Source organism: Streptomyces sp. BB1-1-1 (genome assembly GCF_031597775.1).
GTDB classification, from domain to species: Bacteria; Actinomycetota; Actinomycetes; order Streptomycetales; family Streptomycetaceae; genus Streptomyces; species Streptomyces thinghirensis.
The window spans coordinates 4,082,150-4,193,767 of sequence record NZ_CP134203.1 but is presented as its reverse complement, the minus strand read 5'-3'; the positions used below and the strand labels follow the sequence as shown (position 1 = coordinate 4,193,767).

Genomic DNA, 111,618 nt, shown 5'->3' with positions numbered 1-111,618 from the left:
CTTGTCCCGGGCGCCGGCGACCGCCAGCTCGGTGCGCACGCCGAGCACGATGCCCAGGGGCTGCCCGTAGAGCTCGGTGACCGGCGTCTCCCAGGGCAGCGGCACCGTGAACGGCACGCTGCGCCGCTCGCCCGCCGCGAGCCGGAAATCCCCGCCGACGGTGTGCCGGCCGAAGACGACGACGCCCTCGCCCTCCCCGTGGTCGCCCTGCTCGGCCTCGACGCGGGCCACCAGTTCCAGCGCGACGTGCTCCACATCGTGGTCGGCGGTGCCGCCGACGAGACGGACCTGGCCCGGCAGCGCGCCCCCCGGCCGGGCGGCGCCCGCATCGAGGACCGTGTCCACCGTGGGCCCGCCCACGCCGAGGGAACCGAGCAGCCGCTTGAACACCATCGAGGCGTTCACTCCTTCACGTTCGTTCGCACGTTCGTCCGGGGAACAACCGGAACCGTCCGGCCGTTCTCTACAGGCGAGTAGAAGCATAGGGGTCCGAGGACATTGAGGACTCCCCATGCTTTTGCTCGTCCTTTACCATGAGAGGGAAACCTCGGGCGGCCGGCTGGTACCGGCGCCCGCCGACCCCGTTAAGGAGTCCCGTTCCGTAATGGAGCCTCCCAGTACCGGCCGTGCCATGGCCGGCCCGCAGTACTTCCTGTGTGCGCGTGCGCCGTATGTGCGTGAGGGAAGCGGGGTGGCACGGTGACCGAGGTCCTGCTGCTCCTGCTGGCCCTCCTCCTCACCCTGGCCTGCGCCCTCTTCGTGGCGGCCGAGTTCTCCCTCACCACCGTCGAGCGCGGTGACCTGGAGCGTGCCGCCGAGTCCGGTGAGCGCGGCGCCGACGGCGCCCTGAAGGCCGTACGGTCCCTGACCCTCCAGCTCTCCGGCGCGCAGCTCGGCATCACCGTGACCTCGCTGGTCATCGGCATGCTGGCCGAGCCGTCCCTCGCGGTGCTGCTGCGCGGCCCGCTGCGGGCGATCGGCCTGGGCGCTGCCGCGTCCACGGTGGCGACCGTGCTCGGCGTGGTCGTCTCCACCGTCGTCCTGATGGTCGTCGGTGAGCTGGTCCCGAAGAACTGGGCGATCTCCCGCCCGCTGGCCGTCGCGAAGGTCGTCGCGGGTCCGCAGCGCGGCTTCACCACCGCGTTCGGCCCCTTCATCCGGCATCTGAACGACACGGCGAACCGCTTCGTACGCCGCTTCGGCCTGGAGCCGGCCGAGGAGCTGGCGTCCGCCCGCAGCGCCGAGGAACTGGTCGCCCTGGCCCAGCACTCGGCCGCCGAGGGCGCCCTGGAGGCGGACTCGGCCGAGCTGTTCGTGCGCACCCTGCACCTGGGTGAGCTGACCGCGGAGAACGTCATGACCCCGCGCGTGGACGTCAAGGCCCTGGAGGCCCACGCCACCGCCGCCGACGCCGCGAACCTCTCGCACGCCACCGGCCTGTCCCGCTTCCCGGTCTACCGGGACAGCCTGGACGAGGTCATCGGCACCGTGCACATCCGCGATGTCCTGGCCCTGGAGCCGGAGCGGCGCACCGTCACCCCCGTCACCGAGCTGGCCACCGCGCCGCTCCTGGTGCCGGACAGCCTGCCCGCCGACCGCCTCCTGGAGCGCATGCGCCAGACCCGCACCATGGCCGTCGTCATCGACGAGTACGGCGGTACGGCCGGCGTGGCGACCGTCGAGGACATCGTGGAGGAGGTCGTCGGCGAGGTGCGCGACGAGCACGACCCGGTCGAGATACCGGACCTGCTGCCCGCCCCCGCCGAGACGGACGGCCGCACGGCCTGGGAGGCCGACGGCTCGCTCCGCCTGGACCGGCTCGCGCGCATCGGCCTGACCGCACCGGACGGGCCGTACGAGACCCTGGCCGGCCTGGTCGCCACCCACCTGGCACGCATCCCCGCCAAGGGTGACGTCATCGACCTGGACGGCTGGCGGCTCGACGTCCTCGACGTCGACCACCACCGCGCCGACCGCCTGCGGGTCACCGCACCCGCGCCGGCCCCGTCGGCCGACCGGCAGCCGGAGGTGGCCCGATGACCGCCGTACAGCTCCTCATCGGCGCCCTGACGCTGCTGACCAACGCGTTCTTCGTCGGCGCCGAGTTCGCCATGATCTCGGTACGCCGCAGCCAGATCGAGCCGCGCGCGAAGACGGGCGACAAGCGCGCCCGGATGACCCTGTGGGGCCTGGAACACATCTCCGCGATGATGGCCACGGCCCAGCTCGGCATCACCGTCTCCTCCCTCGTCCTCGGCGCGGTCGCGGAACCGGCCATCGCGCACCTGATGGAGCCGGTGTTCGAGGCGGTCCACATGCCGCACGCGCTGGTCCACCCGATCGCCTTCGCGATCGCCCTGGCCCTCGCCACCTATCTGCACATGCTGATCGGCGAGATGATCCCGAAGAACATCGCGCTGGCCGCCCCGGCGACCACCGCGCTGGTCCTCGGCCCGCCGCTGGTCGCCCTCACCCGGGCGCTGAAGCCGGTCATCTTCGGTATCAACGCCTTCGCCAACACGCTCCTCAAGCTGCTGCGGGTGGAGCCGAAGGACGAGGTCGAGGCCGTCTTCACCGACGACCAGCTGGCCCGGATGGTCGTCGACGCGAGCGAGGCCGGACTCCTCACCCCGGCCGACGGCGAGCGGCTGCGCGACGCGCTGGAACTGGGCACCCGCCCGGTCGGCGAGATCCTGGTCCCGGCCCAGAAGATGCGCACGGTCGACCACACGGTCACCCCGGCCGAGCTGGAGCGCATGGCCGCCGAGGCGGGCTACTCCCGCTTCCCGGTCACCGGCCCCGGCGGCACGGTCCTCGGCTACCTGCACATCAAGGACACCCTGGGCCTCACCGACCGCGACCGCCCCTTCCCGCGCACGGCCCTGCACCGGGTCACCCGGGTCCGCATCGACACCCCGCTCGACGACACCCTCACCGCCCTGCGCACCGAGGACAGCCACCTGGCCGCCGTCACCGGCGAGACGGGCGCGGTCCTGGGCTTCGTGACGATGGAGGACGTCCTGACGGAACTGGTGGGCCCGACGACACCGGTGGCATGACCCCGGGAACCGGGGAACTGCCGCACGGCCACGACCGTCTCCCACAGCGACACCAATACCGCTGTGGGAGGCGCGCATGGCCATGGTCGGCCTGTTCTGGATCACCGAGGACTGCGTGTACGTAGGCGCCGAGCCCACCGGTACGGCGCCCGGCGTACGGCTGACCAAGGACGGGGTCGAGACCCTGGGGTCGGACCAGGACGGCCGCTCCTGGTCCTGGGACCTGGTCGGCGGCATCGACGTGCAGGACGTGGCCGTGCGCTCCACGGCGCGACGGCTGGCCTTGATGGCGTTCGACTCGCTGGTCGTCCTGGTCACCGGCGACGGCGAACACCCGCCGGCCTTCACGGTGCGGGTGGAGACCGGGAACGACGGCCCGATCGAGGCAACCGCCCTGGCCGCCGCCCCCGGAGGCATCCACACCCCCGACGAGCACGCCCTCTCCCGCACCCTTCTCACCCGCCTCACCACCGGCGCCACCCCCGTCGAGACCCTCCTCACCTGGCGCCGCGACGAGCCCGAGGACGCCGCCCCGACCAGGGACGAACAACTGGCACTGCTGCGGCACTGGATGACGACCCCGGCCTGACCGATCGGCATCCGGGTCACGCTGTCGTGGCCGCGCCGACGAGTGGCGTCGACGGGGTGGGCAGTTCGTCCCACGCGTCGTAGGCGAGGCCGATTCGCGGGACAGGACCGAGGTTCTCGGTCAACGCGGTGATCAGGGCGGGCAGTTCGGGCAGTTCGGCCGCGAGGGTCGACGGTCCGGGGATGACCTCGTTCCCCTCGTCCGCGCTACTCCCGGCCGCCCACCGCCCCGGCCATGAGCGGCTCGGCGGCGTCGTCGTCGGTATCGGGCGGCACCACCAGCAGGTCCCAGCGTCCGTGGCCGGGGGCGATCAGGACGACGGTGTCCGGGGCGTGCCCGGCGACGCTCTTCCGCAGCCGTACGACCTGGTTGCAGACGAGCATCCGGCCCGGCGACGCCGACCAGTCCCCGCCGTGCACCGTGACACCGGCGATGTGGCCCCAGGCGCGGGGCAGTGCGGCGAGCAGTTGCGGTAGCTCGGTCAGGAGGTCGTACGAGCGCGGCCACCACGCTCCGTCGAGGCGGCGGGGTGGACGGCCCAGGGGCGCCAGACGCAGCCGGAGGGCCGGGAGCGCGGGGCGTGCGGGGCGGAAGGGTGCTGCGGGCGGCGCGGGCGGCGCGGGCGGTGCGGGGGTGATCACGGTCTTGGTTCCCTTCGGTGGAGGAACGGGGCGGCGTGTACGCGGTGCGGTTCCGGTCCCCCGTGGACCGGCGTCGAGAGGACGGTTTTCGTCCGCGCACGCCCGGCAGCCGTGAGCAGGACGCGAGCGAGAAAGAGGACCGACGGGCGTGTACGGCCACCGTCAGGTGCTGTTGAGAGGCGGGCCGGGTCAGGCCGGGCGGAGGCGGGCCGTTCGTGCGGTCGCAACGATGCGGCGCGCGGCACGGGGGCGAGGGGCGGGGGCGGTCATGATGCGGAACCTGTCCCGGGCGTGGGATCGCCCGGTGTCGTGGTACGCCGGGAACGAGGCCGGTCCGGTCACCGGCATGCGCCATGCCCTCGGTCCTTCGAGAGTACCCCGCGGGCGGCGGGGGCGGGCGGGACGGACGGACCAGGACGGCCCCGGCGCCCCCGACGACGGCCGGCCGCGCGGAGGGCCCGGAGTACCGTGGAGAGACCGGGAGCATGCCGCGCACCGGCCCCGACACCGGTGCCGCTTCCGGCGACCGACGACACCGGGCCGGATCCGCCCGAGCCCGGGGCAGGAATCGCCTCATGACCGTGAACGTGCCGGTGCGGCCCTCGACGACCACAGCACCTGACGGGCGGGAGACCGGTCCGGACCGGCCGGGCCCCCGGCGGCCGAGGCCGGAACGGGGCTCCTCACCCCTCGCCGGAGAACGCGTCCGGCCGCTGACGCGGAGTCAGATCGAGGATCGGTTCGGGGACCTGGGCGACCTGTACGCGCAGACCTCCGGCGGCGGCCCGCGGGCGTGGAACGAGGCCCGTGGCGCCTTTCTGCGGCAGCTGGCGACCGACGTACGGCGACCGGGGTTCTCGCTGCTGATAGCGGAGAGCACCGTCCTGACCGGCTGCGCCTACGGCTACCCCGTACCCGGCGCCGGTGCCGCGGGAGCGCGGGGCCTGGACGCGTATCTGCCGAGGAGCGTGCTGCCCGTCGCCGCCTCCGGACGGCTCTTCCTGGTCTCCGGGATCATCGTCCCGGCCCGCGTGCGCAGGCGGAACCAGGACCGCGCCTGGAACCTCGCCCGGCGTATGCAGAAGCGACTGCTCACCGAGCACGACTCCGCCCTCGGCGTCACGCTGGTGGACCGGACCGACGCCGCGACCGTCCAGGCGTTGCGCGCCTGGGGCTGGCGCTACGCCGAGGGCGACACACTCCAGGCGTCCCTGCTCGGCCCGTACGGCGTCCTCCTGCTCCGGCCCTGAGCCGCCACGTCGCGCGCCCCTCCACTCCCGTCATCGGCGGTCCGATGGTCCGATGGTCCCCGAGCGGGATCAGGGTCGCCCGCCGACGCGCGTCGACTGCCCCGGCGCCGCGGCCGGGACCCCGGCGGATATATGTTCGCCGCGGCAGGTATCCGACGAGCGCGACTAGAGTTCAGGTTGCGGGGGAACCGGATTCCCTGCGGCGGGCCGTGTCCCCAGCGGCTCGCAGGAAGGTATGCATGCCCTCGGAGAGCAGGCTGAACGCCGAAGGTCGGCCGCAGGCCGCCGACCGGCTCGACGACGATCAGTACCCGGCGTACACCATGGGCAGGGCGGCCGAGCTGATCGGTGCCACGCCCGGTTTTCTCCGCGCCCTCGGTGAGGCGGGGCTGATCAGCCCGAAGCGTTCGGAAGGCGGGCACCGCCGCTACTCGCGCCAGCAACTGCGCCGCGCCGCCCGCGCCCGCGAGCTGGTCGACCAGGGAACGCCCATCGAGGCCGCCTGCCGCATCGTCCGCCTGGAGGACGACCTGGAGGCGGCACTGCGCATGAACGAGGAACTCCGCCGCGAGGCGACGAGTCCCGGTGGGAACGGAGAGCGGCGCGGCGAGTGAAAAACTGACACCGGCGAAACAGATATTCGTTGAACGCCGGAAAAATTATCCTGCGGTAAATCTGGGCGCCATTCCGCGTGTTTCATTTCCCGTGTCGCCGATTCATATCGTGCTAGGCTGGACATCAGTTGCAGTTGTGGTTGCCATTTGTGTTACCGGTTTTCCGGGCAGGTGATCATCGCAGCGATGGGAAGGTCCGCACGGTGCGGGCCTCCAGCACTGCCTAGGAGTAAAAGACATGGCTTCCGGTACCGTGAAGTGGTTCAACGCCGAAAAGGGCTTCGGTTTCATCGCGCAGGACGGCGGCGGCGCCGACGTCTTCGCCCACTACTCGAACATCGCCACCCAGGGCTTCCGTGAGCTCCAGGAGGGCCAGCGGGTCAACTTCGACGTCACGCAGGGCCAGAAGGGCCCGCAGGCGGAGAACATCGTTCCCGAGTAATCGCGCGCGAACCGCTGCATGAGGGCCCGCACCGCAAGGTGCGGGCCCTCATGCGTGTGCCCGGCGGTCCGTTCGCTCACCAGCCGGTCGCCAGCAGGTGGTTGAGGAGCAGGGCCAGTACGGCCTGCGCCGCCAGCCACACGCGCGGACGGCCGAGGAACGCGCAGGCCGGGAGCAGCCACAGGGCGAAGGGGAGCCAGATGCGTTCCGTCTCCGCCTTGCTCATGCCGGACAGGTCGGCGACCAGCAGGGCGAGCAGCCCGGCGGCCACCAGGAACGCCAGGCGACCGTCCTCGGCGCTCACGGCGTCATCCCTCCGCCGTTGGACCAGTACACCCGCGGTCCGCCGTAGCCCCGCGACCGTCGCCAGGCCGACGATGAGCACCGTGCAGGCCAGATTCGCCCACACCCAGTAGCCGTAGGGGCGGACGCCGGCCGCGCCCTGGTAGTACCGCTCGACCAGCAGGTGGTACGCCTCCCACCAGTCGAACCCGGCCGCGGTGAACGCCACCGGCACCACCGCCATCCCCGCCAGCAGCGGCACGAACAGCACGGGACGCTCCCGCACCCCGCGCCGCCCGAGCCACAGCACCGCCGCCCCGATCACCGCGAACAGCGTCAGGCCGTACGAGAGATAGCAGGTCAGGCCGAACAGCAGCCCCGACCCCGCCGCCCACCACAGCGAGCGTCCGGTGACCGCGAGGACCAGCAGCGCCACCGCCCACGCGGCGACCGCCGCGAAGTAGCCGTCGGCCGACGTGCCCATCCACACCGCGGCCGGCGCCAGGACCAGGAAGGGCGCCGCCCGCCGGGCGAGCCGCTCGCCGGCCAGCGCCCGCACCGCCACCAGCACCGCCACGCACGCCGTCGCGCCCACCGTGATGCACCAGACCCCGGCCCAGCCCCCGCCGCCCAGCCCGATCCGGTCGAGCAGCACGAAGGTGAGCGTGGCCCCCGGCGGGTGACCGGCGACATGGGCGGGCCAGTTGTCGGGGGAGTGCAGAAGGACGTGCCCGTTGAAATCGCGCAGGGTCGCCGGTACGTCGCGCCAGCGGTCGATGACCGAGAGGTACTCCTGACTGGTGGTGAGCCGGCCGGCGATGCCCCGGCGCCAGCCGTCGATCAGGGCCAGCGACCAGGTCCAGGCCATCGCGGCGCCCCAGGCCGCGGGGAGCAGCGCGCGCCACGGCAGACGGGCGGCGACGGCCGGTCCGTACGCCGCGGTCGCCGCGGCCACCAGGACGGCCGCCGGGGTGCCGGGGCCCAGGTGCGGACCCCAGCGGCCGAGCAGCGGTGGCCAGCCGACGATCAGGGTGTCGTAGGTGTACACGTTGCGGCCGACCAGGACGGCGGCCGCGACGAGCAGCACGGCGGCCGCGACGGCGTAGAGGTCGCGAGGGAGGGAGCGCAGGCGGGTCACGTCGGCACCGTAGGCCGGGAGATCGCCGACGGGATGGTGCACGCGGCGGACGTCAGCGTTTCGTCATGGGTCGGGGACCGTCCGCGGGGCCGGTCCCGGCCTACCGTCGGGGCATGCGCGACCTCGCCTCACGGCTCCCGTCCTCCCCGGGCTTCTGGCGCAGCCCGCTGCGCGGCCCCCGGTTCACGGCGGTGCTCGGCCTCGTCCTCCTCGTCGGCATCACCGTGCTGTTCGTGACGGGCCTGCTCTCGTACGCCGCGTACAACCCCGACCTGGACCCGGTCAACGACAAGACCCCCGGCAAGGGACTCCTCGGCTTCTACCTCTTCGCGTGGCCGACCGACCCGGACTGGCTGTACCGCCTCACCCAGGGCGTCCACGTCACCCTCGGCCTCACCCTGATCCCGGTGCTGCTGGCCAAGCTGTGGTCGGTCGTGCCGAGGCTCTTCACGCTGCCGCCGGCCCGCTCGCTCGCCCACGCGCTGGAGCGGATCTCGCTGCTGCTGCTGGTCGGGGGCGCGCTGTTCACGTTCCTGACGGGTGTGCTCAACATCCAGCTGGACTACGTCTTCCCCGGCTCCTTCTACCCGCTGCACTTCTACGGGGCCTGGGTCTTCTTCGCCGCGTTCGTCGCGCATGCCGCGCTCAAGGTGCCGGTGGCGCTGCGCAACCTCCGGGCGATGCGCGAGGAGCGCGACGACCTGGTCTCCCCGCGACCCGACCCGCCCACCGTCTCGCGGCGCGGGGCGCTGTGGCTGGTGGGCGGCGGCTCGCTGCTGATGTTCGTCACGAACGCCGGCCGCAGCTTCGACGGGCCGCTGCGGGAGACGGCCGTCCTCTCGCCGCACGGCGGGCCCGAGCCGGGGAACGGCCCCAACGGCTTCCAGATCAACAAGACGGCCGCCTACGCGGGCATCGACCCGGCCGAGACGAGCGAGGACGCCTGGCGGCTCGTCGTCACGGGACGCACGGGGACCGTCCGGCTCGGCCGGGCCGAACTGCGGCGCCTGGAGCAGTACAGCGCGGCGCTGCCCATCGCCTGCGTCGAGGGCTGGTCGACGTCCGACCAGTGGTGGCGCGGGGTGCGGCTGCGCGACCTCGCCGCGCTCGTGGGCTTCGAGGACGACCCGCCGGACGTGTTCGTCGAGTCCCTCCAACGCCGGGGCGCCTTCCGCAGCGGGGCGCTGCGCGCCAACCAGGTGGCCGACCCGCGCTCCCTGCTCGCGCTGGATGTCAACGGCGAGGCGCTGAGCCCGGACCACGGATATCCGGCGCGGATCATCGTGCCCGCCGCGCCGGGCGTGCTGAACACCAAGTGGGTGGCCCGACTGACGTTCGGAGACCTGTGATGAACCCTGTGCGTGGGCTGCCGCGCCCCGTGATCGGCAGCCCCTTCCAGATGGTCCTGCTCGCCTGCTCCTTCGCGCTCGCCGGCTACGCGGGTGTGCGGCTGCTCGCCGGCGACTGGCTGGGCGTGGTGCTGTGGTTCGTGGGGGCGGCGCTGCTGCACGACCTGGTGCTGCTGCCCCTGTACGCGGTGGCCGACCGGGCGGTCCTGCGGGGGCTGGGGGCGGCCGGACGCCGTGAGTGGGCGCTGTACGTGCGGGTCCCGGCCGCCTTCTCCGGGCTGCTCCTGCTGGTCTGGTTCCCGTTGATCAGCGGCCGGGTGGACGCGCGTTACCGGTCGGTCGCCGCGCTGTCGGCGGACGGCTTCCTCGCCCGCTGGCTGCTGATCACGGCCGCGCTGTTCGGCGGCTCGGCGCTGTTGCTGGCGGTGCGGTCACTGCGGTCACTGCGGTCGCAACGGTCGCCGTGGTCCCTGTGGTCGCAGCGGTCGCCGCGCAGTGCGACGAAGCGGCGTCCCCCCGACGTCCACTGAGTGGCGGTCCGCAGGCCTGCGGTACCCGCGTGGCGGAGCAGGGCGGGGGTGCCGATCCGCGCCCAGGGGAAGGGGCTGCCGGCGCCGTGGGCGTCGGTGACGTCGACGACCTGCACGTGGGTGCGTTCGTCGACGTCCACCGGGGCCGTCTCGGCGATCAGCAGGCCGGCGGGCGCGAGCAGGGCGGCGACGCGGGCGAGCAGGGCGCGGGGGTCGCCGCCGATGCCGACGTTGCCGTCCATGAGGAGGACGGTGCCCCACCGGCCCTCGCCCGGCAGGGGCTCGAAGACCGAGCGCCGCAGCGACTGGCCCCCGAGCCGCAGGGTGCGGGCGACGGCGGCCTCGCTGACGTCGATGCCGAGGACGGTCCGGCCCCGGGCGGCGAGTTCCGCCACCAGCCGGCCGGGTCCGCAGCCCACGTCGAGTACGGCGCCCTCGCACCGGTCCAGCACCTCCAGGTCGACCGCGTCGGCCCGTGCACACCAGCGCTCGACCTCCAGCGGCAGCAGCCAGCCGTCCACCCGGCGCAGGAACAGCGGACCGCGGCCGGCGCGCAGGGCGGCGGAGTAGGGGTCGGAGGCGGCCCAGGGGCCGGGAGCGGTGCCTCGCGGGGCGGGTACGCCGGGACGGCCGGGGGCGCCGACCGACCGGCCGCTTGCCTGCCCGCCCGTAGCCCTGCTCATCGGCCCGCCCGTCGTCCCGTGACCTCCGTGCACGCGGCCAGCCGCGCGGCGAACCGGCCGTGCGGGGCCAGTGCGGCCACGGCCGACGCGTCGGCGGCGGTGTCGACGTCGCGCAGGCGCGGCAGGTCGCGCACCCGCAGCCCCGCCGCGAGGAGCCGCGCCCGCTGCACGGCCCCCGTCACCGGCGTCGACATGGGCACGCCCCGCAGCAGCGCGGGGTCGGGACGGGCCAGGCCCAGGGCCCAGAAACCGCCGTCCTCGGCCGGGCCGACGTACGCGTCGCAGCCGTTGAAGTCCACGGTGAGCAGCTCCGGCGTCACCTGCGGGGTGTCCATCCCGATCAGCAGGGCGGGCCCGGCGCACCCGGCGAAGGCGTCCGCGAGCCGTTCGTCGAGGCCGCCCGCGCACTGCGGTACGACGTCGATGCCGGGCGGCAGCCAGGGGCCGGGGGCGCCGTCGAGCACCAGCACCCGGCGCCGCGCGGGCGTCGCGGCCACGGCGCGCAGGGTGTCGGCGAGGGCCGCCTCGGCGAGCGCGGCCGCCTGGACCGGCGTGAAGGGCGGGGTGAGCCGCGTCTTGACCCGGCCGGGACGGGGTTCCTTGGCGATGACGAGAAGGGTGGTCACGTTGCCGCTCACCTCGGGCTCTCCGCGCGGGCCGGTCCACGGGCCGGCGCCTCGGCCAGGACGCGGCGCATGTCCCGTACCGCGTGCCAGGTGCCGCGCCAGGTCCCCGTCACCTTCGAGGCGCCGGTGCGGGGCAGGTAGGGGACGTCGTGCTCGGTGATCCGCCAGCCCGCGTCGGCGGCGCGCACCACCATCTGGAGCGGGTAGCCGCTGCGCCGGTCGGTGAGGCCGAGGGCGAGCAGCGGCTCGCGGCGGGCGGCGCGCAGCGGGCCGAGGTCGTGCAGGCCCAGGCCGGTGCGGCGGCGCAGCATCCGGGCGAGCGCGAGGTTGCCGGCGCGGGCGTGCGCGGGCCACGCGCCCCGGCCCTGCGGGCGCCGGCGGCCGAGCACCAGGTCCGCGGTGCCGGCGCGGATCTCGCGCACGAAGGGTGCCAGCAGGGCCGGGTCGAGGGAGGCGTCGCAGTCGCAGAAGCAGACGACGTCGGCGGTGGCGGCGGTCAGCCCGGCGTGGCAGGCGGCGCCGAAACCGCGGCGCGGCTCGGTCACGACCGTGGCGCCGTGCGCGCGGGCGATGTCCGCCGAGCCGTCGGTGGAGCCGTTGTCGACGACGAGCGCGCGCCAGCCGGCCGGAACGCGGGCCAGGACCCAGGGGAGGGCCCCGGCCTCGTTCAGGCACGGCAGCACGAGATCGACGTCCGGAGCGGGCGAGGTGGTCACGGTTTCACCCTACGAACCCGAATCGGGCGAATCGGACTCCCGCTCCTTACGAAACGCGGACGTCGCGGGTCCGGCGACCCCGGGGGACGCCGCCGACCGGGGCACGGTGCGAGGCTGGGCACATGCAGCAGCAGCCGTACGAGTCCACGCCCTGGGACGGGGCACCGGCAGGGTCTTCGGGCGGGCCCCGGGCCGGGTCTTCGGGCGTGCCCCGGGGCGGGGCGCCGGCGGGGTCTTCGGGCGGGCCTTGGGTCGGGGCGTCGGCGGGGTCTTCGGATGTGCCCCGGAGCGCGCTCCCGGACGAGTTCCCGGCCGCGTCCCCGGCCGCGTCTCCGGGCGGGCCCCGGGCCGGGTCACCGGCCGTGTCTTCGGATGCGCCGGGGGAAGCGGTCCCGAGCGGCTCCCCGGGCGCGCTCCCGGACGAGCGCCGGAACGGACCCCCGGGGGCGCCCTCGAGCGGCTCCCCGGGCACGCTCCCGGACGAGCGCCGGAACGGACCCCCGGGGACGCCCCCGAGCGGCTCACCGGACACGCACCCGAATGGATCCCCGGGCACGCCCCGAAACGGTCCCCCGACCGGATCCCCACCCACCACCGCCCGGGTCCTGGTCGTCGATGACGACCCCACCGTCGCGGAGGTCGTCGCCGGCTATCTGGATCGCGCCGGTTATGTGGTCGACCGGGCCGACGACGGGCCGACCGCGCTCGCCCGGGCCGCCGCGCACCGGCCGGACCTGGTGGTGCTGGACCTGATGCTGCCCGGCATGGACGGCCTGGAGGTGTGCCGGCGGATGCGTGGCCAGGGGCCCGTGCCGGTCATCATGCTGACCGCCCGCGGCGACGAGGACGACCGCATCCTGGGCCTGGAGGTCGGCGCCGACGACTACGTGACCAAGCCGTTCAGCCCGCGGGAGCTGGTGCTGCGGGTGGAGTCCGTACTGCGCCGCACCCGGCCCGCGGCGGTGGAGCGGCCCCTGGGCGCGGCCGGCCTGACCGTCGACCCGGTCGCCCGGCGGGCCACCAAGAACGGCGCCGAACTCGCCCTAACCCTGCGCGAGTTCGACCTGCTCGCCTTCCTCCTGCGGCACCCGGGACGGGCGTTCGCCCGGGAGGAGCTGATGCACCGGGTGTGGGGCTGGGACTTCGGCGACCTGTCCACCGTCACCGTCCACGTCCGGCGGCTGCGCGGAAAGGTCGAGGACGACCCGGCCCGGCCGCGGTTGATCCAGACCGTGTGGGGCGTGGGCTACCGCTTCGACCCGGCCGGGCGGGAGGCGGACTGACCGTGTCCGACACCCTTCTCATCGCCCTCTACGCCTTCGCCGGCGCCGCCGCCGCCGGCCTGGTGGGGGCCGGCGTACTGCGGCTGATCCGGCGGCGCTCACTGACCGCGTCGCTCGCGGTGGTGGCGGCGGTCGCCGTCCTCGCGATGCTCGCGGGCACCCTCGCGGTCGCCTGGGCGATGTTCCTGTCCTCGCACGACCTGTCCGTCGTCACGACCGTCGTGGCGATGGCGGCCGTCGTCTCCCTGGCCACCGCGCTGCTGCTGGGCCGCTGGGTCGTCGCCCGCAGCCGTGAACTGACCGTCGCCGCCCGCTCGTTCGGCGACGACGGCGGCTACGCGGCCCCCACGGCCGGTGCGACCGCCGAACTGGACGCGCTCAGCCGTGAGCTGGCGGCCACCAGCGCCCGGCTCACGGAATCCCGGCAACGGGAACGCGCCCTGGAGACCTCCCGGCGCGAACTGGTCGCCTGGATCTCGCACGACCTGCGTACCCCGCTGGCCGGCCTGCGCGCCATGTCCGAGGCCCTGGAGGACGGCGTCGCCGCCGACCCCGACCGCTACCTCCGCCAGATCCGCACCGAGGTGGAACGCCTCAACGACATGGTCGGCGACCTCTTCGAGCTGTCCCGCATCCACGCCGGCACGCTCCCCCTCGCCCCGGCCCGGATCTCCCTCTACGACCTGGTCGGCGACGCCCTCGCGGGCGCGGACCCGCTCGCGCGGGAGCACGGCGTACGGCTGGTCGGCGGCGCCGTGGCGGCCGTACCGGTCGAGGTGGACGGCAAGGAGATGAGCCGGGTCCTGGGCAACCTGCTGGTCAACGCGATCCGCCGCACCCCCGCCGACGGCACGGTCGCGGTCGCCGCCGAGCGCTCGCCCGACGGCGTGGTGGTCTCCGTGACCGACGGCTGCGGCGGCATCCCCGAGGAGGACCTGCCGCGCGTCTTCGACACCGGCTGGCGCGGCACCCACGCCCGTACCCCGCCCGCCGGCGCGGGCCTCGGCCTCGCCATCGTCCGGGGCATCGTGGAGGCCCACCGCGGCCGGGCCACCGTACGCAACATCCCGGGCGGCTGCCGCTTCGAGGTGACCCTGCCGGCACCGGAGGGGTGAACCGGCCGGCGCGGCCCGCACGGCACGTACCGCGGACCACGTACCGCGGACCACTTACTGCGGACCACGTACCGTGCTCACTCCCCGCGCAGCCCCGCCCGCGCGAACTCCCGCATCCCCTCCGCGAAACCGACCCGTGGCCGCCACCCCAGTTCGGCCCGCAGCCGCGAGGAGTCGGCGGTGATGTGACGGACGTCGCCGAGGCGGTACTCGCCGGTGACGACGGGCTCGGGTCCGCCGTACGCGGCGGCCAGCGAGGCCGCCATCCCGCCCACCGTGTGCGGTTCGCCGCTGCCGGTGTTGTACGCCGTGAGCGTCCCGCCCGGTGGCTCGGCCTCCAGCGCGGCGAGGTTCGCCGCGGCCACGTCCCGTACGTGCACGAAGTCCCGGAGCTGGCGGCCGTCCTCGAAGACCCGCGGAGCCTCCCCGCGGGCGAGCGCGGAACGGAAGAACGAGGCGACACCGGCGTACGGGGTGTCGCGCGGCATCCGGGGCCCGTACACGTTGTGGTAGCGCAGGGACACGGCCATCGCGCCGGTCGTCCGGGCCCAGGCGGCGGCCAGGTGCTCCTGGGCCAGCTTGGTGGTGGCGTACACGTTGCGCGGGTCGGCCGGGGTGTCCTCGCCGACCAGCCCGGGGGACAGATCCGTGCCGCACACCGGGCACGCGGGTTCGAACCGGCCCGCGTCCAGGTCGGCGGCGGCGCGCGGCCCCGGCCGTACGACTCCGTGCCGGCGGCACGTGTACCGGCCCTCCCCGTACACGACCATCGACCCGGCGAGCACGAGCCGCCGCACACCCGCGTCCGCCATGGCGGTGAGCAGGACGGCGGTGCCGAGGTCGTTGCGCGAGACGTACTCCGCCGCGTCGGCGAACCCGTTGCCGAGCCCGACCATCGCCGCCTGGTGGCACACGGCGTCGACCCCGTCCAGGGCCCGGGCGACGGCCGCCGGGTCGCGCACGTCCGCGCCGGGGTCCTCGCGGACGTCGAAGCCGACGGGTTCGTGCCCGTGCGCCCGCAGCGCCTCCACGACATGGGACCCGATGAACCCGGCACCGCCGGTGACCAGTACGCGCATACGGCCACGCTAGGACGGCGGAGGCGGCGGGCCGGGTGCCCCGCCCGGCACGTCATGAGTCCGTAAGAAGCGGGCGGGGCGCGACCGACGGCGACTTTGCCATCCCTTTACAACCCGTCCCACCGCTGCCTCGTCTCTCCGTCCGACCCACGTCCACACCCCACGCGACACACCCCACGCGACACCCGCGACGCGACACACGCGCCGACCGACGAGAGAGAGCGACCCGATGCGCCGAACCATCCTCAGCGCCGTGGCCCTGGCGTGCACCGCCGTACTGGCGGCCACCGCACCCGCGTTCGCCGACGACCCGACCCCGGTCTCCTCCACGCCTCCGGCCGCGGGCGCCCCCAGCCCCGGCACCGAGCCGAGCGAGGTGCCGTCGCCCTCCGTCAGCTCACCGGCTCCGGCGGCCGAGCCGTCCCGGGCGCCGGCCGACGGCCAGGTCTCCACCGTGCCCGAGGGCGCGCCCGACACCGGGGTCGCGGTGCCGGCGTCCTCCGGGACCGACCAAGGGCTCATCGGCGCGGGCGCCGGTGGCGTGCTCGTCGCGGGCGGCGCGGTCCTCTTCGTCGTACGCCGCCGGCGGGCGGCGACCGGGGCATGACCCCGCTCTCCGGGCGCGCCCTCGCCACCACCGTGCTGGCCGCGCTCCTCGTGGGCTGCGGCGGCGGCCAGGGGGACGACGCGAGTCGGACCGCACGCCACGCGGCCGCGGCACCGTCGTCGCACGCCTCCGCGAAGTCGGTGCCGCCCCTGGAGCGTTCGGTCCCGGTCGGCCTGCGCATCCCGGCCATCGGCGTCGACACCCCGGTGATGCGGCTGGGGCTGGCCGCGGACGGCACGGTGGAGGTCCCGCCCGTCACGGACGACGACCGAGCCGGCTGGTACCGGCACTCGCCGACCCCGGGTCAGGTCGGGCCGTCGGTCGTCCTCGGCCATGTCACGGTCGGCACCCACGGGGACGGGGTCTTCCGGCACCTCGCGCGGCTGCACCGGGGCGACCGGATCGAGGCGCGCCTGGAGAACGGCACGGCGGCGGAGTTCAGGGTCACCGCCGTACGGACGGTGGCGAAGGCCGACTTCCCGACCGACGACGTCTACGGGGACGTGGACCGCCCGGAGTTGCGGCTCATCACCTGCGGCGGCCCGCGGGTCGGCGAGGAGTACCGGGACAACGTGATCGCCTTCGCCGAGCTCGCCTCGACGAGCCCCGCGCCCGCCTGACGGGATCGACCGACCGACCGCGCGTACCGCATACCCTCACGACCATGGAGAGCGTTGAAACGGTCCCGTGACAGGGCGGCGTCCGAACTGTTCGTCGCCCTGTATCCGCGCCTCGCCGGCTGGTGCCGCCGGCTCGTCGACGACGACGAGACGGCCCACGAGATCGCCTCGGAGGCGTTCACCCGGCTCTGGGCCCGCTGGACGTCCGTGGAGGAGCCCCGCGGCTTCCTCTACGTCACCGCCGCCAACCTCGTCCGCGACCACTGGCGCAAGCTGGAGCGCGAACGCCGGGCGGTGCGCCGGGTCACCGCGGAGGTCGCCGTGCGCCCGCACCCCGAGCAGGCCGACCCCTCGGTGCGCCTGCTCGTGCAGTCCCTGCCGGAGCGACTGCGCGTGCCGATCCTTCTCCACTACTACGCTGACATGCCGATCCGGGAGGTGTCCGTGCTGACCGGGCGCAAGGAAGGAACCGTCAAGGCCGACCTCCACGCGGCCCGCGAACTGCTCCGCGTCCATCTGAGGAGAAGCCTTGACCACACGCCTTGAGGACGGCCAGGACGATCCGGGCTTCGAGCGCGACGACGACGATCCGCTGCTGGTCGTGCTGCGTCCGGGCGGCGACTTTCTGGGCCCGCCCCCCGGGCGTTACGAGGCGGTCCGCCGGGCGGCGTCGCGCCGGCGCCTGTTCCGCGCCGCGGCCGGTGCCGCCGCGACCGCTGCCGCCGCCGCCGTGATCGCGCTGCCGTTGCACTGGGCGGCCCCCGCGTCGCCCCCGCGTCCGACGGCTCCACTGGCCCCGGCCCCCGCCGGCCCGACGCCGCCGACCTCACCGAGCCCGGCCCCGCCCCGCGATCCCTCCCTGGGACCGTCCCCCGAGCCGTCCGAGCCGTCCGCGGGCGCGGCGTCGCGCTCAGCGCCGGACTCGGCGTCGCGCTCCACGCCGGGTTCCGCGCCCTCGGCCGTGCCCAGCACGCCGCCCACCGCCGGCCGGGCGCCGTCGAGCGCACCCGGAGTCGAGCCGTCGGCGGGGCCGAGTACCGCGCCCACGCCCTCGGAGCGGGCCGGCGAGGCCGCTACAACCGGACGATGATCTGTCACGTGGTACCGCTCGCCGAATGGAACGCCGATCCCGGCCGCACGCGGTTCCCGCACGGACTCGGCCCCCTCGACCGCACGGCCGTCCAGCGCGTGCTGGAGGTCCGGTGGGACGACGGGGGCCGGGCTACGGGACTGTCCTGACGTGGGAGGGGGCGGACGACGCCCCCTGCGTCACGCGACCGGCGGAGGCGTGCCGCCGAGCAGCGCCGACGCGGTCTGCACCGGTGTGGCGGCGGGCTCCGGCGCGGGCGCGAGCTCGGGGTCCGGGTGGCAGGTGAAGCCGAGGCGGGCCATGGCCCGGGTGACCTCGCCGCTGGAGAAGTCGCGACGGTCCTGCCGGGTGATGACCTCGCCCACCTGCTTGACGGGGTAGCGGCGGCGGCCGATGGTCACGGACTCACCCGTGATGGTCTCGGGCGTGATGCCCTTCATCGAATCCAGCACCCCACCCTTGGTGAGGTCGAACGGGTACCGGGCGATGACACAGCGCATGATGCCTCCACAAGGGGGAGATGGGGCGGGTGGGTTGGCCGTTCGCGACGGTCCGGGAGGTGTTACGCCGCCGAGCCACCGGCGGACTGTCGCCGCGGCCTGCGGCGCGGGGCTTCGCCGGCGGGCCGGCCCTGGGTGCCGCGGCCCTGGCCGGAGCGGCTCTGCTGGGTGGCGGACGCCTGGCCGGTGCGGCCCTGTGCGGAGCGGCTGCGGCGGCCGCGGGACGAGGAACCCCCGCCGGACCCGGCGCGGCGCGGGCGCTCCACGACCGGTACGGCGATGACGACCGGGACACCGGACGGGGTCTGCGCCCCGGTGATGCGGGACAGCTCCGCCTCGCCCGAACGGACCGGCGTGACCTGCGGGGTGATACCGGCCGAGGCCATCAGCCGGGTCATGTCGCGTCGCTGGCCCGGGGTCACCAGGGTGACGACGCTGCCGGACTCACCGGCGCGGGCCGTACGGCCGCCCCGGTGCAGGTAGTCCTTGTGATCGCTGGGCGGGTCGACGTTGACGACCAGGTCGAGGTTGTCGACGTGGATGCCGCGGGCCGCGACGTTGGTCGCCACCAGGGCCGTCACGTGCCCGTCCTTGAACTGGGCGAGGGTCCGGGTGCGCTGCGGCTGGGACTTGCCGCCGTGCAGGCCCGCGGCCCGGACGCCGTTGTTCAGCAGGTGCTTCACCAGCCGGTCCACGGCGTGCTTGGTGTCCAGGAACATGATCACCCGGCCGTCGCGCGCCGCGATCTCGGTGGTCGCGCGGTGCTTGTCCGTGTCGTGCACGTGCAGCACGTGGTGCTCCATCGTGGTGACGGCGCCGGCCGACGGGTCGACGGAGTGGACCACCGGGTCCGTCAGGTAGCGGCGGACCAGCCGGTCGACGTTGCGGTCCAGGGTGGCCGAGAACAGCATCCGCTGCCCGTCCGGGGCGACCTGGTCGAGCAGGGCGGTGACCTGGGGCATGAAGCCCATGTCGGTCATCTGGTCGGCCTCGTCGAGGACGGTGATGGTGACGTTGCCGAGGTGGCAGTCGCCCCGGTCGATGAGGTCCTTGAGCCGTCCGGGCGTCGCGACGACGACCTCGGCGCCGGACCGCAGCGCGCCGGCCTGCCGGCCGATCGACATGCCGCCGACGACGGTGGCAGACCGCAGGCCCACGGCGCGGGCGTACGGGGTCAGCGCGTCGGTGACCTGCTGGGCCAGCTCACGGGTGGGGACGAGGACGAGGGCGAGCGGACGTCGCGGCTCGGCGCGCCGGCCGGCCGTGCGGGCCAGCAGGGCGAGGCCGAAGGCGAGCGTCTTGCCCGAGCCCGTGCGGCCGCGGCCGAGCACGTCGCGGCCGGCCAGGGAGTTCGGCAGGGTCGCCGCCTGGATCGGGAACGGCACGGTCACGCCCTCGCCGGCGAGCGCGGTCAGCAGTCGCGCCGGCATGTCGAGCTCGTCGAACGACTCGACGGCGGGCAGCGCCGGGGTGACCGTCTTCGGCAGCGCGAACTCGCCCTGGGGGGCGGCCGGTCGGCGGCCGGAGGTCTGGGAGCGGCGCGGGCCGCCACCGCCGGAGCGTCGTCGGTCATTGGTGCGTACGCGGTTCATGGGGAACCTTCCTTGATATGGCACGTATCAAGGGAGACCCGCAGCAAGGGAACGGCGCAGGGAATCGCAAGAACGAGCCGGCCCCGGTCGGTTCCGGCTGATGCAGCCGTGTGGACCGGGAGAATTGATGAAAAGGGAAATCTGAATGCGCGGGGAGATATGCGGACCCCCGCGGGGCGCTCTGCGCCCGGAAACGCGGCGAGCTGGGGCCCGCACCCCAAGGTGCGGGCCCCAGCTGCGAAGTACGCGTGAGCGTCAGGCAGGAACGATGTTCTCGGCCGTCGGGCCCTTCTGGCCCTGCGCGATGTCGAACGACACCTTCTGACCCTCGAGCAGCTCGCGGAAGCCCTGGGCGTTGATGTTCGAGTAGTGGGCGAAGACGTCGGGGCCGCCGCCGTCCTGCTCGATGAAGCCGAAGCCCTTTTCCGCGTTGAACCACTTAACGGTGCCGGAAGCCATGTTTTTCTCCTTCGGTACGGTGCTCGGAGTTCACCCTGTGTGATCTCCGGTCGCCGTGATGATCACCCCGTCGGAAAAAACCTTCAGGCAACCACAACTGCAACTGGCATCGACAGTAGCACGCCGTGATCGCCCGGGCGCTGGCGATAAACTTGCTCCGACTGGCCGACAGAGGAATATTCCCCGGGCGTCCGGCCGATTTCTCCTGTCATGGCGGCAGATATTGCCCCCCGTGGGCCGCAGTCCTGCCGCCCGTCCCCCGGCCCGCACCGCCGTGACCTCCTGCGATGCGGGAGAACGCCGCCGATGACACCGGTAGTCGCGGTGTGGCCGACAAAAGCGGCGAAATCGGCCCAGAGAGACAAAGGCCACGTCCGCCGGGCGGGCGTGAAACGGCTCGATCGGGGGCCCCGCGCCGACGCCGGTCCGAGCGGCTGGAGGAACGGTTCGGCGCCCGTCGGCGTCGTCCCCTTCCAGGGCACGGCGGCCGTGTCCCGGAGAGGGGGCGCGGTGCGTACGGGTGAATTCGCCGAGTGGACACGGCGGTTCGAGGACGAGCGGGAGCGCAGGCAGGCGCAGGGCGACCCGGACTGGAGTCAGGGGGCGACGCTGCCCGCGGCGGTGTGGGCCGGCATCCAGCGCTTCCAGGTCGGCGAGGACGGCGACGGGGCGAACCTCGTCGGCAAGGCGGACCGGGCCGGCGACCCCGACTACGCGCGCGCGGTGCGTCTTTTCGTCGCCGAGGAGCAGAACCACGCCCGGCTCCTGGCCCGGCTGCTGGCCGCGGGCGGCATACCGACGCTGCCAAGTCACTGGAGCGACACCGTCTTCGTGAGGTTGCGGCGCCTGCTGGGCCTGCGCCTCGAACTGCTGGTGCTGATGGTCGCGGAGGTAGTGGCGCTGCGCTACTACCGGGCCCTGCGCGACGGCACCGACGACGCGCTCACCTCGGACGTGGCGGGACGGATCCTGTCCGACGAGCGGCGCCACGTCCCCTTCCACTGCGAGCGGCTGCACGCCTCCCTGGCGGAACTGCCCCGCCCCGCGCGCCACCCGGTGATGGCCCTGTGGCGGCTCCTCCTCCTCGGAGCCGCCCTCGTCGTCTCGGCCGACCACGGCCGGGCCCTGCGCCGGCTCGGTACCGGGCGCCGTCGTTTCGTGGCCGACGTCATGGCCTCGTCCGGCGAGGTGGTCCGCGCGGTGCTCGCCCGGCATGGAAAGAAGGACCCGCTGGAAACAGCGCCGGAACCCGGGAGGTAATCTTTCCGTCTTTATCTGCCGACGGGCTGCTCCTCGTGAACAGGAAAGCGGCAAATCGACTGAAAATTGATAAAGAAGGCATTGCGGGTGTTCTCACGAATAGGTAGCAGAAACGCGTTCTCCGTGTTGCGCCGACCACGGGCGAGACTCTGGGCCGTGGCGGGTGCGGTGGCCCTCGGATTCCTCATCACCCTGGAAATCGCCGCGCGTCGCTACGGCCTGCCCGGCCCGATCACACACCAGGCGCAGGAGTTGATATTCGCCCCCGCGTCGGGGCCCCTCCTGTACGCCGGCATGGCTTTGACGATGGTGGTGCTCACCTGGCGCCAACGGTTCATCGCGACGGGCGTCGCGGTCGGCATCGACGTCGCCATCGCACTGGTGCGGTGGGTGGCCGACGCGGGGGTGACCGAGGGCCACTCCTTCGGCAGCGGCGCGTTGTGGGTGATCCTGGGCTGTGCGGTCCTCGCCGTCACGCGCCGCACCGGCCAGGAACGCGTCCTGCTGCTGAAGGGCGTCGGGCTGGGCCTGCTCCTGGTGGCCGGCCGCAAGACCGGCGACACCTGGCTGCTGATCACGTCGAAGACCCGCCCGGACGTGCTCGACCCGTACGTGGCGGTCGCCGATCACGCGCTGGGCAACCCGTCGTGGCTGGTGGGACGGGCCGTCGAGGCCACCGGCCCGGTCGGCGCCCACGTTCTCGACTGGGTCTACGCCCAGCTCGCGGTGGCCGCGGTCGTCGTCGCGCTGTACCAGCTGCGCCACGTGGCGGCGGAGCGCCGCTTCCCGGGTCATCACCTGGTCCGCACGTTCCTGGTGATCGGCCTCCTCGGTCCGGCCATCTACATGATCTTCCCTGTCGTCGGACCGGTCTTCACCTACGGCACCGGCGCGTTCGGCACCGGCGGCGAGCAGTGGGCGATGGACAACCTGTGGCCGCACACGCCGACCCCGATCAGCCCTCCGCAGCCATGGACGTACGACGAGATCACGCCCCGAAACTGCATGCCCAGCCTGCACACGGCGTGGGCGACGGTGATCTTCATCCATTCCCGCAAGGGCCCCCGTGTCCTGCGATTCGCAGGAACGTTCTGGCTTGTCGCCACCCTCTGCGCGACGCTGGGATTCGGCTACCACTACGGCATTGACCTCGTGGCCGGCGTGGTGTTCGCGGTCACGGTCGAGGCAGCGCTGCGCTCGCTCGACCGCGGCTGGGACCGGCCGGGAATCCAGTTGGTCGTCCATGGCGCACTGGTCTTCACCGTACTCCTGGTGTCGACTCGCTACCTGCCGATGGAAATGGCCCAACGCCCTTGGATCTCCGGGCCACTTCTCATTCTGGCGATGGTCTCGGTCGTCTACGGCTACGCGCGGACCACCAAGCGGTGGGAACCGCAGGCCGCGGCACCGGCCCAGCGACCGGAACCGCAACTCGAACTGGCCTGACGACCGCCGAGCAGCGAGCGCGGACTCAGCGCACCGGGAAGCCGAAGGAGTAGCCCTGCTCCTGGAGCCAGGGGAGGACGCGGCGCAGGGCTTCGACGGTCTGGGAGCGGTCGCCTCCCGCGTCGTGGAAGAGGATCGTCGGCCCGTTGGGCAGCTCCCGCTGCACGGTCTCGACGATGGCGTCCGCGCCCGGCCGCTCGAAGTCCTTGGTGTCCACGTTCCAGCCCAGCGGCCGCATCCCCCGTGAGGCGGCCAGCTCGCGGCTGTAGGGGGTGAAGGCCCCGCCGGGTGCCCGGTAGTACATCGGGCGCACGCCGCCGGACGCCTTGGTGATCATGCGCTCGGCGTCGAGGATCTCCTGCGACTGGTAGGCCTCGGACTTCTTGTCCATGGCGGTGTCGTGCGACACCGTGTGGTCGCACAGCCGGTGCCCGGCCGCGACCACGTCCTTCACGAGGTCGGGGTGGGCCTGCGCCTGCGTCCCCGTCACGCAGAACGTGGCCTTCACTCCGTACTCGCGCAGCAGGTCGAGCACTTGAGGGGTCCACGCGGGGTCGGGGCCGTCGTCGATGGTGATGTTGACGCCGCGCGCCCCCGCGTCCGAAGCGTGCGCGATGGTCTCCGCGACCCGCTCGACGTCACTGCCCGGCGTGGGCGACGCGGTCGCCTTCGGCGACGAGCCACCCACGGCGTCGGCCTGCGCGGTCCACACCGAGGCACCGACGGCGAGCACCGTCACCCCGAGTGCCGCCCCGACCAGCTTGCCGTACCAGCCCCGCCCGCCGCTGTGCCGCGCCATGTCCGCCCCGCTTCCACGCAGTTCCTCGTCGACCCTCGGCCACCTTGGGGCCACCTGGCAGGACGAGGGAGAACGGCCACGGGATGCGTCCGTTACCGATCACGGACAATCCCGGAGGAGTTCGCGGACAACTCGGCGGCAGCGGTCGTCATTTACCGCTCAGGGCGGGCTGCCTGGGCGGCATAGGGGGAACATAGGCGCGCTGTGAAGTCTGGGCGAGCAGACACTCACCGCTTCGATGGGATGGCATGAATCCGAAAAGACGCAACGTCATGTTACTGACCACCGCCCTTCTCGCCGCCTCCGCGGTGACCGGCGTCGCACCGTCCGCCCAGGCCGCCGAGGCCGCCCCCCAGGCGTGCACGTACCGGGCCACCCACCTGCCGGTACCGGCGGGCATCGAGGCCGGAGCCGTGAGGGCGACGGGCGGGGACGGGGTGTACGCGGGGGAGATCCAGTTCCCCGAGGAGGACTCGCTGCAGCATGCCGTCCTCTGGCAGGACGGTCGGCTCACGGACCTGGGGCCCGCGGCCGGTGCCGACTTCGACCTCTACATCAGCGACGTGAACAGCAAGGGCACCGTCGTGGGGCACGGTGCCGAGATCACCGGCGTGACCGACGGCTTCCCGTCCTGGTCGTGGTTCCCGGTCGTCTCCCGCGACGGCAAGCTGGAGCAGCTTCCGGTGCTCCCCGGCACGTACGACGTGCAGACCCGTGTGATCACGGAGAACGGGGACATCTACGGCGAGGGCCGCGGCGACGACCCGAACTACACCGAGGTCTACAAGTGGCCGGCGGACCGGCCCGGCACCGTGGTCAAGCTGCCCGGCTTCCCGCGCGGCAGCAACGTCGAGGGTGTCGACACCGACGGCACGGTGGCGGTCACGGCCGTGGACAACCCCAAGGGCACCTGGCGGCCGTACCTGTGGAAGGACGGTGTCGCGAAGGCGCTGCCGATCCCGGCCGGCGCGGCCCACGCCCAGGTCACCGGAATCTCCGACGGCTATGTCATCGGTGACGCCCTGACCTCCGACTACGCCCGGTCCGCCGTCCTGTGGGACAGGACGGGCAAGGCGACGGCCCTGCCCAACGGCAAGGGCGCCGGCGCCATCAACAGCCAGGGCCTGATCCTCGGCACCAACAAGAGGTCGGTCTCCAGCCTCTGGCAGCTGACCAGCAGCGTGGGCGCCGCTCCGAGCGACGGCATGCTCTACGCGCTCGGCGACGACGGCACGCTGGCGGGCGCGAAGGCCCGCCCGGGCGCCGACTACCCGCGGTTCCCGGCCGTGTGGAACTGCGGCTGACCCACACCGACACCACAAGGGGCGCCTCGCCGGGCCGACGAGGCGCCCCCGCACCGCTCCCGCGGTCGCTTCCTTGCACACGAGGGGCGTCCGCGAAGTCGCCGCCCAGGAATTCCCCCGGGCGTCGGGCGTGCCGGGTACGGGTCTGCTCAGCCGATGGTGTCCAGCAGAGCTTCTTCGACATGGTCGGCGGCGTTGCGGTGGCCGAGGGCGTTGGGGTGCACGAAGGACAGCTTGCAGCTGTGCATTGCCGCGTCGTTGCCGCTGCCGGAGATGGCGATCCCTGTGGCGACGATGGCGGCGGCGATGATGACCGCGCCGCCGATGACGTAGGCGTTGGTGTGGCTCTTCTTGCTGGGCTGCGGCGGCAGAGCCGGCATCGGCGGCGGCGTGAATGGTTGTGCTGATGGCAGTTGGAGCAACAGTTGCCGCAAGCTGACGGCGGCCACTTCCGGATGTAGCCGATGTGGCGCGGGTCGTGGGGTGCGAATGGCTGGCCGATCCTAATGTCCCGATGGCGGCTCTCTCGGCCGAGGCTCCTGCGAGCGTTGCGGTGTCAATTTTGCTGAAGGGTGACCCCTGCTCTAGACAACAAAGAACCCCCTGGTCAATGACCTGGGGGTTTGTGTTGGAGCGGGTGACGAGAATCGAACTCGCGCTCTCAGCTTGGGAAGCTGATGTTCTACCATTAAACTACACCCGCGTAAGACGCCGACCTCGTCGGTGCCTGGACGCTCGCTCACTCTACCTCATCGCTGGCCCCCGGTGTTCGCGCCGTGGGGCCGGTGGGCGTTTCGGCGGGGGTGATGCGGCTGCGGAGGAACGGAGTTGAGGCGTACGGTGGGCGCGTGGGCGAGGGGTCCCGGAGGGGCCGGAGTGCCGCCTGGAGAGTCGTCTCTTTGATCCCGTACTGTGGCTTTTGTCGTCAGGGTAGTAAGCCAGACGCGGCTCTTGGGGAAGGGACTTGAAGGACTTGATGGATCGCACCGTCCTCCGCTGTGCCGATGGGCACGTGTTCACCGCCGCCTCGTTCCCGATGCAGCAGGCCGAGCGACTCGGCCCCGGTCGGCTCGTCCGATGTCCGCGGTGTGCGCGGCTGCGGAGTGCCGTGCCGGTGGGGTCGGAGAAGCGGTAGCCGGCCTCCCCGCCGGGGAGACATCGGTAGGACCCAGTAGGAGTCAGTAGGACCGGGCGCGTGGGGTGGCGGCGATTGTCGCTGCTCCGCGCGCCTTGCGTATCCTCGGTGCGTGCTTCTCTCAGACAAGGACATCCGGGCCGAGATCGATTCCGGGCGGGTCCGCATCGAACCCTTCGACGACTCCATGGTGCAGCCGTCGAGTATCGACGTGCGCCTCGACCGCTACTTCCGGGTGTTCGAGAATCACCGGTACCCGCACATCGACCCCTCCGTCGAGCAGGCGGACCTGACCCGGCTCGTGGAGCCGGAGGGGGACGAGCCGTTCATCCTGCATCCCGGCGAGTTCGTGCTGGCCAGTACGTACGAGGTCGTCTCGCTGCCCGATGATCTCGCCTCGCGGTTGGAGGGGAAGAGCTCGCTCGGGCGGCTCGGTCTGGTCACGCACTCCACCGCCGGGTTCATCGACCCCGGGTTCTCGGGGCACGTGACGCTCGAGCTCAGCAATCTCGCGACCCTGCCCATCAAGCTGTGGCCCGGGATGAAGATCGGGCAGCTGTGCATGTTCCGGCTCACGTCGCCGGCCGAGCACCCCTACGGCAGTGAGCGGTACGGGTCCCGTTACCAGGGGCAGCGGGGGCCGACCGCCTCCCGGTCCTTCATCAACTTCCATCGGACCCAGGTATGAGCCGGGTATGAGCAGCGAGAACGCAGGCGGGACGCGAGTATGAGTGACGTTCGGGAGAATCTGACCTACGAGCAGTTCGGCGTCGCCGTGCGCGAGCTCGCGCAGGCCGTCGCCGACGACGGGTACGAGCCGGACATAGTGCTCTCCATCGCCCGGGGCGGGGTCTTCGTCGCCGGCGGGCTGGCGTACGCGCTCGACTGCAAGAACATCCACCTGGTGAACGTCGAGTTCTACACCGGGGTCGGGACCACGCTCGAGATGCCGGTCATGCTCGCGCCCGTGCCCAACGTCATCGACTTCTCCCGTAAGAAGGTCCTCATCACCGACGACGTCGCCGACACCGGCAAGACGCTCAAGCTGGTGCGGGACTTCTGCCTGGACACCGTCGCCGAGGTTCGCAGCGCCGTGATCTATGAGAAGTCCCACTCGCTCGTCCAGTGCGAGTACGTGTGGAAGCGGACCGACGAGTGGATCAACTTCCCGTGGAGCGTTCAGCCTCCCGTCGTGCGGCGGGCCGGGCAGGTGCTCGACGCCTGATCCGCGGAGACGGATGGAGGCGGACGGATACGGACGGATACGGACGCAAAAAGAAGGGCCCCCGGCGCGATGCCGGGGCCCTTCTCGTGCCGGTCGGGGCGTCGTCAGAACGTGCCCAGCTTCACGATCGACAGCAGCGCGATCAGCTGGATCGCCGACGCGCCGAGCGCCTTCGGCCAGGGCAGGTCGTGGGAGCGGCCGACCATCAGGGTCAGCAGGAGGCCGGCCGCGACCCAGGTGGCCCAGCCGAGGATCTGGACGAAGGGCGCGTCGCCGCCGGCGAACATGGCGACGATCAGACGCGGGGCGTCCGTGATCGACATGATCAGCATGGAGAGGCCGACCGTGGGCTGCCACGCGCCGTCGCCGCCGAGCTGGCGGGCCAGGGTGTGGGTGACCACGCCCAGGACGAACGCGCTCAGCACCATCGCCACGGCCGTGGTCAGGACGATCGGGACCGCGTTCGAGAGGGTGGCGTTGATCGCCTCCTCGCGCGCGCCGTCGAAGCCGAAGACCGCCAGCAGGCCGTAGAGGAAGGTCACGATGAGCGCCGGGGCCCACATCGCGTAGTCCCGCATCTGGAGGAAGGTCTGGTTGGGGGCGACGACGACGCCCCTCAGCAGGGCCTTCCAGTGCAGGCGGGGGCCGACCGGGCCGGGCGGCGGGGCGGAGCCGGCGCGGTAGGTCTCGCCCTGGTTGTAAGGGTCGTCGCCGACCGTGAACGCCTGGGTGTGGCCGGGGTTGTTGGCCGCGTACGGGTCGTGCGGAGCCTGGCCCCCGTGCGGGCCGCCCTGGGGGTAGCCGCCGTCGCCGAAGTACTCCGGCTCACCGTGCCCGCCGCCGTGCGGCTGCGGCCACGGTGAGCCACCGGCGCCGGGGCCGCCACCCCCGTACGGCTGCTGCGGGTACGGCTGCCGAGGCGTCGCGGGACCGCCGTACGACGGTCCCTGGGGCGCCTGCTGTCCGTACGGAGGGTGTTGCGGTCGCGCGTTGGGAGCGCCGTTGTTCCGGCCGCGTCCGATCCTGAATCCAGCCACGCCTTCGAACGTACCTGGTCCCGGAGAGTGGCGTGCGTGGCCCGGCCTTTCGAGGGGCCCTTTGCTGCCGAGCTGTGACATCCCTTACGGGGGTTGAGCGGGGCGTCCCCTAGGGGCGGTCGCCGTCAGCAGAAGTCGGTGAAACCCCACCAGCCCTCGTCGACGCGCCAGGCGTCGTCGAGGCGGCCGTCGCCCCGGCCCAAGTAGGCCATCAGCCAGCCGGGGTTGTCCGACCAGCCGTCGAGCACGAAGCTCTCGTTGGTGACGGCGACCAGGTCGGGAGCCTCGCCACCGTTGAAGTCGCCGACGGCGAAGAGGTGTCCCATGGCGTTCCAGCCGCCGGTGCCGATGAGGGTGCGGCTGCCGAGGGCGCCGGAGCGGGTGCCGGGGTAGAGATACAGCTTGCCGGTGGCGGCTTCGCGGGCGTAGAGGTCGGGGTGACCGTCGCCGTTGGTGTCGCCCATGCCGACGAGTGCGTTCATGGTGTTCCAGCCGCCGGTGCCGATCAGCTTGCGGGAGCCGAGGGTGCCCGTGGAGGTGCCGGGGTAGAGGTACAGCCTGCCGGTGGACTTCTCGGCGGCGATCAGGTCGGAGCGGCCGTCGCCGGTGAGGTCGCCGAAGGCGGTGATCTCACGCATGCCGTTCCAGCCGCCGGTGCCGATCAGCTTGCGGCTGCCGAGGGAGCCGTCGCCGGTGCCGGGGTAGAGCCAGAGCCTGCCGGTGGACGCCTCGCGGGCGATGACGTCCTCGCGGCCGTCACGGCTGAAGTCGCCGTGCCGGGTCAGGGCACTCATCGCGTTCCAGCCGCCGGTGCCGATGAGCCGGCCCGTGGTGTCGCCCGGGGTGAACCACAGCCGTCCCGCCCGGTCGCGGCTGACGACGTCGGCCCGGCCGTCGCCGTTCAGGTCACCGAAGTCCGGGGTGGCGGAGGTGGGCGAGGACATCCAGTTCGGGTAGTCGGGCACGTCGCACTCGTGCCTGTCCTCGACGAACCTGATGGAGCGGATCACGGTGGAGTTGTCCCCGTAGTACGCCCACCCCTCGTCGTCGGCAGGACGTTCCACGGACCAGAGGTAGCTCGACTTCGCGTAGTTCCTGGCGCCGTACAGACAGGCGACCGCGTTCGTGCGGTTGGCGTAGGTGTGGATGTCGTCGGCCCAGCGGCCGAGGTCCGCGACGTTCTTGTTCGTCTTCCACAGCGTGCCGTCGGCGTCCCGGCCCGTCCAGCCGCAGAAGTATCCCTTGGGGCAGTCGTCCATGCTCGCCGCGGCCGGCGCGGCGTTGACGACGGCCAGGCCGGTGCCGGCCATGACGAGGCCGGCGAGCATGGAAACGGCCCGGGTGAAGCGGTTCGGCATGGTGTTGTGTCCCCTCCCCTTTGCTGCGCGGGACCTTAGCCTGCCGCGCTCGGACCTCCCGGTCCCGGCCCCGGAAAGGGCGGCGGCCCCCGACCCGGTCGGGTCGGGGGCCGCCGTACCTCTGGCTGCCGGTTCGGGGCGGTTACTTCACCGGCTCCGGCGTCGGCTCGCTCTCCGTCTCCGGCTCGCCCGCCGGGTCGGCCGGGGTCCTGACGGAGTCCAGCAGGAGCTGGGCGACGTCGACGACCTGGATGGACTCCTTGGCCTTGCCGTCGTTCTTCTTGCCGTTGACCGAGTCGGTCAGCATGACGAGGCAGAACGGGCAGGCGGTGGAGACGATGTCCGGGTTGACGGACAGGGCCTCGTCGACGCGCTCGTTGTTGATGCGCTTGCCGATCCGCTCCTCCATCCACATCCGCGCGCCACCGGCGCCGCAGCAGAAGCCGCGCTCCTTGTGACGGTGCATCTCCTCGTTGCGGATGCCCGGGACGCTGGCGATGATCTCGCGCGGGGGCGTGTAGATCTTGTTGTGGCGGCCCAGGTAGCACGGGTCGTGGTACGTGATGATGCCCTCGACCGGGGTCACCGGGAGCAGCTTGCCCTCGTCCACCAGGTGCTGGAGCAGCTGGGTGTGGTGGATGACCTCGTAGTCGCCGCCGAGCTGCGGGTACTCGTTGCCGAGGGTGTTGAGGCAGTGCGGGCAGGTGGCGACGATCTTCTTGGCCGACTTGGGCTTCGCCGACTCGGGCACCACCTTGCCGTCCTCGTCCATCTCCTCGCCGAAGGCGGCGTTGAGGGACATGACGTTCTCCATGCCCAGCTCCTGGAACAACGGCTCGTTGCCCAGCCGCCGTGCCGAGTCACCGGTGCACTTCTCGTCGCCGCCCATGATCGCGAACTTGACGCCCGCGATGTGGAGCAGCTCGGCGAAGGCCTTCGTGGTCTTCTTGGCGCGGTCCTCCAGGGCGCCGGCGCAGCCGACCCAGTAGAGGTACTCGACCTCGGTGAGGTCCTCGATGTCCTTGCCGACGACCGGGACCTCGAAGTCCAGCTCCTTGAGCCACTCCAGGCGCTGCTTCTTCGCCAGGCCCCAGGGGTTGCCCTTCTTCTCCAGGTTCTTGAGCATCGTGCCCGCCTCGGACGGGAACGCCGACTCGATCATCACCTGGTAGCGGCGCATGTCGACGATGTGGTCGACGTGCTCGATGTCCACCGGGCACTGCTCGACGCAGGCGCCGCAGGTGGTGCAGGACCACAGGACGTCCGGGTCGATGACGCCGTTCTCTTCGAGGGTGCCGACCAGCGGGCGCTCGGCCTCGGCGAGGGCGGCCGCGGGGACACCCGCCAGCTGCTCCTCGGACGCCTTCTCCTCGCCCTCCATCGTCTTGCCGCCGCCGGCCAGCAGGTAGGGGGCCTTGGCGTGCGCGTGGTCGCGCAGGGACATGATCAGGAGCTTGGGGGAGAGCGGCTTGCCCGTGTTCCAGGCGGGGCACTGCGACTGGCAGCGGCCGCACTCGGTGCAGGTGGAGAAGTCGAGCAGGCCCTTCCAGGAGAAGTGCTCGACCTGGGAGACGCCGAAGACGTCGTCGTCGCCGGGGTCGGCGAAGTCGATCGGCTTGCCGCCGGAGGTCATCGGCAGCAGCTCGCCGAGGGCCGTGCCGCCCTTCGCGTCGCGCTTGAACCAGATGTTCGGGAAGGCGAGGAAGCGGTGCCAGGCCACGCCCATGTCGGTCTTCAGGGCGACCGTGATCATCCAGATGAAGGAGGTCGCGATCTTCAGGCCGGCGAAGAGGTAGACCAGGTTCTGGAGCGTGGCGACGTCCAGGTCCTGGAGCGCGGAGACGACCGGGTACGAGATGAAGAACGACGCCTGGTAGCCGTCCACGTGGTGGAGGGCGCCCTCCAGGGCGTGCAGCATGAAGATGCAGACGCCGACGATGAGGATGACGGCCTCGACGAAGTACGCCTGGCCGAAGTTGGAGCCGGCGAAGCGGGACTTGCGGCCCGGCTTGTTCGGCTTGCTCAGCTGGCGGATCGCGATCAGGACCAGGATGCCGAGCACCGTCATCGTGCCGATGAACTCGACGAAGACGTTGTACGGCGCCCAGTCGCCGATGACCGGCAGGATCCAGTCGGCCTCGAACAGCTGGCCGATCGCGTTGACGATCGTCAGCAGCAGGGAGAAGAAGCCCACCGCCACGAACCAGTGCGCCACCCCGACGATGCCCCAGCGGTTCATCCGGGTGTGGCCGAGGAACTCCCGGACCACGGTGAGGGTGCGCTGTGCGGGTTCGTTGGTCCGCGTGCCGGCCGGCACCGGCTGGCCGAGCCGCATGGAGTTGTAGATCTGCAGGACGGCGCGGCCGAACAGTGCGACGCCGACCACGATCAGGACCAGCGACACGATGATCGCGGCGAGTTGCATTTGGGGGCTCCTCGGGCCTGCGAGGTTTCGAGGGGGGCGGTATTACTAAGCGGTAACTTAGGTAGTTCGTCTGAGACTACCCCCATCCTCCGCCGCACTGTAGCCGGACGTGCGGTGATCTGCGTCGCTGAGGCAACCCTGACCGGCGGGGCCGGTCGCGGGGCGCGGCGTCTCGCTGAGTCGGACGCGCCATTCGTCGCAAATCATGATATTCGGCTTGTTCCGGGCATAGGTTGTGCCCGTGCTCTACGGGATCATCGCCGCCACAGCCTCCTTCCTCCTCGCCGCCCTGCTCACCGCGCTGCTGAGGGCGCCCGCGCTGCGCCTCGCCCTCGTCGACCGGCGACGGCAGCGGCCCGTCCCCCTGCTCGGGGGTGTGGCCGTCGTCCTCGTCACCGGGCTGGTCGCGTGGGCCGGGGACTGGACCGGTGTCGTGCCGCTCGGGTCGTTGGTCGGCCGGCTGCTGGTGGCCGGGACCGCCGTCGGCGCGCTCGGCCTGGCCGCCGACGTGTGGCGGCTGCGGCGGCGGTGGCTGCTCGCCGGTACGGCCGTCGCGGCGGCGTGCGTGGTGCCGTACGAGGTGACCGGGCCGGTGGTCGGGGCGCTCGCCGCGGGCTGGATCGCGGTGGTCGCCGTCGCCTTCCGGGGGCTCGACCACGCCGACGGGGTGGCCGGCACGGTGGGGGTGGTCACCGCCTTCGGCGTCGGTGCCTGTGCCGCCGCCGAGTTGATGGACGGGCTGGCGGTGCTGCTGAGCGCGCTGGCCGCCGCGCTGACCGGGTTCCTGCTGCACAACTGGCATCCCGCGCGGATCGCGCTCGGGGCCTGCGGGTCGCTCTTCGCGGGCTTCCTGCTCGCCGGGGCGGCGGTGTTCACCCGGGCGGGGCACGAGCCCGGGGCCGGCGTGGGGGTGCTGTTCGCGCTGACGGCGCTCGCGGGCGTCGACGCCGTACTCGTACTCCTGTCGCGCCGGCTGGCCGGACGGCCCCTGCTGCGCGGCGGGCCCGACCACCTCGCCCACCGGCTGCGGCGGCTCGGGTTCACTCCGCAGGGCGCTGTGGTGGTCCTCGGTGTGGCCTCGTTCTGCGGGGTACTCGTGGGCGCGCTCGTGCACACCGGATGGGCGCGGGAGACGGCCGTGCTGTGGTTGGCGGGCGGGGCGGTGGCCGGAGTACTGGGGCTGCTGCGGGTACGGGTGTACGAGCCCCGAAGGGCGGGGACGGATCCCCGGACCCGTGCGTCACTTCACGGGCCTCGCGCGGAACCGCGGGGGCGACCCCAGGAGTCCCCCGAGGCGACGGACGCCCCGCCTCGTGCGTCCTCCCGGGCGGCGATTTTTCCGGTTCGTCAGGGCAGGCTCGGCGAGGAATCCCAGGTCAGCGCGTCGTTGCGTGTAAGGAACGGATAAGAGTTGAGCCTGCTCGACTCACCTCTGTTGACCCAGCGATCGGCGTCATGCACACTTGAGCCTGTTCCACTCAAGTCAGCTGGAGGTTATTCACCATGGCACGTGCGGTCGGCATCGACCTGGGCACGACTAACTCCGTCGTCAGCGTTCTGGAGGGCGGCGAGCCCACCGTCATCACCAACGCCGAGGGCGCCAGGACCACGCCGTCCGTCGTCGCCTTCGCCAAGAACGGCGAGGTGCTGGTCGGCGAGGTGGCCAAGCGCCAGGCGGTCACGAACGTCGACAGGACCATCCGGTCGGTCAAGCGCCACATGGGCACCGACTGGAGGATCAACCTGGACGGCAAGGACTTCAACCCGCAGCAGATCAGCGCCTTCGTGCTGCAGAAGCTGAAGCGGGACGCCGAGTCCTACCTGGGCGAGAAGGTGACCGACGCGGTCATCACCGTCCCGGCGTACTTCAACGACGCCGAGCGCCAGGCCACCAAGGAGGCCGGTGAGATCGCGGGCCTCAACGTCCTGCGCATCGTCAACGAGCCGACGGCCGCCGCGCTGGCGTACGGCCTCGACAAGGACGAGCAGATCATCCTCGTCTTCGACCTCGGTGGCGGTACGTTCGACGTCTCGCTGCTGGAGATCGGCGACGGCGTCGTCGAGGTGAAGGCCACCAACGGTGACAACCACCTCGGTGGTGACGACTGGGACCAGCGCGTCGTCGACTACCTGGTCAAGCAGTTCCAGTCCGGCCACGGCGTGGACCTGGGCAAGGACAAGATGGCCCTCCAGCGCCTCCGCGAGGCCGCCGAGAAGGCCAAGATCGAGCTGTCCTCGTCCACCGAGACCTCGATCAACCTCCCCTACATCACGGCCTCCGCCGAGGGCCCGCTGCACCTGGACGAGAAGCTCACCCGCGCCCAGTTCCAGCAGCTCACGTCCGACCTGCTGGAGCGCTGCAAGACGCCGTTCCACAACGTCATCAAGGACGCCGGTATCCAGCTGTCGGAGATCGACCACGTCGTTCTCGTCGGTGGCTCCACCCGTATGCCCGCCGTCGCCGAGCTCGTCAAGGAGCTGACCGGCGGCAAGGACGCCAACAAGGGCGTCAACCCGGACGAGGTCGTCGCCATCGGCGCCGCCCTGCAGGCCGGTGTCCTCAAGGGCGAGGTCAAGGACGTCCTGCTCCTCGACGTCACCCCGCTGTCCCTCGGTATCGAGACCAAGGGCGGCATCATGACCAAGCTGATCGAGCGGAACACTACGATCCCGACGAAGCGTTCGGAGATCTTCACCACCGCCGAGGACAACCAGCCCTCCGTGCAGATCCAGGTCTACCAGGGCGAGCGCGAGATCGCGGCGTACAACAAGAAGCTCGGGATGTTCGAGCTGACCGGTCTGCCCCCGGCGCCCCGCGGCGTCCCGCAGATCGAGGTCGCCTTCGACATCGACGCCAACGGCATCATGCACGTCACGGCGAAGGACCTCGGCACCGGCAAGGAGCAGAAGATGACCGTCACCGGCGGCTCCTCGCTGCCGAAGGACGAGGTCGACCGGATGCGCCAGGAGGCCGAGAAGTACGCGGAGGAGGACCACGCCCGCCGCGAGGCCGCCGAGTCCCGCAACCAGGGCGAGCAGCTCGTCTACCAGACGGAGAAGTTCCTCAAGGACAACGAGGACAAGGTCCCGGGCGAGATCAAGACGGAGGTCGAGGAGGCCGTCGCCGAGCTGAAGGAGAAGCTCAAGGGCGAGGACACCGCCGAGATCCGCACCGCCACGGAGAAGGTCGCCGCCGTCTCGCAGAAGCTGGGCTCGGCCATGTACGCCGACGCCCAGGGTGCGCAGGCCGCCGGCGGCGAGGCTCCGGGTGCCGGCGCCGGTGCCGGTGCCGGTGCCGGTGCCGGTGACAAGGCGGCCGACGACGACGTCGTCGACGCCGAGATCGTGGACGACGAGCGCAAGGACGGTGCCGCGTGACGGAGGAGACCCCGGGTTTTGACGAGAAGCCCGACGTCCCCTCCGGCGCCACCCCTGACGACGCCGAGCCGAAGGCCGCCGCTCCCTCTTCGGAGGAGGGCGCGGCCCCGGCCGGGGACGCGAGTGAGAACGCGGGCCTGGTGGCCCAGCTGGACCAGGTGCGCACGGCGCTGAACGAGCGCACGGCGGACCTCCAGCGACTCCAGGCCGAGTACCAGAACTACCGCCGCCGCGTCGAGCGGGACCGCGTCGCGGTCAAGGAGGTCGCCGTCGCGAACCTCCTGTCCGAGCTGCTTCCCGTGGTCGACGACATCGGCCGCGCCCGGGAGCACGGCGAACTCGTCGGCGGCTTCAAGTCCGTCGCGGAGTCGCTGGAGACGGTCATCGCCAAGATGGGCCTCCAGCAGTTCGGCAAGGAGGGCGAGCCCTTCGACCCGACGATCCACGAGGCCCTGATGCACTCGTACGCGCCGGACGTCACCGAGACGACGTGCGTGGCGATTCTGCAGCCCGGGTACCGGATCGGCGAGCGCACCATCCGCCCCGCGCGGGTGGCGGTGGCCGAGCCGCAGCCGGGTGCGCAGACGGCCAAGCCGGCCGAGGAGAACACCGAGGCACCGGCCGACTCCGCGGAGAACGACGGGAACGCCGGGAATACCGGAAACACCGGGAACGCCGGAACCGCCGGGAACAAGGAGAGCGGTGGCCCGGACGAGGGCTGAGCTTGACGTGACGAGAGAGGAGGGACGTCGGGGATGAGCACCAAGGACTTCATCGAGAAGGACTACTACAAGGTCCTCGGCGTCCCCAAGGACGCCACCGAGGCCGAGATCAAGAAGGCGTACCGGAAGCTCGCCCGCGAGTACCACCCGGACGCCAACAAGGGAAACGTCAAGGCGGAGGAGCGCTTCAAGGAGATCTCCGAGGCCAACGACATCCTCGGTGACCCCAAGAAGCGCAAGGAGTACGACGAGGCCCGCAGCCTCTTCGGCAACGGCGGTTTCCGTCCGGGGCCGGGCGCGGGCGGCGGCGGCACCTTCAACTTCGATCTGGGCGACCTCTTCGGAGGCGGCGCCCAGGGCGGGGGCCAGGGCGGGGCCGGCGGCTTCGGCGGCGGGCTCGGCGACGTCTTCGGGGGCCTGTTCAACCGCACCGGCGCCGGCGGCCCCGGCACCGGCACGCGGACCCAACCGCGGCGTGGCCAGGACATCGAGTCCGAGGTCACCCTGAGCTTCACGGAGGCCATCGAGGGCGCGACGGTCCCGTTGCGCATGTCCTCGCAGGCACCCTGCAAGGCCTGTTCGGGCACCGGCGACAAGAACGGCACGCCGCGCGTGTGCCCGACCTGCGTCGGCACCGGGCAGGTCGCCCGGGGCTCGGGCGGCGGCTTCTCGCTCACCGACCCGTGCCCGGACTGCAAGGGCCGCGGCCTGATCGCGGAGGACCCCTGCGACATCTGCAAGGGCTCCGGACGCGCCAAGTCCTCCCGGACGATGCAGGTCCGCATCCCGGCCGGGGTGTCGGACGGGCAGCGCATCCGGCTGCGCGGCAAGGGCACGCCGGGTGAGCGGGGCGGTCCGGCGGGCGACCTGTACGTGGTCGTGCACGTCAAGGAGCACCCCGTCTTCGGCCGCAAGGGCGACAACCTCACCGTCACCGTCCCGGTGACGTACGCCGAGGCGGCCCTCGGCGGCGAGGTCCGGGTCCCGACGCTGGGCGGCCCGCCCGTCACGCTGAAGTTGCCGGCGGGCACACCGGGCGGGCGCACCATGCGCGCCCGGGGCAAGGGAGCGGTCCGCAAGGACGGCACCCGCGGCGACCTTCTGGTCACCGTCGAGGTGAGTGTTCCGAAGGACCTGACGGGGAAGGCTCGTGATGCGCTGGAGGCGTATCGCGAGGCGACCGCGGACGAGGATCCGCGGGCGGAGCTGTTCCAGGCCGCGAAGGGAGCTTGACGGAGATGGACGGTCGTCGACGCAATCCGTATGAACTGACCGAGGACACCCCGGTCTACGTCATCTCGGTGGCGGCCCAGCTCTCCGGCCTGCACCCGCAGACCCTGCGCCAGTACGACCGCCTCGGCCTGGTCTCCCCGGACCGCACGGCCGGCCGCGGCCGGCGCTACTCGGCCCGCGACATCGAACTGCTCCGCACGGTGCAGCAGTTGTCGCAGGACGAGGGCATCAACCTGGCCGGAATCAAGCGCATCATCGAACTGGAGAACCAGGTCGCCGCGCTCCAGGCCCGCCTGGCGGAGCTGCAGGACGCCCTCGACGGCGCGGCCACGGCGATGCGCCAGCGCGAGGCGGCGGTACACGCCTCGTACCGCCGCGACCTGGTCCCGTACCAGGAGGTACAGCAGACCAGCGCCCTGGTCGTGTGGCGGCCCAAGCGGCACGGCCAGTCCTCGGACTGACCGGCAGCACCAGGCAGAACGGCGACGACGGGCCCGGAGGTCCCACCGGATCCACCCGGCCCTCCGGGCCTGTTCGCAACGTTGCTGTCTCATTGGTCTAGTACTTCTTGACGATTTCGTGAAGACAGCGTTGGCTTCCCTCACCTGGGTCACCACAACACCCGTGTGTCGGAAGGTAAGCGCAGTGAACAGCCGTGCCCGTCGTATCGCCATATCCGTGGCCGCGTCCATGATGACTTTCTCGCTGGCCTCCTGTGGTGTGCTGGGCGCGTCCGAGAGCAGTGACGAGGCGAGCCCGACCAAGGGCAACGACATCACCGTGGGGCTGCTCCTGCCGGAGAAGGCGAACACGCGCTACGAGCAGTTCGACTACCCCTACTTCAAGGCGAAGGTCGCCGACCTCACGCGCGACCAGGGCAACGTCAAGTACGCCAACGCCGAGGCGAACGCCTCGAAGCAGGCCGACCAGATGCAGCAGATGATCGACGACCAGGTCGACGTGATCGTCCTGGACGCGGTGGACGCGAAGTCCATCGGCACCGCCGTGCAGAAGGCCAAGGACGCCGGCATCCCCGTCATCGCCTACGACCGGCTGGCCGAGGGTCCGATCGACGCCTACATCTCCTTCGACAACGAACTGGTCGGCGAGGTGCAGGGCCGCTCCCTCATCGAGGCGCTCGGCGACGACGCGGACAGTTCCGACAAGATCGTCATGATGAACGGCTCGCCCACCGACCCGAACGCCAAGCAGTTCAAGGCGGGCGCGACCTCCGAGCTGAACGGCAAGGTGACGATCGCCCAGTCCTTCGACACCAAGGACTGGAAGCCGGAGAACGCCGAGGCGAACATGGCCGAGGCGATCGAGAAGATCGGCAAGAACAACATCGCGGGCGTCTACTCCGCCAACGACGGCATGGCGGGCGGCGTCATCAAGGCCCTGGAGGACGCGGGCGTCACCGACCTGCCGCCGATCACCGGCCAGGACGCGGAACTCTCCGCGGTGCAGCGGATCGTCACCGGCGAGCAGTACATGAGCGTGTACAAGTCCTACCCGCAGGAGGCCGAGAGCGCCGCGGAGATGGCCGTGGCGCGCGTCCAGGGCCGGGACATCCAGTTCGACGCCCTCGCCCGCGACAAGGTCGACAGCCCCACCCACAAGGGCATCCCCGCACAGCTCGTCCCCGTCGTCGCCCTGACGCAGGACAACATCGAGAAGACCGTCATCGCGGACGGCTTCTACAAGGTCTCCGACATCTGCACGGCCAAGTACGCGGCGGACTGCGCGGAGATCGGGCTCAAGTAGTCCGCACCCCCCCGGTAGGCCGGGGGACGTGGACGTGCTCCCCCAACGGGTGGATTACCCGATTGACCGTCCCGGAGCAGTCTTGGAGTCACAGGAACCGCACCGTTCTCTCCCGTGCGGTTCCCTTCCGGCCGCCAACCGTGGTCCGGGAACTCCGTCAGACGAGGGGACGCAGTTCAGTGAACGTCAGAATCGCACGACGGCTGGGGGTCGGGGCCATCGCCGCCCTGGCCCTGAGTACGGCGGCGCCCGCCTTCGCGTACGAGATCGGTCCGCACTCCTACAGCGGTGAGCTCCGCTTCTGGACCGAGGGCAACCGCTCGATCATGAACATCAAGGACACGGGTTCGAGCCATTGGGTGAAGGCGGAGTACTACCGCGTGGCCCACTCGGGTACCAAGCTGACGCTGTGGAACAAGAACGGTCCCAACGGTCCGTCCGACAACGACGGCAACAGGGGCACCGTCGAGAGCGGTAAACACTCCGAGATCTACAAGGCCCGCGGCACGGTCGCACGCAACAACCTGCCCGACTGGCACACCAGTTGGTACTCCGACTGACGGGATTCCGCCCGCGCAGCCTGACCACAGCCTGACCGAGGGGTCGGCCGGCCCCTCGGTCAGGCATGCGTTGTCAGTGCTGCCCCCGCCGTCCACATCGAGTGATCCCCCCGACCAAGGGAGCTCCGCGTGACCTCAATCCCCGCCCCACCCGTCCTGCGGCTGAGCGAGGTGTTCTATGGCGTGTCCGGCCGAAGCCTGCTCGCCGGTGCCGATCTCACCGTCCCGGCGGGCAGTTCCGTCTCCGTGATGGGCCCGTCCGGCAGTGGCAAGTCCACCCTGCTGATGTGCGTCATGGGGCTGATTCGCCCACAGTCGGGGAGCGTCGAAGTCGTGGGGCAGGACGTGACCCGGCTGTCCGCGCGTGCCCTCGCCGCCCACCGGCGGCGGCACGTCGGCATGGTCTTCCAGTTCGGCGAGCTGCTCCCCGAGCTCACCCCGGCGGAGAACGTGATGATCGCGAGCCTGCTGGCCGGCGATGCGGTCGCCGAGGCCCGCTCCCGGGCCGAGTCGCTGCTCACCCGCCTCGGGGTGCCCGAGGCCACGGCCACGCGGGACCTGTCGGGCGGAGAAAGGCAGCGTGTCGCCGTCGCTCGCGCCCTGGTCAACATGCCCGAACTACTGCTGGCGGACGAGCCGACCGGCGCGTTGGACGGCGGGCAACGGGAAGCCGTGGCCGACCTGCTGTTCAGTACCCCGCGGGAACACGGGTGCGCGCTCGTCGTGGTGACGCACGATGCGATGGTGGCGGGCCGCGCCGACGTGCGGCTGCACCTGCACGAGGGACGCCTGGTCCAGGCCCAGGAGGTGCGGTGAACGGCGGCGGCCTGCGATGGCGGCTCCTGCGCATGGGACGAGCCGCCTCCCGGTCGGCCGAAGCAGGCCGCATCCGCTACTTCGCGTTGTTCGCCGCCACCACGGTGGCGGTCCTCGCCGTCTGCGGGTTCCTGCTCGCCGCGTCCTCCTTCGACGGTCGCACCGAGCGCAGTCAGGCCCGTTGGCCGCAGGTCGCAGACACCGGCTCCGCCACGCTGCTGTGGCGCGCGACGCTGGCGAGCGTCGACGACCGTCAGTACGACGTGGTCTACATCGAGCCCCTCACCCCCGACGCACCCCTGCCGCCCGGCCTGGAGCACTGGCCGGAGCCCGGTCAGGCGGTGCTCTCCCCGGCGCTGAAGGCGGTCGGACATCAGGTGGGCGGCGAGTACGGGCGAGCCGTGGGCACCATCGCCCCGCACGGCCTGGAGTCGCCGAGCGAGTATTTCGCGTACGTACGGCCGACGGCCGAGCGGCTGGACCCGGAGGGGATGACCAGGGCCTCCGGATTCGGTGTCTCCTGGACGCCGTCGCTCGGGGAGCACATGTACAACTTCGGGCCGAAGGAGTTCCACTGGGCCTACCTGGCGCTGGTGGGCCTCCCGGCCGGACTGTTCGTCGTGATCGCCGCCCGGGTCGGCGCCGCGGCCCGGGACCGCCGGACCGCGATCCTGACCGCGCTGGGCGCCTCCGGAGGTGCCCGGGCCTGGTTCACGGTGGGCGAGGCGTTCCTGCCCGTGACCCTCGGCGCGTCGACGGCGGTCGTGGCCGTCGCTCCCGTACCCCTCACCGACGTACCGCTGCCGGTAGTCGACTTCGTGCTGTACGTCCCCGACGCCCGCGCCGCGATCCCCGCCCTCGTGGGCGCTGTGCTGGGCGTACCGCTGGCCGTGCTGGCCGCCGTGGTGCTGCTCCAACCGCGGTACCGACCGGGCGCCTCGACCCGACCGGTGGCCGCCAAACGGCGCCGCGAGTGGATGCTGTGGCTGTTTCCCGTGGCCCTCTTCGGCACGGTCCGCGGCACCGACCTGGCCCCGTACGACCTGCGTCTGCCCGTCCTTGCGGCCGGCAGCGTGATCACCATCGCGCTGCTGCCCGGGGTGGCCGGTGCGGTGGTGTCGGCGGCCGGACCCGCGCTGGCCAGGTTCGGTGCCGCGCGTGGCCGGGTGGGCATGCTGGTAGCGGGCCGACGGCTGGCAGTCGGCGCCCGCCCGGTCGCGCGGCTGGTGGCCGCGGTAGTCGTGGCGGTCGGCCTGGCCGCTCAAGGACAGATCGCGATCAGCCTGTTCACGGACATGAGCGACCGGGTCCACGCCGTGGAGGAGCACCTCGGCACCAGCGTATTGCGGGTTTCGACGACACTCTCCACGGCAACCGCCGACGTGGCGGCCTTCGAACGCGACCTGGGGACGGGCGTGCACGCCCTGGCCGTGACGAGGGACGCCCGCTCGGGGCGGACCGACCTCGTCGCGGACTGCTCGGCATGGCAGGACCTGGGCGTCAAGTGTCCGTCGGCGGCTCCAGTCGAACTGCGCACGCGGCACGCCGGTCTGGCCCAGGCGGCGGAGTTGGAGCGGTCGGTCGGGGCACGCCTGTACGCCCGTACGGGCAACGTCACCGAGACCGTGCGTACCGCCGAGGAGCCGGCACTGGCGGTACTGGCGCAGGACGGACGGCAGCTGTCGCCGTCTCGGGTTCACCAAGCCGCCAACGCGCATGTCGCGATGGCGACGAACGTCCAGGTCTTCGCGATGGCCGGCACCTTCGGCGGCAGCGGTGAGGGCATCGCGGCGCAGCGGTGGCTGGAGCTGCTCTCCGTGGCAGGTGTGCTGTTGATCGTGGTCGTGGCCGGGATCGGCTCGGTGGCCCAGTTCGTCCGGACGGGCCGCGAGCTGGGCCCGGTCTCGGTGCTGAGCGGCAACGGCCGCGTGTACTACGCGGTCTCCGTCTGGTCGCTCCTGGCGCCCACCGCCTTCGCCGTGTGTGCGGCCGTCGCGGTGACCTGGTACGTGACCACGCCGTTGATGGCCGGCTCCGCCGACCGGCTGTCCGCGCTGTCGGCGGTGGGAGCGGCCGGCCTGGCGTGCGCCGCGGTGATGGCCTGGTGGGGTGCGCGTACGGCGTCCGCGGCGGGGCTGGTGTGGCGACCGCGCAACGACTGACGCGAGGCGTGTGCCCTGCCGAGGGGTGTGGACATGCGGTCCACACCCCGTTGTCACCACCCCGTTGTCACTTCTCCGCGACGAACGAGCCTTGTCCGAGAACGGTGTAGAGCCGTCCCTCAGCCCGGAGAGCGGCCACGGCCTTCTGCACCGTGCTCGGCGCCACGTCCAGCTCGGCAGCCAGGTCGTTCACGGCAGGGAAGCGCGCACCGGGCGCGTACTGACCGGCCTCGAGGCGTCGCCGTAGCTCATCCGCGACTTGAGGCCATACGGGCACCGAGCGATCAAGGTCCATGGTTCTCAGCGTCCGCGTATCTGCGTGATCCCGCGACCGCGTATACGCGGATACGCGTATCCTCGATTTCGCAAGACCTCCGCAACCGTGCGACCGGCCCGGGGGAATGGCACCAGCTACTGAGGAGCTGACGACATGAGCCACACTAGCCACGTCCGCCTACTGCCCTGGTGTGGGCCCGAGGGCAAGCGCGCAGTCCTGGTCACCGACGGCACGCCCGGCCCGCTCTCTCTACTGGCCGACAGAATCGAGAACCGGCAGATCGAATCGGCTGCCGTCATCGTGGAGCTGGCGCGACCCGTGGTCGGAGCCGCGTCGGACCTCACGGCAGATGAACTCCGCTGGATCATCCGCCGTCTCATCGAGAGCCTGACGGACGTGCTCAACATTGCCGAGAGTCGCGCACAGCGCATCCCGCCGTACGAGGACTGACGCTTCCGTTGGAAGTGATCCGCGCCGCGCCGGTCACCCACGAACGGTGCGGCGCGGGGCGTCACGGCACCTGCGGACCGCCGCACGCGACGGAACCCCGTGACTGATGGCTCGTCGGCTGTGTGGGCACCTGCGCCTGCCAAACGATGCGGGAGGCCTGGACGCGGTTGTCGACACCGAGCTTGGAGTAGGCCCCGCGGATGTGGTCCTTGACCGTGTGGGCGCTGATCCCCAGCGTCTCGGCCATGGCAGGGTTCGATGCTCCGTCCGCCAGTAGGTGCACGATCTCCCGCTCCCGAGAGCTGAGCTTCTCCAGCATCCTGCGCGCGGTGGCCACCGCATCGGCTGTGCGGCCGGGCCGAACGTACTGATCGACCAGGAACTGGGCGGCAACGGGCCCGAGCGCGACCGTGCCTGCGGCTGCTGCCCGTACCGCCCATGGCAGGTGCCGCACGGAGTTGCCGCGCAGCAGGATCCCGCGGGCTCCATGGCGGAGCAGCGCGCAGGTGGCGTGTTCCGACAAGTGGTCGACCAGTACGACGTGTGCCGGAGTGGAGACCTGGAAGCTTGCCGCTTTCGGCGCGGCCGCTCTTGGCAACCGTAGGGCGTCGAGCGCCTCGTCCGGACTGTGGTGGCTGCTGACCAGGACGTCCAGACGTACCGTGGGTGACGCCGCCTTCGATGCCTCGCCGACGATCCGGATCCTGCTGTCTTCTTCCAGGACCCGCCTGACTCCAGCCCGTTCCAGCGGCTCCCGGCCGAGAATGCCTACGCGTATCACGATCCCAGTCCTCCCCCAACTGCCTACCGACTCGCCGTGACGGCGCCCTTGGCGTGTGCCGACACCACGACAGCCGACGGCCCGGTACGACAGGCGGAGTCGGTCAGGCCCCGCCGTCACCCAGCATGCACGCTGCGTACATCTCTCCGACACCTTCAGCTTGTTGCAACGAGGCGAAGAGGGGGGTGTGCGTAAGGGGTGATTCCGGCACATGTCCGCTGCCGGCGAGAGGGGAGCCGTGTTGCGGACCCGGTCCCGGCCGCGCATAGTTGCGCTGCGGAAAGAGCCGGAACCGGGGGTGGGATGGGCGATGGCCGGGCACGGGGCGGATGAGCATCCACACGGTGCCGACCGGCTGTGCGCGGCGGGGGACCGCGTGTACTCCCGGGCCGTACGACGTGGCCGGGTGCCCCGCCGGGACGCCGAGCCGGTCCCCTGCCTCCTGGAACTGGCCCTGCTGCACCCCGACCCCGACGACATGGACTGGCTGGTGCCGACCTCGCCGCAGGAGGTCATGACCCGGCTGCTGCGCGGTGTCCACGACGAGGTCAACGCCAGTCAGCGGCGGGTGGGCTCCGCGGTGGAGGCCTTCGAGCGGTACGCGGGTCTCGGCCGCCAGCTCCAGACCCCGGCCGGCACGGAGGGCACGGCGATCCGCGTCCTGGACGGTCTGACCCGCATCCAGGCCGCGATGGACGAGGCGACGCAGGCGTGCACGACGGAGGTGCTCACCGTCCAGCCCGGCGGCATCCGGCGTGAGCACGAGCTGTCGGAGGGGCTGCACCGGGCGCTGGCGCTGCGCGGGCGCGGGGTGCGGATGCGGGACCTGTACACGCACGTGGCCCGGCACGGGCAGGGCCTGCTCAACTACCTGGAGCTGATGGGCGACGCGGTGGAGGCCCGCACCCTCGACGAGGTCATCGACCGCCTCATCCTCTTCGATCGCACGGTCGCCTTCATCCCCGCCAACACCGACCGCACGATGGCCCTGGAGCTGCGCCACCCCGCCCTGATCGCCTACCTGGTCACGGTCTTCGAACGCCTCTGGCGTCTGGCCATCCCCCTGACCGCCCCCCTCCCCGACACCGGCATCGAGGGCATCTCCCACCGCGAGCAGTCCATCGCGGCGCTGCTGGCGGAGGGCCACCAGGACGCGGTGATCGCGGAGCGGCTGGGCATAAGCGTCCGCACGGCGCGGGCCCACATCGCCCGCCTCTCGGAGACGTTGGGGGCGGCGAGCCGTACCCAGCTGGGCGTACGCATCGCCCAGGCGGGCCTGGACGGCGCCCCGCGCCTGCCCGCCACGATCAGCGTGCCCGATCAGGCTCCGGGTCGAGGATCCCCGACTGGCCGATGAGGTAGCCGAGCTGCGCGCGGCTTTCGCTGCCGAGGGTGGCGGCGAGTTTGGCGATGTGGACGCGGGCGGTGCGGACGTTCATGCCGAGGCGGTCGGCTATGTCGGCGTCGGTGTGGCCTTCGATGAGGAGGGCGGCTATGGCTCTTTGGCGGGGGGTGATGCCGCCCAGTGACTGACGTTGGACGGTTTCGGGGTACATGGGGGTAGCGAGGCGCCAGAGGCGGTCGAAGGTGTTGATGAAGTAGGCGATCAGGGCGGGGTGGCGGACTTCGAGGGCGAGTGAGCGGTCGGCGCTGGCGGGGATGAAGGCGACGGTGCGGTCCACGACGATGAGGCGGTCGGTGACCTCGTCGAGGGTCCGCGCCTCCACGTTGCCCGTCAGGTGTTCGTAGCGGGCGCGTGAGTATGCGGCGTGGCGTGCGGTGTGCTGGTAAAGCGCGCGCATGCGAGCACCACGGTCGAGAAAGGCCTGGTCCCGCCTAATGGCCCCTTCGAGGATGTCAGGGCGCCTGGTGACCTTCGAATCGTGGGGCTGAATCGCCAGCAACTCGTGCCTGCCCTCGACCATGGCTTCCTCGATGGCCTGCCCCGTCCGCTCCTTGCTACTGAGGATTCTGAGTGCCGGAGTGGCCTCGCTCGCCGCCGCACGCGTGCCAAGGCGGATGAGAGGCTCGAACACATCCGCCAGACGTTCACCGCGCCGTCGCTCGCGGGCTATGTACTCTTCCGACGTGCGCAGCAGTCGCTGCAGGGCGACGGTCGGTTCGGTCGGCTCCAGCATGTCCAGGTTGTCGATGGCCGGGTGCAGGAGACCGGTGTCGATCAGGCAAGGTGCTGTCGCTGCCGTGGCGCTGGGTACGCCGCCTTCACGCAGTGCGCGGGAGTACAGCTTGAGACCTGTCTCGCACAGTGCCTCGTCCCCATGCCGGTGCGTCTCGTCGGTCATGAGCGGTTTTCTCCTCCCACACCCCGGGGCTCCTGCTCCAGGATCCCCGACTGGGCTATGAGATAGCCGAGTTGGGCTCGGCTTCCGCTTCCCAGAGCCGTGGCGAGTTTCGCGATGTGGGCTCGGCACGTGCGCACGTTCATGCCCAGACGGCGGGCGATGGCTTCGTCCACGTGCCCCTCCACGAGGAGCTTGGCGATGGAGTGCTGAATTTCCGTGATGCCGTCGGGCGCGGTCTCGTAGGGAGCGCCTGTACTCAACGGAACCGCACGGGACCACATGAACTCGAAAACCTTGATCAGGTACCGGACAAGCCCTGGGTGCCGGAGCTCCAGGGCCACCTGGCGATCATCGCGCGTGGGTATGAAGGCGACGGACTCGTCACAGACGATGAGGCGTTCCACCAACTCGTCGATCGTCCGGTACTCGACTTTGCCGTCCGAGAACTGGGACACGTAGCCCAGTGTCTCAGGGCTGTACCGGGCCGTGTGCTGGTAGAGAGTCCTGATACGCACTCCCCGTTCGAGCAGCGGCCTGTCGCGCTCCAGCCCTTGCAGCAGCGTGTGTTCCAGGCGCCGGCTGCTCGGCTGGACTGTGAGCATCTCGGACTGGCACTCGGACGTGGCCAGGTCCAGTGCCGCGTTTATGCGGTCGAGTCCCTCGAGGACTGCGATCGAGTGCGTGTTTGTGGTGGCGTGTGCGCCGAGAGTCAGGAACGGTTCGAAGGCATCGGCCAGTTCGATCGACATTCGTCTGCGTTCGGCGATCTCCCGCTCGATCGAGTTGAGCCGCTGGGCCAAGGCGACTGATGGAGGCACAGGGCGCAGCCAGTTCGCATCGTCCGGATCTGGGTGGAGAAGGGCGAACTCCATCAGACATGGAACCGCTTCTGCGTCTCCTCGGGCAACGCGTCCAATACGCAGGGCGGTTGCGTAGAGGCGACTACCCTCCTCGCACAGTTCGGACATCGCATGGGGATGTGGCCTTTTAGTCCGATTCGTTATCAAATCTACACCCCCCAGGGTCCTGAACATGCAGGAACATGATGCACTGATTGTGTGGCCATGACGTGCCCGAATGAGCCATCGTCTTGTTCGACGGGGGAAGAGGGGACCTTCAAGTGAGGACGAAGCCGATTATGCGCAACAGATTGCTTCGCTCGGTGCTTGCTGTCGCCTTCTCCGCCGTCGTGGCCGTCGGTGCACTGACTGGTCTCTCTGGCGCGAAGGTCGACACTCGGGCGGACAGCACCTGGGGAATGGCTGCTTCCACGGTTGTTACGACCGTGGCCAGTGCGGCACCTGCTCCCCTTGGTGAAGACGACAGCACTTGGGGCTGACTGATGACGACTCCACCCGACGACCGCTCCTTCCGTCGCGAAATGGCCACCGCCTACCGCTCCGGCTGGCACTTCATCGACCTGGTCACCGCGATCCCCCACGCCGGTGACTCCCTGATGGTGACCGTCTTCGGTGAGCCGGTCGTCGTCACGTTGGACGAGGACGGCGATGTGCGGGCGTACCGGTGTCTGCGGCGGCCTCGGGGGGCGCCGCAGCCCGTGCGGTGCGCCATCCGATACGGAATGATCTTTGTGAACCTGGACCAGAGGGACCACCGGCTCGCGCAGCCGGAGGACCCCGAAGTGAGGACCATCTCGGCCACCCCCCGCAGCGCCTGACGCGATTCCCCCGTCGTTACAAATCGCTCAGGTGCTTCCCCCCGGCAGCGGCGTCACCGTGACCTGAACACGGTGACGCCGCTGTCGTTTTCGGCGACATTTCGGGGTATCGACCCTGCTCCCAGGCTGGCCGAAAAGGCTCTCGTGCGGGGGAAGTGGGCACCCTGGTGGCACCCGGCGGGAACCCGCGCCCGTTTCCTCCTTGAGTGGAATAGACTCAACTTTGTGTACGTTGTCTGAGTCAGCACTGGGAGACATGGCCGGACCGCCGACGGCCGACGCGAGGAGGAGAGCCAGAACGTGGACGCCGAGCTGACCAACCGGAGCCGGGACGCGATCAACGCGGCCAGCAACCGGGCCGTGACCGAGGGGAACGCCGACCTCACCCCCGCCCACCTGCTCCTGGCTCTGCTCCAGGGGCAGGACAACGAGAACATCACCGACCTGCTCGCCGCCGTCGAGGCCGACCTCGCGGCCGTGCGCGCCGGCGCCGAGCGCATCGTCGCCGGGCTGCCCAGCGTGACCGGGTCCACGGTCGCACCGCCGCAGCCCAGCCGTGAGATGCTCGCCGTGGTCGCCGACGCCCAGGCCCGCGCCAAGGATCTCGGGGACGAGTACCTCTCCACCGAGCACCTGCTCCTCGGCATCGCCGCGAAGGGCGGCGCGGCCGGTGAGGTACTGGAGGGGCAGGGTGCCAGTGCGAAGAAGCTGCAAGAGGCCTTCCGCAAGGCCAGGGGAGGGCGCCGCGTGACCACCGCCGACCCCGAGGGGCAGTACAAGGCGCTGGAGAAGTTCGGCACCGACCTCACCGCCTCCGCCCGGGAGGGCAGGCTCGATCCGGTCATCGGGCGGGACCAGGAGATCCGGCGGGTGGTGCAAGTGCTCAGCCGGCGCACCAAGAACAACCCCGTCCTCATCGGTGAGCCCGGTGTCGGCAAGACCGCCGTTGTGGAAGGGCTCGCCCAGCGGATCGTCAAGGGGGACGTGCCCGAGTCGCTCAAGGACAAGCGGCTGGTCGCGCTGGACCTCGGCGCGATGGTCGCCGGGGCGAAGTACCGGGGTGAGTTCGAGGAGCGGCTGAAGACCGTTCTCGCCGAGATCAAGGACTCCGACGGGCAGATCATCACCTTCATCGACGAGCTGCACACCGTCGTGGGGGCCGGGGCCGGCGGAGACTCCGCCATGGACGCCGGGAACATGCTCAAGCCCATGCTGGCGCGCGGCGAGCTGCGCATGGTCGGCGCCACGACGTTGGACGAGTACCGGGAGCGGATCGAGAAGGACCCCGCCCTCGAAAGGCGCTTCCAGCAGGTGCTGGTCGCCGAACCGACCGTCGAGGACTCCATCGCGATCCTGCGCGGGCTCAAGGGGCGGTACGAGGCGCACCACAAGGTGCAGATCGCGGACAGCGCGCTGGTGGCCGCCGCGACGCTGTCCGACCGGTACATCACCTCCCGCTTCCTGCCCGACAAGGCCATCGACCTCGTCGACGAGGCCGCCTCGCGGCTGCGCATGGAGATCGACTCGTCCCCCGTCGAGATCGACGAACTCCAGCGCGCCGTCGACCGGCTCAAGATGGAGGAGCTGGCGATCGGCAAGGAGACCGACGCCGCGTCCCTGGAACGGCTGGAGCGGCTGCGGCGCGACCTCGCCGACAAGGAGGAGGAGCTGCGCGGCCTCACCGCCCGCTGGGAGAAGGAGAAGCAGTCCCTCAACCGGGTCGGCGAGCTGAAGGAGAAGCTCGACGAGCTGCGGGGCCAGGCCGAGCGGGCCCAGCGCGACGGTGACTTCGACACGGCCAGCAAGCTGCTGTACGGCGAGATCCCGACCCTTGAGCGGGACCTGGAGGCCGCCTCCGAGGCCGAGGAGGAGGTCGCCAAGGACACCATGGTCAAGGAGGAGGTCGGCGCCGACGACATCGCGGACGTCGTCGCCTCCTGGACCGGCATCCCCGCCGGGCGGCTGCTGGAGGGCGAGACGCAGAAGCTGCTGCGGATGGAGGACGAGCTGGGCAAGCGGCTCATCGGGCAGGGGGAGGCCGTGCGGGCCGTCTCCGACGCCGTACGGCGGAGCAGGGCCGGGATCGCCGACCCCGACCGGCCCACCGGGTCCTTCCTCTTCCTCGGCCCGACCGGCGTCGGCAAGACCGAGCTGGCCAAGGCGCTCGCCGACTTCCTCTTCGACGACGAGCGGGCCATGGTCCGCATCGACATGAGCGAGTACAGCGAGAAGCACAGCGTCGCGCGGCTGGTCGGCGCCCCGCCCGGATACGTCGGGTACGAGGAGGGCGGCCAGCTCACCGAGGCCGTGCGGCGGCGGCCGTACTCCGTCGTGCTGCTCGACGAGGTCGAGAAGGCGCACCCCGAGGTCTTCGACATCCTGCTCCAGGTGCTGGACGACGGGCGCCTCACCGACGGGCAGGGCCGCACCGTCGATTTCCGCAACACCATCCTGGTCCTCACCTCCAACCTGGGCAGCCAGTACCTGGTCGACCCGACGACCGGCGAGGCGGAGAAGAAGCAGCAGGTCCTGGAGGTGGTCCGGGCGTCCTTCAAGCCGGAGTTCCTCAACCGGCTCGACGACCTGGTGGTCTTCTCGGCGCTGAGCAAGGAGGAGCTGAGCCGGATCGCGCGGCTCCAGATCGGCTCCCTCGCCCGGCGGCTCGCCGAGCGCCGCCTCACCCTGGAGGTCACCGACGAGGCCCTGACCTGGCTGGCCGACGAGGGCATGGACCCGGCGTACGGCGCGCGCCCGCTGCGTCGCCTCGTGCAGACCGCGATCGGTGACCGGCTCGCCCGGGAGATCCTCTCCGGCGAGATCAAGGACGGCGACACGGTCCGCGTGGACCGCTTCGGCGACGAGCTGATCGTGGGCCCGGCCGCGAGCGGCAAGACGCTTTAGGGCGGCAAGGCGCTGGAGGCACGGCGCGATGCGTGGCGGCCCGTCACCCCCGGTGGTGGCGGGCCGCCGTGCGTCACACGGTGAGGTCGACGTCGATGTCGACGCCCGCGCGGAACTCCGTCGTGGGCGCGGGCGCGTCCGGGCAGGTGTGCGCCGGCCGGTCCTGGACACCCGTGCCCGGCATGCGGGAGGTCGCGCTGTGTCGAATGCCCTGGAAGCCCTGCATCGTGCACTCCCCGACCCGGCCGCGCGCCGTCCGGCAGGGCGGCCTCGCCGGCGTTCCGGTCGTCCGGTTCGGGCCCGCGTGCCACGCCGCCGCGTTCCGTGTCCGCCCCATGGCCCGCGTCCGTCCGCCCGGCGTCCACCCGACCGGCCGGATCATGTCAGCCCAGGGCTGACAGGCCCCCGGCGGGCTTGCCACGCCCCTCCCCGCATGGGGGAGGATGGCCAGATCCGTACGAAGGGAAATTCACGGTGACCATCGATCCGTCCTCGATTCCGAACTTCGGGGGCAAGCAGCCCGAGCCGCAGTCCCAAGGACCGGCGGGCCCCGTCGTCCCGGATCAGGATCTTGTGAAGCAGCTCCTCGAACAGATGGAGCTGAAGTATGTCGTCGACGACGAGGGTGACCTCGCGGCGCCGTGGGAGCAGTTCCGTACGTACTTCATGTTCCGCGGCGAGGGTGACCAGCAGGTCTTCTCGGTGCGGACGTTCTACGACCGGCCTCACCAGATCGACGAGAAGCCCCAGCTGCTGGAGTCGATCGACGACTGGAACCGGCGCACCCTGTGGCCCAAGGTGTACTCCCACACCCACGACGACGGCACGGTCCGCCTGATCGGCGAGGCGCAGATGCTGATCGGTATGGGCATCAGCCTGGAGCACTTCGTCTCCTCGACGGTCAGCTGGGTCCGCGCCGCCATCGAGTTCGACCGGTGGCTCGTGGAGCAGCTCGGCCTGGAGCAGGAGGTCAACGAGTCGGAGAAGCCGACGGACGAGGACGGCGAATAGTCCGTCCCGTGTGAGGAGAGCCCGGCCCGGCGGTGATGATGCCGGGGCCGGGCTCTCACCGTTCATCCCGCCACACCGTTCACCCCGCCAGCGTCTTCAGCCGCCGCACCGCCTCTTCCAGTACCGAGGTCCGCTTGCAGAACGCGAACCGGACGAAGGGGGCGCCCTCCTCCCGGTGGTCGTAGAAGACCGCGTTGGGTACGGCGACGACGCCCGCGCGCTCGGGCAGGGCGCGGCAGAAGGCGAAGCCGTCCTCCTCGCCGAGGGGGCGGATGTCGGTGGTGACGAAGTACGTCCCGGCGGGGCGGTAGACGCCGAAGCCCGCCTCTGCCAGGCCCGCCGCCAGCAGGTCCCGCTTGGCCTGCATGTCCGCGCGGTAGGCGGTGAAGTATGAGTCGGGCAGCGCGAGGGCCTCGGCGACCGCGTACTGGAAGGGCCCGGAGGCCACGTACGTCAGGTACTGCTTGGCCGAGCGGACCGCCGTGACCAGGGCGGGCGAGGCGGTGATCCAGCCGACCTTCCAGCCCGTGAAGGAGTACGTCTTGCCGGCCGACCCGATGGTCACCGTGCGCTCGCGCATCCCGGGGAAGCTCGCCAGGGGGATGTGCTCGGCCGTGTCGAAGACCAGGTGCTCGTAGACCTCGTCCGTCACCACCAGCAGGTCCCGTTCCACGGCCAGCTCGGCGACGGCCGCCAGCTCGTCGCGGGTCAGGACGGTGCCCGTCGGGTTGTGCGGGGTGTTCAGCAGCAGCAGGCGGGTGCGGTCGGTGACCGCGTCGCGCAGTTCGTCGAGGTCGAGGCGGAAGGTGCCCTCGTGCGGGCGCAGGGTCACGGGTACGCGCGTACCGCCCGCCATCGCGATGCAGGCCGCGTACGAGTCGTAGTACGGCTCCAGCGCCACGACCTCGTCGCCGGGCTCCAGCAGCGCGAGCAGGGAGGCGGCGATGGCCTCCGTGGCGCCGGCCGTGACCAGGACCTCGGTGTCCGGGTCGTAGGACAGGCCGTAGCGGCGCTCCTGGTGGGCGGCGACGGCGGTACGCAGCTCCGGGACGCCGGGGCCCGGCGGGTACTGGTTGCCGCGCCCGTCGCGCAGCGCCCGTACGGCGGCCTCCCTGATCTCCTCGGGACCGTCGGTGTCCGGGAAGCCCTGGCCCAGGTTGATCGCCCCGGTCCGCACGGCCAGGGCGGACATCTCCGCGAAGATCGTCGTCCCGAACTCGGCGAGCCGGCGGTTGAGGAAGGGGCGGGCGCTGGAGCTCATGGAGGTCATGGAGGTCATCCTGTGCCGAAGCTCTGGAGTTCCTCAACTCTGCTTTGGGGCGTGGTGGCGGGGGGCATCTCCCGTTCACGCGACGAACTTCACAGCGTCACAACGAGCTTCGAACAGAGAGCGAGGCGCCCAACGGGGGGCTGCTTCGGGGGAACTCCGGGCGCGAGCCCGGGAAGCGGAAGGAGGTGGCGCCATGGTCACCGGCATCATCCTGATCGTGGTCGGCGCCCTGGTGGTCCGGGGGCTCATGGCGGGCGCGCGGAGCGGCGGCGGAGGCGGCCGCGACCGAGGCCGCGGCCGCCGGAACAGCTGGTGGGCCGACGGCTCGTCGTCCGGCGGGCACAACACAGGCTCCTCCTGCGGCGGAGGCTCGTCCTGCGGAGGCGGGTCGTCGTCCTGCGGGGGAGGAGGGGGCGGCGGCGGATGCGGAGGGGGCGGCGGCTGACACGGGGCAGCCGAGCCTTCGCAGGGGGAACCGCATCCCCGTCACGGGGCCCGCACCTGGGAGCGGGTCCCGCGCCCCATCACGAGTGCCCGCCGGGAAACCCACCCGGCGGGCGCTCCCACGCACCGGCGCGCGCCGCACGGGCGGGGTGTGCGCCCTGGTTGAACAGTTGAGCTGTGGAGCCCCCTGAGGGATGGAAACCCCACGAAGTTGGGTAAAAACGCTGTGGCGGCGCCACAGTTCATGATTCCCTCTCCATCACCAACGCAGCTCCTCGGACGACCTGTTGACCCCCCTCCTGACCGGCCGACTGGGCTGAGCGGGCCGCATCCCCGGCAGTGACCGGGATGGGCAGGCCCCACACCTTCCTCTCCTTGTGTGCTTGCGGAGCCGATCCATGCTCACGACCCTGAAAACCTCCTACACCGACACGCGCGCGGCCGACCTCGCCTGGGCCCTGGGGCGCGAGCCGCTGCCCGCGCTCGCCAGTCTCGATCTCGAACTGACGGGCGCGAAAATGCAGTTGAGACTCCTGGGGGCCTCCCATCAAGTCCTGCTGGAGGAGGAGCGGGGAAGCTGTTCGGAGACGGTGGCGTGCATCCCCGGCAGCAGCACCCCCCTTCCGCTGGGCGTCGCCAAGCGGAAGGGCGACTGGGAGTACGAGTTCGCCGCCCGCGTGGAGGTGCTGACGCCGGGCTCCTTCGCCGGACGTGCCCAGGAGCTGCTGGCCCTGGTCGCCGACCACCCGCACGGGCTGGCCGGCGTCTTCCCCGGCAGCCCGCACGCCTTCACCGCGCTGCTGGCCCATCGGCACGAGGGACAGGTGCACTGGCGGACCTGGCACGCCTATCCGCAGGACGGCCACCTGGTGGCGACCCGGACCCGGGTGGGTGTCCGGGTGCCGACGTCGCAGCTCAGCCCGTCCGGGGTGTGAGCGGGTGCGGGGCGGGGGTCCGGGCGGCCCCGGGCGGGATAAACCTGTGGTGCCCGACAGAACGTCAGTTTCACACGTGTGGGTGACGAAGCGCAGTGCGGGAGTGACGTAACGTCACCCCGTGATCGAACCGCACGCGCCCGCCCCGCCCGGCTCTCCGCCGTCCTGGGGCGGCCCCGGCGGCTCTCCCGACCGCCCCGGCGGCTCTCCCGATTCAGCCGGCGGTACGCCCGGTGCCTCCGGGCCCGGTGGGCCGGCGCGGCTGCCCGTCCGGCCGGCCGTCGGGCGGTTCCTGGTGCTGGCCGGTGTGTTCGTCTGCGCGGCCTGCGGGCTCGTGTACGAACTCGAACTCGTCGCCCTCGCCTCGTACCTGATCGGCGACTCGGTCACCCAGGCGTCCGTCGTCCTGTCCGTCATGGTCTTCGCCATGGGCCTCGGCTCGCTCGCCGCCAAACGGCTGCGCAGGTTCGCGGCGGCCGGCTTCGGCGCGGTCGAGGCCGTCCTCGCCCTCGTCGGCGGCTCCAGCGCGATGGTGCTGTACGCCGTCTTCGCCTGGACCGGCGGCTGGGGCGGCCTGTGGGCCGACGGCCCGCGCTTCCTCCTGGTCGCGTTCTCGCTCGCCATCGGCGTGCTGATCGGCGCCGAGGTACCGCTGCTGATGGAGCTGATCCAGCGCGTCCGCCGCCAGGACGCGGGCGGCGCCGTCGCCGACCTGTTCGCCGCGGACTACGTCGGCGCGCTCGTCGGCGGCCTCGCCTTCCCCTTCGTACTGCTGCCCTTCCTCGGCCAGCTGACCGGCGCGCTGCTCACCGGCACCGTCAACGCGCTCGTCGGCGCGGCCCTGGTCCTCGGCCTGTTCCGGCGGGACATGACCCGCCGGGCCCGTTGGCTGCTGCTGACCGCCAACGCCGTCGTACTCGCCCTGCTCGCCACGGCGACCGTCCTCGCCGACGACTTCGAACGCGCCGCCCGGCACGCCGTGTACGGCCAGGACGTCCGCGTGGCCGTGAAGACCGACGTGCATGAGGTCGTCCTCACCGGCGACGCCGACGGCCGGCCGCTCGACCTGTTCCTGGACGGCCGGCTGCGGGTCGGCGGCAGCGGCGAGCGGCGGTACCACGAGGTCCTGGTGCACCCCGCCATGAGCGGCCCGCACGCGCGCGTGCTGATCCTCGGAGGCGGCGACGGCCTCGCCGCGCGGGAGGTGCTGCGCCACCCGGACGTGCGCCGCGTCGACGTCGTCGAACTCGACCCCGGGCTGGCCCGGCTGGCCCGGCACGATCCCGGACTGTCCGCGCTGAACGAGCACGCCTACGGCGATCCGCGCGTCCACGTCAGCACGGCGGACGCCTTCCACCGGCTGCGCTCGACGCCCACCGCGACGTACGACGTGGTGATCTCGGACCTGCCCGACCCGGGCCTCACGGCCAGTACGAAGCTGTACTCGCAGGAGTTCTACGGCCTGCTCCGGCGGGTGCTCGCCCCCGACGGGCGGCTGGTCGTGCACGCCGGTCCGCTCTCCGCCCGCCCTCGGGCCTTCTGGACGGTGGACGCGACGCTCCACGCGGCCGGTCTGCGGACCGCCCCCTACCGTGTCGCCGCCCGGGACACCGGCCTCGCACCGGACCCCGACCGCACGGCCGCCACCCCGAGCGCCCCCCGCGACTGGGGCTTCCTCCTGGCCGCCCGCACGCCCCCCGCCCTGCGGCTCGAACCGACGGGCCCCCGCCCGAGCACCCTCACGCCCCGGTCCCTGGCCCAGGACGCCCGCGCCGCGTCCCGCGCCCGGATCGACGGCCTGCCGCCGTCGACGCTGGTGCATCCGCGGTACTGAGCCCGCGCCCGAGCCGTGCCCGCGCCTGAACCGTGCCTGCGCCCGCGCCGCCTCCGAGCCACGCCCGCCCCCGAGCCGCGCCCGTGCCCGCGCCCGCGCCCCCGTCCTCCGTACGAACGAGTCAATGCGGCGGCCCGGCCCTCCCCCGGGTACGGGACGGACCGCCACACCCCCCTGCGGATCGTTCGCACCGAGAACCTATGGCCGCCCCGCCCGTCCCGGAATCCCGCAGTGGGTGGATACGGGACCCAACCCAGCGCGGTAGGCGACCGGTTCCTGCGACTTCCGCGGTACGGCGGAAGGATGACGCCGCCGCCGGACGGGCGGACCTACGCTGCCGCAATGCGCCCGCACCCCCTGGCGGCCGACGGCCTGATCGCCGCGGCGCTGACGACCGTGGCCGTCCTGCTCGGCACCGAGGCCGTCGCCCAGGGGTGGCCGGCGCTCGGCCCGCTCGCCTGGACGCTCGTCGCCCTGCTGAACCTCCCGCTCGCCCTGCGCACCCGCGCCCCCGTCACCGTCTGTCTCGCCGTCCACGCCTGCTGGGCGGTCTACGTCACCCTCGGCTACTGGCCCGTGGTCGGCTCCTTCGGCCCGATGCTCGCCGTCTACACCGTGGCCTCCCTGCGCCCCACCCGCACCGCCGCCGCCTGCGCCGCCCTGCTCGCCGGTGTCTGGATCTACGCCGGGGTGGTCAGCGACGCCGAGGCGATGGCGTCGGTCGTGGGGCAGGCCGTGGGCTTCCCGCTGGTGCTGTGGCGGTTCGGGTACGTGGCCCGCCGGACCGGCGAACTCACCCGGCAGCTCCGTGCCGAACAGGCGGACCGCGCCCGGCGCGAGGTGGCCGAGGAACGCGTCCGGATCGCCCGTGAACTGCACGACGTGGTCGCCCACCACATCGCCGTCATCAACGTCCAGGCCGGACTGGCCCGCTTCGTCTTCCACTCCGACGCCCGCACCGCGCGCGGCGCCCTGGACACCATCGAGGGCGCCAGCGGCGAGGCCCTCGCCGAACTCCGCCGCATGCTCGGCCTGTTGCGTGCCGACGGCGTCCAGGGCGCGGTCGGTGCCCCCGCTCCCGGCCTCGACCAGCTGGACGAGATGGTGACGCGGGTGCGCTCCGGTGGCGTGGGCGTGGAACTGCGCGTCACGGGCACCCCGCGCCCGCTGCCGCCCGGCGTTCAGCTGTGCGTCTACCGGGTGGTGCAGGAGGCCCTCACCAACGCGCTCAAGCACGCGCCCGGAGCGAACGCCGCCGTCGAACTCGCCTACCGCGCGGGCGAGGTGACGGTGTCGGTCACCGACGACGGAGACGGGGCCGGCCGTCGGGCGGAGGGACGCCGGGAGGGGGTGGATTCGGACACAATCCCCGAGCGCGGCGGCCATGGCTTGATCGGAATGCGGGAGCGGGCCAAGCTCTACGGCGGGACGATCGTCGTCGGCCCGCGCAGCGAGGGGGGATTCGGCGTGCGCCTGACCCTGCCGACGCCGGTACGGACCGCACGCCGGGGAGACGCTGTCAGGGAATGACCGACGCGAACCACCCGACGGACGCCCCGATCCGGCTGCTCGTCGTCGACGACCAGTTCCTCGTGCGCAGCGGACTGGCCGCGCTGCTGCGCGCCGCCCCGGGCATGGAGGTCGTCGGGGAGGCGGCCGACGGCGCCGAGGCGGTGGCGGTGGCCGCGCGGACCCGGCCGGACGTCGTCCTCATGGACATCCGCATGCCCGGCATGACCGGCATCCAGGCCACCGAGCGGATCCTCGCCGAGGCCGTGGACCCCGCGCCCCGCGTCCTGGTGCTGACCACCTTCGACCTCGACGAGTACGTGTACGGCGCCCTGCGCGCGGGCGCCTCCGGCTTCCTGCTCAAGGACGCCGGCCCCGAACGGCTGCTGGCCGCGGTCACCGCGGTGCACGGCGGCGACGCGCTGTTCGCCCCCGCGGTCACCCGGCGCCTGGTGGAGGCGTTCACGCGGATGTCGGACACGAGCCGACCGGACCCGTCGGACGCGGGCCCGCCGCCCGGACTGACGGCGCTGACCGCCCGCGAGGCCGAGGTGCTGAAACTGGTGGCCCGCGGCCTGAGCAACGCCGACGCGGCCGACCGCCTGTTCATCAGCGAGGCCACGGTGAAGACCCACCTCAACCGCACGATGACCAAGCTGGGCCTGACCAGCAGGGCCCAGGCGGTGGTGGTGGCGTACGAGACGGGACTGGTGACGCCGGGGGGTGCGGGAGGCGTGGGAGGGGGCGGGTGACTTTGTGCCGACGGGGGGTGCGTCGGGCGCCCGCTGGGTAGGGTGGCGTGACATGGAGCATGAGGTGTTCGTTCCGGTTCCGGCCGAGCGGCTCAGGGACGTGCTGGCCGACCCCGTCCGGGTCGCCCGGGCGGTTCCGGGGCTCCAGCAGGACGCCGGTGCCGAGCCCGTCGCGGGACGGCTCAAGGTGCGCATCGGCAGTCACTCCATCACCTACCGGGGCTCCGTGCGCCTGTCCGCGCGCGAGGACGGTGCGTACGCCGTCGAGGGCGACGCCACCGAGTCGCGCGGCACCGGCACGGTCACGCTCGCGCTCACCCTCCGCGTGGCGGACGCCGACGGCGGTTCCACCCTCACGTTCGCCGGGACGGCCACCGCGGACGGGCGTGTCACGGAGCTGCCCGAGGAGTCGGTGACGTCGGCCGCGGCCCGGCTGCTGACGCGGTTCGCGGGGAACCTGGGCGCGGCGGCGGGGCGGGAGCGGGAGCAGGGGCCTGAGCAGCCCGAGGCGCGGCCGGAGCCGCAGCAGCACGCCTCCGTCTTCGACGCCGAGATGCCCCCGCCCTCCCTCGCGAACACGGACGAGGGCGAGGCGGAGGGGCAGGGCGAGGCGGGCGATCCGGAGCGGCACGGCGAGCAGGGCGAGGCGGCTGAGCAGGGCGAGCCGGATGCCCTTGCGGCCCCCGCCACCCCTGAAGCCCCCGCCACCCCTGAAGCCCCCGCCACCCCTGAAGCCCCCGAAGCCCCCGCCACCCCTGGAGTCCCCGCCAGCCCCGAAGCCGCCGAGCCGCCCGCCGCCGAGGCCGCGCACGCGCGCCGCACGATGATCGGCCGCAGTGCCGAGGAGGTGGACCACGCCCCGCCCCGCGGCCGGTACGCTCCCGTCCCCGCACCCCAGGCGAGCGCGGCCGGTGCTCCCCTGCGCTGGGCCGCCCCGGCGGCGGCACTGGTCGTGGCGTCCGCGATCGTGGTGGGCCGCGCGCTGCGCAGGCGCCGCTGAACCGTCGCAGCCGAGCCGTAGCCGGGTCGCGGCCCAACCGTCGTAGCCGGGCCGCCGCCGAGCAGCCGTAACCGAGCCGCCGCTCAGCTGCCGTAGCCGGGCCGCAGCCGAGCAGCCGTAACCGTGCCGCAGCTCAGCCGCCGCAGCCGGGCCGTCGTAGCCGAGCCGCCGCTCAGCCGCCGTAGCCGGGTCGCGGCCGAACCGTCGTAGCCGGGCCGCCGCTCAGCCGCCGTACCCGAGCCGCGGCCGAACCGCCGTAGCCGGGCCGCCGCTCAGCCGCCGTAGCGTGCCGCCGCTCAGCCGCAGCCGGGCTCTGTCGAGTCGGCCGGGTGGGGCGGTCTTGATCGCCCCAGTAGGGTCGTGGCGTGAGTAACGAACCCATCACGCTGACCGCGGGTGACGCGGAGGCGACCGTGCTGCCGGGCAACGGCGGCCGGATCGGCGGGCTGCGCGTCGGCGGCACGGAGCTGCTCCGCCAGGGCGAGCGCTACGGCTGCTTCCCGATGGTCCCCTGGTGCGGCCGGATCCGCGAGGGCCGCTTCCGGGACGGCGCCGTCGTCCACCAGATGCCGCTGAACTCCCCGCCGCACGCCATCCACGGCACCGCCCGCGACGCCGCCTGGCGCACCGCCCGCGTCACCGCCGACGAGGCCGTCCTCACGTACGACCTCACCGAGCCCTGGCCCTACTCCGGCCGCGTCACCCAGGTGATCGCCCTCGCCGAGGACGCGCTGACGCTGACGATGTCCGTGGAGACGTACGACTCGTCCTTCCCGGCGCAGATCGGCTGGCACCCCTGGTTCAACCGAACCCTCGACGGCGCCGACGGGGCCGGCGTCGAGATCGCCTTCGACCCCGCCTGGCAGGAGGAGCGCGGCGACGACCACCTGCCCACCGGCAACCGCGTCGACCCGAAGCCGGGCCCCTGGGACGACTGCTTCGGCATGCCGGACGGCGTCGACGTCACCCTCACCTGGCCGGAGCGCCTGGAGCTGAGGGTGACCAGCCCGGAGCGGTGGGCCGTGGTCTACGACGAGCAGGAGGCCGCCGTCTGCGTGGAGCCGCAGACCGGGCCGCCCGACGGCCTGAACACCCTCCCGCGCCTGGTCACGCCCCTGGAGCCGCTGGAGGCCACGACGACCTGGAGCTGGACCCGGCTCTAAGCTGGTCGGCATGACGGACGTCAACGAAGCAATGCCGCCAGGCACACGCGGCGCGCTGCTGCAGCAGATCAAGGACAAGGCCGTGGTGCACGGCAAGGTGACCCTCTCCTCGGGTCTTGAGGCCGACTACTACGTCGACCTGCGCCGCATCACGCTCGACGGCGAGGCGGCGCCGCTGGTGGGGCAGGTGCTGCTTGACCTGACCGCCGACCTGGACTTCGACGCGGTGGGCGGGCTGACCATGGGCGCCGACCCGGTCGCCGCGGCCATGCTGCACGCCGCCGCCGCGCGGGGCCGGAAGCTGGACGCCTTCGTCGTCCGCAAGGCCGCCAAGGCGCACGGGCTGCAGCGGCGCGTGGAGGGCCCGGACATCAGGGGCCGCCGCGTCCTGGTCGTCGAGGACACCTCCACCACCGGCGGCTCCCCGCTCACCGCCGTCGAGGCCGTGCGCGAGGCCGGTGCCGAGGTCGTGGCCGTCGCGACGATCGTCGACCGGGCGACGGGCGCCGCCGAGAAGATCCAGGACGGCGCCGGGGTGCCGTACCTGTACGCGTACGACAAGGACGAGCTGGGCCTGGACTGAGCCCGGACGGACGTCCGGCGGACGTCCACTCGGAGTATCCCGCTTCGTCTGGAAAGATGGGGCCGACGATGACGTCGCCCCCCCCAGGTCTAGGTCAGGGCCGTAAGCACGTTTCACGCCCCCCGCACATACAAGGAGCGGACAGATGCCCATCGCAACTCCCGAGGTCTACAACGAGATGCTGGACCGGGCGAAGGCAGGAAAGTTCGCCTACCCGGCCATCAACGTGACCTCTTCCCAGACGCTGCACGCGGCTCTGCGTGGTTTCGCCGAGGCGGAGAGCGACGGCATCATCCAGATGTCCACCGGCGGCGCCGAGTTCCTGGGCGGCCAGCACAAGAAGGACATGGTGACCGGCGCCGTCGCCCTCGCCGAGTTCGCGCACATCGTGGCCGAGAAGTACGACGTCACCGTCGCCCTGCACACGGACCACTGCCCGAAGGACAAGCTCGACGCGTACGTGCGTCCGCTGCTGGCGGTGTCCGAGGAGCGCGTCAAGGCCGGCCGCGACCCGCTGTTCCAGTCCCACATGTGGGACGGCTCCGCGGAGACGCTCGGCGACAACCTCTCCATCGCCACGGAGCTGCTGGAGCGCGCCCGCGCCGCCAAGATCATCCTTGAGGTCGAGATCACCCCGACCGGCGGCGAGGAGGACGGCGTCTCCCACGAGATCAACGACTCCCTCTACACCACGGTCGACGACGCGGTCCGCACCGTGGAGGCCCTGGGCCTGGGTGAGAAGGGCCGCTACCTGCTCGCCGCCTCCTTCGGCAACGTGCACGGCGTGTACAAGCCGGGCAACGTCGTGCTCCGCCCCGAGCTGCTCAAGGAGCTGAACGAGGGCGTCGCCGCGAAGTACGGTCAGCCGGCCGGCAGCAAGCCGTTCAACTTCGTCTTCCACGGCGGCTCCGGCTCCTCCGCCGAGGAGATCGCGACCGCGCTGGAGAACGGCGTGGTCAAGATGAACATCGACACGGACACCCAGTACGCCTTCACACGTCCGGTCGCCGACCACATGTTCAGCAACTACGACGGCGTCCTCAAGGTCGACGGCGAGGTCGGCAACAAGAAGACCTACGACCCGCGCACCTGGGGCAAGCTGGCCGAGGCCGGCATGGCCGCGCGCGTGGTCGAGGCCTGCGGCCACCTGCGCTCGGCGGGCCAGAAGATCAAGTAACGGCGCCACGGCACGCGGCGTCCGCGCCGTCCGCGCCGTGTCGTCCGCGACGGGCCCGGCACCGCCAGGATTCTCCTGCGGTGCCGGGCCCGCGCACGTATGCCGGCGGCATGGCGCAGACTTGTGCCCATGGCCATTCACGAGAACCTCCTCGGGGGACCGCCCCCGACCCACCTCCCCGACGACCCCGGGCCGCGCGAGCTGCTGGCGGGCGGCACCTCGCCCGCCGATGTCGCCGCGAAGTACCCGACGTCCTCGCTGGCCTGGGCACAGCTGGCCGACGAGGCGTTCGAGCGGGGCAGCGTCGTGGAGTCGTACGCGTACGCCCGTACCGGCTACCACCGCGGCCTGGACGCCCTGCGCCGCAGCGGCTGGAAGGGGCACGGCCCGGTGCCCTGGGAGCACGAGCCGAACCGCGGCTTCCTGCGCGCCCTGCACGCCCTCGCCCGCGCCGCTCAGGCGATCGGCGAGAAGGAGGAGTACGAGCGCTGCAGCCAGTTCCTGAAGGACTCCTCGCCGGCGGCGGCCGAGGTGCTGGGCTGAACCGGGGACCGGACGTGTCCTGGCCCGCCTGCCGTGCGCAGGCGGGCCTTGCGGTTTGCTGCGACCATTGCGGAGGATGACGTTGGGGACCGGGGCCCCGTGTCGGTAACGGCAGGGCGGACCGCTACCCGTAGTGCAGCAGGAGACAGCGATGTCCCACGAAGCCCCGAATCTCGACTTCGAGGGCAGCACGCCGTACGAGGACTATGTCAAGGCGGACGTGCTCACCCACCTCCAGCACACCCTCTCCGACGATCCCGGAGAGATGGTCTTCCTGGTCACGACCCAGGTCATGGAGCTGTGGTTCACCGTCATCGTCCACGAGTGGGAGACCGCGGCCCGCGCCCTGCGCGAGGACCGGACCCAGGTGGCGACCGACGCGCTCAAGCGCTCGGTGCGGGAACTGGAGGCGCTGAACGCCTCCTGGACGCCGCTCGCGGGCCTCACGCCCGCCCAGTTCAACTCCTACCGGAGCGCCCTCGGTGAGGGTTCCGGTTTCCAGTCGGCGATGTACCGCCGCCTGGAGTTCCTGCTCGGCGACAAGTCCGCGTCCATGCTCGTCCCGCACCGCGGCGCCCCGCGCGTCCACGCGGAGCTGGAGAAGGCGCTGCACGAACCGAGCCTGTACGACGAGGTGGTCCGGCTGCTCGCCCGGCGCGGGTACGACATCCCGGACGCCGTCCTCCAGCGCGACGTCACCCGGAAGTACGAGGCGGCGCCCGAGGTGGAGGCCGCCTGGACGGCCGTCTACGCGGGCGACCAGAACGGCGAGCTGGCCCGCCTCGGCGAGGCGCTCACCGACGTCGCCGAGCTGGTGTGGCGCTGGCGCAACGACCACCTGGTCGCCACCCGCCGCGCGATGGGCTCCAAGACCGGCACCGGCGGCTCCGCCGGGGTGGCCTGGCTGGAGAAGCGGGCCCGGAACAACGTGTTCCCCGAGCTGTGGACGGCGCGGTCGTATGTCTGAGCTTCTCGAAGCCGCGGCCGAGGCCGGGAAACTGGACGCCGCCGACGAGCTGGCGGCGCTGCGCGAGCGGTTCGTCCTGGACGACGTCGTCTACCTGGACGGCAACTCGCTCGGCGCCCTCCCGGCCGGTGTCCCCGCGCGCGTGGAGGACGTCGTACGCCGTCAGTGGGGCGAGCTGCGCATCCGGTCCTGGGAGGAGAGCGGCTGGTGGACCGCGCCCGAACGGATCGGTGACCGGATCGCCCCGCTGGTCGGGGCGGCGTCCGGGCAGATCGTGGTGGGCGACTCCACGAGCGTCAACGTCTTCAAGGCGCTCGTCGCCGCCGTACGGATGGCGGGCGACGGCCGGGACGAGATCCTCGTCGACGCCACCACCTTCCCCACGGACGGGTACATCGCCGAGTCGGCGGCCCGGATGACGGGCCGGGCGCTGCGGCCGGTGACCCCGGCCGAGGTGCCGTCGGCGCTCGGCGACCGTACCGCCGCGGTCCTGCTCAACCACGTCGACTACCGCACGGGCCGGCTGCACGACCTGCCCGCGCTCACGGCGGCGGTGCACGCGGCGGGAGCGTACGTCGTCTGGGACCTGTGCCACAGCGCGGGCGCGCTGCCCGTCGGGCTCGACGAGCACGGCGTCGACCTGGCGGTCGGCTGCACCTACAAGTACCTGAACGGCGGACCCGGTTCGCCCGCGTACCTGTACGTGCGCCGCGACCTCCAGGACCGTTTCGACTCCCCGCTGCCGGGCTGGAACTCGCACGCCGAGCCCTTCGGCATGCGGCCCGCGTACGCCCCGGCGTCCGGCGCGGTGCGCGGCCGGGTCGGCACGCCGGACATCCTCTCCCTGCTCGCCCTGGAGGCGGCGCTGGAGGTGTGGGACGGGGTGTCGGTGGAAGCGGTGCGGGCCAAGTCCCTGGCGCTGACGGACTTCTTCCTGCGCTGTGTCGGGGAGTACGTCCCGGACGGCCTGGTGGAGTCGGTGACCCCGGCGGCGCACGCCGAGCGGGGCAGCCAGGTCGCCCTGCGCTGTGACGACGCGGGGGACGTGATGAAGCGCCTGATCGAGCGCGGGGTGGTGGGGGACTTCCGCGCCCCGGACGTCCTGCGCTTCGGTTTCACCCCGCTGTACGTCGGCTTCGCGGACGTGGAGCGGGCGGCGCGGGTGCTGGCGGAGACGCTGGGGTGACGGACGGGTGAGGACGGGGCGGATCGCCTCGTAGTGGATCGCCTGGTCCTCACCCAGCGTTACATCCCCATGTCCGGGCACGTCACCGGCCTGATACCGTCCCGCCAACGGCCGATTTCATTCCCCCGGTCCGCCAACACCGTTTTGCCGCTGAGAGGTTGAGCATGCCGGACGCCGCCGCAGAACCGGGCACCGCTGCCGCGAGGGACGCCGCGGAGGCGGCGGAGGAGAAATCGGCCTTCTCGCATCCGGCGGTCGACCCCGACAGCACCGCTGTGTACGGCGACCACCCCGACCAGGTGATCGACTTCTACGTCCCGCGCGGGGCGGTGGGTCCGGGCGGTGCCGCTCCCGTCGTGGTGGTCCTGCACGGAGGTTCGTGGCGGGCTCCGTACGACCGGCGCCATGTCAGCCCGTTCGCCGGCTTCCTCGCCCGGCGGGGGCTCGCGGTGGCCAGTGTGGAGTACCGGCGCGGTGCGGACGGCGGGGACGGCGGGGACGGCGGGGACGGTGCTGAGGGCGCCGGTGGCGCGGGTGGCGGGGGCGCGGGGGGTCCCGTCGCGGGGCGCTGGCCCGAGACCTTCGACGACGTGGTCGCCGCGCTGGACGCCCTGCCCGCGCTGGTACGGCAGCACCTCCCGCAGGCCGACGCGCGCCGTGTCGTGCTCACCGGCCACTCCGCCGGCGGCCACCTCGCCCTGTGGGCGGCCGCCCGGCATCTGCTGCCCGACGACGCCCCTTGGCGCATCGACCGCCCGGCGCCCCTGCGCGGTGTGGTCGCCCTCGCGCCGATCGCCGACTTCGAGGTCGCCGACAAGCTCGACGTGTGCGGCGGTGCGACGCGGCAACTCCTCGGCGGGGAGGAACTCTTCGCCGAACGCCGGCCCTACGCGGACCCGGCCCTGCTGCTGCCCACCGGCATCGCCACGACCCTCGTTCAGGGGCGTGCCGACGTGGACGTTCCGCAGGCGGTCGCCGAGGCGTATGCCGACGCGGCGGCGAAGGCCGGGGAGGTGGTGGGCGTGACGCTGCTGGAGGACGTCGGCCACTATCCGCTGATCGACCCGGCGGCGGACGCGTGCGCGGTGGTGGCGGAGGAGATCGCGCAGCTTGCTTGGTGAGACGGGAGCGTTTCGCTGGGCGTGCGTGCGGGCGTGCGGGCGTGCGGGCGGGTCCCGGTCGTACCCGTAATACCTGAGAGCTACCCCGCAGGTGAGTTCCCTGGCGGGACGCGGGTTACCCGCCGCGATTCATAACTTCCCTTACAGACAAGCCCGATGGTCGGGCGAGCTGGAGGGGAGAGGCCATGGGGCCCGGCACGGCGGTACGTTGGCGGCGGCGCGTGAGCAGATGGCGTCGGACTGTCCTCGCCGCGCTCATCTGTGGCGCCGTGGTCCTTCCCCTCTCCGGTGCCGCGCGCCCCGAGATCCCCGCTCCGGCTCCCGCCGCGCTCGCGGCCCCGACGGCCGGCACGCTGGAGGAGGCGTACGCCGCCAACCGGGCCAACGCCGCCGAGGCGTCCCGGATGGCCGCCGCCCACGGCGACCGGCACCGCGCGGCGGCGAACCGCTCGATGGCCGACCCGTCCCGGCGTCTGCTCGCCTTCGACGGCCGGGGCGCGGGACTGGCCACGGAGGTCTTCGGCGACTTGGCCCACGCCGACCGCGTCGCCGTCCTGGTCCCGGGCTCCGACACGAGCATCGACACGTATGGCCGGTTCCGTGCCGCCGCCCTGGCCCTGCACCGGCGGCTCGCCGCGCAGGCACCCGAGGGCGCTCTCCCCGGGAGGACCCCCACCGCGGTCGTGGCCTGGCTGGGCTACGAGACACCGGGCACCGTCAGCACCACGGTCGCCACCACCGGCCGCGCCGACCGGGCCGCCCCGAAGCTGCGTGCCCTGGTCGACACCCTGCGCGGGGTCACCGGCCCCGACACCCGCCTCGCCCTCCTCTGCCACTCCTACGGCTCGGTGGTCTGCGCCCGCGCCGCCGACGGCCTGGACGTCGCCGACATCGCCCTGGTCGGCAGCCCCGGCACCGGCGCCGGCTCCGCCGCGGGCCTGCACACGAGCGCCAGGGTCTGGGCGGCCCGGGGCGCCGACGACTGGGTGCAGCACGTGCCGCACCTCAGCGCCGACCTCTTCGGCTCCACCGTCGGCTTCGGCACCGACCCGGTCTCCCCGGACTTCGGCGCCCGGGTCTTCGCGGCCGGCGACGGCGGCCACAGCGACTACTTCAAAACCGGCTCCGTCTCCCTGACGAACCTGGCCCGCATCGCCCTGGGCGAGACCACGGAGGTGACCCATGACTGAGGTGACCGGAACGACCCGAACGACCCGAACGACGACCCGACCGAGCCCACCGCACGCCACGCCGAACCGGGGGCGCGACGCCGCCACCCGGCAGCGGCTTCGCCGTACCGCCACCCGGAAAGGGCCGCACCGCACAGCCGCCCGGCAGGGGCTGCGCCGCGCCTCCGCCCGGATCGACGCCGCGACGCCCGCGTCGCGGGACCGGGCCGTCGACGCCCTGCGTGCCATCGCCATCCTCGGCGTGGTCCTCGGCCACTGGCTGGTGACGGCCCTGGTCGCCGACGGCGGCAGCCTGCGCGCGGCCAGTCCGCTCCAGGACATGCCCTGGCTGTCCCCGATCTCCTGGGTCTTCCAGACCCTCGCCGTGTTCTTCCTGGTCGGCGGTCATGTCGCCACCCGGGGCTACGCGTCGGCCAGAGCCCGTGGCACCTCCTACGGCGGCTGGCTGTCCGCCCGGCTGTCCAGACTGTTCCGCCCGGTCGCGGCCGTCCTCTCCCTGTGGACGGTGACGGCGGCGCTGCTGCTCCTGACGGGCGCGGAGTTCGTGACCGTCCACACCCTGGTGAAGCTGGCCCTGTCCCCGATGTGGTTCCTCCTGGTCTTCGCCGCGCTGACGGCGGCGACTCCGCTGCTGACCCGGCTGCATCCGCTGTGGCCGCTGGTCGTCGTCCTCCACGTCGACCTGCTGCGCTTCGGGTTCGGCGCCCCGTCCTGGCTCGGCTGGATCAACCTCGCCGCGGGCTGGCTGGTCCCCTACACCCTCGGGGCCGCCTGGACCCGCGGCGAGCTGGACCGCCGCCGTGCGGGCGGGCTCCTGCTCACCGGCGGTACGGCGGCGACCGCGGCGCTCGTGGCCTGGGCGGGCTATCCGGCGTCGATGGTCGGCGTCCCCGGCGCCGAGGTGTCGAACCTCAACCCGCCGACGCTGGCCGCCGTCACCTTCGGCCTGGCGCAGTGCGGCCTCGCACTGCTGCTGCGCGAGCCGCTGCGCCGCGCGATGCGGCGGCCCGTGACGTGGGCGGCGGTCGCGCTGGTCAACCTCTCCGCGATGACGATCTTCCTGTGGCACCAGACCGCGTTGATGGCGACCACGGCCACCGGCCTCCTGGCCGGCCGCCTGCCCGGCCTGCACACGCTGCCCGACGGCCTGGACTGGGTCGCCGCCCGGCTCGCCTGGCTCCCGGTGTTCGCGTTCGTCCTGGCCGGCTGCTGGGCCGCCTTTCGCTCCTGCGAGCGCGGCGGCCGACGCCGCTCCCGGGTCGTCCGGACGCATCGCCCGCCGAGCCGGACGAGGACGGCGGGTGCACGTCATGTCTAGGGTGGGCCGAGTGATGCGATGGGGGAGACGGCGGATGACCAGGGACGGCCGGGTCGCGCGGGTTCTGCGGGTGCTGCACGACGACCTGTGGACCTGGCGGGCGGACCCGCTGCCGCCGTCGGTGTGGCTGCGCTGGTTCCCGCACGGTGTCGTCTGCCTGGCCGCCCTCGGCGTGCTGCTCGGCGACGCGGCACAGCTCAACGACAACGGCGGGGTGGAACCCGGCTTCGCCTTCCTGATCGCACTCGCCCAGGCCGGCGCGATGGCGCTCGCGCTGTGGCGGCCGGTCGCGGCGTGGTGGCTGTCGATGGCGGCCATGCTGGTGGGGGCCTTCGCCGTGCGGTCGGAGATGGACCCGGGCGGCGCCGCGTTCACCTGGCCCTGGCCGGCCGCCGGGATCATCGCGCACCTGTTCATCCTGCTGCTGCTCGCCCTGCGGGTCCCCACCCGGGTCTCCGCGGAGGCGCTGGCCCTGACCGCGCTCGTCACCTACGTCGTCCAGGGCCTGGTGGGCGCGCTGAACTACCAGCCGACCGGCCAGCTCGCCGTCATCCTGTTCGCGGTCGTCGTGGTGCTCGGCATCGCCCTGCGCGGACGCCGTGAGGCCCGCGCGGAACTGAAACAGCAGACCTCGCTGACCGCCGAGGAGCGAGCCCGGCGCACCCTGCTGGAGGAGCGCGGCCGTATCGCGCGCGAGCTGCACGACGTGGTCGCCCACCACATGTCGGTGATCTCCATCCAGGCCCAGGTCGCCCCCCTCCTCGTCGAGAACCCGCCGGACGAGCTGAAGGAGAACCTCGCGGGCATCCGGCAGAACGCGCTGGAGGCCCTCACCGAGCTGCGCCGGGTGCTGGGCGTGCTGCGCTCCGAGCACCCCGACGCACTGGGGACGCCCGACGGGGGCGACACCGCTCCACATGCCCCGCAACCCACCCTCGACCGGCTCGACGCGCTGGTGGAGAACATCCGGGCCGCCGGGCTGACCGTCACCACCGAGACGAGCGGGACGCGCGTACCCCTGCCGCCCGGTGTGGAGCTGTCGGCGTACCGGATCGTGCAGGAGGCCCTGAGCAACGTCCTGCGGCACGCGCCCGGCGCGACCGCCCGGGTCCACCTCATGCATCTTCCGATCGGACTGCGCGTGGACGTGTCCAACACCCGCCCGGAGCGGGCCCCGGCACCGTCCCAGGGGGCGGGGCACGGGCTGCTCGGCATGCGGGAGCGGGTGGCGATGCTCGACGGCACCCTGACGGCGCGGCCACTGCCGGACGGCGGCTACCAGGTGGCCGCGTTCCTCCCGGCCGACGGCCCCGACGGCCCCGACGGCCCCGACCGCCCCCTCAGCCCCGACGGCCCTTGAGCCCTCCATCCCTGCCTCTGCCTCCACTCACCACTCCACCGAGGACGACACCCCATGACGACCAGCAGCAACGGCCGCGTGATCCGCGTGCTGATCGCCGACGACCAGCAGATGGTCCGGCAGGGCTTCACCGTGCTGCTCAACACCCAGCCCGACATCGAGGTGATCGGGCAGGCGGTGGACGGCCTGGACGCCGTGGCCAAGGTCGCCGAGCTGGCTCCGGACGTCGTCCTGATGGACATCCGCATGCCCGAGCTGGGCGGCATCGAGGCCACCCGCCGCATCACCGGGGCGACCGCGTCGATCAGAGTGCTGGTGCTGACCACCTTCGACCTCGACGAGTACGTGTACGAGGCGCTGCGGGCCGGCGCGTCCGGGTTCCTGCTGAAGGACGCCTCCGCCGACCAGCTCGCCGAGGCGGTCAGGGTGGTGGCGGACGGCGACGCGCTGCTCGCGCCGGGCATCACCCGGCGGCTGATCGCCGAGTTCGCCCGGCTCGACGACCGGCCGCGCGGCCCGCTGAAGGCCCGCGTCGGTGAGCTGACCGAGCGGGAGACCGAGGTGCTGGCCCTGATCGCGCAGGGCCTGTCGAACGCGGAGATCGCCCAGCGACTGGTGGTCGCCGAGCAGACGGTGAAGACCCATGTGGGCCGGATCCTGGTGAAGCTGGGCCTCCGGGACCGGACGCAGGCGGCGGTGTTCGCCTACGAGTCGGGGCTGGTACGGCCGTCGGGGTACTGACCGCGCCCGGCGCCCGCGGCCCCCGTAGTACCTGAGACGGATACCGAAGGACCCCTCTCACTGGTGACGACGGTGCACCCCGGCTGCGCCTACCGTTGCGAACGTGACCGAGACGACCCAGATGCGGGCCACCCCCTCCGGCGGGGGTGACGCGCCGCGCAGCCCCGAGTTCCGGCTGGCCATGGACGCACTGCAGGGCCTGCGCCAGGACCTGTTCCACGACGCCTTCGCGTACCGCCCGCTGCCGCTCATGACGACGGACGGTCCGCTGACCCGACGGCTCCCCGACCGCCTGCGGTCGTACGCGGCCCGCCTGCCGCACGCGGTGGTGGTGGGCGCCGCGCTGATCGCCCTCTTCGGCGGTTCCGTGGCCGGCGGCGCCCTGGGAGGGCCGGCGGCCCTGCTGAGCGGGCTGGCGTGCGCGATCCCGGTGCTGGCCACGCTGGTCCGGCCCGTCGGCGCCTTCTGGATGTCGATGGCGGCGACCCCGGTGGTCGCGGTGCTTCTCGGGGAATTCGGCGAGTGGCCGTGGCTGCCCGGACCGTTCATCTGCCATCTGACGGTGCTGGTGATCGTGGCCATACGCACCCGGCCCCGCACGGCCGCCTGGATGTGGACCCTGACCGGCGCCTACGCCTTGCTCGTGGAGACGCTGTTCGGCGACGGGGAGTACAACACCTCCGCGCCGATGCTGTTCCTCTCCGCCCTCGCCCTGCTGGTGGTCGCCGTCCGGCACGTCCGCCGGGAGGCTCAGCAGGAGGTCACCGCCCAGCAGACGGTCACCGCGCACGAGCGGTCCCGGCGGACCCTGCTGGAGGAGCGCACCACCATCGCCCGCGAGCTGCACGACGTGGTGGCCCACCACATGTCGGTCGTCGCGATCCAGGCGGAGGCCGCCCCCTACCGGGTGGAGAATCCGCCTCCGGAGCTGGAGCGCGCCTTCGCCACCATCCGGGAGAACGCGGTGGCCGCCCTCACCGAGCTGCGCCGCGTCCTGGGCGTCGTCCGCGCCGAGGACTACGAGGCCCCGGACGCCCCGCAGCCCACGCTCGCCGACCTGGACGCCCTGCTCGCCAACGTGCGCGACGCCGGCCTGAGCGTGGAGAAGGCGGTGACCGGAGCGGTGCGCGAGCTGCCGCCCGGTGTGGAGCTGTCGGCGTACCGGATCGTGCAGGAGGCACTGAGCAACACCCTGCGGCACGCACCCGGCGCGACCGCCCGCGTCGAGGTGTCCTACGTCCTGGGCGGCCTGGGCCTGCGGATCGTCAACGGCCCGATCCCGGAACCGACCCTGGTGAAGCCCTCGCCCGGCGCCGGGCACGGCGTCACCGGCATGCGCGAGCGCGTCTCGATGCTGAACGGCGAGATGACGGCCGGCCCCACCGACGACGGTGGCTACGAGGTGGCGGTGTTCCTGCCGGTCACGGCACCGACCGAAGGTGAAGCATGAGCGACCGCACGATCCGGGTACTGATCGCGGACGACCAGATGATGGTGCGCGAGGGCTTCTCCGTCCTGCTGAACGCGATGCCGGACATCGAGGTCGCCGGTGAGGCGGTCAACGGCCGGGAGGCCGTGGCGAAGGTCCGCGAGCTGGCTCCGGACGTCGTCCTGATGGACATCCGCATGCCCGAGCTCAACGGCATCGAGGCGACGCGGGAGATCGTCGCGGCGGACGGCACGTCGAAGGTGCTGGTCCTCACCACCTTCGACCTCGACGAGTACGTGTACCAGGCGCTGCGCGCGGGCGCCTCCGGCTTCCTCCTCAAGGACGCCTCGGCCCGCCAGCTCGCCGACGGGGTCCGGGTGGTGGCCGCGGGCGAGGCCCTGCTCGCACCCTCCATCACCAAGCGTCTGATCACCGAGTTCTCCAAGCTGTCCGACGCCCCGCGCCTGATGTCCTCGGCCCAGGCGGCATACGGGGACCTGACCGAGCGGGAGACGGAGGTGCTGGTCCTGATCGCACAGGGCCTGTCCAATTCGGAGATCGCCGAGCGCCTGGTGGTCGCCGAGTCGACGATCAAGACGCACGTCAGCCGCATCCTGGTGAAGCTGGGCCTCAGAGATCGCACCCAGGCGGCGGTCTTCGCCTACGAGGCCCGCCTGGTGACGCCTGGCTGAGAGAGTCCCCGGGCCTCTGGCCCCCGGTCGGCACCACCCGTTAGCGTCCGTCCATGGCCGCCTTCGACAGGTTCGACAGCTTCGACCCCTGGGACCCGGCGTTCGTCGCCGACCCGTACCCCGCCTTCGCCGAGCTGCGGGCCCGGGGGCGGGTGCTCTACTACGAGCCGACCGACCAGTGGCTGGTCCCGCACCACGCCGACGTCTCGGCGCTGCTGCGCGACCGTCGACTCGGGCGGACCTACCAGCACCGTTTCACGCACGAGGACTTCGGCCGTACCGCGCCCCCGCCGGAGCAGGAGCCCTTCCACACGCTCAACGACCACGGGATGCTGGACCTGGAGCCGCCGGACCACACCCGTATCCGGCGTCTGGTGTCGAAGGCGTTCACGCCGCGCACGGTGGAGCGGCTGAGGCCGTACGTGCACGGGCTGGCGGACGACCTGGTGGCCCGGCTGGTGGCGGCGGGCGGCGGCGACCTGCTGCGGGACGTGGCCGAGCCGCTCCCGGTCGCCGTGATCGCCGAGATGCTGGGCATCCCGGAGTCCGACCGTGCCCCGCTGCGGCCCTGGTCGGCGGAGATCTGCGGGATGTACGAGCTGAACCCGTCCGAGGAGACGGCGGCGAAGGCGGTCCGCGCGTCGGTCGAGTTCTCGGAGTACCTGCGCGGACTGATCGCGGCCCGCCGCAAGGAACCGGGCGACGACCTGATCTCGGGCCTGATCGCGGCCCACGACGAGGACGACGACCGGCTCACCGAGCAGGAGATGATCTCGACCTGCGTCCTGCTCCTGAACGCGGGCCACGAGGCCACGGTGAACGCCACGACCAACGGCTGGCTGGCCCTGTTCCGCAATCCGGACCAGCTGGCGGCCCTGCGCGCCGACCACTCCCTCGTCCCGTCGGCCGTGGAGGAGCTGATGCGGTACGACACCCCGCTCCAGCTCTTCGAGCGCTGGGTGCTGGACGAGATCGAGATCGACGGGACGACCGTCCCGCGCGGCGCGGAGGTGGCGATGCTGTTCGGCTCCGCCAACCACGACCCGGCGGTGTTCGCGGCCCCGGACCGCCTCGACCTCACCCGCGCGGACAACCCGCACATCTCCTTCAGCGCCGGCATCCACTACTGCATCGGCGCCCCACTGGCCCGCATCGAACTCGCGGCGTCCATGACGTCCCTGCTGGAGCGGGCCCCGGCGCTGCGCCTGGCGACCGAGCCGGAACGGAAGCCGAACTTCGTGATGCGCGGGCTGACCGAGCTAGGCGTGGAGGTCTGAGCGAGGCCGGCGCCGTCCCAGCAGCCAGGCGCCCAGCGCCCAGACCACGGCGGGTACGACGGCTCCGGCGAGGAGGACGAAGGGCAGTTCGGTGAAGAGGACGCCGAGGTCCATGCCGTTGTTCTCGAACTTGTTGCCGAGGTGCCGCTGGGTACGGTCCGACATCCCCCAGACGGACACGGCACCCACGGCCCCCACCGCCGAAACCCCACAGCCACCACACGTCACCGCATCCCGACTCATACCCGGGGTGACGCCCCCGCCCCCTCGCGGGGTTCCGGACAGGCCGGCCATCAGGGGGTGTCGTTCGGATCCTGCCGGGGTCGCGGGGTCTGGCACGCCCATCTGCGGCGTTGTCGTCGGTTGCCAGGGCTCCGCCCTGTCGCCCTCCTCCGCCTTGCAGCTGCACGCACCAGACCCCGCTCGGGTCAGTCGCAAGACACCGTTCCCTGGAGCCGGCCTGATCCGAACGACACCCCCTGGCTCACGTCGTCATGTCCCGCCGCCGCAGCCCGGCCAGCCCCGCCCCCACCAGCACCACCGCGATCGAGGTGAGCACCAGCACCGGCGGCCAGCTCATCTCGCCGCCCGGCAGCTTCGGCAGATGCCCGAACGGTGACACGTCCAGCACCCGCTGCGGCACGTCCAGCGCCGGCCCGACCCACCCGAGCAGCAGCACCGCACCGGCGACGCCCCACGCGGCCACCGCACCCCGGGGCAGCACCCCGTGCAGCAGCACCGCCGCCCCGCCGATCACCCACACCGCAGGCAACTGCACCAGACACGCGCCCAGGATCGCCCCGGCGTCCCGGCCGTATCCGAGGGCGAATCCCAGCCCCGCGAGCAGCATGATGAGCGCCGCGCCGCCGAAGGCGATCACCAGGTGCCCCGCGGCCCACCGCAGCCGTCCCACCGCGCCCGCGAGCACCGGCTCCGCCCGTCCGGAGGTCTCCTCGCCGTTCAGCCGCAGCACCGACGCGACGACGTACAGCGCGGCGATCAGCCCGAGCATGCCGACCATCGCCGACACGAACGCGTCGGTCAGCCCGGCCTGCCCGCCCATCCGCTCGATGATCTCGCGGGCCTGCTCGTTGTCCCCGACCAGATCGGCCGCTCCCTCGGTCATCCCGCCGTAGACGACCCCGGCGAGGAAGAAGCCGATGCTCCAGCCGAGCACACTGCCCCGCTGCAACCGCCAGGCCAGCGCACCGGCCGTACGCAGGCGACCGGCGGCCGGTCCCGGCCGGGTCGGCAGGAAGCTCATGCCGAGGTCCCGGCGACCGGCCAGCCCGTAGGCCACCGCGCCCTGCACCGCCGCCGCGCCGGCGATCAGCAGCAGCACCCACCACCGCTCGGCCGCGAAGGCGCGCAGGTTCTCCAGCCAGCCCAGCGGCGACAGCCACGTCAGTACGGACGAGCCGTCGACGGTCGCCGAGTCGCCCGCCGCGCGCAGTACGAAGGCGCCGCCCAGCACCGCCGCCGTCAGTCCCCGGGCCAGCCGCGCGCTCTCGGTCAGCTGGGCGACGATCGCCGCCATCGTGGCGAAGAGCATCCCGACGCCCGCGATCCCGAGCCCGAGCGCCAGCGCCCCGGCCGTCCCTTGCCCGGCCAGCCCGGCGACCACCAGCAGCGCCAGGACGCCGTTGGCGACCGCCGCCGTGAGCAGGGCCGCCGTCAGCGAGGCCCGGCGGCCGACCATCCCGGAGGCGACCACTTCCTGCCGCCCGCTCTCCTCCTCGTCGCGGGTGTGCCGTACGACGATCAGCAGGCTCATCACCGCGGCGAGCGCGGCGGCGTACACACCGACGCGCCAGGCCGTGAGCGCGCCGAGGCTGTCGTCGAAGACCGGGCCGACCATCGCGCGCAGCGAGGAGTTGGTCTCCATCTGCCGTACCAGGTCGGCGCGTTCGGCGGCGGTGCCGTACAGGCCCTTGATGGTGCCGGGCATGGAGAGCACCATGAGCGCGTTCACCGCCACCCAGACCGGGATCATCACCCGGTCGCGGCGCAGGGCGAAGCGCAGCAGCGTGCCCGTACCGGCGAGTTGGCGCGCGCCGCCGGACCGTACCGCGAGAGCCGTGGTGGTGGCCGTGGCGGTCATCGCGACGTCACCGCCCCGGCGGCTTCGCCGGCTTCGCCGGCCTCGGCCTGGTAGTGCCGCATGAACAGCTCCTCCAGCGTCGGCGGCGTCGACGTCAGCGACCGCACGCCCGACTCGCTCAGACAGCGCAGTACGGCGTCCAGCTTGTCGGTGTCGACCTGGAGCCGGACCCGGTGGCCCTGGACGTCGAGGTCGTGCACGCCCGGCAGCCGCGCCAGCCCGCCCGGGGCGCCCGCGAGTTCGGCGCTCACGCTCGTCCGCGTCAGATGGCGCAGGTCGGCGAGCGAGCCGCTCTCGACGGTCCGCCCCTTACGGATGATGCTGACCCGGTCGCACAGCTCCTCGACCTCGCTGAGGATGTGGGAGGAGAGCAGGATCGTCCGGCCGCGCTCGCGCTCCTCGGCCACGCACCGCTGGAAGACCTCCTCCATCAGCGGGTCGAGGCCGGAGGTCGGCTCGTCGAGGATCAGCAGGTCGACGTCCGAGGCGAAGGCGGCCACCAGGGCCACCTTCTGCCGGTTGCCCTTGGAGTAGGTGCGGCCCTTCTTGGTCGGGTCCAGTTCGAACCGCTCGACCAGGTCCGCGTGTCCAGCCCGCCGCGCAGCCGGCCGTAGAGGTCGATGACCTCGCCGCCGGAGAGGTTGCGCCACAGCGTCACGTCGCCGGGGACGTACGCGATCCGGCGGTGCGCCTCCACCGCGTCCGCCCACGGATCGCGGCCGAGGACCTGCGCGGCGCCCGAGTCGGCGCGCAGCAGGCCGAGCAGGACGCGGATGGTGGTGGACTTGCCGGCGCCGTTGGGGCCGAGGAAGCCGTGGACCTCGCCGGTCTCGACCGCCAGATCGAGCCCGTCCAGCGCGTGCGTCCGGCCGAACGACTTGTGGAGGCCGGAGACGCTGATTGCCTTCGTCATGATTTCGAAAGTACGCTTCCTTCAGAAATTTGTGAAGTTAAGGAAGCGTCAGGATGTGAGGGATGATCGAAGGATGAGGGAAGTAGCGGAGTCGACGGAATCGACGGGACGGGGTCGTGACCCCGAGGCGGTGTCGAAGTTCGTGGAGGGCTTCGCCGCCCAGCTCGTCGAGGCCGGGATGCAGCGGATGCCGGCCCGGGTCTTCGCCGCGCTGCTGGCCTCCGACCCGGGGTCGCTGACCTCGGCCGAACTCGGCGAACAGCTCCAGGTCAGCCCAGCCGCCGTCTCCGGGGCCGTGCGCTACCTCTCCCAGCAGCACATGGTCTCGCGCGAGCGGGAACCCGGCTCACGCCGGGAGCGGTACCGGGTGCACAGCAATCAGTGGTACGAGGCGCTCACCAACCGCGAGGCCATCCTCAAGCGCTGGGAGAGCGCGCTGCGCGAGGGCGTCGACAGCCTCGGCGCCGAGACCCCGGCGGGGCGCCGCATGGCCGAGACGCTGGCGTTCTTCGAGTTCGTCGACGGGGAGATCGCCGCCATGATGGAGCGCTGGCGCGTGCACCGGGAGAAGACCTTCGGGCACCGCTGACGCGAGGGCACCGACACGAGGGCGCCGAGGTGAGGGCGCCGACGCGAGGGCGCCGACACGCGAGCTCCGACACGACGGCACCTCGGCCCCGGCCCAGCGGCCCGGCGGCCCGGCGCCGGCACGGTCGCCGTGCGGCGGACCCGGCCGCCCGCACGCCGTTCACCGCGCCGGCAGCGTCAGCCCCCACGCCCCCTCCCGCACCGTCCACGTCCGCGTCCCCACCGGCCCCGACACCACCGCGTCGGCCCGGTACCGGAAGTGCGCCCCGGACACGGTCACCGTCCGTCCGCTCGCCGTCAGCGGCGACGCCTCCGCGCCCACCGACAGCGGCCGCACCTCCACCACGGCCACTCCGCCGGCGCCCGGCATCACCGAGACCCCCTCGACCGGCTGGTCCAGGTCCACCAGCGTCACCCCGTCGACCTCCACCCGCAGCCGCGCCGTACCGGCCGCACCCAGCGCCGCCGTGACCCGGGCCGGCCGCGAGGACGCCAGCGTCCGTACGAGGGACTGACAGGTCCGCAGCCACGGGTGGGCCGGCGCCCCCGGCCCCACGTCCGTGCCCTCGGGGGCGGTGACCGGCGGGATCCCCACGGCCCCCAGGACCACCCCGTCACTGTCGTCGACGAGCAGGTCGAGTCGGCGTTCCGTGCCGTCCAGTACCGCCCGCGCCGCCGCCACCGCGCCCGACGGCAGCCCGAGCGCCCGGGTGAGGCCCAGTACCGGCCCCACCGGCACCACCGACAGCGAGCAGCCGGCCAGCTCCCGCTGCCGGTGCAGCAGGCCCACGGCCCGCAGCAGCGCGCGGTCGTCGCCGACCACGACGGGCCGCCGTGAACCCCTTCGCCGCAGCGCCCGGGCGAATTCCTCCGGACCGTCCGGCAGACACACCTTCGTGCTCGCCGCACCCGCGCTGAGCACGTCTTTCGCGATCCGGACGGACTCTCCGTCCGCCCGCCGGGCGACCGGATCGATGACCACCAGAAGCTGATCGGGCGTCGCGGAAGACCGCGCGGAAGTCGCCACCTCGGCCATGCCTCGCTTCCTCGGGTAGCATCTTTGTGCAAGAGCCCCTTGCGCCTTTGCGCCAGGGGCTTCGTCTATTCCGGGGCATCCGGTCCGACGGTTGGCGGCCAACGACGGTCGCGGTGTACGTGGCGGAAACCCACCGCGTACGCCCTCGACCATGGACATGCCCCGCCCGGAAGGGGTGTACGCGCGTGCCCGCACTTGTGCTGCTCGGTGCTCAGTGGGGTGACGAAGGCAAGGGAAAGGCGACGGACCTGCTCGGTGGTTCCGTCGACTATGTGGTGCGCTACCAGGGCGGCAACAACGCCGGCCACACGGTAGTCGTGGGCGATCAGAAGTACGCCCTCCACCTGCTCCCTTCCGGAATCCTGTCTCCCGGCTGTACGCCGGTCATCGGTAACGGTGTCGTTGTCGACCCGTCGGTCCTGTTCTCCGAGCTGAGCGGGCTGAACGAGCGCGGCGTCGACACGTCCAAGCTCCTGATCAGCGGAAACGCGCACATCATCACGCCGTACAACGTGACCGTCGACAAGGTGACGGAACGCTTCCTCGGCAAGCGCAAGATCGGCACCACCGGTCGCGGCATCGGCCCGACCTACGCCGACAAGATCAACCGTGTGGGCATCCGCGTCCAGGACCTCTACGACGAGTCGATCCTCACGCAGAAGGTCGAGGCGGCGCTCGACGCCAAGAACCAGATGCTCACCAAGCTCTACAACCGCCGTGCGATCGCCACGGGCCAGGTCGTCGAGGAGCTGCTGGGCTACGCGGACAAGCTCGCGCCGTACGTCGCCGACACCGTCCTGGTCCTGAACCAGGCCCTCGACGACGACAAGGTGGTCCTCTTCGAGGGCGGCCAGGGCACGCTGCTGGACATCGACCACGGCACGTACCCCTTCGTCACCTCGTCGAACCCGACCGCGGGCGGCGCCTGCACCGGCGCCGGCGTGGGCCCGACGAAGATCAGCCGGGTCATCGGCATCCTCAAGGCGTACACGACCCGCGTCGGCGCCGGTCCCTTCCCGACCGAGCTGTTCGACGAGGACGGCGAGGCGCTGCGCCGCATCGGTGGCGAGCGGGGCGTGACGACCGGCCGTGACCGCCGCTGCGGCTGGTTCGACGCGGTGATCGCCCGTTACGCCACCCGCGTCAACGGCCTCACGGACTTCTTCCTCACCAAGCTCGACGTCCTCACCGGCTGGGAGCAGATCCCGGTCTGCGTGGCCTACGAGATCGACGGCAAGCGCGTCGAGGAGCTGCCGTACTCGCAGTCCGACTTCCACCACGCGAAGCCGGTGTACGAGATGCTGCCGGGCTGGAGCGAGGACATCAGCAAGGCGAAGACCTTCGCCGAGCTGCCGAAGAACGCGCAGGCGTACGTCAAGGCGCTGGAGGAGATGTCCGGCGCCCCGATCTCCGCGATCGGCGTGGGCCCGGGCCGGGACGAGACGATCGAGATCAACTCGTTCCTGTAGGACCGCTGGAATCGCCGCGAACACCGACGGCCGGGACCCCGCACGGGGCCCCGGCCGTCGGCGTTCGGCCGACGGATACGCTGACCGGTGACAGCAGTGGACGGAACGGACAGCGCGGAGCGGATCGGAACATGCGGAAGCCCACCACCCGGATGTGGATCTGGCTGACCGTCGCCGTCGTGGCCGTCGCCGGTGGCCTCCTCTACGTCGACAGCCACCGCGTCTCCGCCGCCCCGCACGCCGCCGACGCCAAGTGCGACGAGGTGGTCTCCCGCCTTCCGGACGACATACCCGGCGCCTCGCGCGACTGGGCCCTCGGCGACGGCGTCGCCTCCTGGGGCGGACAGAAGGCGGTGTTCCGCTGCGGCGCCGAGGAACTGCCGCCGAACATCAACCTCTGCGTCACGGCCGACGGCGTCGACTGGGTCCTGGACGAGGAGCGGCTCAAGAGCGACGGCGTGAGCGTCCTGCGGACGTACGGCCGCTCACCGGCCGTCGAGCTCACGTACTCCGGTCCGCGCGAGGAAGTGGGCGGCATCCTCGCCGCGCTGGACCCGGCCGTGAAGTGGATCCCGCAGGAGCGGAAGTGCGTCGGCCTGGAGGACGCCGACGTCCTCGGCTAGCCGTTCGGTCCCCTTTGCCGGGCGTCGGCGCGGAGCCTGGTGTCGGATCGGGGGCATGACCGACCGTGAGAGCGGGGGCATGACCGGCCGTGACCACGCCGCTTCCTGTCAGGGCCCGTACGGTGGCGAGACCGACCCCGGGGGCTGCGGCGATCCGGCCCGCTTCGAGGTCGCCCGGCATCTGCGGGCGCCGCTTCGGGTGTGCCCGGTACATCTTGGGCCGTCCCTGCTGCTGGCGGACGGGGTGCTGTGGCCGCCGGGGATCTCCCTGATCCGCTGAGGACGCGGGCCGCCGGAGTGGTTCACTTGGGTGACTCGGCCGGATCGGACCGGTCCCGAGGACGGGGAAGGAAGCCGTACGGTGCCTGGACGATCCGACGCGATGGCGGAGCGCTTCGAGCTGGACCGCCCCCGGCTGCGGGCGGTCGCCTACCGGATCCTCGGCTCCCTCGGCGAGGCCGACGACGCTCTGCAGGACGCGTGGCTGCGCGCCGACCGTGCGGACACCTCCGGGGTGGAGAACCCGTCCGGCTGGCTCACCACGGTCGTGGCCCGGGTCTGCCTGAACATGCTCCGCGCCCGGGACACGCGCCGTGAGGAGTCCCTGGACGACGGGACGGAGCGTGGACCGGCCGCCGTCGCCCCGGTGTCGGGCGGGCCCGCCGCCGACCCGGCCGAGGAGGCGCTGCTCGCCGACGAGGTCGGCGTCGCGCTGCTGATCGTCCTGGACACCCTGGGACCGGCCGAGCGGCTCGCGTTCGTCCTGCACGACATGTTCGACGTGCCCTTCGACGACATCGCCGCGATGCTCGACAAGACGTCCGCGGCCACCCGCCAGCTGGCCAGCCGCGCCCGCCGCCGGATCAGGGGCGTGCCCGCGCCCGATGCCGACCTGCCCCGCAGGCGCCGCGCGGTCGACGCGTATCTGGCGGCCACGCGCGGCGGCGACTTCGACGCGCTGGTCTCCCTGCTCCACCCGGACGTCGTCCTGCGCGCCGACGCGGCGGTCGTTCCGACGCCCGAGCCCATCTCCGTCGCCGGCGTGGAGCAGGTGGCCAGGGGCGCGATGGCCTCGATGGGCCGGGCCAGGTCCGCGGGTGTCGTCCTGGTCGACGGCCGGGTGGGCATGGCGATGGCCGAGCACGGCCGGCTGCGCGTGGTGCTCCGCTTCGCCTTCGCGGACGACGGTCTCATCACCGGCATCGACGTGATCGCGGAACCGAACCAGCTGAACAATCTGGTCATTTCGGGCATAAGCTGAGGCTGTACACGCCGCGTCGACAGAAGAAGGTGAGTGCGATGCGCGTGCTGCTCAAGGCCACGCTGGACACGGAGAAGTCGAACGAACTCGTCCGCAGCGGCAAGATGGCGGACCTGATGCGGGAGACGCTCGACCACATCAAGCCGGAGGCCGCCTACTTCGGCGCCCTCGGCGGTCGGCGGACGGCCCTGCTGGTCCTCGACATGCAGGACAGCTCGGAGATGCCCCGGCTCGGTGAGCCTTTCCTCATGGAGATGAACGCCGAGGTCGAGGTCTGCCCGATCATGAACGGCGAGGACCTCGCGAAGGGCCTCTCCCAGCTGCGCTGACCGGCACCGGGTCAACTGAAGACGATCATCGAACCCTGCGCCAGGCTCCGCGTGGCCGCCGCGTGCAGGCCCAGCCACACATGACGCTCGCGGGCGAAGGGGCTGGAGTCGTACGGCGCGGGCACGGCCGGCTCCTCCAGCTCCGTCGGGGCGAGCGGCGGCTGCGGGGGTGCCGGGGGGTTGGCCGGATCGATGCCCAGGGCCGGGGCGACGGCCTCCAGTTCCCGCAGGAGAGTGTGCGAGGAGCCCAACGGGCCGCCGCCAGCGAGGAGTTCGTCGCTGGAGAGCGGGTGCGGGAAGTCGACGGGGACATAGGCGCCCGCGTGGTCGTAGTGCCAGACCAGGTGCGACTGCTGGGCCGTCGTCTCGAACATCTCCAGCAACTGCTCGTAGTCGCCGCCGAGTTCGTCCACCGGCGTCACCGGCAGCCCGCACACCTGGAGCAGGTACGCCCGGCGCAGGAAGTGCAGCGCGTCGTAGTCGAAACCGGCCACCGGGGCGACCTCGCCGGAGAGTCCCGGCATGTACTGGTACACCGGCACCGGCGGCAGCCCCGCCTCGGCCAGCACCTTGTCGTATTGCGCGAGTTCCTCGGCGAACGGGTTGTCCGGCGTGTGGCACAAGACGTCGACGAGCGGTACCAGCCACAGGTCACAGGCCAAAAGAGGGCTCCTCACACAGCACGGCGATCAAGCACGATGGTCAGGCTCGGTGGTCAGGAAGCGTAGTCGGTGCGCGTTGCGTGCAGTTCCCATACCCATCTGGCGCCGGACCACGACACGCGCGACGTTGGTCATCCCCGGCTGGCCCCGGTCATCGCCGGGCGAGCCGCTCGATGAGGGCGAGGGAGTGGGTGTTGTACGCCTCGACGAGCGACCGCGCCCCCGCGGCGTCGCGGCGGGCGAGGGCGTCGACCAGTTCGGTGTGCCCGGACCACAGCGCGCCGCGCAGGTCACTGAGCCTGCGCAGGTGCTGCACCGTGCACACCCAACTCTGCACGCGCAGCCGGTGCAGGAAGTCGGAGAGGTAGGGGTTGCCGAACAGGACGGCCAGCTCGCGCCAGTACCGCAGGTCGTAGCCGATGAGGATGGTCAGGTCACCGGCCGCGGCGGCGCGCTGTGCCTCCTCGCCGCGCCGGCGGACCCCGGCGAGGGCGGCGGCGATCCGCGGGTCGTGGGGGTCCGGGCCGCCGCGGCTGCCGTCGACGAGGACGAGGAACATCCCGTCGGTGACTAGGCTGCGGGCCTCGATCATGCCCCGGAAGTCGTCGACCGAGTACTCGTGCACGCGGAAGCCGCGATGGTGGTCGGCGTCGAGGAGCCCCTGCGCGGAGAGGTCGACCAGGGCCTCGCGCACCGGCGTCGCGGAGACCCCGTACTGCTCGGCGATCTCCTTGACCGTGAATTCCTGCCCCGGCTGGAGCCGCCCGGCCAGCACCTCGTCGCGGAGCGCGTCGGCGATCTGCTGCCGAAGGGTGCTGCGGGTGACGGGACCGGTGCCGCTGGGGCCGGGCATGGTCGGGCGGTCTCCTTGTCGCGTGCGGGGGAGGGGGCGTACTCGCACACATGTCTACCGTGTACGAGCACGCCACCTTACGCGCTCGGATCCCTTTCCTGCCCGTATGCGGGCAGGGCCCCGCTCGGGGCCTTACTCGGTGTACTCGTCCGCCACGGACAGTGCCGTGTCCAGGGCCGCCAGGCCCTCCTTCAGCTCCGCCTCGGAGACGTTGCACGGCGGCACGACGTGGGTGCGGTTCATGTTCACGAACGGCCACACGCCGTGGGCCTTGGCGGAGGCGGCGAACGCGGACATCGGTGTGGCCGCCTGCCCGGTCGCGTTGTACGGCACCAGCGGCTCCCGGGTCTCCCGGTTCTTCACCAGCTCCAGCGCCCAGAACATGCCGACGCCGCGGACGTCGCCCACGCTCGGGTGGCGCTCGGCCAGCTCCCGCAGCGCGGGCTCCACGACCTCGGCGCCGAGCCGGGCGGCGTGCTCGACGATGCCCTCCTCCTCCATCACGTTGACGGTGGCGACGGCGGCGGCGCAGGCCAGGGGGTGGCCGGAGTAGGTCAGCCCGCCCGGGTAGGGCCGCTCGGCGAAGGTCTCCGCGATCTTCCCGGAGATCGCGACGCCGCCCAGCGGCACGTAGCCCGAGTTCACGCCCTTGGCGAAGGTCAGCAGGTCGGGCACGACGTCGTAGAGGTCCGCCGCGAACCACGTACCGGTCCGCCCGAAGCCGGCCATGACCTCGTCGAGGACGAAGACGATCCCGTACTTGTCGCAGATCTCGCGGACCCCGGCCAGGTAACCGGCCGGCGGCATCATGATCCCCGCCGTGCCCGGGATCGTCTCCAGGATGATCGCGGCGACGGTCCCCGGACCCTCGAAGGCGATCGTCGTCTCCAGGTGCTCCAGCGCCCGCGCGCACTCCTGCTCCTCGGTCTCGGCGTAGAAGCGCGAGCGGTAGAGGAACGGCGCCCAGAAGTGCACGACACCGGCCGAGCCGCTGTCCGAGGCCCAGCGGCGCGGGTCGCCGGTGAGGTTGATCGCCTGCTGGGTGCCGCCGTGGTACGAGCGGTACGCCGACAGCACCTTCGACCGCCCGGTGTGCAGCCGCGCCATGCGCACGGCGTGCTCCACGGCGTCCGCGCCGCCGTTGGTGAAGAAGATCTTGTCCAGGTCGCCGGGCGTCCGCTCGGCGATCAGCCGCGCGGCCTCCGAGCGCGCCTCGACGGCGAACGCGGGCGCGAAGGTCGTCATCTTCGCCGCCTGCTCCTGGATCGCGGCGACGACCTTGGGGTGCTGGTAGCCGATGTTGGTGTAGACGAGCCCGCTGGCGAGGTCGAGGTAGCGCTTGCCTTCGTAGTCCCAGAAGTACGACCCCTCGGCGCCGGCGACGGCGAGCGGGTCGATGAGCTCCTGTGCGGACCAGGAGTGGAAGACGTGCGCGCGGTCTGCGGCCTTCACGGCGGCGCCGGCCTGGGGATTGGGCTGAGGGGTCATGCGGCCGAGGGTAGATGTCCGCGATGCGGAAACGGAATCGGCGTCCTGTCTGTGGTCGGGGGCTTTCCACGACAGGTTGTCGACGCGGCGCACACCCCACTCCATTGACAGCATGTTGTCGTCATGACAGTCTTCTGTCATATGGATCTCGCGCAACCGCTGGAGAAGTCATGAACGGCACCGCGAACGGCACCCGCAAGCCCGTCCATCTCGCCGTGTACGACACCCTGGCCGACTGGGAGACCGGCCACGCGACGGCCCACCTCGCCCGCACCGGGTACCAGGTCCGCACCGTCGGCCCCACCACCGCGCCCGTCACGAGCATCGGCGGCCTGCGCATCCAGCCCGACCTGGCCCTGGCCGACGTACGCCCCGAGGGCAGCTCCCTGCTGATCCTCCCGGGCGCCGACCTCTGGGACACCACGGACGACCTCGCCCCCTTCGCCCGCACCGCCCGTGCCTTCCTGGACGCCGGCGTGCCGGTCGCCGCCATCTGCGGCGCCACCGCCGGACTGGCCCGCGAGGGCCTGCTCGACGACCGCGCGCACACCAGCGCCGTCTCCTTCTACCTGGCGGCGACCGGCTACGCGGGCGGCGAGCGGTATGTGGAGGCCGACGCGGTCACCGACCGCGGCCTGATCACCGCCGGCCCCACCGAGCCGGTCGCCTTCGCCCGCGAGATCCTCGGCCTGCTCGGGGCGTACGAGGGCGAGGTGCTGGACGCCTGGTACCGGCTGTTCCACGACTCCGACCCGGAGGCGTACGCCGTGCTGGAGAAGGCGGGCGCCGCGTGAGCGGCCGGGAGCGGCAGGACCTGCTCAGCGGCGCCGCGCTCGGCGTCTTCCGGCTCAACGGCCAGTTCCTCGCGGTCGCCGAGGAACTGGCCCGCCCCGCCGGACTCACCGCCGCCCGGTGGCAGGTGCTCGGCGCGGTGCTGCGCGAGCCGCTGCCCGTCTCTGGCGTCGCGCGGGCGATGGGCATCACCCGGCAGAGCGTGCAGCGCATCGCCGACCTGCTGGTGGAGCGCGGCCTCGCCGAGTACCGGCCCAACCCGGCCCACCGCCGCGCCAAGCTCCTCGCGCCGACGGACGCGGGCTTCGCCGCCGTCTCCCGCATCGGCCCCGGCCACGCCGCCTACGCCGACCGGCTGGCGGAGGCGTACGGGTCCGAGGCGGAGCTGGCGGAGGCGGTGGCGGCCCTCGAACGACTGTCGAAGGCGCTGGCCGGGCTCGGCGGGCCGTCCACCGCGGACGACCCGGCTGTTACGGAACCGTAGAACCGGACCGGCTCACCGCGCGGCCGCCCCGCACTATCCTCGGTCTGTTGCTCACGTGGGTTCACGTGCGGGGGAAGGCGGCGCGACATGGAGAAGCTCGGGGGCGGGGACCCGATGGGGGTCCCCCCAGGCGTTCAGCACTGGGGGAGGATCGGCGGTTACCGGCTGCTGGGGCGGCTCGGGACGGGCGGTATGGGCCACGTCTACCTGGCCCGCTCGGACCGCGGACGCACGGTCGCCGTCAAGCTGGTGCGCGAGGAACTGGCCGCGCAGGAGGAGTTCCGGGAGCGGTTCCGGCAGGAGGTCGAGTCCGCGCGCCGGGTCGGCGGGTACTGGACGGCGCCCGTACTGGACGCCGACACCGAGGCCGCCGTGCCGTGGGTCGCCACCGGGTACGTCGCCGGCCCCAGCCTCCAACAGGTCGTGGGGCACGACCACGGCGCCCTGCCCGAGCGTTCGGTACGCACGCTGGCGGCCGGTCTCGCCCACGCGCTCCAGGACATCCACGCCGCCGGGATCATCCACCGCGACCTCAAGCCGTCCAACGTCCTCGTCACCATCGACGGCCCCCGCGTCATCGACTTCGGCATCGCGCGCGCCCTGCAGACGATGACCGACGCCGGGCTCACCCGCACCGGCGCGCTGGTCGGCTCGCCCGGTTTCATGGCGCCCGAGCAGGTGCGCGGCGACCGCATCACGCCCGCCTGCGACGTCTTCTGCCTCGGTTCCGTCGTCGCCTACGCCGCCACCGGCGAGCTGCCCTTCGGCACCGCCAACAGCGGCGTGCACGCGCTGATGTTCCGCATCGCGCAGGAGGAACCCGATCTGGACGGCGTGCCCGAGAGCATCGCCGACCTCGTACGCGACTGCCTGAAGAAGGACCCCGCCGCACGCCCCGCCCTCGCCGAGGTCCTGGAGCGCACGGGAGCACAGGACACGGTCGCCGACGGCCGCTCCCGCGACCCCTGGCTGCCCAGCGCGCTGGTGGCGCAGCTGGGCCGGCACGCGGTACGGCTGCTGGACACGGAGAACCCGGAGCACCCGGAGGCGCCGGGAGCGGCCGGGGCCGCCGCGGTGACCGCCCCGGAGCCGGACGCGCCGTCCCCGTCCCCGGACCCGTCCCCCTCCTCGTCGCCGGATCGGGAGCCGGCCGCCGCGACGCCGGACGGTCCGCCGCCACCGCGCGAGCCGGGCAGCGGCGGCGCCCCGCTGGACCACCTCCCCACACTGGTCGCGGGCCAGAGCCCGCCGACGCCCCCGCCCGTCCACGGCCACCCTCAGCAGCCCCAGCCCCAGCCCCAGCCCTCCGCTCACGGTTACGCCCCGGCCTACGGCGCGCCGCCCGGGTACCACCCGTACGGCCCGTACGGCGGCGGTCTCGGCTCGACCCCGCCCTACGGGCCCCCGCCGTACGGCCCGCCGCAGGCACCGCCCCGAAGAGGCCGCTCCACCGCCCTGCTGATCGTGGTCGCCCTGGTCGTCGCGCTGGGCGCCGGAGGCTCGGTCTACGCCCTGATGAGCGGGGACGACGGCAACAACCGGGCCGGCGACGACCCCACGACCGCCGCGACGGCCGGCGCACCCCGGGACCCGGACCCCAGCACGGACGGCTCGGCTCCGACGACCGAGGCAGGCCAGCCGACCACGCCCACGTCGTCGACGCCCCAGAACGGCACGATCCCGACGGCGTACCTGGGCACGTGGGCCACGACCATCGACAACGCCTCCGGCGTCCACACCAGGCGGCTGACCATCCAGCAGGGCGACGTGGGCGACACGGTCCTGTCGCTCGCCGCGGACGGCCCCGCGGGCAACGGCACCTACCACTGCGTCTTCGAGGCCGACCTGAGCAACGCCCCGGACTCCGACGGCCCGCTGAACCTCGGTCCCTCCAAGGTGACGGTGGGCCCCGCCGCCACCTGCACCCCGGGCGAACCCACCCAGGTCACCCTCCTGCCGAACGGCACCCTGGAACGCACCAACACCAGCAACGGCGAAACGCTGACGTACCGACGTCAGTAGCGCGGCTGCCAGTAGCGCGGCGGCGAGACGCCGGAGCGGTCACCGCGGCTCCGGCGGCCGCTGCCGAGGCATGTTCGGCCGAGCCCCGTTCGCCGGTGCCGAGAACCGGCCCGACACTCCCACCGCCCCCGCTTCGGACCGTGCCCCGCCCGCGGACACCGCCTGCAACCCCAGCGGCGCCGAGCCGGTCCGGAAATCCACCATCCAGTCCGCCGTCTCCGTCCGGACCAGCTCCGTCACGTCCTCCGTGAACCGCCGCAGCACCAGCAGACACCGCTCGGCCGCCTCGCTCGCCGTCCCGTCCGCCGGCCCCAGCACCTCCCGCACGCTCTCCGACGCCCAGTCGAACTGGAGCACCTGCAGCCGCCGCTGCACTGCCTGCGCCGTGGCAACGTCCCGCATCCACCCGGACGTGACCCCGAAATACCGGTCCCCGGCCACGCACGCCACCCCGAACAGCAGCGCCAGATACCCCCAGGGAGCGACCCCGCCCACCACCCCGGACATGTCCAGCAGCGGCAGCGCCGCCCCGGCGACCGCCCCCACCGCCGCCCCGCCCCGCAGCATCATGGCGCCCCGTCGCTTCCACACCCGGTCCGTCAGATACCAGGCCGCCGTGTCCAGCGCGCCCCGCTCCACCCACCGGTACAGCTCGTCCAGGCGCTCCGCGGGCAGCGCCCAGTCCCCGAGCGGAAACGCCCGCCCGGTGAGGTCGCCCGGTCGTGGCCCGGCCGCCCCCTCACCGCCCCGCCCGTCGTGCGGCGGCCCCTCGGGCTGCATCTCCGGCTGACCCACCCGGCACTCCCTACTGCTCACCGTCCGTGAAGACCCTGAAGACCCTGAAGACCTGAAGACCTGAAGACCTCATGCGCCGGCACCCTTCCTACCGCCCAATGGGTGGCGGAGCCTGGGGTTCCGCCGCTTTTCCGCCCGGAAGGGGGTGTTGATCAGGTATAGGGCCCCCTCGGCATCACCCGAAAGAGTGCTGGAGCGAGGGCCGCGCGGACCACGTAGGCTCGTGCCGAACGGCAAAAACCCGCGGTGACCCCGCGGCGACAGCGGCGACAGGAGCTGAACGTGATCCCCGGTGGTGGCCAGCCCAACATGCAGCAGCTGCTTCAGCAGGCCCAGAAGATGCAGCAGGATCTCGCCCAGGCCCAGGAGGAACTGGCGAGGACCGAGGTCGACGGGCAGGCGGGCGGAGGCCTGGTGAAGGCCACCGTCACCGGCTCCGGCGAGCTGCGCGGCCTCGTGATCGACCCGAAGGCGGTGGACCCGGAGGACACCGAGACCCTGGCCGATCTGGTCGTGGCCGCGGTCCAGGCGGCCAACGAGAACGCGCAAGCCCTCCAGCAGCAGAAGCTCGGCCCGCTCGCCCAGGGCATGGGCGGCGGCAGCGGTATCCCCGGCCTGCCTTTCTGAGTCCGCGTCCCCCGTTCGGCTTTCTCAGACCGGCCCGAGCCCTCTACCGTACGTAGTGCAGGAACATCAGGAAGGACGGCAGTCCGTTGTACGAAGGCGTGGTCCAGGACCTCATCGACGAACTCGGGCGGCTGCCCGGCGTCGGTCCCAAGAGCGCGCAGCGGATCGCCTTCCACATCCTCCAGGCGGAACCGACCGACGTACGGCGGCTCGCCCAGGCCCTCATGGAAGTGAAGGCCAAAGTCCGCTTCTGCGCGACCTGCGGGAACGTCGCGCAGGAGGAGCAGTGCAACATCTGCCGCGACACCCGGCGCGACCCCTCCGTCATCTGCGTGGTGGAGGAACCGAAGGACGTCGTGGCCATCGAGCGCACCCGCGAGTTCCGCGGGCGCTACCACGTGCTCGGCGGCGCGATCAGCCCGATCGACGGGGTCGGCCCCGACGACCTCCGCATCCGTGAACTGCTCGCCCGCCTCGCGGACGGCACCGTCACGGAACTGATCCTGGCCACGGACCCGAATCTGGAGGGCGAGGCCACGGCCACGTACCTCGCCCGCATGATCAAGCCCATGGGCCTCAAGGTCACCCGCCTGGCCAGCGGCCTCCCGGTGGGCGGCGACCTGGAATACGCGGACGAGGTGACCCTCGGCCGCGCCTTCGAGGGGAGACGACTCCTAGATGTCTGACGCCACGCTGCACGCGACCAACCAGAACCCCGACGACTTCGCCGTCCAGATCGCCGACCAGATCGAGAGCTTCCTGGTCGCCGTCACCGAGGTGGCGAAGGGCGACGAGCCGGACTCCGCCGTCCCCTTCCTCCTTCTGGAGGTCTCCCAGCTCATGCTGGCCGGCGGCCGCCTGGGCGCCCACGAGGACATCGTCCCCGACGAACGCTACGAGCCCGACCCGGGCCCGGAACTCGACGTGGACGAACTCCGCGAGAACCTCGCCCGCATCCTCGACCCGATCGACGTCTACTCCGAGGTCTTCGACCCCTACGAACCGCGCAAGGCCCCGGTCCCGGCCCGCATCTCCGACGACCTCACCGACGTCATCACCGACCTGCGCCACGGCATGGTCCACTACCGCGCGGGCCGTACCACGGAGGCCCTGTGGTGGTGGCAGTTCTCCTACTTCTCCAACTGGGGCTCCACGGCCTCCGCGACCCTGCGCGCCCTCCAGTCGGTCGTCGCCCACGTCCGCCTGAACCAGCCCCTGGAGGAGCTGGACGGCCTCGACACCGACCAGGGCCTCGGCGACGACACCCTGGAGACGGAGGCCGGCCGGGTCATGGTGGAGGAGATCGCGGGCCCGCTGGGTCTGCGCCCGGTCAAGTGACGGCACCGAGCAGCGCCCCCGCGTCGACGTAGGGCGCGGTCGCCGTGGGCGCGCTGTACCAGCGCAGCGGCCAGGTGTTCCCCTCCAGCGCCGGAATGCCGACGTAGGTGACGGTCCGGGTCCCGCCGCTGTGCCGCTGTACGCCGAGCGGCCAGTCGTACGCGGCGACCTCCCCGGGCGCCAGCAGGAAGTACACCCACCGCCCACCGCCCGCCTCGCACACGATCGGCCCCGCGTCGTCGCCCGACGCCTCGACGAGCCAGTCGGCGACCAGCTCCCCCCGGATGCCGTCGATCCGTACGGCGTCGAAGTGCACGCCCGCGAGGTGCAGTTGGTGGCCGGCGAGCGGGACCCAGGAGGGTCGGTGAATTGTTTCCGTCATGGTCACACGCTGGCGTGCGCGACGCTACGCTCGGTAGCGACTGACGTGATACACGCCGGGGTGTATCCATCGGAGGTGCATGCTGTGTCCCAGTCGCCTGTCATGTGGCGCTTCAGTGGCAACCAGATGAAACGCTGGCGCACCAAGGCCAACATCAGTCGTGAGCAGCTTGCGGCTGCTTCGAACTACTCCCCGGACACCATCAAGGCGATGGAACAGGGAGCGCGCATGCCGACGCCCCGAGTCCTCGACGTGGCAGACGAGTTGTGTCGCGCGGAGGGGTTACTGAGTGCGGCGAAGGACTACTTGAGCCGAGAGAAGTTCCCGGCAAGGGCCCAGGAGTTCATGGAGCGGGAGAGGGAGGCGATCAGCCTCTGGTGGTACGAGGACACCCTGGTCCCGGGCTTGTTGCAGACGGAGAAGTACGCGCGCACGCTGATTGAGCACCGCAATCCACCGCTGGACGAGGAGACCATCGAGGAGCGGATCGCGGCTCGCATGGAGCGGCAGGCGATCCTGACGGAGCGCAAGCCGCCGGTCGGCTTGAGTTTCGTCCTGTACGAAGCGGTGCTGCGAAGCCCACTGGTGGACGACGAGCAACTGAACCGTCTCCTGGAGGCCTCGCTGCTTCGGAACGTCGCGTTGCAGGTACTCACGTTCGAGCGAGCCATTCCGGCTGGGCTCCTGGGGTCCACGGTGCTCCTGGAAACACAGGCGTACGAACGGTTCGCCTTCTCTGAAGGGCCCATCGCCAGCGAGCTGTCGGCCAATCCAGGGGTTGTCAACCGTGTGTCGGAGCGGCTTAGCATGATGCGCACCGAGGCTCTCAGCCCTGTTGAGTCGGCCCGCTTCATCAATGGGATGGTGAATCAGCCGTGAGTGACCAGTTGAAGTGGTCCAAGTCCAGCTATAGCGACGACGAAGGCGGCGCCTGCGTCGAAGTCGCCCTCGCCCCCACCATCCACATCCGCGACTCCAAGACGGCCCCCGGCGCCCCCGAACTCCAGGTCTCCGCCCCGGCCTGGTCGGCCTTCATCGCCGCAGTTCAGCCCGGAGCTTGAGCCCCGGGATTCGAGCTCTTCCCCTGGTTTTCTGGTCTGGTTGAAATACCCAACCAACCAAGTCTGTGCGCGAGTTGACGCGCCGTACCTCGTAAGGGTGACGATCCGTGATCGGCTTGCGTCGCTGTGTAAAGCCGCTCTAGGTTCGCGGCATATGACCGGCAAATGAGTCGGCCCCGGCGGTGCGCCAACACCAATCCGGGACCTGGCCGACGCATCGAAGAAAGCCAGAGGTTCGATGGTGGCTTACGCCAACACTAGTCCCGCCTTGCCCTCCCCGTCCCACCCCATGGCCAATCCGGGCTACGGAAAACGCCCCGCAGGTGACGAAGACCCGCACGCAGACCCGGACTTCGCACACCTGAGCCCGCGTGAGGCGGAGATCGCCGTCTTCGTCGACCACCTCGACGACGGTCACGCGATGGGTCACAAGGTGCTCGCGGCGCAGCACCCCCGCTACGGCCAGCAGGCGATGCGTACGTCTCTCAGCCGCCTCGCCGAGGCCGGCCACCTGCGCTGGATCAGGGAACACATCACCGTCGAGGACAACGCCATGAGGTGGGTCACGCGGACCTACTGGTCGCGTACGCGCAGGTCGGAAGCCTGGTGGGAGGAGTTCGCGCGGGAGCGGAAGGGCCGGATCGTGCCCGGTGACCTCCGACCCGGTCTGGCCCGCACCGACGAGCCCGAGCTGCCCGAACCGGAGCCCGACCCGCAGTCGGCGCCCGCCCCGCAGTCCGAGTCCGGAACCTCGTACCGCACCCTCGCCGGAATCCGCGAGGCGGACCCACGTATGTCCCTGTCCGAATCCGACTGCCGGTCCCTCGCCTCGCTGGCGGGGGAGTGGCTGTCGCGCGGGGCGACACCCCAGGACATCACCCGCGCGGTGACCGAAAGCCTTCCCGCGACCGTCAACAACCCGGGCGGCCTCGCCCGCAACCGACTGGAGAACAAGATGCCCCCGAAGAAGGCGAAGATCCGCCAGAAGGCCGCCCCGCGCCGGGCCCGCGTGACCCGCGCGGTGATGTGCTGCATGTCCTGCGACGCGGACGAGCTGACGACGACGATCAAGGGCGGCATGTGCCCCGACTGCCGTGCGGAGTACGAGGCGGCCGTGGCCGCAGAGGAGGCCGGGGAGCTGGACGCCGGGTACGTGCCGGACACGTTCCTGGCCGACCCCGACGCCCACGCCGTGTACTCGTGGGTCGACGTCCCCCGCCGCGCGGCGGAGGTACGCGCGGCGGGCGGCCTGCGGCCGAGGACGGAGCGGGCGCTTTGAGCGTGCAGGATGTGCCGGTGGGGGCACCATGGTGTCGAGGAGGCGACGCCATGACCCCCAGGACCGAGCACCGGCCCCAGATGTCCGTCGAGGAGTTCGAGGAGCTCGAACGCCATGCCCCGGAGATGGTGCGGCTGGAGTTCATCAACGGAAAGGTCGCGGTCAAGCCCATGCCGGACGGCAACCACAGCGAGATCGTTGCCTGGCTGCAGATGCTCTGTATGCAGCATCGCCCTGACCTGTGGCTGTACGCCGAGCGGGGCCTCAAGACGGAGGACTACCGGAAGGGACGGGCGCGCGCTGACGGCGTGCTGGTTCCCAGAGGCGCTTTCAAAGGGCACGGTGAGTGGTCGGCGCCCGACAGCGCCCTGATGGCTGTGGAAGTCACCTCATGGGATTCCGATGCCGCGCAGCGGGACCGCGTGGACAAGCCCGATGGGTACGCGGCTGCTGGGATCCCGGTCTACTTGCTCGTCGACCGCGACGACTGCACGGTCACCGTGTTCACCGAACCGAAGGACGGCCGTTACCGCCAGCAGGTGAACAGCGCCTTTGGCGCCCCCGTGAAGCTCCCCTCCCCCGTCGACATCACCCTCGACACCGAGCCCCTCAAGGAGCTGGCGGACTGAGACCGGCCCGGGGCGCCCCACCCCGGGCCGGTGTCTCGCCGTCGGTCAGGAGACCGCCGTGTGGTCCGGGTACGTGTCGAGGATCGTGTCGGCCTTCCGGGCGCCGAAGGGTGCGCGCCAGTTGCCGGTGCCCGGGTAGTAGTACGTCTCGTCCGCGCCGTAGGCGTACAGGTCGGGACGGCCGTCGCGGTCGGCGTCGCCGATGCCGACGGTGTACCGGTAGGCGTTCCAGCCGCCGCCGATCCGCGTGCGGGGGGCGAAGGTGCCGTCGCCCTTGCCGAGGTAGAGCCACAGGACACCGGCCTTGTCGCGGGCGACCAGGTCGCCGGTCGCGGCGCCGCCGATGTCGCCCGTGGCCGTCAGCTCGTTGTAGACGCCCCAGCCGCCGCCGACCCTGGTGCGCTTGCCGAAGGGGGCGCGCCAGTCGCCGGTGCCCTGGTAGAGCCACAGAACGCCGCTCTTGTCGGTGGCCAGGAGGTCGGCCCTGCCGTCGTTGGTGAGGTCGCTGCCCGCGGCGACCTTGTCGTAGACGCCCCAGCCGCCGCCGATCCGGCTGCGGGTGGCGAAGGTGCCGTCGCCCTTGCTCAGGTAGAGCCACAGGACGCCCGCCTTGTCGCGGGCGACCAGGTCTCCGTGCGCGGCGCCGCCCAGGTTGCCGGCCGCCTCGATCCGGTCGTAGGTGTTCCAGCCGCCGCCGACGAGTTTCCGCTCCGGTGCCCGGGTGACGTTGTTGTTCCACGAGTCGAAGTGGGAATCGGTGCGCCACAGGCGGCCCGACGGGTCGCGGGCCAGGAGGTCCGGGCTGCCGTTGTCCGTGTAGTCGTGCGGGGCTGCCTCGCGGACGACCTCGAAGGCGCCGGACGAGGTCAGGGTCGGGCCGATGCCGTTGCGCGGGCGGGCGGAGATCTCCCAGGTGTAGTCGCCGTTGGGCGCGCTGGCCGTGACCTGGTCCACGTCGCCCCTCCACTCGAAGGTGAAGTCCGTCGGCTCGGGGCCGTAGAAGACTTGCTGCGCGATCTTCCCGGTGCGCTTGTGGCGCAGTGTCACCCACAGTTCCGCGTTGTTCCGCGACAGCGTCCAGCGCAGCTTGATCCGGCCGCGGTCGCGGTCGAGGTCGATCACCGCGGGGACGTCGTGGCCGACGAGGGTGAGTGCGGTCGGTTCGCCGGTGCTCGCGACCATGGTGGCGGCGGGGGTGCCGTCGGCGCCGGGGGAGACGCGGAAGAGCCCCTCGCCGTCGGCGACGGTGCCGCCGCGGACATGCAGGACGCCGTCGGGGGAGGTCGCGGCGGACGTGAGGTGGTCCAGCAGCCTGGTGTCGGCCCCGGTCTTCAGGTCATGGGCGGTCAGGGGGTGCATGGAACTCTTGTTGGTGGCGGTCAGGCCGCCGGGGTCGCCGTAGACCAGGTGGTCGCCCTGGAGGCCCACCTCGATGTCGCGGGCTGTCGCTCCGGCCACCAGGGCGATCCGGCGCGTCTCGCCCGTGGCGCGCGTGCGGACCACGATGACGGGCCCCTCCGAGCGGTACTCGACCCACGCCACGTACTCCGGCGAGACGGCGATGTCGCCGTTGCCGCGCGATTCGTCCCGCAGGCCGGTCTCCGTCACGGCGCCGGTGGCGAGGTCGATCAGGCCCCAGTACTTCTTGTCGCCGCTGGTGTACGTGACCAGGCCGTGCGCCGAGGTGCCGGCCGAGACCCGGCGGAGTGTCGCGTCGGCCGGGAGGCCGGTGACCGGGACCCGCCCGCCGTCCTTGGTGTGCATGAGCAGGCCGGCGCCCGCCGGTGCGCTCCTGTCCGTGATGAACAGGGCCTGGCCCGCCGCGCCGGCGTAGTCGAGCCCGGCGGCCGGCTGGGCGAAGACGTCGAACACCTTGCGTCCGGTGGCCAGGTCCCGCAGTTCCGCCGTGTCGCGGCGGGGCAGTACGGCCACGAGGTCGCCGTAACCGGTGGCCTGCATGGGCAGACTGTCCACCAGATCGGTCACCGCGCCGTCCGAGGCCCGGACCCAGGCCCGGTCGCCCTTGGTGTTGTCCCAGGTCAGGTAGCCCGAAGCGGTCACTGCCACGATCTTGTGGCCGACCGGGAAGGCGACCGCGGCCGCGTCGGCCGACACCGCCTGCTGTGCCGCCCCCCGCACCGGCGGGGCGGCCGCGGCCGGGAGGGCCACGACGGTGGCGCCGATGGTGGCGGCAAGGACGACGGTGGCGGTGGCGGCGAGCCGTCGGCGCGCCGGACGTGCGTGAGACAAGGCGGTGATCCTCCCCAGGGCGCGGCGCACCACGCGTCGCGGCGGAAGATCAGACTCACCGTCGTTCACGGAGGTTGTAGGCGAGGGGTCTTGTGAACGTGTGACTCACGGCACTTTCCCGAGTGACCCGCGCCCTCCTGGGCATGAGCCAGCCTGAGCGAGTACCCGGGTCTCATCATGCGATACCGCAGTGGCGGAATCCGGACGCTCGGTAAAATGAGCCGACCGCAGTACATATACGTACGTGCGGAAAGAGACGGATTGAGCGAGGAGCGCACGTGGGCCTTGTCGTGCAGAAGTACGGAGGCTCCTCCGTAGCCGATGCCGAAGGCATCAAGCGCGTCGCCAAGCGGATCGTGGAAGCGAAGAAGAACGGCAACCAGGTGGTCGCCGTCGTTTCCGCGATGGGCGACACGACGGACGAGCTGATCGATCTCGCCGAGCAGGTATCCCCGATCCCTGCCGGGCGCGAACTCGACATGCTGCTGACCGCCGGAGAGCGTATCTCCATGGCGCTGCTGGCCATGGCGATCAAAAACCTGGGCCACGAGGCCCAGTCGTTCACCGGCAGCCAGGCCGGAGTCATCACCGACTCGGTCCACAACAAGGCGCGCATCATCGACGTGACGCCGGGCCGCATCAAGACCTCGGTGGACGAGGGCAACGTCGCCATCGTGGCCGGCTTCCAGGGCGTCAGCCAGGACAGCAAGGACATCACCACGCTGGGGCGCGGCGGGTCCGACACCACGGCCGTCGCTCTCGCCGCCGCGCTCGACGCGGACGTCTGTGAGATCTACACCGACGTCGACGGCGTGTTCACCGCCGACCCGCGCGTGGTGAAGAAGGCGAAGAAGATCGACTGGATCTCCTTCGAGGACATGCTGGAGCTCGCGGCCTCCGGTTCCAAGGTGCTCCTCCACCGCTGTGTGGAGTACGCCCGCCGGTACAACATCCCGATCCACGTCCGGTCCAGCTTCAGCGGACTCCAGGGCACCTGGGTCAGCAGCGAGCCGATCAAGCAAGGGGAAAAGCAGGTGGAGCAGGCCCTCATCTCCGGTGTCGCGCACGACACCTCGGAGGCCAAGGTCACGGTCGTCGGTGTGCCGGACAAGCCGGGCGAGGCGGCCGCGATCTTCCGCGCGATCGCCGACGCCCAGGTCAACATCGACATGGTCGTGCAGAACGTGTCCGCCGCCTCCACGGGCCTGACGGACATCTCCTTCACCCTGCCGAAGACGGAGGGCCGCAAGGCCATCGACGCGCTGGAGAAGAGCCGGGCCGGCATCGGCTTCGACTCGCTGCGCTACGACGACCAGATCGGCAAGATCTCCCTGGTCGGCGCGGGCATGAAGAGCAACCCGGGCGTCACCGCCGACTTCTTCACCGCGCTGTCCGACGCCGGGGTGAACATCGAGCTGATCTCGACCTCCGAGATCCGTATCTCGGTCGTCACCCGCAAGGACGACGTGAACGAGGCCGTCCGCGCCGTGCACACCGCCTTCGGGCTGGACTCCGACAGCGACGAGGCCGTCGTCTACGGGGGCACCGGGCGCTGATGGTCGACATCGCGGGTGCCGGGCGCACCGGGCGGCCGACCCTGGCCGTCGTCGGAGCGACCGGCGCCGTCGGTGCGGTCATGCTCCAGATCCTGTCCCAGCACGCGGACGTCTGGGGCGACATCCGCCTGATCGCCTCGCCGCGCTCGGCCGGCCGCAAGCTGGCCGTACGCGGTGAGGAGGTCGAGGTGGTGGCGCTCACCGAGGAGGCCTTCGACGGGGTCGACGTCGCCATGTTCGACGTACCCGAAGAGGTCTCCGCCCAGTGGGCGCCGGTCGCCGCCGCCAAGGGCGTGGTGGTGGTCGACAACTCCGGCGCGTTCCGGATGGACCCGGACGTGCCGCTCGTCGTGCCCGAGGTCAATCCGCACGCGGTGCGGATGCGGCCGCGCGGGATCGTCGCCAACCCCAACTGCACGACGCTGTCCATGATCGTGGCGCTGGGCGCGCTGCACGCCGAGTTCGGGCTGCGCGAGCTGGTCGTCTCCTCGTACCAGGCGGTGAGCGGGGCCGGGCGGGACGGCGTGGAGACGCTGCGCCGGCAGCTGTCCCTGGTGGCCGGGACCGAGCTGGGGACCAACCCCGGCGACGTGCGGCGGGCCGTCGGCGACGACACCGGGCCGTTCCCGGAGCCGGTCGCGCTGAACGTCGTACCGTGGGCCGGGTCGTTGAGGGACGACGGCTGGTCGTCGGAGGAGATGAAGGTGCGGGACGAGTCCCGCAAGATCCTCGGGCTGCCGCAGCTGCCGGTGGCGGTGACGTGCGTACGGGTTCCCGTGATCACCACGCACTCGCTGACCGTGCACGCCCGTTTCGAGGGCGAGGTCACCGTCGAGGGGGCCCGGGAGATCCTGGCCACCGCGCCCGGCGTCGTCCTCTTCGACAACCCGGCCGCGGGCGAGTTCCCCACCCCCGCCGACGTGGTCGGCACCGACCCGACCTGGGTCGGCCGGGTGCGGCGGGCCCTGGACGACCCGACGGCGCTCGAACTCTTCGTCTGCGGGGACAATCTGCGCAAGGGGGCCGCCCTGAACACCGCGCAGATCGCGGAGCTGGTGGCGGCCGAGTTCGCCTGAACAGGGATCAGAGGGACAAAAGCCCTGGTCGTTGTGGGGTTTGTTCGGAGGATCCATGAACGAGATGTGATCCGGAAATTGGTCCGGACTACTTGTACCCGGCACCTGTGGCATCAGAGGATTTCCTCCCCGCCCTCCGCAACCGTGCGGAGGGCGGGGGGCGTCTTTGCGGTCACCCATTCAGGGCGCGGGGACGCGTGAGTCGGCGTGGGGACGCCGAGGACGGGCGTGGGGACGCTCGTTCACATGGGACATAGGGGAAGAGCGGGACGATGAGGGCCTATGACGCACCGTCAGCCGGGTGGCTGCCCGACAGCCGCGGGAACGTGACGCCCGGCACGTACAACCCTCACGGGGGTGAGCGTGTCCAACTGGCGTGGCAGAGGTACTCGAATTCACCGCAGGAACGCGGGGCGCGGCTCTGCGCCCGCCCAGCCGGTCCGTCCGTCCCCGTGTGGCCGGTCCGGCCGGTGGCATGCCGGTGATCGCGCCCATGCCCGCAGCGCGGCCGGCCCGCATATCGAACCAGCGCGACGGCGCGGACGAGGACGCGGTGGCGGCGGGTACCACCGTCGACCACCTCACCGAGACCTACCGGGCGCACTACCGGTCGCTGCTCGGCCTCGCCGCCCTCCTCCTCGACGACACCGCCTCCTGCGAGGACGTCGTCCAGGAGGCCTTCATCCGTGTGCACTCGGCGCGCAAACGCGTCCGTGACCCGGAGAAGACCCTGGCGTACCTGCGGCAGACCGTCGTCAATCTCTCGCGTTCGGCGCTGCGCCGCCGCATCCTCGGCCTCAAGCTGCTCTCCAAGCCGATGCCGGACATGGCGAGCGCGGAGGAGGGCGCCTACGACCAGCTGGAGCGCGACTCCCTGATCAAGGCGATGAAGGGACTCCAGCGCCGCCAGCGCGAGGTCCTGGTCCTGCGCTACTTCGCGGACATGACCGAGGCGCAGGTCGCCGAAACGCTCGGCATATCCCTCGGCTCGGTCAAGGCGTACGGTTCGCGCGGCATCGCGGCGCTCAGGGTGGCCATGGAGGCACCGGCATGAGCGACGGCAACGACGCGCGGCGCGACGCCCGCGACGAGCACCGCCCCCGGGAGGGGGACGCGCCGACCGAGCCGACCGGACCGGCCGGGCTGATCGGGCAAGAGCAGCCGAAGCACACGCACGCTGGGAACGGAACTGTGAACCACGGCCCCGCCGAACAGGGCCCCGACGCCGAGGGGCCCCGCGCTCAGGGACCCGACGGGCTCGACTCCGACGAGCTGGCCCTGCGCAGAATGCTGCACCACGCCGTCCAGGACGTGGAGCCGAGCGACGGCACCCTGGACCAGCTGCGCCGCGCGGTGCCCGCCCGGCGCGCCCGCAAGCGCCAGGCCGCCGTCGGCGTGGCGGCCGCCGCCCTCTTCCTCGGCACGGCGGTCCCGGCCCTCGTGCACGTCTCGGGTGCCACCGGCCCGGGGGCCGACCCGTCCGTCGCGGGCCACGCCTCGCAGGCCCAGGGCGGTGCCTCCCAGGGCAAGGACCCGGCCGGCGGCCAGAGCGGCATCGCCGGTTCCGCGGGCACGGACGAGGGCAAGGACAAGGCCGGTCCGAAGGAGACGCCCGACAAGGACGAGGAGAGCGGCGCCGCGACGGGCGCGGCCCCGGGCGCCGACCCCTCCGCCAGCACCGCCGCCGACATCCCCGTCTGTACGGCGAAGCAGCTCGGCCCGGCCGTCGCGAGCAGCGCCGCCCCCGACTCCACGGGCGTGGTCTACGGTTCCTTCAGCGTCACCAACGTCTCCTCGGACGGCTGCACCGTCGTCGGCCCCGGCAGCGTGGTCACCACCCCGCGGGGCGCGGCGGACGCCACGAAGATCGGCACGGCACGGCACGCGGCCGGGGACGCCGCGGCCGGACTGCCCGACCCGTCCCTGGAGACCACCTCGCTGACGCTGGCGCCCAGCTCCGCGTACGAGGTGCGGTTCGCCTGGGTGCCCTCGGAGACCTGTCCCACCACCGGCGGCACCACGGGGGGCGGCACCGGCGGCCCCTCGCCCGATCCCTCGCCCACCGAGGAGCCGACCGCCGCGGGCGGCTCCTCGGTGGGCGGCGGCGGCGACGCCGGCGCCACGCCCCAGCTGGTCACCGAGGACGGCCCGGCCGACGGGAGCGTGTCGGTGACGTACACCCCGGAGGGCGGCGCCGGTTCGGCGACGGCCACGGTGTCCGACGCGTGCGCGGGGACGGTGTACTGGACGGGCGTGCTGGCGGGTACGGGGATGTGACCTCGCCGGCGGGTGCCCCCTGGACGCTGCCGACCGTCCGGTGTCAGACGCCGGACGGGGTGGGCTGCGGCTCCGGCTCGTCCTCCGGGGCCAGGCCCAGCTCCGCGTCACGGGCGAGTTCGACCTCGCGGCGCAGCAGCCGGAACCACATGAAGATCACGAAGCCCACGAAGGCGAACCACTCGGCGGTGTAGCCGAGGTTCTGGAACGCCTTGAGGTCCAGCCCGGTGTTCTGCGGAGCGCTCACGGGCACGGCGCGCATCCCGGAGTCGCCCTCGTTGAGCGTGACCCACGCGTCGTACACGTCGTACGGCACGAGGTTCAGCAGGGTCGCCGCGCTGATCGCGCCGGTCTGCCCGTCCGGCCATCCGGTGCGGCCGCTGACGCCGTTGGCGCCGACCGACTCGGCGGCCTGGAGCGCTCCGGTGACGGTGACCTCGCCGGTGGGCGGGGCCGGGGCCTTCGCCGGGTCGGGTTCGCCGGGCAGCCAGCCGCGTACGACGGGCAGTGCCTGGCCGGCGTCGGTGCGCAGCAGGGTGAGGACGTAGTAGCCCTCCCGGCCGTCCAGCTCCCGCTCCGGGACGAGCAGCTGGTCGTCGTACCGGCCGCGCACGGTGGTCTGGTCGCCGACCGTCGCCTTGTCCACGGGCAGCAGCTCCGCCAGCGGGCGGGCCGCCTCCCCGCGGGCCGACTCGTCCTGCGTGGTGGCCGTCTCGTGGTCCTGCACCCGGTCCTCGAACCGGCCGAGCTGCCAGGAACCCATGAAGATGCAGAAGGGGATGGCCAGGACGACGAAGACGTTGATCCCCCACCATCGGGGCGTCAGCAGAAACCGGTACACGCCCTCCACGGTACGGTGCGCGCCCCCGCGGCCCGTCCTCGGGGCTGTGGAAAAACACCGGACGGAGCCGGGCCGGGCGGAGTTGTCCACAGGCTGGGGATCCGATCCGCGCTTTGTCACCGGGACGGGGCAGTATGGGGCCATGACTGAGAGCAACGGGTCCGTGTCACCGGACCAGCGGCGGGGACAGGGCAGCGCGGGGGAAGGCCGGCAGGTCGCGGAGATGCCCGACTGGGAGAAGCGGTTCCGGGCGCCGCGGGTGTCGCTGCCCGACTGGGCCGAGGACGCACCGGACCGCTCCCTGTTCGTGTCGAACGCGACGGGGACGTACGAGCTGTACGCCTGGGACCGGTCGACCGGCGAGCAGCGCCAGGTCACGGACCGGCCCAACGGCACGACGGACGGAGTGCTCTCGCCGGACGGCCACTGGATCTGGTGGTTCGACGACAAGGACGGCGACGAGTTCGGCGTCTGGCGCCGCCAGCCCTTCCCGGGCGGCGAGGACGAACTCGCGGTACCGGGCCTCGACCCCTCCTATCCGGCGGGCCTCGCCCTCGGCCGGGACGGGCGTACGGCGGTGATCGGCCGCTCGACCGACGAGGACGGTACGACGATCCACCTCGCGTACGCGGGCGGGCCCCCGGCGGAGATCTACCGGCATCGCGAGTCCGCGGGCGTCGGCGACCTCTCCCACGACGGCACGCTGATCGCCATCGAGCACACCGAGCACGGCGACGCCATGCACTCGGCGCTGCGCGTCCTGCGCCCCGACGGCTCGACGGTCGCCGAGCTGGACGACACGGAGGGCGGCGAGGAGGAGCTGGGTCTGGAGGTCCTCGGCTTCGCGCCGGTCGACGGCGACACCCGCCTGCTCATCGGCCACCAGCGCCGGGGCCGCTGGGAGCCCCTGGTGTGGGACGTGGCGACGGGCGAGCAGACCGACCTCGCCCTGGAGCTGCCCGGTGACGTCAGCGCCGAGTGGTACCCGGACGGCAGCGCCCTGCTGATCGTGCACGGCTTCGAGGCCCGCAGCGAGCTGTTCCGCTACGACTTCGCCGAGCGCGAGCTGGTCGAGATCGAGACCCCGGCCGGCACGGTCTCCGGGGCGACGGCCCGCCCGGACGGCAGCGTGGAGTACCTGTGGTCGTCGGCCGCCGAGCCGTCGGCGGTGCGCTCCACCACGGGCCGGGTCGTGCTCGACCCGCCCGGCATGAAGTCGCCCGGCTCGGTCCCGGTGGAGGACGTGTGGGTGGACGGGCCCGGCGGCCGCATCCACGCCCTGGTCCAGAAGCCGGCCGGCACGACCGGCCCGCTGCCGACGGTCTTCGACATCCACGGCGGCCCGACCTGGCACGACAGCGACGCCTTCGCCGCCGGCCCCGCCGCCTGGGTCGACCACGGGTACGCGGTGGTCCGCGTCAACTACCGCGGCTCCACCGGGTACGGCCGGGCCTGGACCGACGCCCTCAAGCACCGGGTCGGTCTCATCGAGCTGGAGGACATCGAGGCGGTGCGCGAGTGGGCGGTCACCTCCGGCCTCGCGGACCCCGAGCGGCTGATCCTCACCGGCGGCTCCTGGGGCGGCTACCTCGCCCTCCTCGGCATCGGCACCCGGCCCGAGGCGTGGACGCTGGGCATCGCCGCCGTCCCGGTCGCCGACTACGTCACCGCGTACCACGACGAGATGGAGGGCCTGAAGGCCCTCGACCGCACCCTCCTCGGCGGCACCCCCGAAGAGGTCCCCGACCGCTTCGAGGCGTCCTCGCCACTGACCTACGTCGACCAGGTCAAGGCCCCGGTCTACATCTCCGCCGGCGTCAACGACCCGCGCTGCCCGATCCGCCAGGTCGAGAACTACGTCGAGCGCCTGAAGGCGAGGGGCGCGGCCCACGAGGTGTACCGCTACGACGCGGGACACGGGTCACTGGTCGTGGACGAGCGCATCAAGCAGGTCCGACTGGAACTGGACTTCGCGGAACGGCACTTGCCGCATAGCTAGCCGGGTGGCGGCTTCTTGACCGACCGAGTCGGGTGGCGGGTGGGCATAGGCCGGGGGTCCAGGGGGCGGAGCCCCCTGGGCTGTAGGGGCGGCGCCCCTACGACCCCGTCCGCTGCCGCGCCCGCCGCCCCAGCAGCTCGGCCAACCCCCGCCGCGTCGCCGCCAGCACCACCCGGTCCCCGCTCCGCAGGACATACGTGTCGGGCAGCTCCCACACCAACCTGGACTCCCGAGCCGCCTCCCCGTCGGCACCCGCGTCGGCGGACCGCTCCCCGTCGGGAACCTCCAGGGCCAGCACCCGCCACGCCCCCGCCCGGAACGCCTCGCCGACCGTCTTCCCCTCCAGCTGCGGATGCCCGGCCACCCGCACCGCCGCGAACAGCAGCACCCGCCGCTCGACCGGGATCGCCCCCAGGACCTGACGGCCCATCATCGCCCCGGCGAACGCGGGCGCGGACAGGTGGGTCACACTGCGGCTCCGGGTGAGCGCGCCCGGGTGCGCGGCGCGCAGGGTGCGGTACACGGCGGTCGCGAAGTCGTCGTCGTACAGGCGCAGCACCACTCGCAGGCGGGACCGTACGGAGCGGGCGTAGAGCACGGCCTCCAGGTTGGTCGTGTCCACGCTGGTCAGGGCGAGCAGCGAGTGCGCGCGGTGGATCTTGGCGGCCTCCAGGACGCCCTCCTGGGTGACGTCCCCGAGCACCACCGGCACCCGCAGCCGCCGTGCGGTCGCCATGCCGCGCGCCTCGGGGTCGGCCTCCACGCACACCACGGGGATGTCCATCTCCCGCAGCCGGGTCAGCACCCGGGTGCCGATCTTGCCGAGACCGAGCAGGACGACGTGCCCGCCGAGCCCGCGCGGCGGCTTCCGTACCGTGGAGGCGTTGCGGAAGGTCCCGAGGGCTTCGAGCACGGCGGCCAGCAGCACCGGCAGCAGCAGCAGACCGACGAAACCGGACAGCAGTTGCAGCACCTGCCGTCCAGCGTCGTCGTTGTGCGCGGGCTCGTTGATGGCGAACAGGTCGAGCAGCGTCACGTACGTGGCGTGCAGCGGATGGTCCCCGGTGACCACCATCAGCGCCACGGCGAGCGCGACCACGCAGGCCCCAAGGCCCGCCAGCGACCAGCGCAGCCGCCGCGAGAACAGCTCGCCGAACGGGGGCACACCGGCGCGCCCGGAGGGCAGTGGCGGACCGGCGTAGGACACCTGCTCCAGGGCGACGGTGCCGCGCCCGGTGGCCGCCGCCACCGCCGCCGCGTCGGGCAGCAGTTGCGGCCCCTGGTCTCCGCTCCCCTCCGAACCGTCGGCGCCGGCCGGGTCGTTGCTCGTCGCGGAGAGCAGCGCGAGGGTGCACAGCCCGGGGTCGGCCACCTCGCCGGGGCCCGGCGGCTGCCGTTCCACCGCGCGCAGCAGCAGCCCGTCCGTCTCGACGACCTTGCTGGTGCCGACGAGGGCGGTCGCGGCCAGCGCGGGCGCGGCCGTGTCGGCGTCGGACAGTACGGTCGTGGAGGTGCCGGCGCCGTCGAGGCCCGTGTCCCGTGGGCCGTCGCCGGTCGCCAACGCGGCGGTCTGGTCGAGGAGTTCCTCGATGTGCCGGCCGAGTCGGCGGTTGTAGAGGCGCAGGACCAGGCGCAGCCGGGGGTTGAGCCGACGGGCGGTCAGGGCGGCGCGGATGTTGGTCTCGTCGTCGTCGTACACGAGGGCCAGCGCGGCCGCCCGGTCCACGCCCGCCTCCGCCAGCACGTCCTCGGTCGGCTCGGCGGCCTCCAGTTCGCGGCCGGCGCCGTTCGGTTCGTCGCCCACCGAGTCGCCGTTGGCCGAGCGGTTGACGGCCGCGTTGACCATGCCCAGCAGCGCGGCCGAGGCGGCGCGGGCCCGCCCGACGACCGGCTGACGCACCCGGCGCCCGGAGGGCGGGACGACGAGAGTGACCTGCTCGCGGTAGACACCGCGCAGCTCGGCGGCCAGCCGGTGGGCCAGCCCGTCGTCGCCGCACACCACCATGTGCGCGTACGTGTCACCGCCCGGCGGAACCTGGTTCGGAACGCTCCCCGTTTGAGTCCCCATTTGAGAGAGGACAGTACCGGCCCAGGGTGCGGTTCCAAGAGCGCCCGAAGAGCCGGAGGGCGGCATTAAAGACGCGTAAAGATTGCCGGAACACGGCAGTGACCCGGTTCTCCTTCGCGTGTGAACATTCGTTTCACTGAAGCTCAGCGACGGGCGAGAGGGGGACGGCACGATGGTCTGGTTTCTCGGGCTGGGTATCACGGGGGTCGTGCTGCTCGCCCTGTCGCTGGTCTTCGACGGACTGCTGGAAGGCGCGTTCGGGGGAGCGCCGGCCGGCGTCCTGGAGGGGTGGCTGTCGCTGCCGGTCGTCGCCGGATTCACGGCGATGACCGGCTTCGGTGGCGCCATCGCCCTCGGCACCGGCTTGGCCGGTCCCGCGGGCGCCGCCGGGGTCGGCGCGGTCGCCGGGATGGGGGCCGGCTGGCTGACGTACCGCTTCAGCCGCGCGCTGATGCGCGACCGGACCGACGTCGCACCGAGCACGGCCGACCTCCTGGGCACGTCCGGCAAGGTCGTCACCGCCATTCCCGCGGACGGCTTCGGCGAGGTGCTGCTGCGGCTCGCGGGGCAGCCGCTGAAGTGCGCGGCGCGCAGCGCGGAGCCGGTGGCGCGGGGCGCCGAGGTCTGGGTCGAGGCGGTGCCGACGGGGACGTCGGTCGTGGTGCGCCCGGTCGAGCGCTGAGCCTTCTTCCTTTCCGCTTCTCTTTCTGTTCCTTTCCCGATTCGGGGGCGTTGCCATGAGTCCTGTCGTTTTCGCGGTGCTGGGAGTCGTCGTACTCCTGGTGCTGCTCGCGCTGGTGGTGGTCAGCCGCTACAAGGTGGCCGGGCCGAGCGAGGCGTTCATCGTCACCGGGCGGCGCGGCAAGAGCTCCACCGATCCGGAGACGGGCCGTGTGTTCACCGACAACAGCGGCCAGAAGGTCGTGGTCGGCGGCGGCGTGTTCGTCGTGCCGTTCGTGCAGCAGCGGTTCACGCTCGACCTCTCCTCGCGGCACATCCCGGTCGCCGTGCGCGGCGCGGTGACGCTGCGCGGTGTGAAGGCCAACCTGGAAGGCGTCGCGATCGTCAAGGTCGGCGGCACCGAGGACGCGATCCGCGCCGCCGCGCAGCGGTTCCTGATGCAGCAGAACGGCATCGTCGGCTTCACCCAGGAGGTGCTGTCGGGCGCGCTGCGCGCCATCGTCGGCCGGATGTCCGTGGAGGACGTCATCCGGGACCGGGCCGCGTTCGCCGGGCAGGTCGCCGAGGAGGCGGAGGCGAGCCTGTCCGGGCAGGGCCTGGTGCTGGACGCCTTCCAGATCCAGGACATCACCACGGAGGGTTCCTACCTGGAGGACCTCGGCCGACCGGAGGCGGCCCGCGCCGCGCAGGAGGCCGACATCGCCGAGGCCGTGGCCCGGCGGGCCGCCGAGCAGGCGCGGCTGAAGGCCGAGGAGGAGATCGCGGTCGCGCAGCGGACCCTCTACCTGAAGCAGGCCGAGATCAAGGCCGAGACCGACCAGGCGTCGGCCCGCGCCAACGCCGCGGGGCCCCTCGCGCAGGCCGCCCGCGAGCAGGACATCCTCGCCGAGCAGGAGAAGGTCGCCGAGCGGCAGGCCGCGCTGAAGGACCGCCAGCTCGACACCGAGGTCCGCAAGCCCGCCGACGCCCAGCGGTACGCGGCCGAGCAGGAGTCGGAGGCCCGCCGGGTGGCGCGGGTGAAGCAGGCGGAGGCCGAGCGGTCGGCCGAGATCGCCGCCGCCCAGGCCGAGGCCGAGCGGGCCCGGCTCACCGGTGAGGGCGAGAAGCAGCGGCGTGGCGCGCTGGCCGAGGCGCAGGCCATCGAGGGCCTCAAGCAGGGTGAGGCCGAGCGTTCCCGGCGTGCGGCGATCGCCGAGGCCGTCCGGCTGGAGGGTGAGGCGGAGGCCGCCGCGATCGGCGCCAAGGGCTCGGCCGAGGCCGAGGCGATGCGGCAGAAGGCCGACGCGTTCGGGCAGTACGGCGACGCCGCCGTGCTCCAGATGCTGGTCGAGGTGCTGCCGCAGGTGGTGGCCAAGGCGGCCGAGCCGCTCGCGGCCGTGGACAAGATGACGGTCATCTCGACGGACGGCGCGAGCCGGCTGTCGCGCACCGTCGCCGACAACGTGGCGCAGGGCATGGAACTGCTGGGCTCCACCACGGGCGTCGATCTGCCCGCGCTGCTGAAGAACATCACCGGGCAGGACGCGAAGACGGCGGACCGGCCGGAGCAGCCGGAGGAGCCCGACCCGCAGCGCAACGGCAAGGTGGAGATCACGGGCTGACGCCCGCCCCCACCGTCCGGGGCCGGCCCGCTCAGATCTCCTGGGCGGGCCAGCTCAGCAGCCGGGCCCCGATGACCGCGGTCTGCAGGGTGTAACGGTGCACCGGGTCGGCGGGGTTGGCCCCGGTCAGCTGGTGGATGCGCTCCAGCCGGTAGGTGAGAGCCCGCACACTGAGCGCCAGGCGCCGGGCGGCCTCGGCCGCGGTGCAGCCGGCGTCGAAGTACACCTCCAGGGTCCGCAGCAACGGCTCAACACCGCCGCGAGCCCCGCGCAGCGGACCCAGCACACTCAGCACGAGGTCGGCCATGGCCTGCCGGTCGCGGGTGAGCACCGGGTAGACGAGCAGGTCGGCGGCGCGCAGCACGGGTTCGTCCAGCTCCAGCCGCTCGGCGAGTTCGAGGGTGCTCAGCGCCTCCTCGTAGCTGTGCACCACACCGCCCGCGCCGGTCTGGGGGCGCCCGATGGCCACCCGGCTGCCGTCCGTGGCCGCGTACGCCTGCTTGGCGAAGAAGGCGAGGACGTCGTCCTGGTCGCCGGGCGCGATGCAGATCAACTGCCCGTTCTTGGTGGTGATCAGGATGCGCCGGTCCCCGAAGCGGGAGATGAGCGCCGTCTCCACGAGCCGGGTGACCGGTGCGGTGTCGTCGTACGCCTCGGGCCCCTCGGCCACCGCGACGGCGTGGGCGTGGGAGAGGACCAGGCCGAACCGCTCGGCCCGTTCGGCGAGCCGGCCCAGGTCGCTGCGCCCGTAGAGCAGGTCGTCGATGAACTCCCGCCGCGCGGCCTCCTCCTGTCGCACGGCGAGACGCTGGGCGCGTTCGTATCCCTCGGCGAAGGCGTCGACGGCCTGGGCGACGGCGGCGAGCACGGTGTCCGTGACGCCCAGGCCGGGGACCGTCGAACCGCCGGGCCAGGAGGCGCGCGTGGCGTCCAGGTGCAGTCGTACGAGGCCGCGCAGACTGTGTCCCGCCTCCGCGGCCTGCTCGCCCAGGCGCCGCCGGTCCTCCAACTCGTCGCGGGTCAGCCTGCGCCCCGTGCCGGCCGCCCCGGCCAGGATCTCGGCGTACCCGGTCAGATACGTCTCCGACTGATCCGACCGCTGATCCGTCCGCTGATCCGTCCGCTGGTCCGTCCGGTGATCCGTCCGCCGGCCCGCCTGCTGGTCCGTCACCCCGCGCCTCCCCTGCCGTTCACGCCCGGTGCGCGGTGTCCGGCAACGTGAGGGTAGTCAAGGCTGCCGGAAACCGGCAATGCGGAGGGGCGTGGTCATGGGGTGCCCGGCGGGGCCCGTGCCGCCGGCCCGGCAGACTGCATCTCCGCGGGCTGTCTGATCCGGGCCGCGTCCCAGCAGGACGGACGCCGCACCGTCCTCCAGCTCACCGGGGAGGGCCACGAGATGCTGGCCCGGTTCCGCAGCCACCAGCGGTCCGCCTTCGAGCACATCACCAGGGACTGGCCGGAGGCCGAGCGGCTGGAGTTCGCCCGTCTGCTCATCAAGTACGTCGACGCCATCGCCGACCTGCAGCAGCCCTCCGGGAACGGCTGAGAAGCACGTTGAGCGTCACGGCCGCTGGTAGGGCTGCTGCTGCGGCTGCCCGTGCGCCTGGCCGGGGCCGCCCTGGCCGCTCACGGCCTGCGTCTGGAGCTGCTCCGCCTGCTCCTTCGACACCTGCTGCTCGGCACCGCAGAAGGTGCACTGCGTCAGGTACTTCGTGGAGAACGGGAACAGCGGCACGAAGAACAGCGTGAACTTCGTG

At 72.2% G+C, this 111,618-nt stretch carries 112 protein-coding genes, 1 tRNA gene and 2 pseudogenes (2 of these 115 only partly in view); 78 read left to right on the top strand and 37 right to left on the bottom strand.

All coding sequences use genetic code 11. The features are described from left to right. On the bottom strand, positions 1-393 hold the 5' portion of the coding sequence (locus RI578_RS19235; protein ID WP_310872223.1) for a sporulation protein. It extends 615 nt beyond the left edge of the window; only the first 393 of its 1,008 coding nucleotides appear in the window; its start codon is at positions 391-393; its stop codon lies beyond the left edge, outside the window. A gap of 306 nt (positions 394-699) precedes the next feature. Between RI578_RS19235 and RI578_RS19230 the strand changes: the two genes are divergently transcribed. The 3 genes from RI578_RS19230 (at position 700) to RI578_RS19220 (ending at position 3,648) form a co-directional block, all read left to right on the top strand. Continuing rightward, positions 700-2,040, top strand: a complete 1,341-nt coding sequence (locus RI578_RS19230) for a hemolysin family protein (protein WP_310872222.1) — start codon at positions 700-702, stop codon at positions 2,038-2,040. Continuing rightward, positions 2,037-3,059, top strand: a complete 1,023-nt coding sequence (locus RI578_RS19225) for a hemolysin family protein (protein WP_310872221.1) — start codon at positions 2,037-2,039, stop codon at positions 3,057-3,059. The genes RI578_RS19230 and RI578_RS19225 overlap by 4 nt, the downstream gene beginning before the upstream one ends. A gap of 76 nt (positions 3,060-3,135) precedes the next feature. Beyond that, entirely contained in the window at positions 3,136-3,648 is a 513-nt protein-coding gene (locus tag RI578_RS19220) for a hypothetical protein (RefSeq protein ID WP_310872220.1), read from the top strand. A 55-nt stretch (positions 3,649-3,703) separates the two neighbouring features. Here the strand turns inward: RI578_RS19220 and RI578_RS19215 are convergent. Together RI578_RS19215 and RI578_RS19210 are read right to left on the bottom strand one after the other, a co-directional pair. After that, positions 3,704-3,796: pseudogene (locus RI578_RS19215) on the bottom strand (DUF5994 family protein); the annotation flags it as partial. Positions 3,797-3,854: 58 nt separating this feature from the next. Next, positions 3,855-4,289: a DUF5994 family protein gene (locus RI578_RS19210; RefSeq protein WP_310872219.1), complete on the bottom strand. Its 435-nt coding sequence runs from the start codon at positions 4,287-4,289 to the stop codon at positions 3,855-3,857. Between the two features lie 575 nt (positions 4,290-4,864). Here RI578_RS19210 and RI578_RS19205 point away from each other — a divergent pair. The 3 genes from RI578_RS19205 to RI578_RS19195 all read left to right on the top strand — a co-directional run bounded on the left by RI578_RS19205 (position 4,865) and on the right by RI578_RS19195 (position 6,595). Then, positions 4,865-5,539: a hypothetical protein gene (locus RI578_RS19205; protein WP_310872218.1), complete on the top strand. Its 675-nt coding sequence runs from the start codon at positions 4,865-4,867 to the stop codon at positions 5,537-5,539. Between the two features lie 239 nt (positions 5,540-5,778). Continuing rightward, positions 5,779-6,153 (top strand): MerR family transcriptional regulator, encoded by a 375-nt coding sequence (locus tag RI578_RS19200; RefSeq protein WP_310872217.1) that lies wholly within the window; start codon positions 5,779-5,781, stop codon positions 6,151-6,153. A 238-nt stretch (positions 6,154-6,391) separates the two neighbouring features. After that, positions 6,392-6,595, top strand: coding sequence for a cold-shock protein (locus tag RI578_RS19195; RefSeq protein WP_121748131.1), 204 nt, complete (start codon positions 6,392-6,394; stop codon positions 6,593-6,595). A 76-nt stretch (positions 6,596-6,671) separates the two neighbouring features. On the opposite strand, the gene RI578_RS19190 is transcribed toward RI578_RS19195, so the two are convergent. Next, positions 6,672-8,015, bottom strand: coding sequence for a hypothetical protein (locus RI578_RS19190; RefSeq protein ID WP_310872216.1), 1,344 nt, complete (start codon positions 8,013-8,015; stop codon positions 6,672-6,674). Between the two features lie 113 nt (positions 8,016-8,128). Between RI578_RS19190 and RI578_RS19185 the strand changes: the two genes are divergently transcribed. After that, positions 8,129-9,364 carry a molybdopterin-dependent oxidoreductase gene (locus tag RI578_RS19185; protein WP_310872215.1) on the top strand — a complete coding sequence of 412 codons (1,236 nt, stop codon included), beginning with the start codon at positions 8,129-8,131 and terminating at the stop codon, positions 9,362-9,364. A 328-nt stretch (positions 9,365-9,692) separates the two neighbouring features. Here the strand turns inward: RI578_RS19185 and RI578_RS19175 are convergent, their stop codons facing one another. Genes RI578_RS19175 through RI578_RS19165 form a run of 3 tightly spaced genes read right to left on the bottom strand, consistent with a single transcriptional unit; the run spans position 9,693 to position 11,919 of the window. Next, on the bottom strand, positions 9,693-10,577 hold the full coding sequence (locus tag RI578_RS19175; protein WP_310872214.1) for a class I SAM-dependent methyltransferase: 885 nt from the start codon (positions 10,575-10,577) through the stop codon (positions 9,693-9,695). Then, positions 10,574-11,203: a DUF2064 domain-containing protein gene (locus tag RI578_RS19170; protein WP_310872213.1), complete on the bottom strand. Its 630-nt coding sequence runs from the start codon at positions 11,201-11,203 to the stop codon at positions 10,574-10,576. Before RI578_RS19170 ends, RI578_RS19175 begins: the two co-directional genes overlap by 4 nt. An 8-nt stretch (positions 11,204-11,211) precedes the next feature. Next, positions 11,212-11,919 (bottom strand): glycosyltransferase family 2 protein, encoded by a 708-nt coding sequence (locus tag RI578_RS19165; protein ID WP_310872212.1) that lies wholly within the window; start codon positions 11,917-11,919, stop codon positions 11,212-11,214. Between the two features lie 605 nt (positions 11,920-12,524). On the opposite strand from RI578_RS19165, the gene RI578_RS19160 reads away from it, so the two are divergent. Both RI578_RS19160 and RI578_RS19155 read left to right on the top strand, forming a co-directional pair. Then, the gene (locus RI578_RS19160) at positions 12,525-13,202 is read left to right on the top strand and encodes a response regulator transcription factor (RefSeq protein WP_310875809.1); all 678 of its coding nucleotides are present in this window, start codon (positions 12,525-12,527) and stop codon (positions 13,200-13,202) included. Positions 13,203-13,204: 2 nt separating this feature from the next. Continuing rightward, complete coding sequence (locus tag RI578_RS19155) at positions 13,205-14,317, top strand: HAMP domain-containing sensor histidine kinase (protein WP_310872211.1); 1,113 nt, start codon at positions 13,205-13,207, stop codon at positions 14,315-14,317. 77 nt (positions 14,318-14,394) lie between these two features. Here RI578_RS19155 and RI578_RS19150 read toward each other — a convergent pair whose 3' ends face one another. Beyond that, positions 14,395-15,396: an NAD-dependent epimerase/dehydratase family protein gene (locus RI578_RS19150; protein WP_310872210.1), complete on the bottom strand. Its 1,002-nt coding sequence runs from the start codon at positions 15,394-15,396 to the stop codon at positions 14,395-14,397. Positions 15,397-15,625: 229 nt separating this feature from the next. Here RI578_RS19150 and RI578_RS19145 point away from each other — a divergent pair, with 229 nt between their 5' ends. Genes RI578_RS19145 through RI578_RS19125 form a run of 5 tightly spaced genes read left to right on the top strand, consistent with a single transcriptional unit; the run spans position 15,626 to position 17,862 of the window. Then, complete coding sequence (locus RI578_RS19145; protein ID WP_310872209.1) at positions 15,626-16,003, top strand: sortase-dependent protein; 378 nt, start codon at positions 15,626-15,628, stop codon at positions 16,001-16,003. Beyond that, a complete protein-coding gene (locus RI578_RS19140; RefSeq protein WP_310872208.1) occupies positions 16,000-16,623 on the top strand; it encodes a class F sortase in 624 nt (207 codons plus the stop codon). Before RI578_RS19145 ends, RI578_RS19140 begins: the two co-directional genes overlap by 4 nt. 54 nt (positions 16,624-16,677) lie before the next feature. Beyond that, positions 16,678-17,169, top strand: a complete 492-nt coding sequence (locus tag RI578_RS19135) for an RNA polymerase sigma factor (protein ID WP_310872207.1) — start codon at positions 16,678-16,680, stop codon at positions 17,167-17,169. Continuing rightward, complete coding sequence (locus RI578_RS19130) at positions 17,153-17,713, top strand: hypothetical protein (RefSeq protein WP_310872206.1); 561 nt, start codon at positions 17,153-17,155, stop codon at positions 17,711-17,713. Before RI578_RS19135 ends, RI578_RS19130 begins: the two co-directional genes overlap by 17 nt. Further along, positions 17,710-17,862 carry a hypothetical protein gene (locus RI578_RS19125; protein ID WP_310872205.1) on the top strand — a complete coding sequence of 51 codons (153 nt, stop codon included), beginning with the start codon at positions 17,710-17,712 and terminating at the stop codon, positions 17,860-17,862. Before RI578_RS19130 ends, RI578_RS19125 begins: the two co-directional genes overlap by 4 nt. A gap of 30 nt (positions 17,863-17,892) precedes the next feature. Here the strand turns inward: RI578_RS19125 and RI578_RS19120 are convergent, their stop codons facing one another. The 3 genes from RI578_RS19120 to RI578_RS19110 form a co-directional block, all read right to left on the bottom strand. Continuing rightward, positions 17,893-18,213 carry an SCO5918 family protein gene (locus tag RI578_RS19120; RefSeq protein WP_310872204.1) on the bottom strand — a complete coding sequence of 107 codons (321 nt, stop codon included), beginning with the start codon at positions 18,211-18,213 and terminating at the stop codon, positions 17,893-17,895. Between the two features lie 62 nt (positions 18,214-18,275). Next, on the bottom strand, positions 18,276-19,805 hold the full coding sequence (locus tag RI578_RS19115) for a DEAD/DEAH box helicase (RefSeq protein WP_310872203.1): 1,530 nt from the start codon (positions 19,803-19,805) through the stop codon (positions 18,276-18,278). 255 nt (positions 19,806-20,060) lie between these two features. Further along, positions 20,061-20,264, bottom strand: coding sequence for a cold-shock protein (locus RI578_RS19110; RefSeq protein ID WP_121748142.1), 204 nt, complete (start codon positions 20,262-20,264; stop codon positions 20,061-20,063). A gap of 510 nt (positions 20,265-20,774) precedes the next feature. Here RI578_RS19110 and RI578_RS19105 point away from each other — a divergent pair. Together RI578_RS19105 and RI578_RS19100 are read left to right on the top strand one after the other, a co-directional pair. After that, entirely contained in the window at positions 20,775-21,524 is a 750-nt protein-coding gene (locus tag RI578_RS19105; RefSeq protein ID WP_310872202.1) for a ferritin-like domain-containing protein, read from the top strand. 156 nt (positions 21,525-21,680) lie between these two features. Next, positions 21,681-22,970: a phosphatase PAP2 family protein gene (locus RI578_RS19100; RefSeq protein WP_310872201.1), complete on the top strand. Its 1,290-nt coding sequence runs from the start codon at positions 21,681-21,683 to the stop codon at positions 22,968-22,970. Between the two features lie 25 nt (positions 22,971-22,995). On the opposite strand, the gene RI578_RS19095 is transcribed toward RI578_RS19100, so the two are convergent. After that, a complete protein-coding gene (locus tag RI578_RS19095; protein ID WP_310872200.1) occupies positions 22,996-23,769 on the bottom strand; it encodes a polysaccharide deacetylase family protein in 774 nt (257 codons plus the stop codon). Between the two features lie 272 nt (positions 23,770-24,041). On the opposite strand from RI578_RS19095, the gene RI578_RS19090 reads away from it, so the two are divergent. Continuing rightward, complete coding sequence (locus RI578_RS19090; protein ID WP_310872199.1) at positions 24,042-25,073, top strand: hypothetical protein; 1,032 nt, start codon at positions 24,042-24,044, stop codon at positions 25,071-25,073. Between the two features lie 149 nt (positions 25,074-25,222). On the opposite strand, the gene RI578_RS19085 is transcribed toward RI578_RS19090, so the two are convergent. Together RI578_RS19085 and RI578_RS19080 are read right to left on the bottom strand one after the other, a co-directional pair. Beyond that, the gene (locus RI578_RS19085) at positions 25,223-25,453 is read right to left on the bottom strand and encodes a hypothetical protein (RefSeq protein ID WP_310872198.1); all 231 of its coding nucleotides are present in this window, start codon (positions 25,451-25,453) and stop codon (positions 25,223-25,225) included. 249 nt (positions 25,454-25,702) lie between these two features. Beyond that, a tRNA-Gly gene (locus RI578_RS19080) sits at positions 25,703-25,776 on the bottom strand. 544 nt (positions 25,777-26,320) lie between these two features. On the opposite strand from RI578_RS19080, the gene dcd reads away from it, so the two are divergent. Together dcd and RI578_RS19070 are read left to right on the top strand one after the other, a co-directional pair. Next, a complete protein-coding gene (dcd, locus tag RI578_RS19075) occupies positions 26,321-26,896 on the top strand; it encodes a dCTP deaminase (protein ID WP_310872197.1) in 576 nt (191 codons plus the stop codon). Between the two features lie 39 nt (positions 26,897-26,935). Beyond that, positions 26,936-27,433, top strand: a complete 498-nt coding sequence (locus tag RI578_RS19070; protein WP_121748162.1) for a phosphoribosyltransferase — start codon at positions 26,936-26,938, stop codon at positions 27,431-27,433. A gap of 104 nt (positions 27,434-27,537) precedes the next feature. Here the strand turns inward: RI578_RS19070 and RI578_RS19065 are convergent, their stop codons facing one another. From RI578_RS19065 to RI578_RS19055, 3 genes are all read right to left on the bottom strand, one after another. Then, positions 27,538-28,551 carry a YIP1 family protein gene (locus RI578_RS19065; protein ID WP_310872196.1) on the bottom strand — a complete coding sequence of 338 codons (1,014 nt, stop codon included), beginning with the start codon at positions 28,549-28,551 and terminating at the stop codon, positions 27,538-27,540. A gap of 44 nt (positions 28,552-28,595) precedes the next feature. Then, on the bottom strand, positions 28,596-29,828 hold the full coding sequence (locus tag RI578_RS19060; RefSeq protein WP_310872195.1) for an FG-GAP-like repeat-containing protein: 1,233 nt from the start codon (positions 29,826-29,828) through the stop codon (positions 28,596-28,598). A 142-nt stretch (positions 29,829-29,970) separates the two neighbouring features. Beyond that, on the bottom strand, positions 29,971-32,253 hold the full coding sequence (locus tag RI578_RS19055; protein WP_310872194.1) for a (Fe-S)-binding protein: 2,283 nt from the start codon (positions 32,251-32,253) through the stop codon (positions 29,971-29,973). A gap of 241 nt (positions 32,254-32,494) precedes the next feature. Between RI578_RS19055 and RI578_RS19050 the strand changes: the two genes are divergently transcribed. The 9 genes from RI578_RS19050 (at position 32,495) to RI578_RS19010 (ending at position 42,888) form a co-directional block, all read left to right on the top strand. Further along, on the top strand, positions 32,495-33,661 hold the full coding sequence (locus tag RI578_RS19050) for an MraY family glycosyltransferase (RefSeq protein ID WP_310872193.1): 1,167 nt from the start codon (positions 32,495-32,497) through the stop codon (positions 33,659-33,661). Between the two features lie 95 nt (positions 33,662-33,756). After that, a complete protein-coding gene (dnaK, locus tag RI578_RS19045; protein WP_310872192.1) occupies positions 33,757-35,631 on the top strand; it encodes a molecular chaperone DnaK in 1,875 nt (624 codons plus the stop codon). Next, complete coding sequence (grpE, locus tag RI578_RS19040) at positions 35,628-36,353, top strand: nucleotide exchange factor GrpE (RefSeq protein WP_310872191.1); 726 nt, start codon at positions 35,628-35,630, stop codon at positions 36,351-36,353. Before dnaK ends, grpE begins: the two co-directional genes overlap by 4 nt. A 33-nt stretch (positions 36,354-36,386) precedes the next feature. Further along, positions 36,387-37,586, top strand: a complete 1,200-nt coding sequence (dnaJ, locus tag RI578_RS19035; RefSeq protein ID WP_310872190.1) for a molecular chaperone DnaJ — start codon at positions 36,387-36,389, stop codon at positions 37,584-37,586. A 5-nt stretch (positions 37,587-37,591) separates the two neighbouring features. Further along, positions 37,592-38,047: a heat shock protein transcriptional repressor HspR gene (locus RI578_RS19030; RefSeq protein ID WP_310872189.1), complete on the top strand. Its 456-nt coding sequence runs from the start codon at positions 37,592-37,594 to the stop codon at positions 38,045-38,047. A gap of 184 nt (positions 38,048-38,231) precedes the next feature. Continuing rightward, positions 38,232-39,350 carry a substrate-binding domain-containing protein gene (locus RI578_RS19025; RefSeq protein ID WP_310872188.1) on the top strand — a complete coding sequence of 373 codons (1,119 nt, stop codon included), beginning with the start codon at positions 38,232-38,234 and terminating at the stop codon, positions 39,348-39,350. Positions 39,351-39,529: 179 nt separating this feature from the next. Beyond that, positions 39,530-39,910, top strand: coding sequence for a hypothetical protein (locus RI578_RS19020; RefSeq protein ID WP_310872187.1), 381 nt, complete (start codon positions 39,530-39,532; stop codon positions 39,908-39,910). Positions 39,911-40,039: 129 nt separating this feature from the next. Further along, complete coding sequence (locus tag RI578_RS19015; protein WP_310872186.1) at positions 40,040-40,726, top strand: ABC transporter ATP-binding protein; 687 nt, start codon at positions 40,040-40,042, stop codon at positions 40,724-40,726. After that, positions 40,723-42,888, top strand: coding sequence for a hypothetical protein (locus tag RI578_RS19010; protein ID WP_310872185.1), 2,166 nt, complete (start codon positions 40,723-40,725; stop codon positions 42,886-42,888). Before RI578_RS19015 ends, RI578_RS19010 begins: the two co-directional genes overlap by 4 nt. A 67-nt stretch (positions 42,889-42,955) precedes the next feature. Here the strand turns inward: RI578_RS19010 and RI578_RS19005 are convergent, their stop codons facing one another. After that, the gene (locus RI578_RS19005) at positions 42,956-43,183 is read right to left on the bottom strand and encodes a winged helix-turn-helix domain-containing protein (RefSeq protein ID WP_310872184.1); all 228 of its coding nucleotides are present in this window, start codon (positions 43,181-43,183) and stop codon (positions 42,956-42,958) included. A 135-nt stretch (positions 43,184-43,318) separates the two neighbouring features. Here RI578_RS19005 and RI578_RS19000 point away from each other — a divergent pair, with 135 nt between their 5' ends. Beyond that, positions 43,319-43,615, top strand: a complete 297-nt coding sequence (locus RI578_RS19000; RefSeq protein WP_310872183.1) for a hypothetical protein — start codon at positions 43,319-43,321, stop codon at positions 43,613-43,615. Between the two features lie 61 nt (positions 43,616-43,676). Here the strand turns inward: RI578_RS19000 and RI578_RS18995 are convergent, their stop codons facing one another. After that, entirely contained in the window at positions 43,677-44,396 is a 720-nt protein-coding gene (locus RI578_RS18995) for a response regulator transcription factor (RefSeq protein ID WP_310872182.1), read from the bottom strand. A gap of 310 nt (positions 44,397-44,706) precedes the next feature. On the opposite strand from RI578_RS18995, the gene RI578_RS18990 reads away from it, so the two are divergent. Continuing rightward, a complete protein-coding gene (locus tag RI578_RS18990; protein WP_310872181.1) occupies positions 44,707-45,753 on the top strand; it encodes a LuxR C-terminal-related transcriptional regulator in 1,047 nt (348 codons plus the stop codon). Here the strand turns inward: RI578_RS18990 and RI578_RS18985 are convergent. Both RI578_RS18985 and RI578_RS18980 read right to left on the bottom strand, forming a co-directional pair. Further along, a complete protein-coding gene (locus RI578_RS18985; RefSeq protein ID WP_310872180.1) occupies positions 45,704-46,699 on the bottom strand; it encodes a helix-turn-helix transcriptional regulator in 996 nt (331 codons plus the stop codon). The two genes, RI578_RS18990 and RI578_RS18985, sit on opposite strands and share 50 nt — an antisense overlap. Continuing rightward, complete coding sequence (locus tag RI578_RS18980; RefSeq protein WP_310872179.1) at positions 46,696-47,733, bottom strand: helix-turn-helix transcriptional regulator; 1,038 nt, start codon at positions 47,731-47,733, stop codon at positions 46,696-46,698. The genes RI578_RS18985 and RI578_RS18980 overlap by 4 nt, the downstream gene beginning before the upstream one ends. 308 nt (positions 47,734-48,041) lie before the next feature. Between RI578_RS18980 and RI578_RS18975 the strand changes: the two genes are divergently transcribed. Together RI578_RS18975 and clpB are read left to right on the top strand one after the other, a co-directional pair. Continuing rightward, positions 48,042-48,377, top strand: coding sequence for a hypothetical protein (locus tag RI578_RS18975; RefSeq protein ID WP_310872178.1), 336 nt, complete (start codon positions 48,042-48,044; stop codon positions 48,375-48,377). A gap of 300 nt (positions 48,378-48,677) precedes the next feature. Next, positions 48,678-51,278, top strand: coding sequence for an ATP-dependent chaperone ClpB (gene clpB / locus RI578_RS18970; RefSeq protein ID WP_310872177.1), 2,601 nt, complete (start codon positions 48,678-48,680; stop codon positions 51,276-51,278). A 73-nt stretch (positions 51,279-51,351) separates the two neighbouring features. Here the strand turns inward: clpB and RI578_RS18965 are convergent, their stop codons facing one another. Continuing rightward, positions 51,352-51,504 (bottom strand): hypothetical protein, encoded by a 153-nt coding sequence (locus RI578_RS18965; protein ID WP_310872176.1) that lies wholly within the window; start codon positions 51,502-51,504, stop codon positions 51,352-51,354. A gap of 1 nt (position 51,505) precedes the next feature. Here RI578_RS18965 and RI578_RS18960 point away from each other — a divergent pair, with 1 nt between their 5' ends. Beyond that, a complete protein-coding gene (locus RI578_RS18960; protein ID WP_310872175.1) occupies positions 51,506-51,676 on the top strand; it encodes a hypothetical protein in 171 nt (56 codons plus the stop codon). 76 nt (positions 51,677-51,752) lie between these two features. Continuing rightward, entirely contained in the window at positions 51,753-52,289 is a 537-nt protein-coding gene (locus RI578_RS18955; RefSeq protein WP_121748176.1) for a YbjN domain-containing protein, read from the top strand. Positions 52,290-52,368: 79 nt separating this feature from the next. Here the strand turns inward: RI578_RS18955 and RI578_RS18950 are convergent, their stop codons facing one another. After that, positions 52,369-53,559 carry a pyridoxal phosphate-dependent aminotransferase gene (locus tag RI578_RS18950; RefSeq protein WP_310872174.1) on the bottom strand — a complete coding sequence of 397 codons (1,191 nt, stop codon included), beginning with the start codon at positions 53,557-53,559 and terminating at the stop codon, positions 52,369-52,371. 193 nt (positions 53,560-53,752) lie between these two features. Here RI578_RS18950 and RI578_RS18945 point away from each other — a divergent pair, with 193 nt between their 5' ends. The 20 genes from RI578_RS18945 to RI578_RS18850 all read left to right on the top strand — a co-directional run bounded on the left by RI578_RS18945 (position 53,753) and on the right by RI578_RS18850 (position 74,780). Continuing rightward, on the top strand, positions 53,753-54,004 hold the full coding sequence (locus RI578_RS18945) for a hypothetical protein (protein ID WP_310872173.1): 252 nt from the start codon (positions 53,753-53,755) through the stop codon (positions 54,002-54,004). A 397-nt stretch (positions 54,005-54,401) separates the two neighbouring features. Beyond that, positions 54,402-54,938: a DUF2617 family protein gene (locus RI578_RS18940; protein ID WP_310872172.1), complete on the top strand. Its 537-nt coding sequence runs from the start codon at positions 54,402-54,404 to the stop codon at positions 54,936-54,938. A gap of 121 nt (positions 54,939-55,059) precedes the next feature. Then, positions 55,060-56,772, top strand: a complete 1,713-nt coding sequence (locus tag RI578_RS18935; protein ID WP_310872171.1) for a polyamine aminopropyltransferase — start codon at positions 55,060-55,062, stop codon at positions 56,770-56,772. 342 nt (positions 56,773-57,114) lie between these two features. Further along, positions 57,115-58,302 carry a sensor histidine kinase gene (locus RI578_RS18930; RefSeq protein WP_310872170.1) on the top strand — a complete coding sequence of 396 codons (1,188 nt, stop codon included), beginning with the start codon at positions 57,115-57,117 and terminating at the stop codon, positions 58,300-58,302. Further along, positions 58,299-59,033, top strand: a complete 735-nt coding sequence (locus RI578_RS18925; protein WP_310872169.1) for a response regulator transcription factor — start codon at positions 58,299-58,301, stop codon at positions 59,031-59,033. Before RI578_RS18930 ends, RI578_RS18925 begins: the two co-directional genes overlap by 4 nt. Before the next feature lie 52 nt (positions 59,034-59,085). After that, entirely contained in the window at positions 59,086-60,033 is a 948-nt protein-coding gene (locus RI578_RS18920; RefSeq protein WP_310872168.1) for an SRPBCC domain-containing protein, read from the top strand. Positions 60,034-60,398: 365 nt separating this feature from the next. After that, complete coding sequence (locus RI578_RS18915) at positions 60,399-61,196, top strand: aldose 1-epimerase (RefSeq protein ID WP_310872167.1); 798 nt, start codon at positions 60,399-60,401, stop codon at positions 61,194-61,196. A gap of 10 nt (positions 61,197-61,206) precedes the next feature. Further along, positions 61,207-61,779, top strand: coding sequence for an orotate phosphoribosyltransferase (pyrE, locus tag RI578_RS18910; protein ID WP_247697094.1), 573 nt, complete (start codon positions 61,207-61,209; stop codon positions 61,777-61,779). Between the two features lie 145 nt (positions 61,780-61,924). Next, entirely contained in the window at positions 61,925-62,956 is a 1,032-nt protein-coding gene (fbaA, locus tag RI578_RS18905; protein ID WP_210963157.1) for a class II fructose-bisphosphate aldolase, read from the top strand. A 129-nt stretch (positions 62,957-63,085) separates the two neighbouring features. Next, positions 63,086-63,499 (top strand): DUF3151 domain-containing protein, encoded by a 414-nt coding sequence (locus RI578_RS18900; protein WP_121748183.1) that lies wholly within the window; start codon positions 63,086-63,088, stop codon positions 63,497-63,499. Positions 63,500-63,650: 151 nt separating this feature from the next. Beyond that, on the top strand, positions 63,651-64,466 hold the full coding sequence (locus RI578_RS18895) for a tryptophan 2,3-dioxygenase (protein ID WP_210963159.1): 816 nt from the start codon (positions 63,651-63,653) through the stop codon (positions 64,464-64,466). After that, positions 64,459-65,652: a kynureninase gene (gene kynU, locus RI578_RS18890; RefSeq protein WP_310872166.1), complete on the top strand. Its 1,194-nt coding sequence runs from the start codon at positions 64,459-64,461 to the stop codon at positions 65,650-65,652. Before RI578_RS18895 ends, kynU begins: the two co-directional genes overlap by 8 nt. Before the next feature lie 164 nt (positions 65,653-65,816). Further along, on the top strand, positions 65,817-66,773 hold the full coding sequence (locus tag RI578_RS18885; protein WP_310872165.1) for an alpha/beta hydrolase: 957 nt from the start codon (positions 65,817-65,819) through the stop codon (positions 66,771-66,773). A gap of 185 nt (positions 66,774-66,958) precedes the next feature. Further along, on the top strand, positions 66,959-67,963 hold the full coding sequence (locus tag RI578_RS18880) for an alpha/beta hydrolase (protein ID WP_310872164.1): 1,005 nt from the start codon (positions 66,959-66,961) through the stop codon (positions 67,961-67,963). Beyond that, on the top strand, positions 67,956-69,281 hold the full coding sequence (locus RI578_RS18875; RefSeq protein WP_310872163.1) for an acyltransferase: 1,326 nt from the start codon (positions 67,956-67,958) through the stop codon (positions 69,279-69,281). Before RI578_RS18880 ends, RI578_RS18875 begins: the two co-directional genes overlap by 8 nt. Next, positions 69,274-70,641 carry a sensor histidine kinase gene (locus RI578_RS18870; RefSeq protein ID WP_310872162.1) on the top strand — a complete coding sequence of 456 codons (1,368 nt, stop codon included), beginning with the start codon at positions 69,274-69,276 and terminating at the stop codon, positions 70,639-70,641. The genes RI578_RS18875 and RI578_RS18870 overlap by 8 nt, the downstream gene beginning before the upstream one ends. Positions 70,642-70,695: 54 nt before the next feature. Then, positions 70,696-71,382: a response regulator transcription factor gene (locus tag RI578_RS18865; RefSeq protein ID WP_210963164.1), complete on the top strand. Its 687-nt coding sequence runs from the start codon at positions 70,696-70,698 to the stop codon at positions 71,380-71,382. Positions 71,383-71,485: 103 nt separating this feature from the next. Next, positions 71,486-72,832, top strand: a complete 1,347-nt coding sequence (locus RI578_RS18860) for a histidine kinase (RefSeq protein WP_310872161.1) — start codon at positions 71,486-71,488, stop codon at positions 72,830-72,832. Beyond that, positions 72,829-73,503, top strand: a complete 675-nt coding sequence (locus RI578_RS18855) for a response regulator transcription factor (protein ID WP_310872160.1) — start codon at positions 72,829-72,831, stop codon at positions 73,501-73,503. The genes RI578_RS18860 and RI578_RS18855 overlap by 4 nt, the downstream gene beginning before the upstream one ends. A 53-nt stretch (positions 73,504-73,556) precedes the next feature. Further along, positions 73,557-74,780: a cytochrome P450 gene (locus RI578_RS18850; RefSeq protein WP_310872159.1), complete on the top strand. Its 1,224-nt coding sequence runs from the start codon at positions 73,557-73,559 to the stop codon at positions 74,778-74,780. Here RI578_RS18850 and RI578_RS18845 read toward each other — a convergent pair. The 3 genes and pseudogenes from RI578_RS18845 to RI578_RS18835 form a co-directional block, all read right to left on the bottom strand. Continuing rightward, positions 74,763-74,945 (bottom strand): hypothetical protein, encoded by a 183-nt coding sequence (locus tag RI578_RS18845; protein WP_310872158.1) that lies wholly within the window; start codon positions 74,943-74,945, stop codon positions 74,763-74,765. The two genes, RI578_RS18850 and RI578_RS18845, sit on opposite strands and share 18 nt — an antisense overlap. 319 nt (positions 74,946-75,264) lie before the next feature. Continuing rightward, complete coding sequence (locus tag RI578_RS18840) at positions 75,265-76,881, bottom strand: ABC transporter permease (RefSeq protein ID WP_310872157.1); 1,617 nt, start codon at positions 76,879-76,881, stop codon at positions 75,265-75,267. Further along, positions 76,878-77,794, bottom strand: a pseudogene (locus RI578_RS18835) (ATP-binding cassette domain-containing protein). The gene RI578_RS18840 and the pseudogene RI578_RS18835 overlap by 4 nt, the downstream one beginning before the upstream one ends. Before the next feature lie 73 nt (positions 77,795-77,867). Here RI578_RS18835 and RI578_RS18830 point away from each other — a divergent pair. Then, complete coding sequence (locus RI578_RS18830) at positions 77,868-78,383, top strand: MarR family transcriptional regulator (protein ID WP_310872156.1); 516 nt, start codon at positions 77,868-77,870, stop codon at positions 78,381-78,383. 159 nt (positions 78,384-78,542) lie between these two features. On the opposite strand, the gene RI578_RS18825 is transcribed toward RI578_RS18830, so the two are convergent. Further along, a complete protein-coding gene (locus RI578_RS18825) occupies positions 78,543-79,418 on the bottom strand; it encodes a diacylglycerol kinase (protein WP_310872155.1) in 876 nt (291 codons plus the stop codon). Positions 79,419-79,603: 185 nt separating this feature from the next. On the opposite strand from RI578_RS18825, the gene RI578_RS18820 reads away from it, so the two are divergent. From RI578_RS18820 to RI578_RS18800, 5 genes are all read left to right on the top strand, one after another. Beyond that, complete coding sequence (locus RI578_RS18820) at positions 79,604-80,887, top strand: adenylosuccinate synthase (RefSeq protein ID WP_310872154.1); 1,284 nt, start codon at positions 79,604-79,606, stop codon at positions 80,885-80,887. 131 nt (positions 80,888-81,018) lie between these two features. Continuing rightward, positions 81,019-81,510, top strand: a complete 492-nt coding sequence (locus RI578_RS18815; RefSeq protein ID WP_310872153.1) for a DUF3515 family protein — start codon at positions 81,019-81,021, stop codon at positions 81,508-81,510. Between the two features lie 55 nt (positions 81,511-81,565). Beyond that, positions 81,566-81,790, top strand: coding sequence for a hypothetical protein (locus tag RI578_RS18810; protein WP_383558673.1), 225 nt, complete (start codon positions 81,566-81,568; stop codon positions 81,788-81,790). A gap of 81 nt (positions 81,791-81,871) precedes the next feature. Then, positions 81,872-82,771: a sigma-70 family RNA polymerase sigma factor gene (locus tag RI578_RS18805; RefSeq protein ID WP_310872152.1), complete on the top strand. Its 900-nt coding sequence runs from the start codon at positions 81,872-81,874 to the stop codon at positions 82,769-82,771. 38 nt (positions 82,772-82,809) lie between these two features. Then, complete coding sequence (locus tag RI578_RS18800; RefSeq protein ID WP_310872151.1) at positions 82,810-83,100, top strand: hypothetical protein; 291 nt, start codon at positions 82,810-82,812, stop codon at positions 83,098-83,100. Between the two features lie 11 nt (positions 83,101-83,111). Here RI578_RS18800 and RI578_RS18795 read toward each other — a convergent pair whose 3' ends face one another. From RI578_RS18795 to RI578_RS18785, 3 genes are all read right to left on the bottom strand, one after another. Continuing rightward, positions 83,112-83,762, bottom strand: a complete 651-nt coding sequence (locus RI578_RS18795; RefSeq protein WP_310872150.1) for a hypothetical protein — start codon at positions 83,760-83,762, stop codon at positions 83,112-83,114. A 151-nt stretch (positions 83,763-83,913) separates the two neighbouring features. Next, positions 83,914-84,615: a GntR family transcriptional regulator gene (locus RI578_RS18790; RefSeq protein ID WP_310872149.1), complete on the bottom strand. Its 702-nt coding sequence runs from the start codon at positions 84,613-84,615 to the stop codon at positions 83,914-83,916. Between the two features lie 132 nt (positions 84,616-84,747). Beyond that, a complete protein-coding gene (locus RI578_RS18785; protein WP_310872148.1) occupies positions 84,748-86,103 on the bottom strand; it encodes an aspartate aminotransferase family protein in 1,356 nt (451 codons plus the stop codon). Between the two features lie 170 nt (positions 86,104-86,273). Here RI578_RS18785 and RI578_RS18780 point away from each other — a divergent pair, with 170 nt between their 5' ends. From RI578_RS18780 to RI578_RS18770, 3 genes are all read left to right on the top strand, one after another. Continuing rightward, positions 86,274-86,897 (top strand): type 1 glutamine amidotransferase family protein, encoded by a 624-nt coding sequence (locus RI578_RS18780; protein WP_310872147.1) that lies wholly within the window; start codon positions 86,274-86,276, stop codon positions 86,895-86,897. Further along, positions 86,894-87,379, top strand: a complete 486-nt coding sequence (locus RI578_RS18775) for a MarR family transcriptional regulator (RefSeq protein WP_310872146.1) — start codon at positions 86,894-86,896, stop codon at positions 87,377-87,379. Before RI578_RS18780 ends, RI578_RS18775 begins: the two co-directional genes overlap by 4 nt. A gap of 87 nt (positions 87,380-87,466) precedes the next feature. Beyond that, positions 87,467-89,401 (top strand): protein kinase domain-containing protein, encoded by a 1,935-nt coding sequence (locus tag RI578_RS18770; RefSeq protein ID WP_399060639.1) that lies wholly within the window; start codon positions 87,467-87,469, stop codon positions 89,399-89,401. Between the two features lie 39 nt (positions 89,402-89,440). On the opposite strand, the gene RI578_RS18765 is transcribed toward RI578_RS18770, so the two are convergent. Continuing rightward, complete coding sequence (locus RI578_RS18765) at positions 89,441-90,196, bottom strand: SLATT domain-containing protein (RefSeq protein WP_310872145.1); 756 nt, start codon at positions 90,194-90,196, stop codon at positions 89,441-89,443. A 282-nt stretch (positions 90,197-90,478) separates the two neighbouring features. On the opposite strand from RI578_RS18765, the gene RI578_RS18760 reads away from it, so the two are divergent. The 3 genes from RI578_RS18760 (at position 90,479) to RI578_RS18750 (ending at position 92,161) form a co-directional block, all read left to right on the top strand. Continuing rightward, positions 90,479-90,823: a YbaB/EbfC family nucleoid-associated protein gene (locus RI578_RS18760; protein ID WP_121748203.1), complete on the top strand. Its 345-nt coding sequence runs from the start codon at positions 90,479-90,481 to the stop codon at positions 90,821-90,823. 86 nt (positions 90,824-90,909) lie between these two features. Next, on the top strand, positions 90,910-91,509 hold the full coding sequence (recR, locus tag RI578_RS18755; RefSeq protein ID WP_007451877.1) for a recombination mediator RecR: 600 nt from the start codon (positions 90,910-90,912) through the stop codon (positions 91,507-91,509). Beyond that, a complete protein-coding gene (locus RI578_RS18750) occupies positions 91,502-92,161 on the top strand; it encodes a DUF5063 domain-containing protein (protein ID WP_310872144.1) in 660 nt (219 codons plus the stop codon). Before recR ends, RI578_RS18750 begins: the two co-directional genes overlap by 8 nt. Here RI578_RS18750 and RI578_RS18745 read toward each other — a convergent pair. Further along, a complete protein-coding gene (locus RI578_RS18745) occupies positions 92,154-92,543 on the bottom strand; it encodes a hypothetical protein (RefSeq protein ID WP_310872143.1) in 390 nt (129 codons plus the stop codon). The two genes, RI578_RS18750 and RI578_RS18745, sit on opposite strands and share 8 nt — an antisense overlap. A 102-nt stretch (positions 92,544-92,645) precedes the next feature. Between RI578_RS18745 and RI578_RS18740 the strand changes: the two genes are divergently transcribed. The 4 genes from RI578_RS18740 (at position 92,646) to RI578_RS18725 (ending at position 95,512) form a co-directional block, all read left to right on the top strand. After that, a complete protein-coding gene (locus RI578_RS18740) occupies positions 92,646-93,422 on the top strand; it encodes a helix-turn-helix transcriptional regulator (protein WP_310875806.1) in 777 nt (258 codons plus the stop codon). Beyond that, on the top strand, positions 93,419-93,604 hold the full coding sequence (locus RI578_RS18735) for a DUF397 domain-containing protein (protein ID WP_310872142.1): 186 nt from the start codon (positions 93,419-93,421) through the stop codon (positions 93,602-93,604). The genes RI578_RS18740 and RI578_RS18735 overlap by 4 nt, the downstream gene beginning before the upstream one ends. Positions 93,605-93,872: 268 nt before the next feature. Then, positions 93,873-94,883 carry a hypothetical protein gene (locus RI578_RS18730; protein ID WP_310872141.1) on the top strand — a complete coding sequence of 337 codons (1,011 nt, stop codon included), beginning with the start codon at positions 93,873-93,875 and terminating at the stop codon, positions 94,881-94,883. 50 nt (positions 94,884-94,933) lie between these two features. Then, positions 94,934-95,512: a Uma2 family endonuclease gene (locus RI578_RS18725; RefSeq protein WP_310872140.1), complete on the top strand. Its 579-nt coding sequence runs from the start codon at positions 94,934-94,936 to the stop codon at positions 95,510-95,512. 45 nt (positions 95,513-95,557) lie between these two features. Here RI578_RS18725 and RI578_RS18720 read toward each other — a convergent pair whose 3' ends face one another. Then, complete coding sequence (locus RI578_RS18720) at positions 95,558-97,762, bottom strand: VCBS repeat-containing protein (protein ID WP_310872139.1); 2,205 nt, start codon at positions 97,760-97,762, stop codon at positions 95,558-95,560. Between the two features lie 278 nt (positions 97,763-98,040). On the opposite strand from RI578_RS18720, the gene RI578_RS18715 reads away from it, so the two are divergent. From RI578_RS18715 to RI578_RS18700, 4 genes are all read left to right on the top strand, one after another. After that, positions 98,041-99,318: an aspartate kinase gene (locus RI578_RS18715; protein WP_121748211.1), complete on the top strand. Its 1,278-nt coding sequence runs from the start codon at positions 98,041-98,043 to the stop codon at positions 99,316-99,318. Then, positions 99,318-100,394, top strand: coding sequence for an aspartate-semialdehyde dehydrogenase (locus RI578_RS18710; protein ID WP_310872138.1), 1,077 nt, complete (start codon positions 99,318-99,320; stop codon positions 100,392-100,394). Before RI578_RS18715 ends, RI578_RS18710 begins: the two co-directional genes overlap by 1 nt. A 475-nt stretch (positions 100,395-100,869) precedes the next feature. Next, on the top strand, positions 100,870-101,448 hold the full coding sequence (locus RI578_RS18705) for a SigE family RNA polymerase sigma factor (protein WP_121748213.1): 579 nt from the start codon (positions 100,870-100,872) through the stop codon (positions 101,446-101,448). Next, positions 101,445-102,671, top strand: a complete 1,227-nt coding sequence (locus RI578_RS18700) for a hypothetical protein (protein ID WP_310872137.1) — start codon at positions 101,445-101,447, stop codon at positions 102,669-102,671. Before RI578_RS18705 ends, RI578_RS18700 begins: the two co-directional genes overlap by 4 nt. 43 nt (positions 102,672-102,714) lie before the next feature. On the opposite strand, the gene RI578_RS18695 is transcribed toward RI578_RS18700, so the two are convergent. Then, positions 102,715-103,521: an SURF1 family protein gene (locus RI578_RS18695; protein WP_310872136.1), complete on the bottom strand. Its 807-nt coding sequence runs from the start codon at positions 103,519-103,521 to the stop codon at positions 102,715-102,717. Positions 103,522-103,654: 133 nt separating this feature from the next. Here RI578_RS18695 and RI578_RS18690 point away from each other — a divergent pair, with 133 nt between their 5' ends. Then, positions 103,655-105,511, top strand: coding sequence for a prolyl oligopeptidase family serine peptidase (locus tag RI578_RS18690; protein WP_310872135.1), 1,857 nt, complete (start codon positions 103,655-103,657; stop codon positions 105,509-105,511). Between the two features lie 97 nt (positions 105,512-105,608). On the opposite strand, the gene RI578_RS18685 is transcribed toward RI578_RS18690, so the two are convergent. Then, positions 105,609-107,516, bottom strand: coding sequence for an NAD-binding protein (locus RI578_RS18685; RefSeq protein WP_310875805.1), 1,908 nt, complete (start codon positions 107,514-107,516; stop codon positions 105,609-105,611). 235 nt (positions 107,517-107,751) lie between these two features. Here RI578_RS18685 and RI578_RS18680 point away from each other — a divergent pair, with 235 nt between their 5' ends. Both RI578_RS18680 and RI578_RS18675 read left to right on the top strand, forming a co-directional pair. Then, complete coding sequence (locus tag RI578_RS18680; RefSeq protein WP_310872134.1) at positions 107,752-108,261, top strand: hypothetical protein; 510 nt, start codon at positions 107,752-107,754, stop codon at positions 108,259-108,261. A 55-nt stretch (positions 108,262-108,316) separates the two neighbouring features. Beyond that, a complete protein-coding gene (locus tag RI578_RS18675; RefSeq protein WP_310872133.1) occupies positions 108,317-109,861 on the top strand; it encodes an SPFH domain-containing protein in 1,545 nt (514 codons plus the stop codon). Between the two features lie 31 nt (positions 109,862-109,892). Here RI578_RS18675 and RI578_RS18670 read toward each other — a convergent pair whose 3' ends face one another. Further along, positions 109,893-110,936 carry a helix-turn-helix domain-containing protein gene (locus RI578_RS18670; RefSeq protein WP_310875804.1) on the bottom strand — a complete coding sequence of 348 codons (1,044 nt, stop codon included), beginning with the start codon at positions 110,934-110,936 and terminating at the stop codon, positions 109,893-109,895. 198 nt (positions 110,937-111,134) lie between these two features. On the opposite strand from RI578_RS18670, the gene RI578_RS18665 reads away from it, so the two are divergent. Continuing rightward, positions 111,135-111,407, top strand: coding sequence for a MarR family winged helix-turn-helix transcriptional regulator (locus RI578_RS18665; RefSeq protein ID WP_310872132.1), 273 nt, complete (start codon positions 111,135-111,137; stop codon positions 111,405-111,407). 15 nt (positions 111,408-111,422) lie between these two features. Here the strand turns inward: RI578_RS18665 and RI578_RS18660 are convergent, their stop codons facing one another. Next, on the bottom strand, positions 111,423-111,618 hold the 3' portion of the coding sequence (locus tag RI578_RS18660) for a zinc-ribbon domain-containing protein (RefSeq protein WP_310872131.1). 104 nt of this gene lie beyond the right edge of the window; the window shows 196 of its 300 coding nt (coding positions 105-300); its start codon lies beyond the right edge, outside the window; the stop codon is at positions 111,423-111,425.

Bases quoted from the DNA above. Each gene is read 5' to 3' on its own strand.
- RI578_RS18745 (WP_310872143.1), bottom strand. From the start codon at position 92,543: ATGACGGAAACAATTCACCGACCCTCCTGGGTCCCGCTCGCCGGCCAC.
- RI578_RS19005 (WP_310872184.1), bottom strand. From the start codon at position 43,183: ATGGACCTTGATCGCTCGGTGCCCGTATGGCCTCAAGTCGCGGATGAG.
- RI578_RS18980 (WP_310872179.1), bottom strand. From the start codon at position 47,733: ATGTTCAGGACCCTGGGGGGTGTAGATTTGATAACGAATCGGACTAAA.
- RI578_RS18815 (WP_310872153.1), top strand. From the start codon at position 81,019: ATGCGGAAGCCCACCACCCGGATGTGGATCTGGCTGACCGTCGCCGTC.
- RI578_RS18850 (WP_310872159.1), top strand. From the start codon at position 73,557: ATGGCCGCCTTCGACAGGTTCGACAGCTTCGACCCCTGGGACCCGGCG.
- RI578_RS18985 (WP_310872180.1), bottom strand. From the start codon at position 46,699: ATGACCGACGAGACGCACCGGCATGGGGACGAGGCACTGTGCGAGACA.
- RI578_RS18790 (WP_310872149.1), bottom strand. From the start codon at position 84,615: ATGCCCGGCCCCAGCGGCACCGGTCCCGTCACCCGCAGCACCCTTCGG.
- RI578_RS18920 (WP_310872168.1), top strand. From the start codon at position 59,086: ATGGAGCATGAGGTGTTCGTTCCGGTTCCGGCCGAGCGGCTCAGGGAC.
- RI578_RS19085 (WP_310872198.1), bottom strand. From the start codon at position 25,453: ATGCCGGCTCTGCCGCCGCAGCCCAGCAAGAAGAGCCACACCAACGCC.
- RI578_RS19205 (WP_310872218.1), top strand. From the start codon at position 4,865: ATGACCGTGAACGTGCCGGTGCGGCCCTCGACGACCACAGCACCTGAC.
- RI578_RS18895 (WP_210963159.1), top strand. From the start codon at position 63,651: ATGTCCCACGAAGCCCCGAATCTCGACTTCGAGGGCAGCACGCCGTAC.
- RI578_RS18840 (WP_310872157.1), bottom strand. From the start codon at position 76,881: ATGACCGCCACGGCCACCACCACGGCTCTCGCGGTACGGTCCGGCGGC.
- RI578_RS19055 (WP_310872194.1), bottom strand. From the start codon at position 32,253: ATGCAACTCGCCGCGATCATCGTGTCGCTGGTCCTGATCGTGGTCGGC.
- RI578_RS19150 (WP_310872210.1), bottom strand. From the start codon at position 15,396: ATGCGCGTACTGGTCACCGGCGGTGCCGGGTTCATCGGGTCCCATGTC.
- RI578_RS18740 (WP_310875806.1), top strand. From the start codon at position 92,646: ATGTGGCGCTTCAGTGGCAACCAGATGAAACGCTGGCGCACCAAGGCC.
- RI578_RS18825 (WP_310872155.1), bottom strand. From the start codon at position 79,418: ATGGCCGAGGTGGCGACTTCCGCGCGGTCTTCCGCGACGCCCGATCAG.
- RI578_RS18830 (WP_310872156.1), top strand. From the start codon at position 77,868: ATGAGGGAAGTAGCGGAGTCGACGGAATCGACGGGACGGGGTCGTGAC.
- dnaJ (WP_310872190.1), top strand. From the start codon at position 36,387: ATGAGCACCAAGGACTTCATCGAGAAGGACTACTACAAGGTCCTCGGC.
- RI578_RS18685 (WP_310875805.1), bottom strand. From the start codon at position 107,516: ATGGTGGTGTGCGGCGACGACGGGCTGGCCCACCGGCTGGCCGCCGAG.
- RI578_RS18700 (WP_310872137.1), top strand. From the start codon at position 101,445: ATGAGCGACGGCAACGACGCGCGGCGCGACGCCCGCGACGAGCACCGC.
- RI578_RS18975 (WP_310872178.1), top strand. From the start codon at position 48,042: ATGACGACTCCACCCGACGACCGCTCCTTCCGTCGCGAAATGGCCACC.
- RI578_RS18870 (WP_310872162.1), top strand. From the start codon at position 69,274: ATGTCTAGGGTGGGCCGAGTGATGCGATGGGGGAGACGGCGGATGACC.
- RI578_RS19140 (WP_310872208.1), top strand. From the start codon at position 16,000: ATGACCCCGCTCTCCGGGCGCGCCCTCGCCACCACCGTGCTGGCCGCG.
- RI578_RS18675 (WP_310872133.1), top strand. From the start codon at position 108,317: ATGAGTCCTGTCGTTTTCGCGGTGCTGGGAGTCGTCGTACTCCTGGTG.
- RI578_RS18950 (WP_310872174.1), bottom strand. From the start codon at position 53,559: ATGACCTCCATGAGCTCCAGCGCCCGCCCCTTCCTCAACCGCCGGCTC.
- RI578_RS18925 (WP_310872169.1), top strand. From the start codon at position 58,299: ATGACCGACGCGAACCACCCGACGGACGCCCCGATCCGGCTGCTCGTC.
- RI578_RS19090 (WP_310872199.1), top strand. From the start codon at position 24,042: ATGTTACTGACCACCGCCCTTCTCGCCGCCTCCGCGGTGACCGGCGTC.
- RI578_RS19095 (WP_310872200.1), bottom strand. From the start codon at position 23,769: ATGGCGCGGCACAGCGGCGGGCGGGGCTGGTACGGCAAGCTGGTCGGG.
- RI578_RS18725 (WP_310872140.1), top strand. From the start codon at position 94,934: ATGACCCCCAGGACCGAGCACCGGCCCCAGATGTCCGTCGAGGAGTTC.
- RI578_RS18865 (WP_210963164.1), top strand. From the start codon at position 70,696: ATGACGACCAGCAGCAACGGCCGCGTGATCCGCGTGCTGATCGCCGAC.
- RI578_RS18780 (WP_310872147.1), top strand. From the start codon at position 86,274: ATGAACGGCACCGCGAACGGCACCCGCAAGCCCGTCCATCTCGCCGTG.
- RI578_RS19185 (WP_310872215.1), top strand. From the start codon at position 8,129: ATGCGCGACCTCGCCTCACGGCTCCCGTCCTCCCCGGGCTTCTGGCGC.
- fbaA (WP_210963157.1), top strand. From the start codon at position 61,925: ATGCCCATCGCAACTCCCGAGGTCTACAACGAGATGCTGGACCGGGCG.
- RI578_RS18810 (WP_383558673.1), top strand. From the start codon at position 81,566: ATGACCGACCGTGAGAGCGGGGGCATGACCGGCCGTGACCACGCCGCT.
- RI578_RS18680 (WP_310872134.1), top strand. From the start codon at position 107,752: ATGGTCTGGTTTCTCGGGCTGGGTATCACGGGGGTCGTGCTGCTCGCC.
- RI578_RS19195 (WP_121748131.1), top strand. From the start codon at position 6,392: ATGGCTTCCGGTACCGTGAAGTGGTTCAACGCCGAAAAGGGCTTCGGT.
- RI578_RS18880 (WP_310872164.1), top strand. From the start codon at position 66,959: ATGGGGCCCGGCACGGCGGTACGTTGGCGGCGGCGCGTGAGCAGATGG.
- RI578_RS19145 (WP_310872209.1), top strand. From the start codon at position 15,626: ATGCGCCGAACCATCCTCAGCGCCGTGGCCCTGGCGTGCACCGCCGTA.
- RI578_RS18900 (WP_121748183.1), top strand. From the start codon at position 63,086: ATGGCCATTCACGAGAACCTCCTCGGGGGACCGCCCCCGACCCACCTC.
- RI578_RS19115 (WP_310872203.1), bottom strand. From the start codon at position 19,805: ATGAACCGCGTACGCACCAATGACCGACGACGCTCCGGCGGTGGCGGC.
- RI578_RS19225 (WP_310872221.1), top strand. From the start codon at position 2,037: ATGACCGCCGTACAGCTCCTCATCGGCGCCCTGACGCTGCTGACCAAC.
- RI578_RS18930 (WP_310872170.1), top strand. From the start codon at position 57,115: ATGCGCCCGCACCCCCTGGCGGCCGACGGCCTGATCGCCGCGGCGCTG.
- RI578_RS18940 (WP_310872172.1), top strand. From the start codon at position 54,402: ATGCTCACGACCCTGAAAACCTCCTACACCGACACGCGCGCGGCCGAC.
- RI578_RS19060 (WP_310872195.1), bottom strand. From the start codon at position 29,828: ATGCCGAACCGCTTCACCCGGGCCGTTTCCATGCTCGCCGGCCTCGTC.
- RI578_RS19220 (WP_310872220.1), top strand. From the start codon at position 3,136: ATGGCCATGGTCGGCCTGTTCTGGATCACCGAGGACTGCGTGTACGTA.
- RI578_RS18690 (WP_310872135.1), top strand. From the start codon at position 103,655: ATGACTGAGAGCAACGGGTCCGTGTCACCGGACCAGCGGCGGGGACAG.
- RI578_RS18800 (WP_310872151.1), top strand. From the start codon at position 82,810: ATGCGCGTGCTGCTCAAGGCCACGCTGGACACGGAGAAGTCGAACGAA.
- kynU (WP_310872166.1), top strand. From the start codon at position 64,459: ATGTCTGAGCTTCTCGAAGCCGCGGCCGAGGCCGGGAAACTGGACGCC.
- RI578_RS18785 (WP_310872148.1), bottom strand. From the start codon at position 86,103: ATGACCCCTCAGCCCAATCCCCAGGCCGGCGCCGCCGTGAAGGCCGCA.
- RI578_RS18705 (WP_121748213.1), top strand. From the start codon at position 100,870: ATGCCGGTGATCGCGCCCATGCCCGCAGCGCGGCCGGCCCGCATATCG.
- RI578_RS18875 (WP_310872163.1), top strand. From the start codon at position 67,956: ATGACTGAGGTGACCGGAACGACCCGAACGACCCGAACGACGACCCGA.
- dnaK (WP_310872192.1), top strand. From the start codon at position 33,757: ATGGCACGTGCGGTCGGCATCGACCTGGGCACGACTAACTCCGTCGTC.
- RI578_RS18965 (WP_310872176.1), bottom strand. From the start codon at position 51,504: ATGCAGGGCTTCCAGGGCATTCGACACAGCGCGACCTCCCGCATGCCG.
- RI578_RS19120 (WP_310872204.1), bottom strand. From the start codon at position 18,213: ATGCGCTGTGTCATCGCCCGGTACCCGTTCGACCTCACCAAGGGTGGG.
- RI578_RS19065 (WP_310872196.1), bottom strand. From the start codon at position 28,551: ATGTCACAGCTCGGCAGCAAAGGGCCCCTCGAAAGGCCGGGCCACGCA.
- RI578_RS18845 (WP_310872158.1), bottom strand. From the start codon at position 74,945: ATGTCGGACCGTACCCAGCGGCACCTCGGCAACAAGTTCGAGAACAAC.
- RI578_RS19070 (WP_121748162.1), top strand. From the start codon at position 26,936: ATGAGTGACGTTCGGGAGAATCTGACCTACGAGCAGTTCGGCGTCGCC.
- RI578_RS18990 (WP_310872181.1), top strand. From the start codon at position 44,707: ATGGCCGGGCACGGGGCGGATGAGCATCCACACGGTGCCGACCGGCTG.
- RI578_RS19000 (WP_310872183.1), top strand. From the start codon at position 43,319: ATGAGCCACACTAGCCACGTCCGCCTACTGCCCTGGTGTGGGCCCGAG.
- RI578_RS19030 (WP_310872189.1), top strand. From the start codon at position 37,592: ATGGACGGTCGTCGACGCAATCCGTATGAACTGACCGAGGACACCCCG.
- RI578_RS19200 (WP_310872217.1), top strand. From the start codon at position 5,779: ATGCCCTCGGAGAGCAGGCTGAACGCCGAAGGTCGGCCGCAGGCCGCC.
- RI578_RS18710 (WP_310872138.1), top strand. From the start codon at position 99,318: ATGGTCGACATCGCGGGTGCCGGGCGCACCGGGCGGCCGACCCTGGCC.
- RI578_RS19175 (WP_310872214.1), bottom strand. From the start codon at position 10,577: ATGAGCAGGGCTACGGGCGGGCAGGCAAGCGGCCGGTCGGTCGGCGCC.
- RI578_RS19125 (WP_310872205.1), top strand. From the start codon at position 17,710: ATGATCTGTCACGTGGTACCGCTCGCCGAATGGAACGCCGATCCCGGC.
- RI578_RS18945 (WP_310872173.1), top strand. From the start codon at position 53,753: ATGGTCACCGGCATCATCCTGATCGTGGTCGGCGCCCTGGTGGTCCGG.
- RI578_RS18855 (WP_310872160.1), top strand. From the start codon at position 72,829: ATGAGCGACCGCACGATCCGGGTACTGATCGCGGACGACCAGATGATG.
- RI578_RS19110 (WP_121748142.1), bottom strand. From the start codon at position 20,264: ATGGCTTCCGGCACCGTTAAGTGGTTCAACGCGGAAAAGGGCTTCGGC.
- RI578_RS18885 (WP_310872165.1), top strand. From the start codon at position 65,817: ATGCCGGACGCCGCCGCAGAACCGGGCACCGCTGCCGCGAGGGACGCC.
- pyrE (WP_247697094.1), top strand. From the start codon at position 61,207: ATGACGGACGTCAACGAAGCAATGCCGCCAGGCACACGCGGCGCGCTG.
- RI578_RS18750 (WP_310872144.1), top strand. From the start codon at position 91,502: ATGTCTGACGCCACGCTGCACGCGACCAACCAGAACCCCGACGACTTC.
- RI578_RS18770 (WP_399060639.1), top strand. From the start codon at position 87,467: ATGGAGAAGCTCGGGGGCGGGGACCCGATGGGGGTCCCCCCAGGCGTT.